Here is a 115,343-nt window from a genome sequence, read left to right on the forward strand (position 1 = left end):
GAATTGGCCCAAGCAACTGTTTAGCAAAAACACAGGTCTATGCAAAACCGAAAGGTGAAGTATATGGGCTGACGCCTGCCCGGTGCTGGAAGGTTAAGGGGAGAGGTTAGCGCAAGCGAAGCTTTGAACTTAAGCCCCAGTAAACGGCGGCCGTAACTATAACGGTCCTAAGGTAGCGAAATTCCTTGTCGGGTAAGTTCCGACCCGCACGAAAGGCGTAATGATTTGGGCACTGTCTCAACAATGCACCCGGTGAAATTGAAATACCAGTGAAGATGCTGGTTACCTGCGCCAGGACGGAAAGACCCCATGGAGCTTTACTCCAGCTTGATACTGGGATTCGGTATTGCATGTACAGGATAGGTGGGAGGCTAAGAAGCGGTAACGCCAGTTGCCGTGGAGCTGCTGTTGGGATACCACCCTTGCAGTACTGGGTTTCTAACCAGCGGCCTTAAACAGGTCGGGGGACAATGTCAGGTGGGGAGTTTGACTGGGGCGGTCGCCTCCGAAAGGGTATCGGAGGCGCTCAAAGGTTCCCTCAGAATGGTCGGAAACCATTCGAAGAGTGCAAAGGCAGAAGGGAGCTTGACTGCGACACCGACGGGTGGAGCAGGTACGAAAGTAGGACTTAGTGATCCGGTGGTATAAAGTGGGATTGCCATCGCTCAACGGATAAAAGCTACCCTGGGGATAACAGGCTTATCACTCCCAAGAGTTCACATCGACGGAGTGGTTTGGCACCTCGATGTCGGCTCATCGCATCCTGGGGCTGAAGTAGGTCCCAAGGGTTGGGCTGTTCGCCCATTAAAGCGGTACGCGAGCTGGGTTCAGAACGTCGTGAGACAGTTCGGTCCCTATCCGGCGTGGGCGTAGGATATTTGAGAGGAGCTGTCCTTAGTACGAGAGGACCGGGATGGACTGGCCGCTGGTTGATCTGTTGTTCCGCCAGGAGCATAGCAGAGTAGCCAAGCCGGGACGGGATAAACGCTGAAGGCATCTAAGCGTGAAGCCCCCCTCAAGATGAGATATCCCAACGAAAGTTGTAAGACCCCTTGAAGACGACGAGGTAGATAGGACAGAGGTGGAAGTGTGGTAACACATGGAGCTGACTGTTACTAATAGGTCGAGGGCATAACCAAGTAAGGTGGATAGGTAAGATGTTAAAAAGTTTCTTATATGCAGTTTTGAAGGTACATGTACCTAATATTCCTCGATAGCTCAGTGGTAGAGCATTCGGCTGTTAACCGAAGGGTCGTAGGTTCGAACCCTACTCGGGGAGCTAAAACCTGTAAGTATAATACTTACAGGTTTTTTTGTATAATAAGAAATTTACTTTCTTATTATATAAAACCCTATGCCAAGTTGTTAAAAACTTAGCATAATATTAACGTCTTTAAAGCTTCAAAAAACAACCACATTTATGTTAAAATAATTAAAAGATGCTGGGGCGAGTCCCAAGGTCGTTAAGCGAGTCTCAAGATCATTAAAATAGTGTTTGAAAAGGTATTTTATTAAAGGATACATATTAATTAATACATATTAAATATAGAAGAAAGGCGTTTATGGGATTACAATTATATCAAAAAAATTTACTGGAAAAACTAAAAGAGTCATTAGGAGCTGTGTTGCCGATCATAGGCATTGTGCTGGTGTTATGCTTTAGCATTGCGCCCATTCCAAACAGCGTCCTGATGACTTTTGTTGTTGGTGCGGTTCTCCTGATCATCGGAATGATGTTCTTTACACTTGGAGCAGAGATGGCGATGACTCCTATGGGAGAACGAATAGGAACGAAACTGACCAATACAAGAAAGATAAGTGTAGTGATAGTGCTGTGTTTTATCCTTGGCTTTATCATCACCATATCAGAACCGGATCTTCAAGTATTGGCTGAACAAGTTCCATCCATTCCCAATTACACGCTGATTATTGCAGTAGCAACAGGAGTTGGAATATTTCTTGTAGCCGCAGTACTTCGAATGTTATTTGGAATTCCACTGGCACATATGCTTTTAATTTTGTACCCGATCATATTCATTTTGGCAAGCATTGTTCCACAAGATTTTCTGACAGTGGCATTTGATTCGGGCGGAGTAACAACAGGACCTATGACAGTACCATTTATTATGGCGTTAGGAATCGGATTTTCAGCAGTTCGAAGTGATAAACATGCGGAAAATGATAGCTTTGGTCTGGTTGCATTGTGTTCAGTCGGACCAATTCTGGCAGTATTGCTGCTTGGCTTACTTTACCACCCAGGGGGAAGTGGATACGAACAGACAATGATTGTGAAGACCGATAATTCAGTAGAAATGTGGCAGCTTTTTCAAGAAGGGCTTCCTTATTATATAAAAGAAATGCTGATCTCTTTACTGCCAATTATTTTATTTTTCTTCATTTTTCAGATTGTATCATTACATCTTCACAAAAAGACGTTGGTAAAAATTATTATAGGAATCATTTATACATACATAGGTCTTGTACTTTTCCTAACAGGGGTAAATGTGGGATTTATGCCGGCAGGTAATTATCTGGGTCAAGTGATTGCGGGGCTTTCCTATCCATGGATCATCGTGCCGATTGGTATGCTGATCGGTTACTTTATCGTAAAAGCGGAACCAGCAGTATATGTATTAACGGAACAGGTAGAAGAACTGACTTCCGGAGCCATTTCCGCAAAAGCAATGGGAATGAGTCTGTCCATCGGAGTCGCATTCTCTCTGGGACTGGCAATGGTGCGGGTGCTTATCGGCATTTCGATTTTGTGGTTTCTGCTCCCAGGATACGCAGTAGCCCTTGGATTAACATTTTTCGTGCCCAAAATATTCACAGCAATCGCATTTGACTCAGGAGGCGTAGCATCCGGACCGATGACAGCAACATTTTTACTGCCATTTTCAATGGGAGCATGCGAGGCGCTAGGTGGAAATGTTGTGACAGATGCGTTTGGAGTGGTAGCTATGGTAGCAATGACGCCGCTTATAACAATTCAAATCCTTGGACTGATCTATCAGATTCAGGAACAGATGAAAGAAAAACAGGCAGCAAAAGATTACACAAGTATAAAAGTATGCATAGAAAATCTAGACAATGTAGACAATCAAGAAATCATTGAGTTGTAAACAGTCGAGTTGTAAACAGGGATAGAGATTTTTACAAGGCGCATATTAGTGAAGATGGAAAATGTTTAAGAAAATTAGAAAGTTCGGAGATAATTTATGAGTAGATTATATATGATAGTGACGATTACAGACCGGAACCGAAAGAAGAAATTTGAAGAATTTTATAAGAAAAATGAGCATATGGTTTTCTTTACAACATTGGGACGTGGAACCGCAAATAGTGAGATGTTGGACTATTTCGGATTGGAAGAATCAGAAAAGGTCGTAATTCTATCGGTGGTAACAGAAGAAACGTGGAAGAAACTAAGGCGGGAAATGATTGTAAAGATGCAGATCGATGTGCCGGGAACCGGAATTGCATTTATCGTGCCACTCAGCAGCATCGGCGGAGAAAAAACATTACATTTCCTGATACAGAGCGAGAAATTTGAACGGGAGGAGGAGTCCACTTTGAAAGAAACAGAATATGAATTATTAGTAGCAATTGCCAATCAGGGGTGCATCGACACCGTGATGGACGTGGCGAGAAGTGTAGGAGCCGGAGGCGGAACCGTGATCCATGCGAAAGGAACCGGCATGGAAACAGCAGAAAAATTTCTTGGCGTATCACTGGCGGCAGAAAAAGAAATCATATTGATCGTCACAAGAAAGAAACAGAAAAATGCAATCATGAAAGCCATGATGGAGCAGACAGGACTTGACAGCAAAGAAAAAACAATTATATTTTCCCTGCCGGTCACAAGCACAGTAGGACTTAGAATGTATATAGATGAAATGGATATGGATGAGGAAGAAAAAGACAGATAATTCGTGCGTAATGATATTCAATTTCAGTTATAATGAGAACAAAAATCAATAAGCCTGCTCAAGTGAGCAATAATTATCAATAAGGAAAAAGAAGTGGAAATGAAAAAACAAATGCGTTACAATTTAGTGAATTCAAAGTGATGATATAGTACTGAACCAAAAAGTACATATCACATATACTAACATCATATAAGAACCTAGAAGTAGAAAGAAAGGCAGGAGACAAAAGATGTCAAACATTTTAAAAGGCTTAAAAAAAGTAGATGGAAAGAAGACAGGAATCTTTGCAGCAGGAGTATTATTCGGAACTGCAGGAATCAAAGTTCTGTCCAGCAAGGACGCTAAAAAATTATACACAAACTGTACAGCAGCAGTTTTAAGAGCAAAAGAGTGTGTGCTTAAGACAGCAGCTACAATTCAGGAAAATGCAGAGGACGTATATGCAGAAGCACAGCAGATCAACGAAGACAGAGCAGCAAAAGAAGAGCAGGAGTACGCAGAGGCAGTAGCAGCAGAAGAGGCTGAAGAAGCAGAGGAAGCAGCAGAAGCTGATGAGACAGATTTTGCTGAAGAGACAGCCGAGTAAGAACGCAGATAAGACAGCAAAGTCAGACAGGTAAGTAAGACAGCTAAGTCAGACAGCAAAGTCAGACAGGTAAGTAAGACAGCTAAGTCAGACAGCAGGGTAGTTCAAGGAGAACTAGCATAAAAATTATTGTGATAATTATAAAAATGTAAGGAAAAATCAGGACACCTGTGGTTAAGACTGCAGGTGTCTTGACAAGTTGTAAGAGAATCAACAGCAAGCGAATCACAGCAAGAGAATCAACAGCAAGCGAACCACAGCAAGCGAACCACTGCGAGCGAATCACTGCGAGGTAAGCAGAGAAGGAAGAAAGCAGGGAAAGAAGGAAAATATACATGAAATTTGTAATCAAGCATGAGATTAAAGGCAGGATCCGTGCCCATGCTGTACAGTACAGAATGACATTTGAGCAGGCAGACCGGATGCAATATTATCTGGAATCCCAGGATATGATTACATCTGCAAAAGTACAGAACCGCACGGGAGACTTTACGATCTGTTACAAAGGCGACAGAGAGAAAGTAATCAAACTGCTTCAAACATTCCGTTATGAGGAAGTTGACATTCCGGAAAATTATGCACAGAATTCCGGACGCGAACTGAATCAGGAATATTGGGATAAGTTAGTTGAAACTGTAATCTATCATTATGGAAATAAATTATTTTTGCCATATTCGGTCAGAGCATGTATTACAGCAGTAAAATCTGTGAAATATCTTTGGATGGGTGTGCGTACACTGGCAAAAGGCAAGATTGAAGTACCGGTACTGGATGCGACCGCAATCGGAGTATCTATGTTCCGCGGAGATATCGCAACTGCAGGATCCGTCATGTTCCTGCTTGGAATCGGCGAAATACTGGAAGAGTGGACACACAAGAAATCCGTTGGTGACCTGGCAAGAAGCATGTCACTGAACATCAGCAAAGTATGGCTTGTCAGCGACGGTCAGGAAGTATTAGTACCATTTTCATCTGTAAAGAGCGGCGACCGGATACGCATCCACATGGGAAATGTAATTCCATTTGACGGAACAGTTGTGGAAGGCGAGGCAATGGTCAACCAGGCGTCTTTGACTGGAGAGTCCGTGGCAGTACGCAAGATAGAAAATGGAGAAGTGTATGCCGGAACGGTTGTAGAAGAAGGCGAGCTTACTATACGTGTAAGAGAGGCAAATGGATCAAGTAAATTTGAGAAGATCGTGACGATGATCGAAGAATCCGAGAAACTCAAATCCGGACTGGAAAGCAAGGCAGAACATTTGGCGGATAAACTCGTTCCATACACATTGGCGGGAACAGGTCTTACCTATCTTCTTACAAGAAATGTAACAAAAGCACTGGCTGTATTGATGGTAGATTTTTCATGCGCACTGAAACTGGCCATGCCGATTTCCGTATTGTCTGCAATCCGTGAGGCAAGCAGCTACAACGTCACAGTTAAAGGCGGAAAATATCTGGAAGCAATGGCAGAAGCAGACACCATCGTATTTGACAAGACAGGAACACTGACAAAAGCACAGCCGACAGTCGTAGATGTCGTACCATTCTGCGATAAGACACCAGACGAATTGCTGAGAATCGGCGCCTGCCTGGAAGAACATTTTCCACACTCCATGGCAAAAGCAGTTGTAAATGCAGCACAGGACAAAGGGCTTATCCATGAAGAGTTCCACTCAAAAGTAGAGTACATCGTGGCACACGGCATTTCCTCCAAAATCAATGATCAAAAAGTTGTCGTTGGAAGCTATCATTTCGTATTCGAAGATGAAGAGAGCCAGATCCCAGAAGGAATGGCAGAAAAATTCCAAGAACTGCCATCCGAATACTCACATTTGTACATGGCAATCGAAGGAAAACTGGCAGCAGTCATCTGCATCGAAGACCCGCTGAGAGAAGAAGCACCACAGATTATCAAAAATCTGAAGGCAACAGGCATCAGCAAAGTAGTCATGATGACCGGAGACAGCGACCGCACCGCAAAAGCAATCGCCAAACGAGTAGGCGTGGACGTATATTACTCGGAAGTATTGCCGGAAGACAAGGCAAACTTCGTAGAGCAGGAAAAAGCCGCCGGACGAAAAGTCATCATGATCGGAGACGGAATCAACGATTCACCGGCACTATCCGCAGCAGATATCGGAATCGCAATCAGCGACGGCGCAGAGATCGCCCGCGAAATCGCAGACGTGACTATGAGCGGCGACGACTTGAGCGAGATCGTAACACTGAAGCTGATCAGTAATAAATTAATGAAACGAATTCACAAAAATTACCGCAACATCGTAGGATTCAACACCGCCCTCATCATACTCGGCGTCACCGGAATCCTACAGCCAACCGTATCAGCACTACTTCATAACACATCAACCCTGTACATCAGCCTGAAAAGCATGGAGAACCTGCTGGAAGAAGAAACAGAAGCGAGAGAATGTATATAGGTAGAAAAGCGCCAGTTCAGAAAGAATTGGCGTTTTCTTCGTATGTTAAAAGTGCGTAAAAGAACAAATTGTACAAAAACATTCCACAATTCCAAAAAGGGACAGGTTAGAAAATCCGGAAACCCAAATAAAAAAGAAAAGTAAAAATACACACAATTCAAAAGGGACAGGTAGAAGTCTGTTTGGGGACGGGGTTTTTTCAAAAAAACCCCGTCCCCAAACAGAAATTGACACCCTTTGTCTATTGCAAATATTGTCAAAACATGGTAGTCTTAATCAGTAATAAAAGGTAGTCAAGAAATAAGACTAATTAAATACTATTTTTGCAGTGCATGAAATAGTGATAACGCAGATTGATAATTTTTCCACCTTGTGTACAAGTCAAAAGTATCAGGTGGTATTTGTGCTGTAAAAAATAAGTGAAATTTATATACAAATTTTATATCTGATTTTTGATTATCCGCATAAACACTATACTTTCAAGCATTTTGAAATATAGGAAAGCACTCATTTTACCACGAATTTACCACGATTGAATGAGCCTTGATATGACGTAAGAATTTGAAAAGGACACCGTATAGTTTGGTGTCCTTTTACATGAAAATCATTAGTCGCTATTGATTGTTATTATACATTTTGTTAATTGTTCTTATTTCTTTTACGTTTTTTACCGAATAAAACAGCTAATACACCGGTTGAACCAGCAAACATAGAAGTAAACAATCCTACGTTTGTCATATCACCTGTTTTTACAGGGTTCTTTTGTCCGCTAGGCTTTGTTGGAGTAGTTGGCTTGCTCGGTTTCTGTGGCTGTTGTGGACTTACAGGTTTATTTGTTGCTTTTTCTTTTACGGTAACTGTAATTGTTTTTTCAGTAATTGCACCATTTTTATCTACTACACGGAAAGTTACATGATAAGTGCCAGCCTTAGAAGTATCTACATCATTTGCAATAATGTTATCTTTTGTTAAAATAATCGTTCCGTCCTCTTTATCTGTTGCTGTCACATTTGCCAATGGATCGAACGTATCGCCTACATTCAATGTAACATCATTTGCTGAAATGATTGGAGCAGAGTTAAGGTCGCCTGTATTTTGTTTCACAGTTACAGTAATCGTTTTTTTAACAGAAGCTCCGTTTTTATCTGTTACTTTATAAGTCACATGGTAAGTACCAGCCTTAGAAGTATCTACATCATTTGCAACAATATTATCTTTTGTCAAAGTGATAGTTCCGTCCTCTTTATCTGTTGCTGTTACATTTGCCAATGGGTCGAAAGTATCGCCTACATTCAATGTAACATCATTTGCAGAAATAGTTGGTGCTGTATTATCTTCTCCTTGTGAGTTTAACGATAATTCTACTTTTAAAACAACGTTTCCGTCTTTATAAGTACCGCAATCATACTCATAAGTAACTGGTTTTTTTACATCATCTACCGTTATAATTCCTGTATCTTTATCTAAAGTTCCATTTGCAGTAACTTTTACTTTTGAAATATCTATTCCTTGTTCAACATCTTTTTTTAAGTCGATTTTATTCCCTTTAATATCAATATAACCGTTGCCTACAAAAGCATGATTATTTTCAAGAACTTTATTCTCTCCGACATTTAACCAGTATAAATCATCGCAAATTAATTTTTTAATTTTTGTGTTTTTACTTATATCAAGACCTCTTATCCCTTGTTCAAAAATTTCACCGCAACGTAGCATTTCAAGTTCTAAATTATTGCTTAAATCTAATTTTTTAATAGTTGTATCATGACAAAAAAGGCGTGTCAGTTTTGTGTTTTTTGTTACATCTAATTCAGCTATATTTGTCATATAACATGATAGTTGTTTCAAATTAGGGTTCTTACTTATATCAAGTGTTTTTACTTTTGTATCTCCTATATCTAAAGTGACTAATTGCGGATTATGTGTGACATCAAGTTCCATTAATCCTGTATTGCTACAAGATAGTTGTTCTAAGTTAGGATTGTTTGTTACATCTAAATTGGAAATAGAGGTACTATCTGCAAATAACGTATTCAATTTTTCATTCTTAGATACATCAAGACTGTTAATTGATGTATTATCGCAAAGGAAAGCTTCCAAATTCGGATAACGTGTTAAATCAACGCTTCCTACTTTTGAAGAACGACAATCTAATCTTTTTAAAGATGAGTTTTTAACCGGACTTAAGTCTGAAACAGAAGTCGTAGAAACATCTAAAGACTGCAAATTTGTTAGATATTGAATACCCTCTAATGAAGATATCGTTTTCATACCATGTAAGTTTAAGAATTGGGCTTTTGATATTTCATCAACAGATAACACACTATCGCCGTCTTTATCAAATTCTGCAATGATTTGTTCTCTAAATACTTTGTCTGGAAAATGTGTTTCATCAATAGCAATGCTTCCAGCTTTTACTTCTGTATTTTTGCTTGCTTCAACGGTCTTATCTTCGGTAACCACTTCTTTTTCTGGTGTTGCAGGTGTTTCCTGTTTTGTACTTTCTTCTTTTAAAGTTTCTGCATTTTCAGCAGTTTCTTCCTGTTCCTTGTCTGTTATATTCTCTTGTACTTCTGCGTTTTCTGTTTTCTGTTCCACAGGAACTTGCTCTGTCTTGTTTTCTTCTACAACGGCTTCCTGCACAACTTCTGTGTTTTCCTGTGCCATGACAGGAGTAGGAAGCCCTGTAAGTGCAGTTGTTGTTCCAATCATCAATGCGGAACTTACTGCAAGGACTTGTTTTTTCTTCATAGTTTGTTCACTCCTTATTTTTCATAAATTCTTTGCATAGAAAAACGCACAAACTCCCCTTTATAACTGGATAATCTGTGCGTTCTGTTTATTATTGATAGAATTGAAAAAAGGGCAGAATTTACTTGTCTGTCTGTCTGTCTGTCGCAAGCGTAACAATGTGTGAACATGACTGTCAACCCTTTCTTTCAAAAAAATTCAATCCTTGCTTCTATACAAAAAACATTATACTGGAAACAAACACCTCTTTCAATCTTTTTATGCGTGCAAGATAAAAAAATTGAGACATCACACTTTTCCTTTTTTCCTCTTGAGTACCCACAACAGAAAAGAAAAAGCCCTGTCAAGAGCTTGCCACCATTGGTGGTGCTTTGCACTCTTGATCGGGCTTTTTGTTTGCTGTATCTTCTCGCAAGAGGAAAAAGATTACTCGTCCTCATCATCAAAATGGTTATTTCTTAATACTTCCCGTAACAGTTCCATATCCTCTTTTGAGTTCGGATTTATCATTTTCACGACTTGATAAGGTGTCCTATATTTATGTCCCTCTATGCTTTCCCCAAACATATCCATACTGTATAAATCATCATAGCGGTCTAGTAATTTTTGAAACTTCAAATGCTGGATAAATTCTTTGATTGGGTAAAGGTCGGACGCTTCAATGCTTTTCCCGTTGATATAGTCTGTAATGTATTCCCGTAACTTTTCCAATTCATATTCCAGCCATTCTTCCTCGCTGTCAAAGAAGTTATCATAGTGTCCGTGTTTCAGTTCTGCATTTAGACGTTCTTCTGTTCTTAAAAACTGACAGACTTCTTTTTCAGACTGATTGACATACTTCCATTCTCCCGATAATAATTCATTCGGCGTTACGTCCAGCACTTCCATTATCTTTTCCAGCGTTTCATAAGCAGGATAGTTCAACCCTCTTTCAATCTTGGAAAGGCTCTGCATATTGATACCGATTTTGTCCGCAAGTTCCTGTTGTTTCATTCCCCTAAATTTTCTTATGGTCTGTATATTATTTCCTAAATGGCTTATTTTCATTGCACAACCCTCCATATCTCGTTATATCTTCACTGTTATAAGTCTATCATGCTTAATATGATTTGTAAAGACAAAAAAAGATATTGACAAATAAGCATATAAGAATTACTATGCTATTGTGAGTGAATAAGTACAATAGAATGAAATACAAAAACATTCAAAAAGAAATCCCCATCTGATTAAACCCGTAGATATGAATATTGGTTGAAATGGAACTTGTTAGAAAAGGCAAAACAGGACTTGCTGACAAAGTATTTCTGACACGGTGGCGGAAGCCTCTCAGGCTTACCGCCATGACATCTTGTGTCAAGGGGAAGAAATGCTTTGTCGGCTGGCGAGCCTGCGAGCCTTGACTGTGCCCCCGTTATCTAACAGGGGGGCACTATTTCACAAAAGACAAGTCAAAAACCATACAACCCCAAACCTGTGAGTAGTAATGAGAAGTTTTAAGAAGATAGTAATTTCACATTCTTTTGAATAGTGGTTTACAGGTATTTCAAGGCTGTTGTGGGATTGGAGGAATACAATGAACAATTTAGAATTTGCACTTGAAATGAAGAACAAACGTCTTGCAAGCGGTCTTTCACAAGGAGAACTTGCAAGTCTTACCCATGTATCAAGATATAGTATCAACCGCTTTGAGAACGGAAAAGCCAACGCAAGTAAAGAAACACAGAACATTATCCTGCGTTGTCTGAATTACTATGTCTGTGATAAGCCTTTTTATCTGCTCGTTGATTATCTGTCTGTCCGTTTTCCAACGACTGACGCATTAGAAGTTATCCGAAAGGTGCTTGGCATGAAAGCGGACTATTTTATCCATTATGACTATGGGTATTATGGCTATAAGGAGCATTATGCCTACGGGGAAATCAAGGTCATGGCTTCTGATGATGAACACATGGGTGTATTTTTAGAATTAAAAGGGGCAGGCTCACGCAACATGGAATATGTCTTACAGGCACAGAACAGGGATTGGTATTCATTTTTAAACCGCTGTCTTGACTGTGGCGGTGTTATCCGACGTTTTGACTTGGCAATCAATGATATGTGCGGTCTGCTGGATATTCCCGTTTTGTCTGAAAAATACAAAAATGGCGGTGCGGATTGTCGCTGTAAAAACTATGAAAATGTACAAGGTGGAAAACTAAGCGAAAAAAAACGTAATTTAGCAAGTACCCTTTATATCGGCTCAAAGGCAAGCACAAAATATTTCTGCCTGTATGAAAAACAAAAGGAGCAGGCAACCAAAAAGAAACATACGGATATTATCAACCGTTTTGAAATTCGTCTGCGTGATAAAAAGGCAGTACAGGCAGTTGAGGAATTGTTATTGACATATAACCCTCATGGGTTGGTGTTTTACCTTATTACTGATTTTGTGCAATTTCCCGATTATCCGCTGTGGGAGATATTCATTTCCCATGACAGTTTACCTTTTGAAATGAACCCCGTACCTGTCAATATGGAACGCACTCTGCAATGGCTGGAAAGACAGGTCATGCCGTCAATCGTGATGATAGAGGAAATCGACAGGCTGACAGGCTCAAACTACATGAAAATGATTGATGAATGTACCCACCTTTCCGAAAAACAGGAAATGCTTGTAGAACAGATGTGTACGGATATAGCAGATGTAATCGAAAGTGAGGGGGTGTTTTATGAGTAATGCACAGGATATTCCCGTATGGGAAAAATATACCCTTACCATTGAAGAAGCGTCAAAGTATTTCCGTATCGGAGAAAACAAGTTAAGACGCTTGGCAGAGGAAAACAAGGGCGCTGGCTGGCTCATTATGAATGGCAACCGCATACAGATTAAACGCCGACAGTTTGAACAGGTTATTGACAAATTGGACGCAATCTAATGCAAATGAGCCTTGTATGTGTTATGATGAACACAAGTCATATCAAGGCTCTTTCCAACAAGGAAAGGAGCAGACACCATGAAAGAAAAAAGACGGGATAGTAAAGGACGTATCCTGCATACTGGAGAGAGCCAACGAACAGACGGGAAATACTTATATAAATATGTAGACGCATTTGGAAACACAAAATATGTGTATGCTTGGAGATTGACACCCACAGACCCGACACCAAAGGAAAAACGGGAAAAACCCTCACTTCGTGAACTGGAACAGCAGATAAGACGGGATATTGAGGACGGTATCGACAGCACAGGCAAGAAAATGACGCTTTGCCAACTCTATGCCAAACAGAACTTACAGAGGGCAAATGTGAAGAAAAGCACACAAAAACAACGGGAACAACTCATGCGGTTATTGAAAGAGGACAAATTAGGTGCTAGGAGCATTGATACAATCAAGCCCTCTGACGCTAAAGAATGGGCGTTACGCATGAAAGACAAGGGCTTTTCCTATAACACCATTAACAACCATAAACGCTCGTTAAAAGCGTCATTCTATATCGCCATACAAGACGATTGTGTAAGGAAGAACCCTTTTGATTTTAAGTTAAGTGAAGTCCTAGAAAATGATACCAAAGAGAAAGTCGCATTGACAGAGGAACAGGAACAAGCCTTACTCTCATTTATCAAGACAGACAATGTGTATCACAAGCATTATGATGATGTGCTGATACTGTTAAAGACTGGACTTCGTATCTCGGAACTGTGCGGACTGACAGTAGCTGATATTGATTTCAAGAATGAAGTTGTAATTATCGACCACCAGTTACTAAAGAGCAAGGAACAGGGCTATTATATTGAAACGCCTAAGACGAAAAGCGGAATAAGACAAGTGCCATTAAGTAGAGAAACAATACAGGCATTTCAACGGGTTATGAAGAAACGCCCAAAGGCAGAACCATTTGTGATAGACGGACAGAGCAATTTCTTATTTGTCAATCATAAAGGCAAGCCCAAAGTTGCGATTGATTACAACGCCTTATTTGTCCGTATGGTAAAGAAATATAACAAGCACCACAAGGACAATCCCTTGCCACATATCACACCGCATACGCTACGCCATACATTCTGCACAAGACTGGCAAGCAAGAACATGAACCCAAAAGATTTACAGTATATCATGGGACATTCAAACATTAGTATCACAATGAACTGGTACGCTCATGCGTCCATAGATACCGCAAAATCAGAGGTTCAGCGTCTAATCGCATAGAAGTATTTACCACGATTTTAACCACGCTTGATAGCGAAAATATAAGAAGATAGACCTAGATATGTGAGGTTTACCACAAAAGCAAAATGCCCGTAGAGCCTATAAAATAAGGCTTTGCGGACATTTAAGGAGATATAAAAAGATAGTCAAAAAGACATATATAATTTATTATAATACATATACAGGAGTAGAGATGAAAAAGATAGATATGCACTGTCACATACTACCTGGTATAGATGATGGATCTGCAAATCCGAAAGAGACATTAGCGATGCTACGCATGGCATTGAATCAGGACTTTGTAGGTATGATCGTAACGCCACATGGCTCAGTCCGTAATGCATCCGTAGAACGAGTGCAGGAGATTCGAACATTGTGTAAGAAGTTCAGAATTCAGGCATATCAACGACTTGGAGTCAGGCTTCCGGTATTTCCGGGACAGGAAATTATGTATTCGGTAGATACAAGACAGTTACTAAAAGAAGGAAAGCTTCTGACGCTGGCAGACAGCAGATATGTATTATTGGAATTCCTCCCGGGGACAGCTTACTCTAAGATATTCAGCGCAGTGCGCCAGATGCAGATGGCAGGTTATGTCCCAATTTTGGCACATGTAGAAAGGTATCATGTGTTAAGAGAAGAAGGCAGACTGGAAGAGCTGGCTGATACAGGAGCAAGAATCCAGATGAATTACAGCTCTATAGATGGAGGATGGAATAATAATACAGCACAGTGGTGTAAGCGACAACTGAAAGATGGTCTGGTCCATTACCTGGGAACAGATATGCACAATAGCGGAGAACGCAGTCCACAGACAGAACACGTTGAGAAGTGGCTGAACAAGAATCTGTCTGAAGATTATGTATGGGCATTGATACAAGGCAATGCAAGAAGAATATTAGATGACCGCGGATCACACAAGCCTAAAACATAAATTGTTTCAAAATTTTTTACAATTCAAAAAGGGACAGGTTAGAAATAAAAGAAACCCTAGAAAATGGGAGGGTAAAAATACACACAATTCAAAGAGGGACAGGTAGAAGTCCAATTGGGGACGGGGTTTTTTTGAAAAACCCCCGTCCCCAACCGTCCCCCAAGAAAGGAAATCAGATTAATGGGAAAGAATTACGACAATGATGAGATGGAAATTGACTTACTGGAGCTCTTTTATGTGCTCAAGTCGAAGATACTGGCAATCCTGGGAGTGGGACTGTTGTTCGGCTGTATTGCGTGTGCATATGCCGGATTCTTAGTGAAGCCGCTGTACACATCTTCTTCCATGATGCTTGTACTGACCAAGGAGACGACGCTTAGTTCTCTGGCGGATCTACAGATGGGCTCACAGCTTACCAAGGACTATTCCATCTTGATCACAAGCCGTCCGGTGCTTACGGATGTTATCGACCAGTTAGATCTGGACATGGACTATAAGCAGCTGAAGAATATGATCACAGTTACGAACCAGGACGATACGCGTATTCTGCAGTTGTCTGTGGAGTATTCTGATGCCAAGCAGGCGAAGGAGATTGTAGACAAGCTGTCAGAGGTTGCTTCTGAGTATATCGGAGACAAGATGGAGGTTACACCGCCTAAGATCATTGAAAAAGGTGAGGTTCCGACTTCCAGATCGAATACAGGCGTGGCGAAGATGGCAGTGATGGGTGTGCTGGCAGGTATGATCCTGTGCGCAGGTGTGATTGTTATCCGCACGATCATGGACGATACGATTAAGTCTGAAGAAGATATAGAAAAATATCTGGGATTATCTACACTGAGTGTAATTCCGGACAGAAAGGATTATATTAATGGATCAGGAAAGAAGAAGTCAAAGAGAAATGATGCAGGAAAACGAAAAGCAAGCTAGAACTACATATACAAATGCGCAGGCAAAAGCGGCAATGTCCCGCCGTGACAATAAGGCATCTAAGCTTCGGGTGGAGCTGACGGATCCTCGTAAATCAAATTACTTTTACGAGGAGGCGTTAAAGACGCTGAGAACAAATATCCAGTTTGCAGGAGCGGATATTAAGACGATTCTTGTGACAAGCTGTTTTCCGAATGAGGGAAAGAGTGATGTTGTCTTCCAGCTCGCAAAGGAAATGGGTATGGCCGGTAAGAAGACGGTGCTTCTGGATGCGGATATCCGAAAATCTGTCCTTGTGCAGAGATATCTCGTGGATAGTGACGTGAAGGGACTGTCCCAGTACTTAAGCGGACAGGCACCGGTGCGCGATATTTTATATGGAACAAATTATGAAAATATGGACGTGATCTTTGCAGGACCGATGGCTCCGAATCCATCAGAACTTCTGAATGGCAAAGTATTTGCGAAGTTGATGATCGAATTGAAGCAGAGATATGATTACGTCCTAATCGATACACCTCCTATGGCAAATGTGGTGGATGCTGCTATTGTTGGCAAGGTGTGTGATGGAGCAATTCTGCTGATCGAGAGTGGATTTGTAGGATACCGTGCAGCGCAGAAAGCAATCAAGCAGTTGGAAAAGAGTGGAACACATATGCTTGGAGCTGTGCTGAATAAGGTTGATGCAAGAAAAGAAAAATATTATTCCTATTACAGTTATGGAAGTAAGTATGGTTATGGCTATGGCCAGAATCATGAAAATGCGTAGGAAAGGGATGTAAAGAACAGTATGAAGAAAAGAAAGACGAACCCGAAGGTTCAGAATACTCTGCTGTTGATTGCATGTATCGTATTATTCCTGATATTAGGTTCGCTTTTATTTTTCAATCATAAGAAAGAAGCTGCAAATAGCAGTGAGTTAAAGAAAGCGGCGCAGGAAGAGATTCAGAAGGAGAAATCAGATCAGACATGGACAGAGGACCAGAACAGCGAGAACCAGACAGACGAGAACCAGACAGACGAGAATCAGAACAGCGAAGATCAGACAGACGAGAACCAGACAGACGAGAATCAGGCAGGCGAGAATCAGACAGACGGGAACTAGAAAGGCGAGAATCATCAGGGAAACGCCACGGAAGATTCACAGCAGTTATTATCGCAGGCGCAGCTGTACTTGCAGTGGCAGGTCTGGGATATGCAGGTATCCAAAAAAAGAAAGCAGCAGAAGCGGCAAGTGCGAAAGCAACCGCGGAAGCAGATGATTCCAACACCGTCACCTGGCAGGGAAAGACTTACAAATACAATCAAAATCTCAGTAACTACTTATTACTTGGAGTAGACAAGCGTACACCGGCAGAGACAAGAGTCGGAAAAGCCGATGCAGGACAGGCAGATGCCTTATTCCTGTTGTCGCTGAACCGTAAGACAAAGGAAATGACACTGATCTCGATTCCGAGAGATACGATGACAGATGTGGAAAGCTTTGACCTGGAAGGGAAAAGCCTTGGAAAATCCAAAGACCACATCAGCCTCTCCTATGGATATGGAGACGGCGGTGCCGAGAGCTGCAAACTCACACAGGAAGCAGTGTCCAATCTCTTCTATGGACTTCCGATTCAGGGTTATCTTGCTATGAACTTAGACGGGATTCCAGAGCTTTCAAAAAGCGTAGGAGGTCTGACAGTGACTGTGCCAAATAACAGTCTGGAGTATAAATATCCGGAATTTGCCGAAGGTGCAGAAGTAACACTGACCGAAGAAAATACAGAAGTTTTCTTAAGAAGCAGAGATGTAGATGAAAGCCAGAGCGCCATCTACCGGATGGAACGTCAGAAAGCATTCTTAGATGCGTTTTCAAAAAAGGCAAAAGAATGCTATGAGCAAAATGCAAAATTTGCAGCAGATTTGTTCGTGGCAATCAAACCATATACCGTCACAAATATCAGCGAAGACCGTCTGATGAAGTTGTTCCAGACAGCAGACGAAGGAGACGGCTATACAGAATGGACTGTTCCGGGAGAAGGAACACAAGGTCTTTCCTACGATGAATACCACGTAGATGACGATGCTCTGTATGCAAAGATTATGGAGACGTTCTATCAAGAAATAAAATAGATGAAAAAACAAACAAATGAGCAATAAGACGTAAGGGGCTATAGAATCATGAAGAAACGATACGTCGTAGCAGGGATACTGGCAGCAGCCGGACTGATCTGCGGAGGAATTGCATATTACCAATATTATCAGGATGCCCATGCAGGGCAGGAATATGAAAAAATAAAAGAAAAAGTCGTGACAGAAGAACCAAAAAAACCAGAAGAGACACAAAAAAGTACCGTTGAGATACCAATCGACTTCCAGACATTACAGAACATGAATCCAGATATATATGCATGGATTAAAGTACCGGGAACCGTCATCGACTATCCAATCGTACAGAGCGGGACAGATAACAGCTATTATCTGAACCATAGTGTGGAACATGATGAGAACAAAGCCGGAGCAATCTTTACCGAGGATTACAATACGAAGACCTTCGAAGATTCGAACACCGTGGTCTACGGACACGGCATGGCAAATGGCTCCATGTTTGACGGTCTGCATCAATATATGGACCGGGATTTCTTTGATCAGAACAAAGAAGTCATCATCTACATGCCGGACAAGATTTTGCACTACCGGATCTTTGCAGCATACCTGTATGACAACCGGCATCTGCTGCAAAGCTTTAACTTTGATAACAAAGACATTTACCAGGCTTACCTGGATATGGTATTCGGTATCCGGGATATGAAGTCGAATATTGATACAGCAGCGAGTGTGACTGCAGATGACAAGATCATCACACTATCTACCTGCTATGCAGGTATGGACAACCGTAGATATCTGGTACAAGCCGTACTAGTATCTATAGAACAATAATTAGGAAAAGGAGGTAAGGACCAATGAAGAAGAAACTGATCAGCCTGGCTATGCTGGTAACAGTATTTGCAATGCAGGTTGTAGGTGTATCCGCTGCAAGTAAGACAGCAACAATGGCTGTAGTCGGAAATTCCAAAGGATATTATGAAGTAGATGCTATGGATCAGGAAGAACTGGACACAGTCGCAGCAGCTGACAAGACAACAGCAGATCTGATCAAAGACATCAATGCCGGAACTAAGACACTGGAAGATCTTGCAAAGGCAGAATCCAGTATTGCATCAGAGATTGAAGGAAAATCACTGGTAACAGCATTTATGGATCTTAGAAAGATCGGAGATGTAAGCAAAACTGCAGATGGAAAATACCAGGTAACATTATCTGTACCTGCACTTACAAAAGGAATGACAGACGTAAAAGTACTTCACTTCAGTACAGAGCGTAAAGTATGGGAGGTTATCACACCATCTAACGTAGACCTGGACAATAAAGAGATTACTTTTGAATTACAGGATCTGTCACCAATCGCAATTATTGCGAAAGTTGATGCTTCACAGGCAGTGACAAATACAACAGGAACATCACCAAAAACAGGTGTTGATTCCACAAACACAGTGCCATTCGCTGGCGCAGCAGTCGTTCTTTTAGGAGCGGCAGCAGTTGTAGCATTCAGAAAAAAGAATGCTTAATTGAAAATGTTAGGGCTTAGGGGAGCTGAAGTATGAAAATTATACGTCAGCTTCTCTTGGGCTTGAGAAATGAATGACATAAACGAGACAATGAAAATGAATACACACAAACAAATTGTTTGTATTATATAAATAGTTATAAGAACTGAGATTTAGTTATAGTGAGGATTTAGGAAATGAAAAAAATTCCATTTGCAGTTGTAAAAATGGTAAATATCGTGTTGCTGATGATTCCGTTCGTAATATGTTGGACATTATATTACGAACCGAGAACCACAACAGTCGGATCAAAGCAGGTTAGCGTACTTGTTATGATAATATTCTTTTTAATTTGTTATTATTTTGGACAAAGATTGGATTGCTTTCGCGTATCCATCTTACAGATTCGAGATGTTATATTTGGTGAAGTACTGGCAACCATGATTACGGATATTATTATGTATATCCTGATTTGGATGTTATCTATCCATTTACCGAATCTGATTCCGGGACTTATTACCTGGGGTGGGCAGTGCGTTATAGGAGTAATATGGGCATATGTTATGCATCAAAGTTATTTTTCTACACATCCTCCGCTTCGTACAATCGTGATATATGACGAACGAATGGGAATGGAAAATCTTATTCATACATATGGACTTGAAAAGAGATTTAATATCAAGACGGTTTATCCAGTGGAAAGTATTATGGATAAGCTGGAAGTAATGGAAGAATTTGATGCCGCATTTTTGTGTGGGATACATTCTCGCGAAAGAAATATCATATTAAAACATTGTATCAGTCATAAAATCAAACTTTTTATGATTCCGAGAATTGCAGATGTTATGATGCGTGGATCGGAACAGATACATATGTTACACTTACCAATTTTGAAAACTCAGAGATATAAGCCATCGATAGAATATCAAATCATTAAAAGAACGATGGATATTGTAGTATCGGGAATAGCAACAATTGTATTATCTCCATTATTCCTAATTACGGCAATTGCTGTGAAGTCAGATGGAGGTCCGGCATTTTATAAGCAAAAGAGACTTACAAAAGATGGAAAAGTATTTGAAATTTTAAAATTCCGCAGTATGCGAGTAGATGCTGAAAAATACAGTGGAGCAGTTCTGTCAGCAGGAGAAAATGATCCAAGAATTACAAAGGTTGGACGCATTATTCGTGCATGCAGATTAGATGAACTTCCACAGCTGCTAAATATCTTAAAAGGTGATATGAGTCTGGTGGGACCTCGTCCGGAGAGACCGGAACTTCAAAAAGAGATTGAAAAAGAAGTGCCGGAATTCGGACTTCGTCTTCAGGCAAAGGCAGGACTTACTGGTTATGCTCAGGTATATGGAAAGTATAATACTACTTTCTATGACAAGTTATTGATGGATCTTATGTATATCTCCAAACCAAGCATCTTGGAAGACCTTACGATTATGCTTGCGACAGTGAAGATACTGACAAGCAAGGAGAGTACAGAAGGTGTTGGAGAAGAGAAAAATGCACTAGAACTTAGAGATGAAAAAAAGCGCAGTTAATATATAGTTGTAAAATGTGAGTGATTATAAATATGGATAATTATATGGGATATTCAGTTCTGATGTCGGTTTATTATAAAGAAAAGCCTGAATATTTAAAACAATCAATAGAAAGCATACAAATGCAAACTCTTCCTACAGATAATTTTGTATTGGTTTGCGATGGACCGCTGACTCAAGAGTTAAATGATGTGATTGCGGAAAAGGAACAAGAAATGCAACATGTTTTGAATGTTATTAGGCTGAAAAAAAATGGTGGTCTTGGGAATGCGTTGAACGAAGGAATAAAATATTGTCAAAATGAATTGGTTGCAAGAATGGATAGTGATGATATTGCGTACCCGAATCGATGCGAAAAGCAGGTTGATGTTTTTAATACAAGACCAGAGGTGAGTGTTTGTTCTGGGATTGTGGAGGAATTTTCAACGTCTTATGAAATCGTAGATTCAAAAAGGATTCCGCCAGAAAAACAGGAAGAGATTATTGAATTTGCTAAAAAACGTAATCCATTTAATCATCCGTGCGTAATGTATAAAAAATCAGCAGTTGAGGCGGTTGGTTCATATCAGGATTTTTATTTACTTGAGGATTATTATCTTTGGCTTAGATTATTAATGGCTGGATATCAGGGATATAATATTCAAGAACCATTACTTCATATGAGAGCTGGCAAAGATATGTATTTAAGAAGAGCAGGCTGGAGATATGCAGTAGCACAAGCAAAATTATTTAAATTTATGAAAGAACATAAATTCATTGGAAGTTTTCAATATATTAAAAGTTGCATAGTTCGTGGAGGCTCAGCAATGGCTCCAAATTGGTTGAGAAGGTTTATGTTTGAAAGACTATTAAGAAAAAAGGTATGAGAGAATTATGATGAAAAAAGATAGAAATCAATTTGTAGATATCATGCGTGGCATTGCCATGTTACTAGTTGTTTTGGGACATACTATGACTGGATGTACAGTGGATTCACAACAAAGTCTTCTTTTTAATATAGTTTGGTCACTTCAAATGCCATTATTTATTTTGATAAGTGGGTATGTTACAAAATATAGTTGCACAATTTGGAATGTAAAAGGATTATTTAAATATATAAAACGGCGAACAGTAGCATATATGCTTCCGTGGTTTGTATGGAGCTTTTTGATTCGTGGAATTGTATTTGGGCAAAAAGGGTTTTTAGATATTAAATCACTTATATGGAATATGGATTCAGGATATTGGTTTCTTGCAACTATTTGGAGCATTAGCATGATTTTTGGGGTGGCTTCTTACGTTGCAGAATTAGTAGGGAAAGATAATAATCTGAAAAAACAGATGACATTGTTAATCGTATATATATTAGGAATGGTTGTATTAGCTTCCATAGGTATTTTATTAGGAATGTCTTTTTTTGCAATAAAATTAACGTTATATTATATGCCGTTTTATTATTTGGAATATTTATATGGACAATATGATGCAAGAATATTAGATTGTGAAAAAGGAAAAAGAATAGTGGAGTTTGTAATAGCAAGCAGCTTTATTATATGGTTATTTGTTATTCTTAGAATTTCAATTTATGAAATGCCAGATAATGGTTTTGCAATTATTATGAGGGCAGGCATTTCTTTAGCAGGTTGCATAGCAATAAGTGGACTTAGCAAAGGATTATTTACAAATAAATCTGATTTTTTCAGGGGGGGGGCTCAGCTGGATCGGTGCACATTCTCTGGAAATTTATTGTACGCACTACCTATTATTATGCCTGGTAAAAACAAAAAACAATTATCACATATGCAGCTTGATGGGGAAAAATCTAATTTTAATAAATTATGTGATGACAGTGATATTAACAATACTGGTTGTAAAAGTCATAAACAGCAACAGATGTTTTGCATTTTTATTGATGGGAAAGAAAAAATAAAAATTTTTTTCTTTGGGCTGGGAAAAGAAGTTTGGAAATATACATGATTCATGGATTACTTCTTAATATTCTAAAGCCTCATAGGGAAGTTGCATTTAGTAGTATTGAAGGATATTTTTTAACTTTTGGTAATTTTATTATAACGATTGGATTATGTGCAATTGTTATAGAATTACTTAAGCAAAATGTATTTTTAAAGAAACTTTTAAGTATTAAATAACGAAAATAAAGGAGAAAAAACAATATGCATTCTAGAGTGCTAATTGTCGGAACAGTACCGTATAATACGAAATCTACATCAAGAGCCTTTGATGCGTATTTTCATTATTGGGAAAAGAATAATATTGCACAAATTTTCTCTAATACAAAGAAACCGTGTAAAGGACATTGTGAAACACTTTTTCAAATTACTGATCAACGAATTTTGAAAAGATGGTTAGGAAAAAGAATAGATACAGGTTTAATATTTCAGTATGAAGAGCTTGATAATGAATGGAAAGATAATGATTTGGAAGTTGGTGATGCTAAAGTAGAGGCAGCTTATAAATTTGGAAGAAAACACACGCCTTTTACACATTTGTTGCGTGGCGTGCTTTGGCGAAAAAAATTTTGGTGTACAGAAAAGTTGAATAAATGGCTTGAAGAGTTTGATCCTCAATGTGTTTTTCTGGCATTCTCGGATGATTATTTTATACCGGAGATAGCAATGTATGTTGCAGAAAAATTCGATATCCCGATTGTTTCTTGTATAGGCGATGATTATTATTTTAATGTAGAAAAAACGCTGAATCCGATTTATCATCTATACAAATCAACGTATAAACGATTAATTGATAAAGTTTTATCATGGCCAGGAAGTGCAATCTATATTAGTGACAAGATAAAAGAAAAATACAATTCGGAATTTAAACTTGATGGAGAAACAGTATATTTGACTTCAACGGTTCCAAGAAAAGAATTTAAGTTGATTAATAAAGAAAAACCGGTGATAACATATTTTGGAAATATTGGAATGGGAAGAAACAATTCGCTAAATGATATTGGGTATGCTCTTGGAAAAATAAATCCAAGCTACAAATTAGAAGTTTATTCGAATGAAAAAGATGAAAGAATTTATTCTGTATTTGATAAAAATGTAAATATTGAATATAAAGGATCTGTTCCTTATACACAGGTACAGCAACGTATGGCTGAAAGCGATATTACTGTAATTGTTGAAGGATTTGAAGAAAAAGATATTAACCTTTCTAGATATTCTTTATCTACAAAGGCAGCAGATGCATTAGCCAGTGGAGCGGCAATTCTTACGTATGGTTCGATGGAAAGTGGCATTATTGACTATATGAAGTCAACAAATGCATCGATGGTTTGTACAGATAAAAGTGAATTGATAACATCAATAAAAAAACTGATAGAAGATCCAAAACTCCAACGCGATTATTATGAGCAAGCAATAGTGATGACTAAAGAACATCATAATCTCCAGGCAAGTTGTAAATCATCAGAACAAGTCATTGAAAAAGCAATAAGACATATGAAAAAAATGGAGAATAGTTAGTTATGGACAATAATTTTTCAATTATTATTTCAACGTGTGATAAATTTTCTGATTTGTGGGACGCACATGTACAACTGTTGAACCAGAATTGGGCTGATAGAAATGTGGAAACATTTTTACTAACAGATAAGCCTACAGATAGAAAATTTAAAAATATTACAGTGGTTGCAGCCGGAGAAGGCACAGAAATTACAGAGCGTCTTCAAACTGTAATGCCAATGATTAAAACAGAATATGTGCTTTTTACCTTAGATGACTATTTTTTGACTGAAAAAATTTCAACAGAGGCTATTAAGGAAGACATTTCGATAATGGAGAAACAGAGAATAGATTATTTGCGATTATTTGTCATGACTAGGAAGAGTCTTAAGAATAGAAAAGCAAAAGAAGTAGAGCCTGGAATTTTTGTGCTAGATAATAATGCAGGTGACTATATCGTGAGCCTGTATGCAGGCATATGGAAAAAGAACTTTATGGAGAAAACACTGAAAAAAAAGATGAATGCCTGGCAGTACGAAGTGGCTTTAACTCAAATGGCACGTGAATTGAGTGCGCGGTGTGCAGATAGCCGTCGTGGGGAATTCCCTATCCTTGATGTAATTAGAAAAGGGAAAGTACTTACAAAGGCTGAAAAATATTTTCAGAGCAATCCTGTTTACAAAGGAAATAGAGAAATAATGAAAGTTCGCGATGAATGGATGCTTACGTTCCGTACATGGTTACGAGAGTGGTTGCCAAAGCCATTATTTAAAACTGCTAAAGCAATTATGCGACGAAGGGGTTATACATTTTTTAGTGATGGACAATAGAGGAAATTGTAATGCGGATAGTACAAATTAACGGAGGTGCTAAAGGAAGCACTGGAAAAATAATGATGGGAATTGCAGATATTGCAAAATTACAAGGACATGAAGTAATGTGCGCATCACCTATTACTTCGACAAATCGTGATGCGGGAAAAAATTGTGGGTATTATAGAATTGGAAATTATTATAGTAGACGTTTTAACGTTGCACTTGCACGGATGACAGGATTTAATGGCTGTTTTGCATGGATAGAAACTTATAGACTATTAAAGAAAATTGATAAATTCAGTCCTGATATTATTCATTTACATAATTTGCATGATTCGTACATCAATTTACCAATGCTATTTAATTATATAAAAAAAATTGACATTCCAGTAGTATGGACTCTCCATGATTGCTGGGCTTTTACTGGACAATGTCCACATTTTACTTTGGCAAAATGTGATAAATGGAAAACAGGGTGCTATGATTGCCCACAATATAGAGAATATCCAGCATCACTTTATGATAACACAAAAAAAATGTGGAAATTAAAGAAAAAATGGTTCACAGGGGTAAAGCATATGACGATTGTTACTCCATCAAAATGGTTGGCTGAATTAGCGAAAGAATCATATTTAAAAAAGTATCCAATAAAAGTAATTAACAATGGCATTAATTTAAAGATATTTAAACCAACAACTGGAAATTTTAAAGAACGTTATAAAATATCTGAAGATAAAAATATTATTTTGAGTGTATCTTTTGAATGGGGATATCGAAAAGGACTTGATTGTATTATAAGATTGGCAGAAATGTTGGGAGAAAATTATCAAGTTGTTGTAGTTGGAACAGATGATAAGGTAGATAAACAACTCCCTAACAATATATTATCAATTCATAGAACTCAAAATCAAAAAGAATTAGCAGAAATTTATAGTGTTGCTAACGTGTTTGTTAATCCAACGAGGGAAGAAGTATTAGGAATGGTCAATATTGAATCGCTAGCTTGTGGAACTCCTGTTGTGATGTTTCAAACAGGAGGAAGCCCTGAGTGTGTTGATGAAAAAAGTGGAATAGTTATAGAAAAAAATAAAACAGAAGCAATGTTCAAAACAATTATTCAAATATGCGAACAAAAATTATTCGATGAAAAAGATTGTGTAACGAGAGCAAAAAAGTTTGATGAATCAAAAAAATATCATGAATATATAGAATTATATTTAAGCAGTGTAGAGAGGTAGATAATGCAATTAGAAAAAGGAATTGTTGGTAAAATAGTATGGGGATTATTATTTTTATTTTCACTCAATCTATTTAATCAGAGCAGTTTGATCTTAATGTTATTATTTGGATTTATAGTGATAATGGATAAAGGAAAAATATATTATTGTTCGAAAGATAGTATGTTTTATTTATTAATAATTTTTGCTGTAACATTTTTCCTTTTTGCAGCACAAAATGGAATAAGCACTGGAATATCAGCTTTTGGATGCCCGATGTCATATTATATTGGAAAACGTATGATAACTAAACAAAATGAATTACAAATAAAATCAATAGCGATACTATTGGTTACAGGAATGACTTGTCATGCTTTTGTTAATTTCTTTTATGAATTGATACGTTTTGGTGGAATAAATTCGAGTGGTACTCATTACGATTTTTTTAGTTTAGGTGCCGTAACATCTGCAACGGGTGCTGCAACGTATTTGACTTTGTTTGCTGGTGTTATCTTTTATATAATTTTAGAAAGTGATTCGTTAAAAAAATGGATAATAGGATTAATAATGATTGTCATTGCATTTGCGTATGATATGATTTTGGGAGGTAGATCCTTTTTCGCTTTAACAGCGGCGGCATTTGTGATTAGTATGATTATATATGTACTATATCAAGAAACAACAAAAGAAAAACTTGTAGCTTTTCGAAAAATGTTATTAGTGTTTATTGTATTATTTGTTGTTGGAATGATAGTTTATACAGTTTATAAGGAAGAAATAACAAATATATTTGAATCAACATATTTATTTCATAGAATATCATATGCCAATATAGCAGAATCACAGGATTTATTTTCCTTTTTTAAAACGACTGATAGAGGTGATGTAAGAAATCAATATATCAAATTGATGTGGGACTATCCTTTCGGAGGAAGAAAAATTCTTGCTAAAGTAGGGTTATATGCTCATGAACTTTGGCTTGACATATTTGATTCTGCTGGAATTGTTCCGTATATATTAATGTGGGTGATTTCTATACAAATTACGGTAAATAATATTCAGTATGTGTTATGCCGTCAGACAACTTTGAAAAACCGCGTGCTAATTGTTGGAATAACCGTAGCTGTAACTGTGCAGTTCTTTTTTGAGCCAATTTTGACCGGTTGTCGAGCACTTTTATTTTCTTATTTTTTGATTTGTGGGATGGTAAAAAGACAAATGAAATTTTTTAAGGAGGAAGTATGAAAATCATATATGTTTCTAATTTTATGAATCATCATCAATTGCCTTTTTCGATGGCTTTGTTGAATCAAAAAGACATTGAGTATACATTTATTAGTTTAGAATCTATTCCAGAAGAACGACTTAATATGGGATATGAAGACATGAACCATAAGTATTCTTTTGTACTTTGTGCTTATGACTCTGCAAAAAATATGAAGATCGCAGAAAAATTAATAGATGAAGCAGATGTGGCAATATATGGCTCATGCCCAGATAAAATGATTTTAAGGCGAACGAAAAGAGGTAAATTAAGTTTCAAATTTAGTGAAAGGTATTTTAAAGAAGGAACGGGTATTTTGAGATTACCACATAACTGGGCTAGTGCATGGAAACATTTAAAGCCATTTGAAAAAGGTCCTTTATATTTTTGCTGTAGTAGTGCATATACGGCTGCTGATCTAAATCGATATACAAATTTTAGGAACAGGGCTTTTAAATGGGGATATTTTCCAGAAACGAAAAAATATAATATTGAAACATTGATGAGCCAAAAATCATCGTGTAAGACAGGGAATAATCAACCAGCAGTTTCTATTTTGTGGGTAGGAAGACTTATAAAATGGAAACATCCAGAAGCAGCGATAGAATTAGCAGTAGCTTTGAAGAAAAAGGGGTATTCATTTAAAATTACAATAATTGGTAATGGTGAATTAGAAGAACAACTCAGGATAATGATTGAAGAAAAAAAAGTATCAGATTATGTGGAGTTAATTGGTGCAATTGCTTCATCAAAAGTTCGAACCTATATGGAAAAAGCAGACATATTTCTTTTTACAAGTGATTTCAATGAGGGTTGGGGAGCAGTTTTGAATGAAGCAATGAATAGTGCATGTGCGGTTGTTGCAAGTCATGCGATAGGGGCTGTTCCATTTTTGGTAAGAGATGGAGAAAATGGATTTATATATGAGAATGGAAACCGAAAGCATTTTGAAGAAAAAGTATGTCTATTGTTAGACAACCCTGAACTTCGAAAAAGAATGGGAAGAAAAGCATACAAAACAATTGTAGATTTGTGGAATTCAGAGATTGCGGCAAATCGTTTTGTTGAATTAGTAAGAGAATTAAAGAATGAAAATTCAGGGGATAATATGTTTGATGATGGTCCATGCAGCAAAGCAGAAATATTAGATAATAGGTGGTATCATATAGATGAAAATTAAGGAAAAATTGCATTTGAAAGGAATCCATCGAGTAATCAATTTATTTTTTATTAATTATGTATTTAGAGGAACAAAACCATTTGTTTGTGAGATTAAACGCAAATTACTTAGTGGAATAGGTTGTACGGTTGGTGAAGGTACGACTATTGTTGGACCTATTGAATGTAAAGGAACTATTTTGATTGGAAAAAACTGCTGGATTGGAAAAAACTGCAAAATAAATGGTAATGGAACAGTAAAAGTAGGTGACAATTGTGATTTGGGACCAGAAGTTACTTTTCAGACTGGAGGACATGTAATCGGCGATGCTAATCGGAGAGCAGGACTTGGTGAAATATACCATCAAACTGTTGAAGACGGGACTTGGATAGGAGGAAGAAGCACAATATGTAATAATGTTACGATAGGAAAAGGGTGTGTTATAGCAGCATGTGCTTGTGTTGTGAATGATATACCTGAGAATACATTGGTTGGTGGAGTACCAGCAAAAAGCATTAGGAGATTGGACTAAAAATGAAGATAAAGAACTTGTTAAATAGTAAGGTAACACGAAACGCAAGTTGGATTATAGCAGGACGAGTATATCATATGGTATTAGCATTTGTTGTAGGACTTCTTACAGCTAGATACTTAGGTCCAAATAATTATGGACTTATTAATTATGCGGCAACATATACCTCATTTTTTGCATCATTTTGTACTTTAGGAATTAATTCTGTAATTGTGAAAAATTTTGTGGATCATCCAGATGAAGAAGGAGAAACAGTAGGTTCTGCCATTATTTTGAGAACTATATCTAGTGTCCTTTCGGTTGTGATGATGATGTGTATTACATTTATAGCTGATAATGGGGAGAAAACTACTAATATTGTTGTATTCCTTTGCGGTATAGGGGTTATTTTTCAAGTAATGGATACACTAGATTATTGGTTCCAATCAAGACTTGAATCTAAGTATTCGGCATTTGCTACAGTGATTTCATATACTGTAGTTTCAATTTATAAGGTTTGGTTGCTTGTGACAGGAAAAAGCGTTGAATGGTTTGCTGTGTCAACATCAATTGATTATTTAGTAGTTGCAATTATTCTACTTATTGTCTATAAAAAACGTAACGGGCCGAGATTTAGCTGTTCTATGAGAAAGGCCAAAGAGCTTTTCAAGAGTAGTTATCATTTTATATTAGCAGGTTTAATGGTGTCAATTTATGGCAGTACTGATAAATTTATGCTTAAACAATTGTTGAATGAAGCAGAAGTAGGGTATTATTCAACAGCAGTTTCATTGTGCAATACATGGGTTTTCTTATTGACAGCAATTATTGATTCATTATATCCAGTGATTTTGCAATCGTTTAACAATAAAGAATTGTTTGAACGCAAAAATAAACAGTTATATTCTATAGTTTTTTATATTTCAGTAAGTGTTTCGATTTTGTTTTCGGTTTTAGCAACCCCTGTTGTTAGGATCTTATATGGGAAAGCATATATAGCAGCAGCGGCACCATTGAGAATTATTACATGGTATACGGCATTTTCATATTTAGGGGTGGCAAGAAACGCATGGATTGTATCATATAACAAGCAGAACTATCTGAAATATCTTTATATTGGAGCAGCAATAACGAATGTAGTATTAAACGTTATTATGATTCCGTTATGGGGAGCATCGGGAGCAGCATTTGCTTCTTTATTGACACAGATTAGTACGATTTTAGTTTTTCCAGCACTTATAAAAGATTTGCGACCTAATGTAAAATTAATGGTGGACGCGATTCTGTTAAAAAAAGTATTTTAATAAAATTTATTAGGAGGAAATAAAAATGTCAGCATTTGATAACGCAACTTTAATGATTACAGGAGGAACAGGATCTTTTGGTTCTACTGTTCTGAAACATTTTTTGGATTCTGATTTGAAGGAGATTCGTATTTTTTCACGAGATGAGAAAAAACAGGATGATATGCGCCATGAGTTACAGGCAAAGCATCCAGAGCAGGCTAAGAAGGTAAAATTTTATATTGGAGATGTACGTAACCCGCAGTCAGTAAAAGACGCTATGCCGGGAGTTGATTATATTTTCCATGCAGCAGCTTTGAAGCAGGTACCATCTTGTGAATTTTTCCCGATGCAGGCAGTACAGACCAATGTAATCGGAACAGATAATGTATTACATGCAGCGATTGATGCAGGAGTAAAGAGAGTTGTCTGCTTATCCACTGATAAAGCAGCATATCCAATCAATGCAATGGGAATTTCAAAAGCTATGATGGAGCATGTCATTTATGCCAATGCCCGTGTAGCAGCAGAGCGTGGTGGGACAACCATTTGCTGTACACGTTATGGTAATGTAATGTGCAGTCGTGGTAGTGTTATTCCGCTTTTTATTGATCAGATTAAATCTGGGAACCCGATTACCATTACAGATCCGAATATGACTCGTTTCTTAATGAATTTGGATGAGGCAGTAGATTTGGTTATGTTTGCATTCCAGCATGCGAATCCGGGAGATCTGTTTATCCAGAAAGCAGATGCATCTACAATCGGAGATTTGGCAAAAGCAGTTCAGCAGTTATTTGGTGACACAGGTACTAATATTATTGGAACTCGTCATGGAGAGAAACTGTTTGAGACTCTTATGACAAGAGAAGAGCGTTTAAGAAGTGAAGACATGGGACATTATTTCCGTGTGGCAGCAGATAACCGCGACTTGAATTATGACAAGTTTGTAGTAAAAGGTGAGGTACATACTATGTCAGATGAGTCCTACACAAGTCATAATACAGAACGTTTAGACGTAGAAGGAACAGTGAAGAAGATTTTAACGACAGATTATGTTCAGGAGGCACTGAAAGAACTTCAGCGTTAATAGAATGGCAGAGAGAGAAAGACTTTTATTGGTCGGCTCTGGTGGATTTGGACGAGTAGTATCAGAGCTTGCCAGAGAGACATATGATTGCGCATTTGTAGATGATGGATTTGAAGTTGGAACAGTAATCTGTGATATTCCAGTTGCAGGACACATTTCTGATTTAGAGAAACTTTACGAGTCATATCATTTACTGGTTGTTACAATCGGGAATAATAAATTAAGACAACACATTTACCAGCAGGCTATGGAGATTGGATATACATTTCCGAATCTTATTTCTCCGAGCGCATATGTCAGCCCTTATTCCAAGATGGGGTGGGGTTGTGTATTATTGAATAATTCTCTGATTCAGAATGGAGCAACAGTAGGGAATGGTGTATTGCTGAATCCAGGGGTAGAAGTTCATCATGATAGCTCTGTAGAAGATTATGCTTTAATTTATACCAACTCTGTTGTAAGAACTTATGCAAAGGTTGGAAAAAGAGTCCGGATAGGAAGCAACGTGACTGTCAGCAACGAAGTGATCGTTGGTGATGATGCAGATATTCAGAATGGAGAGACATTATTTTAATTAAAGAGATATTGCACCAGATTCAGTATAGTGCAAGCATGAATATAACTGAAAAAGAACTGATGTTTCTAATATTGGTAAGTTGTATTGTCTGGAAATTAAGAAAAAAGAAACCGTGTATTAGTGTGATATATAGTATTTTTTTGATTATATATATTACGCTAATACGACGAGCTCCGGGATATATTGAACCGGTTCGATTTCATATAGGTGAATGGAAAGAAGCCGGATTTTGGGTAGGAGGAATATTAAATATTCTGTTATATGTCCCGTTTGGATATACTTGCTATAGATATATAACTGGAATGCGAAAGGTAGAAAAGGAACAGTATGTCATGAGGAATATCGTGCTGGCAGGGGCGTGTTTGTCGATAGCATGTGAAATGACACAGTATATTACAAAACGAGGCTGTGCAGATATCAATGATGTGCTGTTTAATATTTTAGGTATTATTGTAGGAGTGGCGTTGGCTTTTAAAGTAAGAGGAAGCAAGTATTAGAATTTGTTTTCTCTTAGTTTGTGGAGGCAGCACACAGGCAAAAAGCAAGGATTGTACAAAAAAGAGAAAAAGTAACTATAAGGATAATGAAATTAGTCATACGGTAAAGGCTCCTTTCTGTAAAAGGCTTTTAATATATTTATATGCAGAAGGATGAAAAATAATGATAACTAAAGGGGGTCAGACCCCATAAAAAAACTATAAACAAGAGTGAAGTTATATTGATGGGAGAGATATTGAAATGGTTGAACATAATTTTAAATGGAAAAATGATGGCCGCACGAAAGTGATGATTGGTTGCGGAACACGTCCGGAGATTATCCGTCTTGCTGCGGTAATCAAAAGATGTAGAGAATATTTTGATTGTTGTGTTGTATATTACAATCAGAACTGGGACAGAAATTTGAGTACTGTATTCTGGGAAGACTTCGAACTGAAGAATACGTTTGGTGAGTTCGGACCAGATATCCTGGTTCCGGTTGTTGGAGAGAATCTTGGAGTGACTTGTGGTAATATTTTAGGAAGATCTTTTGAACTTCTTTCTGAGCTGCAGCCAGATGGATATCTTGTGTTGGGAGATACAAACTCTTGTTTATCAGCAATTTCTGCAAAGAGATTACATATCCCGCTTTTCCATATGGAAGCAGGAAACAGATGTAAAGATGAGTGTCTTCCGGAGGAAACAAATAGACGTATTGTAGATGTTATTTCCGATGTGAATTTATGTTATTCAGAGTTTGCGCGTAAATACCTTGCAGATACAGGACTTCCAAAAGAGAGAACATATATGACCGGTTCTCCTATGGCAGAAGTGCTTCACATGAATCTGGAAAAGATTCAGAAGAGCGATGTTTTGGACAGACTTGGACTTGAAAAGGATAAATACATTTTGCTTTCTGCGCATCGTGAGGAAAATATTGATTCAGAGAAGAATTTTTTAAGTCTTTTTACTGCCATCAATGCGCTTGCACAGAAGTATGACATGCCGATTCTCTATTCTTGTCATCCAAGATCCAAGAATCGTCTGGAAAAGAGTGGATTCAAGCTTGATCCAAGAGTAAGAGTTAATGAACCGCTTGGTTTTAATGATTATAATAAGCTTCAGATGAATGCATTAGCAATTGTATCTGATTCAGGTACATTGCCGGAAGAAAGCTCATTTTATCTTTCAATCGGACATCCGATTGCTGCTGTATGTATCCGTACATCAACAGAGAGACCGGAAGCATTGGAAGCTGGAGATTTCATCTTAGCTGGTATTACAACAAAAGAACTGTTAAATGCTACAGATATGGCGATTGAGATGAAGCAGAAAGGTGTGCTTGGTAAACCTTGTCCGGATTATGTTGATGAAACAGTATCAATGAAAGTTGTCCGCATCATTCAGGGATATGTAAATGTAGTCAACAAGATGGTTTGGAGAAAAGATCAGTAAGATATAAATTTAATGACGGGCAGGTGCTTATGTTGAAACTGCACCGAGCTCGTCATTTTTAGAATTGGAGGTAGTGATATTATGAATATACTTGTTACCGGTGCAAAAGGAATGGTTGGAACTGCACTTGTTAATAATTTGAAGAACATCAGAGATGGGAAAAACAGAACGAGAAATATTGAAATTAACGAGATTTATGAATATGATTTAGACAGTACAGAAGCAGAACTGGATGAATACTGTGCGAAAGCAGATTTCGTATTTAACCTTGCAGGTGTAAACCGCCCGGAAAATTCAGAAGATTTTATGAAAGGCAATTTTGGATTTGCATCACAACTTCTTGATACATTAAAAAAACACAATAATAAGGCAGGAATTATGCTTTCTTCTTCAGTTCAGGCAACACTTGCAGGACGGTTTGGCAATAGTGAATATGGAAGAAGCAAGAAGGCCGGAGAAGAATTGTTCTTTGAATATGGAAAAGAGACAGGAACACCGGTATATGTATACCGTTTTGTAAATCTGATGGGACACAGCCGTCCAAAATACAACTCCGCAATCTCAACATTTTGCTGGGCTGTGGCAAATGACGAAGAATTTACAGTAAACGACAGAAGCACAGAGCTGGAAGTGCTGTATATTGATGACCTTGTAGAAGGAATGTTTGATCTTCTTGAAGGAAAAGAGCAGCATTGCGAATTTGATGGTGTTGAGACTGTATTAGATGAGAATGGTCGTTATTGCTGTGTACCAGTTACACATAAAGCTACATTAGGTGAAATCGTAGACCTATTAGAAGAATTCAAGTCACAGCCGATCTCCTTAATGATGCCAAAATGCCCGGACGGATCATTTGCAAAGAAACTTTTCAGCCTTTACTTAACCTATTTACCAACTGATAAATTCAAATATGCTATGAAGATGAATTGTGATGATAGAGGATCATTTACAGAATTGGTACATACAGTTGACTGCGGACAGGTAAGCATCAATATCAGCAAACCGGGAATCACAAAAGGACAGCACTGGCATAACTCCAAATGGGAACAGTTCATCGTAGTACATGGACATGGACTGATTCAGGAACGTAACATCAATACAGGAGAAACAGTAGAATTTGAAGTCTCAGGAGATAAGATTGAGGCAATTTATATGATCCCGGGATGGACGCACAATATCATCAATTTATCAGAGACAGAAGATTTGGTAACAGTAATGACCTGTAACGAGGTATTTGATCCAGGACATCCAGATACATTCTTTGAACCAGTGTAGACTGGAGGGGTCAGACCCCATTAAGAAAATCTTAAGGCCATGATATTATTCAGGAGGGTTTCGCTAGCTATGTTTTATTCAGAAAGAATTTGTGTGAGTATAGAATTTGAAGAGAAGGGGAAGAGTCATTGAAGGTAGCATTGAATGATAAATGTTGATGATGAACTTTTATGTATAGATGATGAATATTCAGAAAAAGAAATTTTTCTGGAATATGGTGTTGTAAGTTTAATGTTTTATGATCCTACGCCATATACCAAATTGATTGTTGCCATAAATAATGAAAGAGACAAGTATGATGGGGTGCAAGAGCGAAAGCATTTTATTCCTTTATTGTTGTTGACTTCTTAAATTAGCATAATACTGATCTATTTGCCTGTCTCTGGAATGTTCTGTATGTATACTGTCATTAGTTTACAGAAAGAAAAAGGTCCCAGACATAGGACCAAGATTTACATTGGAATAGAAAGTGATTGATGAAAGAACAATTCCCTTTTGAGCAGAATTGTGATTTCCATGTAACGGAAATGTGATAGGTTTCATCCTAGATTATTCAATTTTATATTGAATAATCTAGAAGTATTGTGAAGTAAGAGTAGAGGAATTGTCTATAATGGTTGATAAATAAGATAATAAAGGTTGGTAAGCTGTAATGGATAATTTTGAAATTGATTTAAGGATGATATATAAAGAATATGGATTAAAGATTAAAAACCCTCAATATGAAAATAAGACATGGAATATAAAGAAAGAGCTGATGATATGGTTAAATATATTCTATAGAAAACATCGAGAAAAGTTGAAAAAAATTATAAAAGAGGATGATATAGAAAAAATTATTTTAGATGGTTACGAAAGAAGCGCCTTTTTGAATAATTATGATGAAAGTAATGGCGTGCCTATAAATACAAAGGGGAATACGCCATTATTCTATATAATAGAATATATCAACATCCCAGAAATATTCGGAAAAGAAAATCTTGATGATTTAAAACAGGGATTGAATAAATTTTCAAAAAAACATGCATCGCTTCTATTTGGGGAACAATATGTAAAAAAAGACTTTAATTTTATTGAAATATTTGACGACTTTGATTTTAAAATTTTAATTGCGACTTTTAGAATTAAAGAAACAAGCATTCTTAAAAAATATATAGACGCTATAGAAATTCATGTGCAAGGATTAACAGCATCATTGGGAATCATAAACTTTAAATTATATTTAAATAAAAAAATGCAAAACATTCTTAATCAGGTTGCATTATGTAATCAAAAGTCATATAAAACGGTTGGATATTCTAAAGATAAAAAGTTATATCAATTTAGACAATTAGGGTGTAATGAAATTTCTAGTGAACGGTATAAAAATAAGATAAAAACAGTGATTGAGGATGAAATTAAATGGAGAGTTTTAGAAGAAATTAATAAGTTTGTTCCATTGCTTCTATATAGAACAAAGAGAAGTGATAGGGCAATAAGTGTATATAAGACCAATATAAATGGAAATGGATTTCACAATTTTTGGAAGAGTATTGGCATAGAGGTGAATGCCTGTGACTTTTTATTGGATTATACTGGGTGTATTAGTTGGGAAAATATATTTTCAAAAGATATTTATTATATATATACTCCTAAAAAAAACACATTAACAGATATATATGCCCACGATATTGAACAGGCATATATTGATAAATTACTTTGTTGTTTATCAATAACAGAAGCCGTTGATAAATTATCGACGCAATACGCTAAAGAAGCAGGTATTCTTACAAAGTACAACAGAAAAGTACGTGAGTGGTTAAAATTAAAAGAGACCATGGAAAATCAGTTAATACTATTCAAAAGATTTTTAAAAGAGATAGATTTTAATGAACAAAGGGGCTGTGGAGTAAAGTTCGCAGAAATACAAAATAGATGTATACATACGAAGGAGATTGAACAAATTCAGGGTGAAAATATTGAGAAAAGCAAAAGAACATTGGAATCTATTATGAATATTGTAAATGCTAACCTCGAAGCGTTTTCTTTTACATCAAATTACAAATTACAAAAAACAACATTGATTACGAATGCTTTTTCTGCTGTATTTGCTTTGATTGCAATTTTTATTTCTTTGTCGAATCAACCAGAAATAAAAGCATGTGGTAAAATATTGTATACCCAATATCAGATTCATAGATTAGCGTTTATTTTGATTTGCTGTATGTTGGTACTTATTTGGAAAGGCAAAACCATTCGTAAAACGATATCATATAAAGTTGATTTATTGAAACGAAGGTTTTAAATATATATGTTGTTGACTTCTTAAATTAGCATAATACTGATCTACTTGCCTGTCTCTGGAATGATCTGTATACTGTCATTAGTTTACAGAAAGAAAAAGGTTCCAGAGCACCCGCTGTGACAAGAAGGTGGCACGAAGGAATATATAAAAAGTATAATCTTTCTAATGTACATCTCATTGTAGGAAAGACAGAATCTGGAAAAACGAATGTTCTTCAGATGATCGAAATGCCCGAGTGGGAGAGAACTTATAATCATGAGGAAGGAGAAAAAAGTAAATGAAAATAATTAAACTGTTTACAAATAACTGGAAAACTATTATTCCGATAGTTATATCAATTATTTCTTTTGTATATACAGGGGTTATTAAAACAAATATGAATGATAAATACAATAAATTGAGTACATATATGAAATCTTTAAATTATGAGATAAAAATTGATTCGGGAGAAGGAAGAATTCAGTTCGGCGATGAGGAAATAAAGGGAGGCCAAATTGATGTGATTCCCAAGATTGGGGGAATAGAAGCGGTATATGCAGTTCATTATTATAAAAATAATGTTAAGGCAATTCTACCAGTAGAATTAGATGCGGATGCTGAAAAATATGATGCGCAAGGAATGTTTTATCGGTTGTCGGATTATACTATTGATAATGTTGCTTTAACGACAAATGTTTATTATGGAACATTGTATTTGGTAGTGAAGGATTTTGAAAATAATTATTTTACAAATATGATTATTTATGAAGTGGATAAAGATGATATGTCTATTTTTAAGACAAGAACATATTCAGAAATTGATTTACTTTATAATTATAACGAAGATATTAATGTTTTGCCGGAATTTGATGCAAACCAGATGAAAGAGTACCAAAGTCTGAAAAAGAAGCTTGATGAAATTCTATAATATAATTGAGGAGTGGATCCTAAAAGCACACATATATGTTTTCTAGTGTTCGATAATTATGGTTGATTTATAAGCACATATTTTTATGACATATTAAAAAAAGCAGATATGGATCCAATAGTATTACCACCTGTAAGGTTTAATTGAGCTTGGTTGTCAGGAAGCCTTCCGTTTAGTGTGGAATTGCTACAATATAAACCAGAAGTAATAGAAGCAATGGAAACAATGGAAACAATGGAAAATTAAGGGTCACTGGATGGGGCAGAGTAGACTGAAGGGGTCAGCCCCCATTAAGAAAAGCTTAAGGTCATGATATTATTCCTGAGAAGGTGGAACTGAATAATCAGAAGAAGTTAAGCCACCCTAGCAGGTGGCTTGAATGGATTAAGCGGGATGATCATTAAGAATTTTTTGTGGCAGTTCACTTATACATGAAGAAAGAGAGGAGCCAAGTCCAATGGCTATGGTTGGCCAGCCAAGATCTAAAGCAGTTTGTCCAAAGAGAAAACCTAGTAATATGTAGCCGATAAGTGCAAGTACACCTTGGAGTATTGAGTCACGTATCGTATTGTAGCAATCGGCAGTAAAATTATTTGTAGCCGTAGATTTTTCTGTGCTATTGAGTATATATTTCTGACTTATATAAATTGATATAAAACATGCTGCCATCCCAAGAAGAAAATTATTCTCTTGAATTTTTTCAGAGGTGGCCAGCATGAAAAAGAGGTAGATTGTAATAGCGCATGCAGTTTTTATACCGAGCATGATACATTGATCACACCAGGCCTTTAATTTCTCAGATTCTATGTCTTCTGGGGTAACAATAGAATCTAAAGGAATACTCATAAAGTGACTGGAGAATGATATAATGGCTTCCAAAAATAAGGATAGTATTAGGGCAAATACAATACAAATTCCAAGGTATACAATTCGTGGGTAAGACGAGTGATGGAATACGATGGACCAGATCACTTCTAAAAAATGTGAAAGCACTTTATTATCATATGCAGTTGCATTGGAGGTGTCGGCATTGTCTGTGAGTGCGGCAATTTCTGCTTCAGCATTGGCACGATATTGGTTTTCAAAATCAGTTTTTTTGTTGCTATATTCAGTGGCGAGAGAACTTTCCATTGTGTTGAAATTCTGAGTGGCGGATTCAGCTTGAGCAAGTAATGCATCAAGTTTATTTTTCGACTTTTTGTAACTTGTATTACCGCTGTTAAAATTAGCAATTTCAGCGTTTGTTGTCTCCATTGCCTGGCGATAAGGTTCAAGACGTGCTGCTTGTTCAGCGTCTAATGCTGCTTTTCCGTCTTGAATATCTGTTTTTAATTGATTTTCAATACGAGCTTTTTCTGTTTGAAATGCATTTTCGTTATAGGATGCCTTATCAAGTGTTGTAACAGAAAAAATCACAGTGCACACGAATGAAATAGCAATAGGGATACTGACAATTATTCGGACCTTTTTCATATATTTGGCGCTGTTGCTGTCTGGTTTATGCTTCCAACGTCCAAGTAAATAATGCAAGTAGAGTTTGCTGTATTCGAGGAGTAATACCAAGGCTAATGCGATAAGAAATGAGGGGATGAACTCTTGGTATTCAGAAGTAAATAATTCTTTGAGTACTGCAAATTCAATTATCGCGGATAAAAGCGCAGCAAAGACACCAACTAAAATAAAAAGAAAAGTGGCAAAAGGAATAAAAATATTGTTGATTAAAATTTTTACAAATTTCATAACTGTAACCTCCAAATTCGACATTCTTTTGTAAGTATTATAGAAAATACTGTAAAAACTGACAAAATTTATTTATAATTATTTTATAAGAAAGCTGATAAAAATAAGTGAAAATAAGTGTTGACAAGAAATGAGGAATGCAAATGAATGACAACAAGATAACTATTGCTGAATTAGACAAAGAGATGAATGACAGAATTATACGCAATGTAAAGTATATGTTTAAGGTCAGAAAAGAAGTTGGGAAAAGTCTTAACGATTTAGGAACATATTGCGAGGAGAAATACAATATTAGTGTTAATACAGGAAATTTGTCTTCACTTTTAAATAAAAAAAGAAATGGGAACATACAGTTAGCATTATTATATTATATATGTGAATATTTAAATGTTGACATGCAGGAGATGATGTGGAAAGAGATGGATGAGGTATCAAAAGTATTTTCAGAATTTTCTGTTACAACAGATAAATTTATAATTGCAGCAAGGGATATGAAAAAATATTTAGGAAGATATTTTTGCTATTTTTATGCACCAGAGAAGCCATCGAGGCATGATAATGACGGAAAGATACTAACAGGGACATTAGAGCTGGAAGAAGGAAATGAAGAATGGGGAGGAGATTTATGCAATGCGACACTTTCTATAGATACAGGGTTAAAGGAGAAAGAGACAGGAGCTAGAGCTGAAAAGAAATATTATGGACAGATGATTGTTTCGAGAAAACTTTCGATAGCTTATGTAGTATTAACGGACAGAAGATTAGGGGAGTTAATGTTTATTTCCTTCCCTTATAATCAGCAGTTAAATCATAAAGACAATATTGGATCAATTGCTTTTGTATGTGGTTGTAGCTCGAATGAAAATTCAAAAATGCCGGTTGTGTATCGAATGTTGTTTACAAGAATTGATTTAAATGAGAATGATGAACTTGATAAGTTAAAGGCAAATCTTTTAATGAACACATCTATAATAAGAATTGAGAAAGACAAGCTGGATCATTTGTTAAATGAATGGGGAGATGGGGACGTTATTAAAAGGCTAATGAATCAAATTACGGAATTAGATTTAGGAATTGAATTGAAAGAATTTTATGAGATAACAGAACACAGTATAAGGCAGATAAATGAAAAAAAGTTAAAAGATATGACGAAAGATGAGCTAATTCTTCAAATTAGAGAGGAAGCAACAGCGGATAAATATAATAAAATAAGTGGGAGTCTGGCAGAGAGAATAGTAAACGCATTATTAAAGATACAAAAAGAACGGGAAGAATAAAAGTTGAAGGGGTCAGACCCCATTAAGAAAATCTTAAGATGTAAAAAGGTATTGTGATTTCATATCGGTGATGATATGATTCGGTCAACACTGCAATGGAATTCGTCAGAAGTAATTGAAAATCTCTAAACCGCTAAACTCCAGCATAGCTGGGGAGGGTTAGGGATAAGTAGAGGTGTGTATGCTGAAAGTAAAAAACTCTTACTTCCGAAGCAAGGATAATTTAGAAAAGGAATGATAAAATTAGTGAAGGACACAATTGTAACAGCTATATCGGATATAGTGATTGGATTAATAACTGAAAGTGTATCAGACGGAAAGATGACCATAAAAGAAAACATAAAGTTTTGGTCATTTAAGAAGAAAATAAAGAAGTGGTTAAGAGAATTTATCAAGAAAAATGATGGAACAATTTTAACTTCTGGGAAGTTTGAAGATTTTTTGAAGTATTATAAACCTATTGAAAAGATATATGAACATCTGTTGCAGTCGAATGGAGACATTACCACAAAAGAAGAACTTATAAATGGCTTAGTTGGACAATTGAAAGTGTTTTTCAATGATGATGAAAGGGAAATTAATGTAATAGATGAATCAGTTGTCAGAGAATTGCTGGTGAAAATATATACAGAATACGAGGAATATTTGACCAGTGGATTATCGGTAAGTGAGCAATATTTGAAAGCTTCTATATTAAAAAATCAAAAAAGCGAGAGTAAGAGACAACTTGAATATAGTAATAATAATATTAGAGAAATTATAGAACATACATCCCAAATTAAAAATCCAGAAGAGGTTATGAAAGTATATGATATTTTAAGTCAGGAAATTAGGAAAGGGAATATAGAACATGTTCATGATTTGCTTCCGTTTTTGAGGAATAAAAATGCGGATATTGATATGGCAATGCAAATAAAATTATCGTTACTCTCTGATTATCAGTGTTTAGATATGGAGGCTTTGGAAGCATGGAAGAAAATTAAAAGCAACTATATTTCAGATGATATAACAAGGATTTTGATTTTATATTGGTTTGATAAAAAAGAAAAAATGACACAATTAGAAAAACTGATTAAAAATTCTGACCTGAAAGAGATTGCAGGAATTATTTCCAGAGATGAAAAAGAAAAGTTCATGAAGCTTGAAAAGAAGAATAGACATCATGTGGATAATTATGAGTTTTCTCTTACTGGACAATATAGCAATGAAAAATGGCTTGTTAATCGAGTGTGCGCATTGTGGCTGGCAGAAAAACCAATAATTAATATTCATGAGCTGATTCAGCAATTATTTGGAAATAATCTGAGTTATATAGAGGAAATATATGTATTAGAAAAAGAGCAGGACACTATTGTTAATACAATTTCATTAGAAAATGTAAAAGAGGATGGACGGGTAAAAGAAATTGGAAAGATTTTGTCTGGAATGAAGCAAAAAATTGCTCATAACAACAATAAGATAAAATTATTGTATTATAGAACTTTTTTGAAAAACCAAGTGGTTCTTGAAGAAAAAAATATAGAGTTGTTGAATGAAATTCCAGATGTAATAAAGAAGGATTCTGCGATTGAAACTATGATGATTCAGTATAAGATAGATTTGGGTTGCATAGATGAGGAAGCAGTTGTGGAATTTTGTGAAAGAGCGGGAACGTATTGGTTATATTGTAATTTACTGAGAAAAAAATGTAATAATTGGAATCAGGTAAAAGAATCTATTGAGAGTCATAATGGTATTCTGGAGAAGGATATATATCTGTTTTTATTATATGTTCAATCAATTCGGGTATGTGATGGTAAGGAAGCGGCAATTACGGAATGGAAGAAATATCAATCAGTTTACAAGGATTATGTAGAGTATTGGTTAGAAATTTTCAAAGTTCATGAGACAGAGCGAAAAATGCTTCCGGAATTATTTGAAAAATGGAAGGATGGACAGTTAGAATGGCTTGATCCGGAAGCAGAAGTTGATTTTGCAAAAGTATTGATTGATTGTCAATATTATAAAGAAGCAATGCAAATAGTAGAGAAAAAAGAAGCATTAGGACAAGTATCACCAGACATATTGAGATTAAAAGCTAAACTTTTGATGGAAGATAATCAGGCAGTAACGGCATTAGATATATTATTAAACATATTTGATAATTTTCAGAGCGATTTGTTTGTAGTAGATGCTACTATTGTTTTGTCATTAAATTTACAAAGAAATATACCACAAAAGGTAATAGACGCGGCAATAAAAATTGGAACAGCAAGATTATTGACACTTGTTGCGGGTATTTATAGCAGGGAAAATAAAAAAGCAGAAGCAAAGAAATTAATGTTAAAGGCGTTACTGAGAAACAAAGATAATGAGATTGGAATATTTGGAAATTATCTTATGCTTCAGATAAGTGATTCGGATAATACAGAAAGAAAAATAGATGGAATTGAAAATGATACTGCAGTTGTGTTACAGGGGGTGGATGGAGAAAAATTAATATATTGCATATATGAAGAAAACATATTGCCAGATGTACCATATATATGGCAGGGAGCAACACACATATACCGAGATCAAGCAATTACAATAGGACTTTTGAGAAAGAAAACAGGCGATCTTGTTATGATAGAAGGAAGAGAATATCATATATCAGAGATAATGCCTGTGGATGGTTACTTAATTAGGCTATGTTTAGAAAAATTGGTGAAAGCAAATGCAGTAAAAACAATATCTATCGAAACTAGGGATGGAAAATTAGATGTAGAAAATTTCAGCAGAGAACTTATGAAATACATTCCTGGAGATGAAAAGGAATTTAATTGGTTAGATAATTATAAAGATTTTTCCAGTTTTCCATTACCATTTGCGATACTTCAGAAAACTGTACGAGTCAATACGGTTCAGTTAATTATGACCTTAGTACAAAGTGAAGATATTATTGTAAGAGAGCGTTATGATGAGGACTTAATTCGAGGACAACAGTTTGTATTGTCTTTTGCAGCTGTGATTATGTTGTATATGATTGGAGTTAAGCCGGAATTCTTAAAAGAAAGACAGGTATTTGTTCCAGAATCAATGAGAAATACGATATTAACTATGTGTACAGACATAATTAATGAAAATGATAAGGAACATGTATCCAGCCTTGGTGTGAGAGAAAAACGTCTTTACATGAATGTAGTATCTGAAAGTGAAAAAGTGCAGATCCTTGGGGAGGCAGCAGCCTTAAAAAATTTTGTGAGTCAGTTAAATACTTGGAGCAATAATCGAGAGTTTTGTGACGTGCAGGATGAAGAACGGGACTGGTTAGATGTATTTGGAATTTCTGATTATGACGCGTTAGCACTGGCTCAGGGAAAGAAAGCCGTTATAGTTACCGGAGAAGTAACGATACAGTCATTAATAATACAGGAGATAAAATTAAATATTTCTGGAACGGGAATACTAAATTTTTTAGTTGCTCTTAAGATGGATGTTTATGTATTACTAGATTGTATAGAACAAATGATTAAATACAGATTTGAGATTACAATGACTGAAAAATGTCTGCGTTATATTATTGATGAATACAGTAAATTGGAAAATCAAGAATTAAAAGAAGATTTTATGTGTAAATGGATTGATTGTTTGACGTTGGTTGAGTCAATGGGGGATGAGTATAAGGAAGTTTATGCACAAAATATGATGAGAGTGTGTCAGGATATCATAAGAGAGGAATATGAAGTGTTGAATCCAGTGTGGAGGAATTATTTTTCTCTTTGCGTGAAATATAAGTGCGGATTGGAGACAAAGTAGAAACGGATAAAGACTGAAGGGGTCAGACCCCATTAAGAAAATCTTAAGTTGTTAAAAGGTATTGCAACTTTATATCATTAATGATATAATCCGATAAAACTGATAGTAGGAAGCGGATCGGATGAAAGAGAACAGAGAAGAATATCAGAATGAAAAGGAAAAAAGAGAGAAAAGGTTGCTGGCATATGCGGATATGATTCAATCAGCAGTGCAGCAGGATTCTTCCGAAGTGATACGACAATTGGTGGAGGAAAGAAAGAGACAGAGACTAACGCAGCAGGAATTATCGGATATAACCGGTGTGAGAACATCGAATATAGCAAGGTTTGAGGGAGGGACAAGAATCCCGACATTGTTGATGCTGGAAAAGTATGCGAATGCATTGGGAAAACACATAGAAGTAAGTATACGTGATAAAGAGTAATGCGGATGTGGACGCATTACTTTAAAGATAATCATGAATGATAACATCATAAAAGGAGAACGCAAAATAGCAAGAAAATTAAGAGAATGGTATCCGGGTGCAATCTATCATTTGATGCACCGAGGAGTAAGGAGAACAGAGATTTTTTCAGATGAAACAGATTATCAGGTGTTTTTAGAGATATTAAAGGTGGCATTAGATAAGTATCAATGTAAGATACATGCATATTGTATGATGACGAATCATATACATCTTCTACTGGAAACTAGTGAAGATGAGATTGGAAGGTTCATGAAGTGTTTGTCTGAGAGATATGCAATGTATTTTAATCATAAGTACCAGTATCGAGGACATTTGTTTGAAAGTAGATATAAGTCATGTCTTGTGAAGGAAGATTCTTATTTCTTACAGACAAGCAGGTATATTCATCTGAACCCGGTGAAAGCCAGAATAGTGGTAAAACCAGAGGATTACCGATGGAGCAGCTATCAGACAATGATTGCATTAAAAGATGACAGAATAACAGAAAGGAATCGGACGCTTGCATATTTTAAAGACAATAGCATATTGCGGTATCGAGATTTTGTAGAGGATATTGGACATAAATATGTGGTACAAGAGCACGAAATCAAAAAGAGTATGGAGGAGTTACCATTTGATTAATAAATCGGTATATCTTTAAATCGAGCCGTAAAAATACTGGAAGTTAACATATATGAAAAAGTGTTTGGAATCATCTTGACAAACATGTTGAATACGACATATTATAATTACAAAGAAGAAGGAGCATACTAATGTACGAGATCATTTTATATGATACAGAAGATGAAAGATGCCCTGTGCAGGAACTATTAGATTCCCTGGAGCCTAAGTTGCTGGCAAAAACATTGCGGACAATTGATTTACTGGAAATGAACGGACCATTGCTTCGTGAGCCATATTCAAAACCATTGGAGAATGGGATATTTGAGCTTCGTGCCAAGCAGGGATCAGATATTACAAGAGTATTGTATTTCTTTATCGTAGGCAAGAAGGCGGTACTGACCAATGGATTTATAAAAAAATCGCAGAAGACACCAAAGGCAGAAAAAGAACTGGCAAAGAAGTATAAAGCAGATTATGAACGGAGGTATGGCAATGAGTAGCTATAAAGATTATAAAAAAAGAGCATTGCAGAATCCGGAGGTAAAGGCAGAATATGATGCACTGCAACCGGAATATGATATTATCCAGGCGATGATTGATGCAAGAGTGCAGCAGAATATGACACAAAAAGATTTGTCAGCTAAAACCGGAATTACGCAGGCAGATATAAGCCGGATCGAGAACGGAACAAGAAATCCCAGTCTGAGTATGGTAAAAAAACTTGCACATGGATTAGGGATGCAATTAAAACTGGAATTTGTTCCGATGCCAACAAAAAATAAAATGTGAAGAGTATGAGAAAATAGAAACAGCAGGATTCTTCAGAAGTGATACGTCAATTGGTGGTAAAAGGTAAATTCCACCGCATTTTAAATTTTGATATTTTAACGAGAGGTTTTTAGGCAAAATTTCTCGTTTTCTGTTATAATTGTTCCAATTTGACGAAATTTTCTAGATTTCATGGCATGCTAAATGGGCTACTGGAATTCGGGGTGCTAGACTAAATTCCACCAGCCATATTTGAAAAATGTGAAACGTTTACATCCAGTCTGCATTACTATGAGAAGATAGAGCCTATTTTTGCAGAAATAGTTCCACTTGAACACGATTTGTTCGAATGTTTAAAAATAGATGAAGAATTTGAGCGAGAAGCTAAATGCGAGTCCTTTAAGGTGTATTTTGGAAAATATACGGAGTTGACAAAAATGCTTAAAAATGAAATGCTTCTTCATCAAGCCTATATTCCAAAAACAGTATTCGAAGAATCTACTACATTTGTAGTACAAATGCAAGATGATTTCGATTACTGGTTTGATATGGCAAAATGTTTATTTGCAGGAGAATATGGTAAAATTGATTATGAAAAAGGCGAGAAAACAGTTGAAATGTTACTGGTAAAGCTTGCAAAGATGGAAGTATCTATAAAAAATAGATTGAAGGAGCTTTGTGATTTTTCTTAAAAAGAAAGTTGAAGAGGTCAGACCCCAATGTGGTCAACCTAGTGTCAACTTAAGATAACTGCCTGGCCAAAGTAATGGCTGATGGTGTGAAATTGAGAAAAAGGAAAGTAGATTTGAAAAGAAGTCGCACTTTAATAAAGCTTCGCGGAAAAGCCATATGAAAAGCTATTGATTATTAGAATGCCACTTTTTTGTTGTTAAAATGTGTCCTTCCTATTGCTTTGTTCTTTTTTCGTCGGAATGTTCTTCCGGGCATAATCTGATATCTGCATCGGAGAGATGTCAAGATTCAATTGCTATACAAGAGAGATAAAAGAATATAGGGACAGGAGATGAGGCAGAAGATGAAAATTTTCTGTCTTATTTTGTCGAATGGCGTCAGTTTTTGACAGGTGAGGTGTATTATATATAAGGGAATAAATGGTATGATTTAAAAATGGTTATATACAAGATGAAATAGATGGGCATAGAGCACTTGGAGAACCACATTTAGTGCATGCAGATAGGAATGGAAATAATAAAATTTATGTTTTAACATGGAGTGATATTTTTGATGAGTTTTCTTTAAGACATGATTATCTGATGTGTAAATTAGAATTGGAAAAAGAAATTTGGTTAAAGAAACATGATTCTATTGAGAATGTAGTAGAAGATATAAAGGAGAATTCGGCCACTTTAGATAGTGCGCTTATTCCCAAGCGTGCACAGAATTAAATGATGAAGGAAAATTCATTAAAACGCCGATTGAATAAAGAGGCAGAAATTAACAAAACGAGAATTACATGATATAACCGGTGTGAGAACAGAAAAAAGGATTGACCAGTCGATAAACTGATCAATCCATTTCCATTTTGTTAGGAACCCTCACGAAGAACCCTCGTACACGGTAAATAGCTAGTACCGTGTTTTTGCCCTAAAACCATGAGATAACCCCTTTGTAAAACTAGAAGTTTTTTAAAGGAGCAATCTTATGGATAAAACCACACATTAGGTCCGTATTGAACATTAGACCAAGAAATTTTAAATGAAACCCGTGACTCAGAAAACATGTAAATATAAAACGTAAAAAAATTACATTTTAAAATATATTCTCTGAAAAAATATTGCATAGATTGTTAAAAATAGAATATAATGTGTATATGATTTAAGCTAGGAGGAAGGAATATATGCTTAAAAGTGTTGAACTTAGAAATTTTAAGTCTTTTCATAATAAAGTAAAGATTGATTTTGAGAAGACCAATTATAAGACATTATTGAACACAAATGTAAGTGGTAATCTTTTAAAAGGAGCATTATTTGTAGGTAAAAATGCATCTGGAAAGTCAAACGTTTTGAAAGCAATTCGATTTTTACTTGAATGTTTATTGGCCAAAAATGAAGTGAATTGGGTGGAATATATATGTTTATTTTCTGATACTCCGGTAATGGAATTAAAATATGTTTTTGAAATTGATAAATCTGAAATAATTTATGATATTTCTTATCAATGGGTAGATGTATTTTTGAGAGAAAAGTTGACTGTAGATGGTATTGAATTGTTGTCAAGGGAGGGAAGTACAGCAAATACAATACTGACAGAGGTAAAGAATTATACAGATATACCAAAACAGTTATTATTTTTGAGAGATATATTTTTTAATACAAGATTTCGAGGACAAGTAAAATTACAGAAATGGTTTGAGTTTTTGTCTAATTCTGTATATATGGATATGTGTTTAAAAAGTGCTACGCAGTATAAGGGAGTGGATTTATCACTAAGATCTTATATGGAAGAGTCTGGAACAAAACTCATTAATGATTTCTTTGAGCAATATCATTTTGAACAAAGGATTGAGTATAATAAAAAAGCAACTGGAAATATCGTGACTTTAGAGTCTCCGGAGAATCAGATATATTTTAGGCGAAATGGGATAAACGAACCAATCCCGTATGAAATGGAATCATTGGGAAATCAAACTCTAGTACAATTATTGCCTGCATTTTTTTATTGTATATCTAATAGCGGAATGTTGTTACTGGACGAATTTTCAAGTGGGTTTCACAATAATCTGGAAGAACTGCTTGTAAGATATTTTATGAAGAATGCCGGAGAATCACAATTTATTTTTGTGTCACATTCAACCAATTTACTTTCTAATAGTTTATTGAGACCGGATCAGATTTATTCTGTTGATTTTGATAAAGGAGGAAGTGTGGTAAAAAGATTTTCGAGTGAAAAACCAAGAGAAGCACAGAATATAGAAAAAATGTACCTGGGTGGTGTGTTCAATGGAATCCCGCGATATGAACGTTAGGATTAATAAGGAAAAATCAATTGGCAAAGTCTTATATATTGTTGAAGGTAATAAGACAGAGGCACTAATCTTGTATTATATTTTTTGTAAGATTTATGATTATCAATTTGAGAGCATTTTAAGAGGTAAAGGTTATCATAAGTATAATTCAAAAGAAAATATAATGTCTCAAGTATTTGTTATAAATACAGAAGAAAGCAATATTAAAACGATAGATAAAGATAATGATTTCCTGAATAATTTATATATAACATTATTTGAACAGTATGATTTTAATGTAGATAATGCGGCAATTTATTATTTGTTTGACCGTGATTACCAGTCTAATACAGATGTTTTATTTATCAATAAGATGATTAGTACGTTGGGGAATGCAAGAGATAATGGAGGGTATGACAGACAAGGACTGTTGCTGTTGAGTTATCCGGCAATTGAAAGCTTTACGTTGAGTAATTTTGAGCATCATGTTTTTGAAGAGAGAAAAGAGACGGGAAAAGAACTTAAACAGTATCTTCATAGTAGACATATAAACCATCAAAATATAACCGAAGAGAGTTTAATGTGTGCTGTTAGAGAATTGTGGGAAGCATTACAAAAAATAGGAAAATTAAAATTAGATTTGGATGATTTCAGGGAAGTTAACAAGAAAATATTTGATTTTGAAGAGAAAGAAATGGAATCAAATAAGGCATATAGAATACTGAGCTTGTTGTGTGTTTCATTGCTTGATTTAGGGTTATTAGAGATAGAAGAGGAAACTTAAGAGAATTTTCCATTTTATTCAAAAAGAATGAGAAATATTGATTTGCCCCTTGATTAGTTTTTAAGGACTGGTTGTTTTTTGTTTTTGCTGTGATATAATCTCATCTTTGACAGTTGATTAGTTAAAAAAGTGCCACAATCCCTGTAAATTGATATGCTCCCCATATGGTAGACAATGGAAATATCCAAAAATCTATCATATGCATGACTATATGGAACTTATATTTGAAAAGATGTGTAAGGAGTATCTGATGCGTTATGCAGACAACCTGCCGTTTGATTTGGCTGATGTCGGTCAGTGGTGGGGAACTGATCCGCGTGAGAAGAAGCAGATACAGATAGATATTGTAGGTGTTCCGGTACAGGAATCAAATCAGAAAATAGCAGAGTATTTGATGGGGTCTTGTAAATTCAAAAATGAGAAAATTGGGTTGAATGAATTAGAATTATTAGAACGATATGCGATGGCCTTTGCAAAGGGAGAAAAATATTATTATATTATTTTTTCACTGGGAGGATTTACCGAGGAATTGCTTGCAGTGGCACATGAACGAAACGTAATGTTGCTAACTTTGGAGGATCTTTATAATTACTTCAATCGCATGTTATAAAAAGAAATGTAAGGTTATGATGAAAAGCGAAGAATAAAATATGGAATATAATGAAAAGAATCTGCCGTTGGCAAAATGGTTGATCGATAAGACAAATACAAAGGACTATCGCATAGGGAATCTCTTAGGAATGAAGCACCCAAAGGTGGATGGGGATCTTTTGAAAATAGTGGGTGGCAGAGATGAACTGGTCAGACAGGCAAAAGTTTTAGAAAGAATTCCAGCATTAGGCGGAGAAGAATATCTGCATTTTGACTGGAGAGAAATGAATACAGATATCACGAAGATTGATTATCGGGTAGAAGTAATTCCTGGATTATGTGACTTAATTGGGGTCATTGATCCTAGAGAACGCCAGTTACAGGCAATAACAAGAGTGTGCAAACTGCAGGAGGATGTATCCGGAAGCTGTCTGTTCGCTTATTGTAATCATGTGCTGGAACAGTTGAATAAAGGGAATACGAAAGAGTTATCCAAAGCGGAGGACGAAGAATTCCTTAAGTGTCTGAAAGCGCTAGCTGATCTGAAAGAACCGGAATGGAAGCGCGTGTTCAGCTCCAAAGTATTTGAAAAGAAAAATGATATCACGCCATCTAAAGTTTTCGAACGCATTTATCAAGGTGTAGTTATCGAAGCTTTGAAATACTCGCCGCAATATGAAGAAGGCATGTCAGATGATGAGATACTGGCAGCACATGGAATATTAAGTTATTCTCAGACATTAGAATGGAAAGGTGCCGTGGAGTATTGCATGACAGATCGAAATGGCACAGCGATAGAGAAGAAAATCGACACTTCCTTGAATTATTATGGAACGGTACTTAATGCACAGACATTAGAGCATGCCGTACCAAGCTTACGAAATAGTGTTGAAAAAATCATTGTGATTGAGAATAAAGCGAATTATGAAAGCATGGAATATGATCCAAAAGTTTTATATATCTTTTGTCATGGCTACTTTTCGCCAAAGGAAGTTCGCTTTTTGCAAATGTTAATGAAGACAGCACCGGAAGAAATCCAGTGTTATCATTGGGGAGATATGGATTACGGTGGAATACAGATTTTTTTGTATAATGAAAAGAATATTTTTCCAAATCTGATTCCATGGAAGATGGATGTTCCCTCTTATAAGGCAGCGTTGGAAAAGGAAAAAGGAATTAAGCTATGCAGCAAAAAGCAGAAAAAGTTAGAAGCATTGAATGCCGGTAAATTAGAAGTACTGAAACAGTGTATATTGGAAAATAAGATGGAAATCGAGCAGGAGATGTTAATATAAAAATGTCTCGATCTCATCGACAGTCATCATATTATATACACTCTGGCAAAGCAAATTCAATTACAAAGATAGCTTTGAATCAGCTTCATCTCTTGCGCCAGCGCAGCTTCTATGGTATACTTACACGGATTGTAGAATTGACTATATAATGACAAATAAGAGAAATCCGGTTGTAAAAAAGCTTTTTTAGATACCGGATTTCGTATCGGGGCTCACGAGGGAGTCTTGAAGTGTACATATACAAGAGACGCAGTGAAAGGAGTTATAGTATGTGTGGGATTGTAGGATTTACAGGTGATATGCAGGCAGCACCAATTCTGTTGGATGGTCTTTCTAAGCTGGAGTACCGAGGATATGATTCAGCAGGAATCGCAGTAAGAGATGGAGAGAAAGAGACAGAAGTCATAAAGGCAAAAGGTCGTCTGAAAGTTCTGGCTGAGAAGACGAATGGCGGAGAATCCGTACCTGGAACATGTGGTATCGGACATACAAGATGGGCGACTCATGGAGAGCCATCTGAGACAAATGCACATCCGCACATCAGTGATGATGGCAATGTTGTAGCAGTTCACAATGGTATTATAGAGAACTATCAGGAACTGAAAGATAAGCTGATCCGTAAAGGTTATTCTTTTTACTCAGCAACAGATACAGAAGTTGCTGTAAAATTAGTTGACTATTATTATAAGAAATATCTCGGTACACCGGTTGATGCAATCAATCATGCATTGATCCGTATTCGTGGTTCTTATGCACTGGCAATGATGTTTAAGGATTATCCGGGAGAGATTTATGTGGCAAGAAAAGACAGCCCGATGATACTTGGTGTAGATGGTGAGAATTCTTACATCGCATCTGATGTTCCGGCTATTCTGAAATATACAAGAAATGTGTATTACATCGGAAATCTTGAGATGGCTCGCGTAAGAAAAGGAGAGATTACATTTTATAATCTGGACGGAGACGAAATTCAGAAAGAGTTGAAGACGGTCGAGTGGGATGCAGAAGCAGCTGAAAAGGCTGGATTTGAGCATTTCATGATGAAAGAGATCCATGAGCAGCCAAAAGCAGTTTCTGACACTTTGAATTCTGTCCTGAAAAATGGAGCGATTGATTTATCGGAAGTAGGATTATCCGAAGAGGAGATGAAAGAGATCAGCCAGATTTATATCGTAGCATGCGGATCTGCTTATCATGTAGGTATGGCAGCACAGTATGTCATTGAAGACCTGGCAAGAATTCCGGTACGTGTGGAACTGGCAAGCGAATTCCGTTATCGTAATCCAATCTTAGATCCAAAAGGTCTAGTCATTATCATCAGCCAGTCCGGAGAGACTGCAGACAGCCTTGCAGCACTCCGCGAATCTAAGGAGATGGGAATTAAGACACTTGGTATTGTAAATGTGATCGGATCTTCTATCGCAAGAGAAGCAGACAACGTATTCTATACACTGGCAGGACCGGAGATTTCTGTAGCTACAACAAAAGCTTACAGCACACAGCTGATCGCAACTTATGCACTTGCAATTCAATTTGCAAAGGTTCGTGGACAGATTACGGAAGAACAGTATACAGGATATATTGAAGAGCTGCAGACAATTCCGGATAAGATCAGTAAGATTATTGCAGATAAAGAGAGAATCCAGTGGTTCGCAGCAAAACAGGCTAATGCAAAAGACGCATTTTTCGTAGGAAGAGGAATTGATTATGCAATCAGTCTGGAAGGAAGCCTGAAGATGAAAGAAATCAGTTATATCCATTCTGAGGCATATGCAGCAGGAGAATTGAAACACGGAACCATTTCTCTGATCGAAGATGGAACATTGGTAATCGGAGTGCTGACACAGCCAGATCTCTATGAGAAGACAGTCAGCAATATGGTAGAATGTAAGAGCCGTGGAGCGTACCTTATGGGATTGACTACATTTGGTCATTACAATATTGAGGATACAGCAGATTTCACTGTTTATATTCCAAAGACAGATCCACATTTTGCAACATCACTTGCAGTTATTCCATTACAGTTGATGGGATATTATGTGAGCGTGGCAAAGGGATTAGACGTAGATAAGCCGAGAAACCTTGCAAAGAGTGTAACAGTGGAATAAGAATAATAGAATAAGAATGTTAATTGAGGACATAGTGTTTATTTAAAATGCTATGTCCTCTTTATAAAAAATGAAGCCTCCCACTTAAGGAGCCTTCATTTTTTATGAGTGTCTGACAAATTTCAATTATGATATCTGTTCAGATACAAAATGTTCAATTTGAAAATGATCCGATACTGGGATTACTCAGTCTCTTCACTGTCTTCGTCATCAGCAATTGCAATATGTGATTCAGTTACAGTAACAACAGTTGTCTCAGGATCTGTAACCAAGTGGACATCTTTATCCTGTGCAAGTGACAGATCTTTTACTTTAATCGTATCGCCGATACGGAGTTTTGCTACATCAATCTCAACTTTGTCAACAAGTGCAGATGGAAGTGCTTTATAAGAAACTTCCTCTAACTGTTGCTGCAATACACCAGATTCAAGTTTGTCATGGTTTACAAGAACAATCTCTGCAACAGAATGTACAACTTCATCTTTGACAAGAGCCTGGAAATCCATCTCATCTACTCTGCCTTTTAATGGGTTATAATCAACCTCTTTGATCAATACATTGTGGGATTCGCCGTCAATATCCAACATGATCTGGCTTCCTTTATTGCTCGTCTTAAGCAGGCGGTCAACTGCGGCAGCATCCATTTTTACTGGAATGGACTCTTTCATCTCTTTGCCGAATACGTTACCGGTAACATAGCCCTCTCTTCTTAATTTTTTTGCCTTTACGGCAAGTGTTCTTTTTTCAGCTTTTAAAGTATTCATTTATCTTTTCCTCCAAGTCTGAATAATTTTATGAGTTCTATTTGTTACAACTGTAGTATAGCACCTGCACAATATTATGATTAACCAAAAAATATAAAAAACAGAGAAAAAGATTATGCAAAATAGACAAAGCACTAAGACCTGATGTTTCATGTATAACGGATGAAACAGATGAATAATGTTACCAGGTCGTTACCAGGTGACGTTAACGGGCAAGAAAGCATATATTGACAAATATTCATTTTTTAGTATAATTAATACAATGCTCTCGAAAGTGAGAGCGTTCTTTGATTATAGAAAAGGAGAGAGAACATGACAACAACAGTATCTATATTAATTGCATTTGGCGTCTATCTTTTGGGAATGATCGGAATTGGGATCTGGAGCATGAGACAGACGAAGGGGGCAGACGATTTCTTCCTCGGAGGACGAGGACTTTCCGCTCCGGTAGCTGCGATGTCTGCACAGGCATCTGACATGAGCGGCTGGTTGCTGATGGGACTTCCGGGCTCTGTATATGCACTTGGAACCGGGCAGGCATGGATCGCCGTAGGACTTGGACTTGGAACGATTGCTAACTGGCTTATTATCGCAAGACCACTTCGTGCATATACAATTGTAGCGGGAAATTCTATGACGCTTCCGGAATTTTTCGGAAACCGTTATCACGATGAAAAGAAGATTTTACTTGGTATTTCTTCAGTTATTATCGTCATTTTCTTTCTGGTATATACAGCTTCCGCGCTGGCAAGCGGAGGTAAGCTTTTTAACACTGTATTTGGATTGGATTACCATATAGCTTTATTTCTGGGTGCAGCAGTTATTCTGATCTACACATTTATGGGAGGATTTCTTGCAGTGTGTTCTACAGATTTCTTCCAAGGATTACTGATGTTGATTGCAATTCTTGCAGTACCGGTGCTGGCATGGGGATTTGTAGGTGGTGATTTTCATAACATGCTTGCAAATACAGGAGTGAATCCGGACAATTACTTAAGCTTTACATATAATGGAGATCATCCGATCACAGCGGTAGAGATTATTTCTAATATGGCATGGGGACTTGGATATTGTGGTATGCCACATATCCTGATTCGTTTTATGGCAATCCGCAGTGAGAAAGAACTGAAGAAATCTTCGGCAATTGCAATTGTGTGGGTTGTACTTTCCCTTGGATTTACGATTGCGATCGGACTGCTCGGACGTGCTTTTCTCTATCCGGAGATTCTCGGAGTAACAGAGGGGGCACCATCAGCAGAGTCAGTATTTATTGAGATGATCCAGAAGGTTTTCATTGAAAAGATTCCGATTCCATTTATTGCAGGATTGTTTATCTGTGGAATTCTGGCAGCTGTAATGTCAACTGCAGATTCACAGCTTCTGGTATGTTCTTCTTCCGTATCTAAAGACATTTACCAGAACATTCTGAATCCGGAAGCTTCTGATAAGAAGGTATTAAATGTAGCACGTATGACAACATTTGGCGTAGCTGTAGTAGCATTTTTCATCGCATGGGATCCGAACAGTTCTATCATGGACCTGGTATCTGATGCATGGGCAGGACTTGGAGCAGCATTTGGTCCGCTTGTCGTTATGAGCCTCTTCTGGCGCAGAACGAATCTTTCGGGAGCTGTGGCAGGACTGGTGTCCGGAGCAGCGACTGTGCTGATCTGGGATTATCTTCCAATTGTAAATGGACAGACAATCGGAAATGCAACAGGTATTTATTCTTTGTTAGTCGGATTTGTTATCAGCCTGTGTTTTATCGTAATCGTCAGTATGGTTACAAAAGCACCGGACGAGACAATTCTTGCGCAGTTTGATGAATATAAAAAATACGAAGAAAAAGATATGTAAGAATAGAAGTGTAAATAATAAGAAATGTAAGTATAAGGTCGCTATATGGCTAATGTTAACTTCATGACATTGGCTGTATGGCGCCTTTTTCGTTGCCAAGCATACGACAAAAAGGTCCGGTGGACCTTTTTTAGTTACATAGCAGGAAGTGTTAAATTATCTATATTTGATATAATATTAACTCAATTTGATGAAAAAAGTTTGTTTTTTAACTATCAATCGTATTATTTATAGAAAATTGTGAAAAATAGTAAAATAACATTGAATTGAGTGTAAAAATGTGATATGGTACGTTATACAAGAAAAGGCTTACTGAAAGGAGAAGAAAATATGGGATTTTTAACAGGTAAGACAGCGATCATCACAGGAGCGGGACGCGCGGTATTAAGTGATGGCAGATGTGGATCTATCGGATATGGAATCGCAACTGCATATGCAAAAGAGGGGGCAAATCTTGTTATTACAGGACGTAATGTGCAGAAACTGACAGATGCAAAAGAAGAATTAGAGAGACTGTACGGAATAAAAGTACTTCCGGTACAGGCAGACGTATCTGCAGGCGCAGACAATAAAGCAGTTGTTGACAATGTTGTGAAACAGGCAATCGATACATTTGGGCGAATTGATGTGCTGATCAACAATGCACAGGCTTCTGCATCCGGAGTTACACTGGCAGATCATACGCAGGAACAGTTCGATCTGGCAATGTATTCAGGATTGTATGCAGTATTTTATTATATGCAGGCATGCTATCCATACTTGAAAGAGACAAAAGGAAGCGTCATCAACTTTGCTTCCGGTGCAGGACTTTTCGGTAATTATGGTCAGTGTGCATATGCGGCAGCAAAAGAAGGAATCCGTGGACTTACAAGAGTTGCAGCAACTGAGTGGGGACCGGACGGAATCAATGTCAACATCGTATGCCCACTTGCATGGACTGCACAGCTTGAGAAATTCGAGCAGGCTTATCCGGACGCATTTAAGGCAAATGTAAAGATGCCGCCGGCAGGTCACTATGCAGACGCAGAGAAAGAGATCGGAAGAGTGTGTGTACAGCTTGCATCTCCTGACTTCAAATATATGAGTGGTGAGACACTGACACTGGAAGGTGGAATGGGTCAGAGACCATAAATAAGAATTTATCAATAAAAAGATGCATGATCGCAGAAAAAGATTCTGCAGTCGTGCATCTTTTTTCTTTATAAGTATCCCCCGTCAAATGTGATGATCTGTCCGGTGAGATATTCTGGCGCGCAGATTAGTTTCCATACCATTTCAGCAACTTCTTCAGGGGTGGCGAAGCGTCCGGCAGGGATATCTTCCGCAAGTTCTGCCCGTTCTGCTTCGTCTAATTGTTTATTCATTTCGGTATCGATGACACCACATGCAAGAGCATTGACTGGAATTTTACTTCTTGCCAGTTCTTTGGCAAGTGCCTGGGTGAGCCCGCCGACACCGGCTTTGGAAGCAGAGTAAGCCGCTTCACAGGATGCACCGTTTACGCCCCACATGGAGGAAATGTTGATGATCCTTCCGCTTCCGTGTGACAGCATAGGAGGAATGGCAGCGCGGCAGCAGTAGAAGACGGAGGAGAGATTACTGGAAAGCACCTTGTCCCAGTCTTCATCAGTCATATCCATGAGAAGCCCGATGTGGGAAATCCCGGCATTGTTTACCAGTACATCCAGATGGTCACAGGTCTTGGCAATCGTATGGAAGATTTTCCGCACAGTATTAGGATTTCCAATGTCACCTGGCACCAGTGTACATGTGCCAATCTTTTCAATTTCTTGTCTGGTTTCTTCCAGTGCGTCAAAAGAGCGGGAACAGTTCAGGAAGATATGATAGCCCTCAGCCGCGAGTCGAAGGGCGATCGCACGTCCGATGCCACGGGAAGAGCCGGTAACAAATGCATATTTTTGTGTATATTCAGACATAATGACCTCCAGGAAAAATGTTTTTATGCATTACAGTTGAGGCAAAAATCCACAACATCATCTTATAAATACATATTTATATTTATTATATACTGGAATGATTGATATTTGAAGAACGAGATGCTATTATTTAAATAATAGTTGATAAGCACGCTTGTAATATAGGACTTATCAATAAGACAGGTGACTGGCAGCGAATATGGGGATAAAATTTTGAACGAATTAGAAAAGAAAGGGCAGATGGTCGCTCGTGCGATTGCATTTGCTACAAAGGCACACGAGGGGCAGTTCCGAAAAGGGACGAAAAGACCGTATATTGTTCATCCATTGGAGGTGGGTGAGATTGTCGCAACACTGACTTTTGATGAGGAGATTATCAGTGCAGCGCTTTTGCATGATACAATCGAGGATTGCCAGGGAATTACACGGGAAGTACTGGCGCAGGAGTTTTCTGAGCGTGTGGCAGCGCTGGTGGCTCAAGAGAGCGAAGACAAGTCAAAAACATGGTTTGAGCGCAAGAGTCATACGATTGAGCATTTAAAATATGCACCGTATGAAGTGCGTATGATTGGTCTGGCAGACAAGCTTTCTAATATCCGTGATATCGACAGGGATTATCCGGTCATGGGAGAAGAGTTGTGGAATCGTTTCCGAATGAAAGAAAAGAACACGATTGGCTGGTATTACAAAGGATTGCGGGAATCTCTGCGCGAAGGATTTGAGCAGGAAGAAGCATTTCGCGAGTACAGTTATCTGGTAGATAAGAATTTTGGGATAGATGAGTCACCTCACATCTGATATAGCTGTGTAAAAAGGAGACGCTTCAGATTTATAATAGAATCTGAAGCGTCTCCTTTTTGTTGTTGCCAAGTTAATTGAGGAACCGGGCGACCACAATGTTTGATTAAGTGCTGTTCACACTTAAAATTTGGGTTGGGTAAAATTAATAATACAATAAAAATTTGATTAAATTATATTGCAAAATTATGATAATATCAAGACATTTTTGCAAAATAAAAAATTTTTTACATGCTCTTGGAAATTTCTTCACAAGTTTTCATGGCTTCGATTACGGAGCTGCGGAAGCCTTTTTCTTCCAGGACACGGACAGCTTCAATAGTTGTTCCTGCCGGGGAACATACCATATCTTTTAACTCACCTGGATGCTTTCCGGTTTCCAGAACCATTTTCGCACTTCCAAGAACTGCCTGGGCAGCGAACTGGTAAGCCTGAGCTCTTGGCATACCACCGGAAACGGCTGCATCAGCCATAGCTTCGATAAACATAAATACATAAGCCGGGGAGCTTCCGCTAACAGAAACGACGGTGTCCATCAGGCGCTCTGGAATGATCTCAACGCGTCCGAAACTCTCCAGAAGTGTGAGGACATAAGCAATCTCTTCTTTTGTCATATATTCATTCGGGCATGCGGCTGTCATACCAGCTCCCACAAGCGCCGGAGTATTTGGCATTGTACGGACAATTTTTACATTTTTACCAAACTGTTCCTTTAACCACGCCAAAGTTTTGCCTGGTGCGATTGTGATAATGATCTGATCTTCACGAACATCATCTTTGATTTCGGCAATTACCTCTGCATAGAACTGCGGTTTTACAGATAGAATGACAATATCAGAACGATTGATAACTTCATGGTTGTCAGCAGTTACCTGAATTTTGAACTGCTCTTTTACACGCTCGCGTCCAGCTTCCATGACATCTGCTCCGATAATATCATTTGCAGGGATGATCTGATTCTTTATAATACCGCCCATAATAGCAGACGCCATATTTCCAGTGCCGATAAAACCTAATTTCATAGTGATTCCTTCTTTCTTATTATTTGCCTTTCCCATGTTCGTTCATTTCCGGGTGGAAAATGTGTAGTTTAGCCGTATTGCTAAGATTCGTTTGGTAATCATTTTCCAGGCATCTTAGGAAAATAATAGCATTCTGGAAAAATGAAGTCAATCCGAAGTTAAAGGAATCGCTCTTGCGCGTTTTGGCAGGGATGACATTGTGAGACTCGCTCTTGTAGGAAGTGACAGAGTTGGATATAATATACAAGAAATAATTTTTGCATTTGCATTTTTGAAATTAAGTGAAAATATATAGAAATTTGGTTAGGAAGTGACTGAATATGAAAAAAGAACTGGATTATTTTACAATAGAAGGGTGCTACGGAGGCAATCAGGACTGGTTCACGAATCTGGTTATGCATATGGGTGGCTGTGCTGCAGCGACCGCATGCGACAGTTGCATTTATTTCGGACTTCAGAATGAAAAGATGAAGCCGCTTTATCCATTCAATATAGAATGCCTTACAAAAGAAGATTATAAGGCATTCAGCCAGATCATGAAACCTTACCTCAAACCACGTGCTGGCGGTGTACGGAAGCTTAGCTGGTTCGTGGAAGGTCTTGGACGATATATTCAAGATGTAAATGAAGCGAAACACACTGATATTTACATCAGGATGGAAGAATTCTGTGGTGATCATACATGGCAGGAAGCAGCTATATTTATTAAAGAACAACTAGATCAGGACATTCCTGTACCGTACCTGCTTTTGCGCCATCAGAACGAAGCCTACAAAGACTATATCTGGCATTGGTTCCTGCTCACAGGATACGAAGAAAAAGATGAAAAAATGTACATCAAAACAGCAACTTATGGGGAAAGCGACACCTTCGAACTTGAAGACTTCTGGAACACCGGCTGCGAAGAAAAAGGAGGCCTCATACGCCTTACACCACACTACAATTAATTAGGTAACGTGTTTGACCATCCGGCTTTCAGATATAGAATAAAAAGTAACAATAGAATATATCAGTACCAGGAAATATTGACGATACACCTAACCTACGCTACAATATTACTCAGGATTTTCGAAAATTACCGGGAACAGAATGACTGCAAATTTAGATTCGCTTTTCGGGTAATTTCCAACAATCTGAGAAAAATTAAAATAAAAATATAGAAGAAAGAGGTATACAATATGGCAAACCCAATCGTAACATTTGAAATGGAAAACGGTGACATTATGAAAGCAGAATTATATCCGGAAATTGCTCCGAACACAGTGAACAACTTTATTTCACTGGTTCAGAACGGATTCTATGACGGACTCATCTTCCACAGAGTGATTCGTGGATTCATGATCCAGGGCGGATGCCCGGATGGAACAGGCATGGGCGGTCCGGGATACACGATCAAAGGCGAGTTCTCACAGAATGGTTTTGCAAATGATTTAAGACACACAGAGGGTGTTCTTTCTATGGCAAGAGCAATGCATCCGGATTCAGCAGGTTCCCAGTTCTTTATTATGCACAAGAATTCCCCGCATCTGGACGGAGCTTACGCTGCATTTGGTAAGATTACAGAAGGAATGGATATTGTAAATAAAATTGCTGAGACAGCAACCGATTACAGTGACAGACCACTGGAAGAGCAGAAGATGAAAAAAGTTACGGTAGACACAATGGGAGTAGAATACCCGGCTCCGGAGAGAGTTTAAGATAAAAGTAAACAGTTAAATTAGAGGAGGCACAAAAAGCCCATGGATATGATACAGACAGACAAGCTGGTATTTGAATATGACAAACGGGATGAAGATGGCAATATTATCGGCAAGTCCCGGGCAATCGATGAGGTGGATATCGATGTGAAAGAAGGGCAGTTTATTGCAATTCTTGGTCATAACGGTTCGGGAAAGTCCACATTTGCAAAACATATAAATGCGCTTCTTGTGCCAACTGATGGAACGATGTGGGTAGACGGACGTGACACGAAAGATCCGAACGAGCTGTGGAATGTAAGACAGAGTGCGGGCATGGTTTTTCAGAATCCAGACAATCAGATTATCGGAACGGTCGTGGAGGAAGATGTTGGATTTGGCCCGGAGAATCTGGGCGTACCAACCGATGAAATCTGGAAACGTGTAGAAGACAGTTTGAAATCTGTTGGAATGATTTCTTACCGGCATCATTCACCAAATAAGCTTTCCGGTGGACAGAAGCAGCGTGTAGCAATTGCCGGGGTCATCGCTATGGAGCCGAAATGCATCGTTCTTGATGAGCCGACAGCTATGCTGGACCCGATGGGGAGAAAAGAAGTTTTAAAAACAGTGCAGAAGTTAAGAGAGCAGAAGAAAGTTACGGTTATACTGATTACACATTATATGGAAGAAGTGGTCGATGCAGACAAGATTTATGTTATGGATCACGGGCATGTAGTGATGGAAGGAACACCGAAAGAAATCTTCTCTCAGGTCGATACATTGAAGCACTACAGATTAGATGTTCCGCAGGTGACGATTCTTGCGGACGAGCTTAAGAAACGAGGACTTGACATTCCGGATGGAATTTTGACGAAGGAAGAACTGGTGGAGGCATTATGTCAATTAAAATAGAACATTTGAATTATGTATACAGTGAAGGCACAGCCTACGAAAAACATGCGTTAAAAGACATTTGCCTGGAGATTCCACATGGAGAATTTGTGGGGATCATCGGACATACAGGTTCCGGAAAGTCTACGCTGATCCAGCATCTGAATGGACTGATCAAAGGAACAAGCGGAGCCATCTATTATAATGGAGAGAACATTTACCAGGATGGGTACGATATGCGGGCACTCAGAAGCCAGGTGGGACTTGTGTTTCAATATCCGGAGCATCAGTTATTTGAAATAGATGTGCTGACAGATGTGTGTTTTGGACCGAAGAATCAGGGATTGTCACAGCAAGAGTGTGAGGCACGGGCGCTGGAGGCATTGAAGCTTGTAGGATTAAAAGAAAAATATTATAAATCATCACCATTTGAACTCTCAGGAGGGCAGAAGCGAAGAGTTGCAATTGCCGGGGTACTGGCAATGCGTCCGAAGGTGCTTGTACTGGACGAGCCGACTGCGGGATTAGATCCGAAGGGGCGCGACGAGATTCTGGATCAGATTGCATATCTGCACAAGGAATCGGATCTGACGGTTATTCTGGTTTCCCATAGTATGGAGGATATCGCCAGATATGCGGATCGGTTGATTGTGATGAACAGTGGTGAAGTGATGTATAACGATACCCCGAAAAATGTGTTCGCACATTATCAGGAACTGGAGAAGGTCGGACTTGCAGCACCGCAGGTGACATACATTATGCATGATCTGAAGATGAAAGGATTCCCGGTAGGTGTGACTGCTACAACTGTAGGAGAGGCAGCAGATGAGATTATGCACGCATTAGGAAGACAATAGCAAAAAAAGATAAAAGGCTTGTAAATAGATATTGGAGATATAAAAAATGATTCGAGACATTACAATAGGACAATATTATCCGGCAAAAAGTATATTGCACAGACTGGATCCAAGAGTGAAGGTTGTATCCACACTTTTATTCTTGATTTCATTATTCCTGTTTCGGAGTATTCCAGGATACATCATTGCGACCGCATTTCTTGTGATGGTAGTACGTTTGTCAAAAGTACCGTTTGGTTATATTGTGAAAGGTCTGAAGCCGATTATCATGATTTTGATGTTGACGGTATTATTTCAGTTGTTCCTGACAAGAGGCGGTGCCACATTAGTTCACTGGTGGATCTTTACAATCACAGAAGAAGGACTGGTAAATGCGGTGTATATGGCGATCCGATTGATTTATCTGATTATTGGATCATCATTAATGACATTTACAACGACGCCGAATGAGCTGACAGATGCTATTGAGAAGCTGCTTGGACCGTTGAACAAAATTCATATTCCGGTTCACGAGATTGCTATGACAATGTCTATAGCACTTCGCTTTATCCCAATTCTTCTGGAGGAGACGGACAAGATTATGAAGGCACAGATTGCCAGGGGTGCAGATTTTGAAAGTGGAAATATGCTTCAAAGAGCAAAAGCTATGATTCCAATCCTTGTACCGCTTTTTGTATCTGCGTTCCGCCATGCAAATGACCTTGCCATGGCGATGGAGGCAAGATGCTACCACGGAGGAGAAGGACGTACGAAGATGAAACCGCTTCGTTATGTGAGCCGTGACCGTGTGGCCTATGCAATTGTGATTCTTTATGTGGCAGCAGTATTCGTGATTGGAAGATATGTACCGTTTCATATCTGGATTTTTTAACAGGAGGTTTTGAAGAGTGAGAAGAATTCGGATAGTAGTTGCCTATGACGGTACCAATTACTGTGGCTGGCAGATTCAGCCGAACGGTATTACAATAGAAGAAATCCTAAATAGACAGATCAGTAAACTGACCGGAGAAGATATCCGGATCATAGGTGCAAGCCGGACAGATTCCGGAGTACATGCACTTGGAAATGTAGCCGTTTTTGATACAGAATCCCGGATTCCGGGAGACCGGTTCGCATACGCACTGAATCAGAAGATGCCGGAAGATATTGTGATCGTAAGATCTGACGAAGTGCAGATAGATTGGCATCCGAGATATCAGAACGAGATATCCAAAACATATGAATATCACATTTATAACGCGAAGGTGAGAAATCCGCTGAAAAACCGGTACAGCACCTTCGTTTCTTTCGATTTAGATGTGGAAAAGATGAGACAAGGTGCGAAATACATTTTAGGGGAGCATGATTTTGCAAGCTTCTGCAATGTACGGACTAATGCGAAAGATACCGTGCGTACAGTGCATGAAATAACAATTAAAGAGATTCCAATGGATAAGTTCCAGGCTTCGAATTGGGGACAGGAAAATTCAAATTTAGAAAATGAAAAAGAAATCGTTATTCGTGTAACGGGAAACGGCTTCCTATATAATATGGTTCGTATCATTGCCGGAACGTTGATCCGTGTGGGGCGTGGATTCTATGAACCAGAGAAAATCAGAGATATTCTGGAGGCGAAGGAACATACTTCCGAGGGAATAACAGCACCGCCGAATGGACTGGTGCTTGTATCAATAGATTATCCACTGTAAACGCTTTCAACAGAAGAATATAAGAAAAATGTAAGAAAAAAATAAGAAATTTGTATTTTTTCTTTGAATTATTAAGAACTCTGTGATAAACTATCTAGGATATATAATTCTATGGAGGGATTGGACAATGGACAATTACATGTATCTGGTTCCGGTTGCGGCTGTAGTAGCTTTGTTATTTGCTGCATACCTTGCAAATAAAGTAAGCAAAATGGACGCTGGAACTGACAGAATGAAAGAGATTGCAGATGCAATCGCTGAAGGTGCTCGTGCATTCTTAGGTGCAGAGTACAAGATTCTTGTTATCTTCGTTGCAGTACTTTTCGTACTGATCGGAGTAGGAATTCAAAACTGGATTGAAGCTATTTGTTTCGTAGTTGGAGCGCTGTTCTCAACAATCGCAGGATACTGCGGAATGACAGTTGCTACAAAAGCTAACGTTAGAACAGCTAACGCTGCAAAAGAGCACGGAATGAACAAAGCTCTTTCAATTGCATTCTCAGGCGGAGCCGTTATGGGAATGTGCGTAGCAGGACTTGGCGCACTTGGTGTCAGCCTTGTTTACATTTTTACTAAGAACACAGACGTATTATTTGGATTCAGTCTTGGTGCTTCATCTATCGCGCTTTTCGCACGTGTAGGTGGAGGAATCTATACAAAGGCAGCTGACGTTGGAGCTGACCTTGTAGGTAAAGTTGAGGCTGGTATTCCAGAGGATGACCCGCGTAACCCGGCAGTTATCGCTGACAACGTTGGAGATAATGTAGGTGACGTAGCAGGAATGGGTGCTGACCTGTTCGAGTCATATGTTGGATCATTAGTATCTGCTCTGACACTTGGTGTTGCTGTGGCAGCTGTAGAAGGAGTATTATTCCCACTGGCTATTTCCGGATGTGGACTGATCGCTTCTATCATTGCTACATTCTTTGTAAAAGGTGATGAGAACTCTAACCCGCAGAAAGCTCTTACAAGAGGAAGCTATGTATCTGCAGCATTAGTTATCATCGTATCTCTGGCACTTAGCTGGACATTATTTGGAAACATGAACGCAGCAATCGCAGTCATCGCTGGTCTGATTGTCGGTGTTATCATTGGTAATATTACAGAGTACTACACATCTGCAGATTACAAACCGGTTCAGGGAATCGGAGAGCAGTCTGAGACAGGTGCAGCTACAACAATCATCAGTGGACTTGCAGTTGGTATGAAATCAACAGCTATCCCACTTCTTCTGATCTGTGTAGCTATCTTTATTTCATATCAGACATTTGGACTTTACGGAATTGCTCTTGCAGCCGTAGGTATGCTTTCAACAACAGGTATCACTGTTGCAGTTGATGCTTATGGACCGATCGCTGACAATGCCGGTGGTATTGCAGAGATGTCTGGTCTTGAGGAGTCAGTTCGTGACATCACAGACAAACTTGACTCTGTTGGTAACACAACAGCAGCTATGGGTAAAGGATTCGCTATCGGATCTGCAGCTCTTACAGCACTTGCACTGTTCGTATCATACGCACAGGCAGTTAAACTTGATTCCATCAGTATCCTTGATTACAAAGTAATCATCGGTATCTTCATCGGTGGTATGCTTACATTCCTGTTCTCCGCATTTACAATGGAGTCAGTATCTAAAGCAGCTTACAAGATGATCGAGGAAGTTAGACGTCAGTTCCGTGAGAAACCGGGCATCATGAAAGGTGAGGAGAAACCGGACTACAAGTCATGTGTAGGAATTTCTACAACAGCAGCTCTTCACGAGATGCTTCTCCCAGGAGTTATGGCAGTAGCAGCTCCATTGGTTGTAGGTATCGTTCTTGGCGTTGAGGCTCTTGGCGGACTTCTTGCAGGAGCTCTTGTAACAGGAGTTCTTATGGCAATCTTCATGTCCAACGCAGGTGGAGCATGGGATAACGCTAAGAAGTACATCGAGACAGGACATCACGGTGGAAAAGGAAGCGAGGCTCACAAAGCAGCCGTTGTTGGTGATACAGTAGGAGATCCGTTCAAGGATACTTCAGGACCGTCAATCAACATCCTGATCAAACTTATGACAGTAGTATCTCTCGTATTCGCACCATTATTCTTATCAATTGGTGGATTACTGTAATACATATTATGAGATTAAAAACGAGACATTGAAAAATGTCTCGTTTTTTTACGCAATTAACAATATCGGTCTCTCTTTTTATGAAGTTGGTTCTCTAATGGAACGATGCTGACATATTCTGCGTTGTTCTCTTCGATGCATGTTCTGGCAGCTTCAATATCATCAGGATGTATCAGAAGCGCCATTCCACAGGCGGCTTTGCCATCTGTCGCCCGAGGGGCAGGTGCGATACGATTCGGGATATCGTGATCGCACAGAAGTTCGTGGAGCATCATCCCCTGGGTGTGATTATCAAAGAGTATGTAATAGCGGATATGTTCGTTTTTATCTTCCATTATTTGCTTAACATCTCCACAAATGCACCGATTCTTGTACGGAGCTGTTCAGCATCTGTATCGGTGTAATCTGTTTCCAGAGAGAGAACCGGAATGTTCTTTTCTTTTAATGCTTCAGCAACTGCGCGTTTCTCTGTATCATACAGGCAGCAGAACATGAGGCTGCAGTCGATGACTCCATCTACCTGGTATTCATCTACCATGCGGAGAATGTCATCGATACGTCCGGTGTTCGGTGTGAAGCAAGCACAGTTTGTCTTCATGTAACGTCTGGACAGATTCATGAACTGCTCGTCCAGTGTCTCGCCAGATTCATCAACAAGGTTTTCGAAGTATCTTGTTCCGGTACACATCTCTTCACAGACAACAGCAGCGCCGCTTGTCTCAATGATATTGTGTAATTTCCAGTTTGGAACTGCAAGAGGTGTTCCTGTAATCAGGATACGTTTTGTTCCTTCCGGAACGACAGATACACCATCTTTGATGCGCTGCTCCAGTTCGTCAGCCAGGCGGTTACACATCTGAGCACAACGTACCGGATCATCAAAGAAGGAAATCTGAGTCATAAGCAGAGCATCACGTCCGGAGATTGGCAGACATTTTGACTTTCTGCAATCATAAACTCTCTGCATTGCTTTTCGTTTTTCGTTACAGATTTTGATTGCCTCAGCAAGTTTTTCCGGTGTTACTTTGTTACCAGTGAAATCTTCTACAACTTTTGCAAAATCAGCAATTTCATCTTTCCATTTTACAATATCTTTTTCGCGTTTCATCTGAGGAACGTCCATAATATGCATCGGAACGTCTTTTCCAAGAATCTCATAAGCTTTCTTTTTGCCATCACATGTAGTTTCCCCGACATACATGTCTGCAATACGGAAGAATGGGCAGGTACGTCCAAGTCTTGCACCAACAGAAGCTTTTACAAGCGGGCACATATTTTTCGGCAGGACTTTTTCACCGTCCGGAACCCAGAACTGGGAACCACCACAGAGTCCGGTCACAATACCATTAGCAGCGATGACAACTTCATCTGGTACATATACGCAAAATGTTCCGAATACTTTGCGTCCTTTTTTCTGCTCCTCAATTAATTCAGCCGGGCGGATACCATGTACCTCAGCAATGACCATATCCCAGAAATCCATTGCTTTCGGTCGGTTCTCCTGTGTCATAAATACATCCCCAACTGCTGTTGGAAGAACCTGACAGAGATTGTCGTGATTATTGATATCCATTCCAAGGTCTTCCCACATTTTTACATAATCAGCCATGTTATTATTCCTCCTCTTTGACATTGACTCTTTGATTGTTAGAATCAAACATACATTGCGATTAATCCTATGTGATTATTGTAAGAAATAACGAATGAGTTAGTCAATGCATACGTAAGATTGTGCAAAATAACTATAAATAATGAACTTTTATAGAAAAAATAAATAGGTTAGCTTTGGCTTACATAGCCTTGAAACACAACATTTTTTGTGTTAATATAAAAAACGGAACATATTTTTGTATTTAATATCGAAGAGAGGTAATAAACGTGACAAAAGTAGACATTATATCTGGATTCCTTGGAGCCGGAAAGACTACATTTATTAAAGAACTGATTGAAAAAGTTTTCGCAGGCGAGAAGCTTGTGCTGATTGAAAATGAATTTGGTGAGATTGGTATTGACGGTGGATTTCTTCAGGATGCAGGAATCGAGATTACTGAAATGAACTCAGGCTGCATCTGCTGTACACTGGTTGGAGATTTTAGTGTAGCACTTAAAAAAGTACTGGATGAGTATCACCCGGATCACGTAATTATTGAGCCATCAGGAGTCGGCAAACTTTCTGATGTTGCAGCAGCGATTGAAAATGTAAAAGAAGATGCAGACATTGAAATAGAAGGAAGAATTACAGTTGTAGATGGAAAGAAAGCGAAAATGTATCTGGACAACTTTGGAGAGTTTTTCGAGAACCAGGTAGAGCATGCATCGACAATCGTAATCAGCAGAACTCAGAATATGACAGACGAGAAGATAGAGGCTTGTGTACATCTTTTAAGAGAGAAGAATGACAAGGCTACAATCATTTCCACACCGTGGGATCAGTTGAGCGGAGACGCAATCTGTCACGCTCTCGAGCACGGTGCAGAGATCGAAGGATTATTCGAGCATCATCATGACCATGACGAGGAGTGTACATGCGGTCATCACCATGAGCATCATCACGATCATGACGAGGAGTGTGGATGCGGCCATCACCATGAGCATCATCACGACCATGATGAGGAGTGTACATGCGGCCATCACCATGAGCATCATCACGATCATGACGAGGAGTGTGGATGCGGTCATCACCATGAGCATCATCACGACCATGATGAGGAGTGTAGTTGTGGATGCGGCCACCACCATCATCACCATGCGGATGAAGTGTTCACAAGCTGGGGTAAGGAAACTGCGCACAAGTACACAGAGGAAGAGCTGGATTACTTATTGAAAGCATTGTCTGAGACAGATGCTTATGGAACAATCCTTCGTTCCAAAGGAATTATCCAGATGACAGACGGTAACTGGAAGCAGTTTGATCTTGTTCCGCAGGAGTATGAGGTCAGAGATGGAAATGCTGATTATTCAGGACGTATGGTTGTAATTGGAACAGATCTCAAAGAAGACGAACTGGCTAAATTATTCCATGTACAATAGTAAAGATATAAAGGAGCAGCAAAAACAATGATGGAACCAACACCAGTATATATATGTACCGGATTTCTGGACAGTGGAAAGACGTTGCTTGTCAAAGATACTTTGATGGAGCAGGAATGGATCGAACCGGGACTTACACTTCTGATTCTTTGTGAAGAAGGTGAGGAAGAATATTCCAAGGAATATTTGGAAGAAAATGATATGGTGCTTTTAAAGATAGATAAATTTGAGCAGTTAAATGCAGCATTTTTTACAAACTGCGAGAAGAACTATCATCCGGCGCAGGTTGTCATTGAATACAATGGAATGTGGAAGCTGGAAGATTTGTTACAGCTTAAGTACCCACGCAAATGGCAGATTCAGGGAATTTATTCTACTGTTAATGGAACGACACTGGATATGTACCTGAAAAACATGAGAAATATGTTGATGGAGCAGCTTACCGAGTCAGAGCTTATCATTATCAACCGTTGCCCGGAAGGTGTGGATCGTTCCGGATTCAGACGTGCACTTAAGGTACAGAATCCAATGGCACAGTTGATATTTGAAGGAATGGACGGCAAGATCATTCAGCCGACAGCTGAAGACCTGCCATTTGATATTAAGGAAAATCCAATTAAAGTTGAAGATGAAGACTTTGGAATCTGGTATGTAGATGCATATGATCATCCAGACCAGTATATGGATAAAGAGATTGAGTTTGTCGCACAGGCATTTCGTCCGAAAGGAATGAAGAATGATATGTTCGTTCCTGTCAGAAAAATTATGACCTGCTGTGCAGATGATGTCCGTCTGTATGGATATCCGTGTAAGATTCCAAAAGTTACAAATATCCAGATGCAGAAATGGTATCGTGTTCGTGTAAGATATTCCTTTGAGCCGACAGAGCCATTTGCACCAGAGCAGCCGGTACTGTATCTGATGCACATTGAACCGGCCGAGGCACCGGAACAGGATTATGTATATCTTGGATAAATGTATTACACAATCTGCTTGACAAAGCATGTCAAATCAGTTAGCATAACAGCAGGGTAAAGAAAATATAACCAATATGCAAAGGCAATGAAGGGAAGAAGTAGTGGTGGATACACCCGTACAGAGAGCAGCCGGCAGGTGAGAGGCGCACGAAGGAAGAGACTACGAATACATCCCAAAGCTGCACACCGAAATCCAGAACCATGCAGAATGAGGAGACGTATAATCAAAAAGAACGTAAGAGAAATGTATTCTGAGGCAGGGACGAGTAGGCTGTGACGAGAAGCACCCGTTAACGTGCTTAAGCTGTGAATGCGGCTTAATGAGGCTGGCAGGCGTAAGCTGTCAGTAAAATAAGGTGGTACCACGATATATGTCGTCCTTGTCCGGTAGCGGACAAGGACGTTTTTATATAATAGGAAATTGCATTTCCTATTATATAAAAAAAGCCTCCGGCAGGATGCGCACTCGCGCGAATAAGAACCAACATATCGTCCTTATAAAAATATGAATGAGATAAAGGAGAGAAAATCATGGGAATTTATGAAGAGTTACAGGCGAGAGGTCTGATCGCTCAGGTAACAGATGAAGAAAGAATCAGAGATTTAGTAAACAATGGAAAAGCAACATTTTATATTGGATTTGATCCGACGGCGGACAGTCTTCACGTAGGACATTTTATGGCACTGTGTCTGATGAAGCGTCTGCAGGAAGCAGGCAATAAACCAATTGCTCTGATCGGTGGGGGAACAGGATACATCGGAGATCCATCTGGAAGAACAGATATGAGAAGTATGATGACTCCAGAGCAGATCCAGCATAACTGTGATTGCTTTAAAAAGCAGATGAGCCGTTTCATCGATTTCTCAGATGGAAAAGCACTTATGGTTAATAATGCAGACTGGCTTCTTGGGCTGAACTATATAGAAGTCCTTCGCGAAATTGGTCCGCATTTTTCTGTAAACCGTATGCTGACAGCAGAGTGTTACAAGCAGAGAATGGAAAAAGGACTTAGCTTCCTCGAGTTCAACTACATGATCATGCAGGCGTATGATTTCTATGAGTTGTTCCAAAAATACGGCTGTAATCTGGAATTTGGCGGAGATGATCAGTGGAGCAATATGCTTGCAGGTACAGAGTTGATTCGTCGTAAACTTGGAAAAGATGCTTCTGCTATGACAATTACACTGCTTCTGAACTCCGAAGGAAAGAAGATGGGCAAAACACAGAGCGGTGCGGTATGGCTTGATCCAAACAAGACTTCCCCATTTGAGTTTTACCAGTATTGGAGAAATGTAGGAGATGCTGACGTTCTCAAATGTATCCGTATGCTGACATTCCTTCCGTTAGAAGAGATTGACGCAATGGATAAATGGGAAGGAGCAGAGCTTAACAAAGCGAAAGAAATCCTTGCATTTGAGCTGACAAGTCTTGTTCATGGTGAAGAAGAGGCTAAAAAAGCACAGGAGGCTGCAAAGGCATTATTTAGTACAGGTGCTGCGGCAGATATGCCTAAGACAGAACTTACAGAGGCTGATCTTACAGATGGCAACATTGATATTATGACACTGCTTGTAAAATGCGGCCTGACAGCTTCCAAATCTGAAGCACGCCGTGCAGTACAGCAAGGTGGAGTGTCTGTAGATGGAGAGAAAATCACAGATATTGCCCACACATTTGCCGGAGAAGATTTTGGCGGAGAAGGAATCGTTCTGAAAAAAGGAAAGAAAAATTTCCGCAAGGTCATTGTAAAATAAAATATAATTATATAAAATGATGTTGGGGATTTTTGCCCCAACATTATAAAGGTAAATATTATCATAAGTAGAGGGTGGAACCTATGAAGTGTCCAAGATGTGACAAACCGATTAACGATGGAGAATCTTACTGCCCACATTGTGGGTACAAACTGGAAAAAAAGAAATCAAGGACATGGATCATGATAGGCGGCGTTGTGCTGGCTGGAGTCGTGCTTGGCTCTGTTGTCGCACAGACCGGTTACCATGCGTTCGAAAAACAGGTCAGTGAGACGCAAGGTGAGCTGACTGCAGATTCGAAAGATGCACTGCCGGATCAGAAGACAATAGAGGCAAATAAGAAGAAAAACGAGACAGAACGAAAGCAGGAAGAACAGCAGGAACAGGAAGATGAAAAAGAAGATGAGATTACAATTTCTGTAGACGAAGCAACTCCTGTGGATCTTGATTCTTATGTACAGATTCAGCCTGTATCTTCCAAGGCGAGTTCAGAACTTGATGATAACACAGCCGAGAAAGCAATTGACGGTCAGGAAGTGACGTCGTGGCAGGAAGATGTAGCAGGATACGGACATGGTGAAAATCTTACACTTAAATTTGAAAAAACATATACGGTAAAGTATCTTGCACTGAAACTTGGAAGCTGGAAAGATGATGCTGCGTATGAGCAGAATAACAGACCGAAAGAACTGGATATTCAGACCGACCATTTAATTCGGAAAGTTACATTTTCAGATGAAAAAAAAGAATACTGGGTCACATTTTCAGATACATGTAAAACCTCTGAACTTAAGCTGATTATTGAGCAGGTATACAGAGGTCTCAAGACGAGCTGGAATGACACTTGTATTGCAGAAGTGCAGGTTTATGGAACTGAAGAATAAAAGGAGTGAATGAAATATGGCATTTCATGAAGTACCAATTGAAAGTCTTGAATTTAACCCATTTAAGAAGATAAGTAAACAGTGGATGCTGATTACAGCAGGAGATGAGAAGAAGTCAAACACGATGACAGCAAGCTGGGGCGGCCTTGGTATTATGTGGGGAAAGAATGTTGCAACTGCATACATCCGCCCAAACCGTTATACAAAAGAATTTGTAGATCAGACGGATCACTTTACGTTATCATTTCTCCCGGAGGAGGAGCGCAAAGCGCTGAACTACTGTGGAACAGTCAGTGGACGTGATGTGGAGGATAAGTGGGCGGCAGCCGGACTTCATCCTTATCCGGTCGACGGAACAACAGGAGTGGAAGAAGCAGAGATGATTTTTGTATGTAAGAAGTTATATCATCAGGAAATGAAACCAGAGTGCTTTGATGCACCGGAAAACGATGAGAGATGGTATCCGGAGAAAGATTACCACATAATGTACATGGCAGAAATCGAGAAAGTACTGGTGAAATAATGAAAGTTTCAACAAAAGGAAGATATGCACTTCGGATCATGATCGATCTTGCAGAGCATAACACAGGCGGATATATTCGCTTAAAAGATATTTCGAAGCGACAGGGGATTACACTGAAATATATGGAGCAGATCATGCCGATCCTCACGAAATCAGGATATGTAAAGAGCTTTCGTGGAAATAACGGTGGTTATATGCTGGCAAAAAAACCAGAAGAATATACAGCTGGAGAGATTTTACGGGCAGCAGAAGGCAGTCTGGCTCCGGTAAGCTGCATTGAAGATGAGCCAAATGCATGCGGACATTATGAACAGTGTAGGACAGTGAAGTTTTGGGAAGGTCTTTGGGATGTGATCATAGAGTACACGGATCGATTTACTCTTGCAGATCTGATGAAAAATGAAGACATTGAAAACCCAATATGCAAAGAAGGTTAAAACGTAAGACAGGAGTGTAAGATATGACACTGACACAGTTAAGATACGTGATTACAATTGCAGATACCGGGTCTATGAATGAGGCATCAAAAGCACTTTTTATCTCGCAGCCAAGTTTGTCGCAGGCAGTCAAAGAGCTGGAGACAGAGATTGGAGTAGAGTTATTCAAGCGAAGCAACCGAGGGGTGTCGGTTACCCAGGAAGGAATCGAATTTCTGGGATACGCAAGACAAGTTGTAGAACAATATGAACTGATTGAGTCTCATTATATCGAACGTAAAAATGTAAAGAAAAAATTCGGAGTGTCTATGCAGCATTATACATTTGCAGTTAATGCATTTGTGGAAATGGTCAGACAGTTTGGCATGGATGAGTACGAGTTTGCGGTCCGTGAGACGAAAACATATGAAGTCATTGAAGATGTAAAGGAATTTCGCAGCGAGATAGGAATTATTTATATCAATGATTTTAATCAGAAGGTATTGACGAAGATGATTAAGGAGTCTGATCTGGAATTTCATCCAATTTTGGACTGTGGTGTCTATGTTTATCTTTGGAAAGGGCATCCTCTTGCAAATAAGGAAGAGATTTCCATAGAAGAACTGGAAGAATACCCGTGTCTTGCATTTGAGCAGGGGAATTATAATTCGTTCTATTTTGCAGAGGAAGTGTTAAGTACTTACGAATACAAGCGCCTGATCCGGGCGAATGACCGGGCGACCCTTTTAAATCTCATGGTAGGGTTGAATGCATACACACTTTGCTGTGGCATTATATGTGAGGGACTCAACGGTGAAGATTACTGTGCAGTGAAGCTGAAATCCAATGAGCATATGACGATTGGTTATCTGAAGCGAAAGGGTGTGGCACTTAGTCCTTTGGGACAGAAATATCTGGAAGAAATCCGAAAATACAAAGCTATGGGCATGGACATCCGTGGCGTGGAAGATATAAAAGCGGATCAAAAGCAGAGCTAGAAGTGAAGAAGAAAATATGAGAAAGATACAGGAAGCTGGCTATAGGAATTACTTATAGCCGGCTTTCTTTTTTACATATTAGACAGGTAGGAATTGTCATGCTATTATATACCTATCAAACAGATAGGAAATGTGTTTGATAGAAACAATGAAAATAGCAGAGCAATCTGCAAAAAACACACCCAAAAAACAAGTGAGATTGTTGGCAAGGTGAATAGAGATTTAGTAGAAGAAAAGGAGATAGGGATTATGAGTGAAAAAATTACAAGAGAGAACAGAAAATTTAAATTTGAGACATTGCAGTTACATGTAGGACAGGAGCAGCCGGACCCGGTTACAGATGCAAGAGCAGTTCCGATTTACCAGACATCATCTTATGTATTCCGCAACAGCGATCATGCAGCAGCAAGATTTGGTCTGGCAGATGCTGGTAACATTTACGGACGTCTGACAAACCCAACGGAAGATGTATTCGAAAAGAGAATCGCAGCACTGGAAGGTGGCGTTGCAGCACTTGCAGTTGCTTCCGGAGCTGCCGCAATTTCATACACAATCGAGAACCTGGCACAGAACGGTGATCACATCGTAGCAGCTAAAAATATTTATGGTGGATCCTTCAACTTATTAGAGCACACACTTCCACAGTATGGAATCACAACAACATTTGTTGACATTTTTAATGAGGAAGAGGTTGAGGCAGCATTCCAGGAAAATACAAAAGCATTATTCATTGAGACACTTGGAAATCCGAACTCAGATGTAGTAGATGTAGAAAAATATGCAAAAATTGCACATGCACATAAAGTACCGTTGGTAGTAGACAACACATTTGCAACACCTTATCTTGTAAGACCAATCGAGTACGGTGCTGACATCGTTGTACATTCCGCAACAAAATTCATCGGTGGACACGGAACAACAATCGGTGGAGTCATTGTAGACGGAGGAAAATTTGACTGGGAAGCATCGGGAAAATTCCCTTCACTGACAGAACCAAACCCAAGTTATCACGGAATCAGCTTCACAAAAGCAGTTGGAGCCGCAGCATTTGTTACAAAGATCCGTGCAATCCTGCTTCGTGATACAGGTGCAACAATTTCACCATTCCATTCATTCCTGTTCTTACAGGGACTTGAGACACTTTCACTTCGTGTAGAGCGTCATGTACAGAATGCACTGAAAGTTGTAGAATACTTGAACAACCATCCACAGGTAGAGCATGTAAATCACCCATCTGTATCCACAGATCCAGAGCAGCAGGAACTTTACAAGAAATACTTCCCGAACGGTGGAGGATCTATCTTCACATTCGAAATCAAAGGAGATGCGCAGAAAGCAAAAGACTTTATCGATAATTTGGAGCTCTTCTCACTCCTTGCAAATGTAGCCGATGTTAAATCACTTGTAATCCATCCGGCAACAACAACACATAGCCAGTGCACGGAAGAAGAACTGTTAGACCAGGGAATCAAACCAAACACTATCAGACTTTCTATCGGTACTGAAAATATTGACGACATTATCCAAGACCTTGATGAAGCATTCAAGGCAGTAAAATAACCCTATCTCACATGAATTGGGAACGTAGCTGATCAATGATTGACTACGTCCTCAATTCAATTTTATGCAGGGCAGAACTTATTAAAATTTCAAGTACATCGTACTATATGGTGGAATTTCTAATTTTCCGTCCATATGAATTTCTGTATTACTGATCAGGTCATGGACCGTTCCATTCAATTCCTGATGCCATGCAGTATAGGGTGAGTCAGATGCATTGACAGTGACCAGTATACGTTCTTTTTCTGAGCAACGCTCGAATACGAGTTGATGATTCTGGATCACTACATTTCGGTAAGAGCCATTGCAGAGTGCATCACTGTTTTGACGGATCTGGATTAATTTTTTAATGAATTTTGTGAGTTCATTTGGTTTTGGTGCATCAAAACATGGGCGAAGTGCATAATCATTGTCTGGTGCTTTCTCGCCTTTTTCGCCCCATTCACTTCCATAATAAAGGCATGGTATGCCTGGCATACCAAGAAGCAGACCGTATGCCAGTGGAATATGTGCCGGGTTAGTCAGGATGCTGGCGAGTCTTGTGACATCGTGGTTATCGGCAAAAGTCATAAGATGCTTTCCGCGGTAAATGCACCAATCCTCTGGTCCGAACTGGCGGTTCAGGGAATGTGCGATTTCAAAAAGATTCATGCAATTGAAGCTGGAATAAAGTCCTTTATAACATTCGTAATTCGTGCAACTGTGAAGCATTTCATCATTGACAATCTGGTTATAATCTCCGAAAAGAACTTCTCCAATCAAGGCAAAATCGGGCTTTAATTCCTGAGTGAACTGTCGCAGACGTTTCATAAATTCGCGGTCCAGGCAATATGCAACATCAAGCCTGAGTCCATCGATGTCAAAAGTATCAATCCAGAAGCGGACACAGTCCAAAAGATAATCGACCACTGTCGGATTTTGGAGATTTAATTTGACCAGTTCAAAATGTCCTTCCCATCCTTCATACCAGAACCCATCGTTATAACAACTGTTACCATCAAAACTAATGTGGAACCAATCCTTATATGGAGAGTCCCATTTCTTTTCCTGGACATCACGAAAGGCCCAAAAGCCACGGCCGACATGATTAAACACACCGTCCAGTACAATCTTGATATCGTGATCATGCAAATCCTTGCAGACATCTGAAAAATCTTCGTTCGTGCCAAGCCGGCAGTCGATTTTTCGAAAATCTCTTGTATCATATCCATGATTGTCGGAATCAAAGATTGGATTTAATAAAATGGAATCTACACCGAGGTCTTTTAGATAATCGGACCACTCCATGATCTTGCGGATGCGGGGAACCGTTACACCATCATTGTGCACTGGAGCACCACAGAACCCAATCGGATAAATTTGATAAAATACACTGTTATAAGTCCACATAACTATGCCTTCTTTCTTTATGTAATATTATTTCTTTTTTATAGTAATTTGGAACCAGATAAATAGAATCAAGCCCTTTAAAATAGAAGTGATGGAAATGCTCCACCAGATTCCGCTAAGTGCCAGTGGCGTTGCAGTCAGTGCAAGTGCCATCGGGATTCGAAGCAGATTCAAAGTAATTCCGGTAATGGAAGGCGGCATTGTCCTGCCATAACCACAAAATGCACCAGAGGTTGTAATCTCCAGGCTGCTAAATAATTGAGAAAAACCAAGGATCATCAAGTAGCTGATTCCCATCGGAATAACATCAGGTTCTGTGATGAAAATCTTAAAAATCGGAGTCGGAAAGCATACCAAAAGTATGGTGCAGAAAAGACCCCACGGAAGTACGATTTTCAGAGCGGACCGATATCCGGCATGGATTCTGTCTTCTTTTCCGGCACCGTGATTCTGAGCAATAAAGGAATTGACGGCAGAGGCAAAACCATCTGAAGTCATCCAGGAAATCGATTCAATCTGCGCGCCGACTTTTTGTACGGCAACTGCAGCATCACCATATCCGGCAACCAGTCTTGCTATGGTCATGGAAATGCCAGTAAATACAAGACTCTGCAGACAGGAAGGAAGCCCGAGCCGGAAAATTTCTGAAGCTTTCTTAGAATCTGGAGCTTGCAGTAAATGAATATGGTGAAACAGAATCTGGTCTTGGCTTGCAAAAAATAAAAAAAGTAGTGTAACAACCATTTGTGCAATGATCGTCGCAATGGCTGCTCCCGTAACTTTTAATGCAGGAAATGGACCGATCCCGAAAATCAGAAGCGGATCCAGAATGATGTTGATAACAAGTCCTACGCTGGTAGAAAGAAAGGCGGGATGACTATTTCCGATAGCAGTAAACAGTCCGGTAAATATCTGATTTAAGAATGAAAATATTACAAGCCCACATGTAATCATCAGGTAGCTGACAGCATCATTTATAACGGATCTGCTTGTCAAATGAAAGAAAGCAATCAAAGGTTTGGAAAAAATCGTACATACCAGTCCATACAAAACGCCGAGAAGAAGTGTCATCTGAAATGTAGTGGCGGCATAACGCCCTGCAAAGTCTGTGCGTCCGGCACCAACTGCATGACCAACGTGAACCTGACCTCCCATTCTTGCTAAAGTAACAAGTCCGTTAGAAAGCCACATATACATGCCGGCAGCACCGACAGAAGCGACGGCGGAACTTCCCAGGCGTCCGATCCAGATCATGTCGATCATATTATAAGCCATCTGAATCAGCGAAGTTGCCATGATAGGAAGAGCTAGTTTGGTAAGTGAAGATAAAATGGGACCATTTATCAGGTCAATTTTCTTTTGCATATCAATAATTCCCCCAAGAAAAAATAGCAATGACATTGCCGCAAAAAAATAATTCTTGCATCATAATTGGGGCTTTTGACCCCAACATCATTTTATCAATCATAAGTTATGATATTGAGTCAAAACCTCTCAACTATGATACCATGAATGCGAAAAGAAAGATATAGAAGTAATAGAAAGAAATATCAGAAAATAAAGAAAAAGATAGAATCAGAGACTGAAAACATGAGAAAAGGGGGGCAAAAAAGTTCGGAAAAAGTATTGAAAATGGTTGACACACACGGGTCAGTATAATATAATATGACAGTATGGCAAAAGAAGAAACAGCATGAGGCCAAAGCCCCGGAATCATGTTGATTTCGATAGAGAAGCAAAAAAAATAAACGTTAAAGAATTACAGGAGGGAATTCCATGAAGACTTATATGGCTAATCCAGATAAGATTGAAAGAAAATGGTATGTAGTTGACGCTACAGGATATACATTAGGACGCCTTGCATCAGAAGTTGCTAAGGTTTTAAGAGGTAAGAACAAACCTCAGTTCACACCACACGTTGACACAGGTGATTATGTAATCGTTGTTAACGCTGAGAAGATTAAGGTAACAGGTAAGAAGATGAACCAGAAGATTTATTACAATCACTCTGAGTATGTAGGAGGAATGAAAGAGACTACATTAGCAGAGATGATGGCTAAGAAACCAGAGAAGGTTATCGAACTCGCAGTTAAAGGAATGCTTCCAAAAGGACCTTTAGGAAGATCTATGATTAAGAAGCTTCATGTATATGCTGGACCGGATCATGAGCAGCAGGCTCAGAAGCCAGTTGAGCTTACATTTTAAGGAAAGGTTGAAAGGAGGACATTACAGTGGCTAAAGCAAAATTCTACGGAACAGGAAGAAGAAAAAAATCAGTTGCAAGAGTTTACCTTGTACCAGGAACAGGTAATATTACAATCAATAAAAGAGATATCGATGAGTATCTCGGACTTGAGACATTAAAAGTTGTTGTTCGTCAGCCATTAGTTGCTACAGAGACAGCAGACAAATTTGATGTAATCGTTAACGTAAAAGGTGGCGGATACACAGGACAGGCTGGAGCAATCCGTCATGGTATCGCCAGAGCACTTCTTGAGGCAGATTCTGAGTACAGACCAGTTCTCAAGAAAGCTGGATACCTTACACGTGACCCACGTATGAAAGAGCGTAAGAAATACGGTCTCAAAGCAGCTCGTCGCGCTCCGCAGTTCAGCAAGCGATAATCGACTGCTCAGACTATATCAAAATGGTTCAAAAAGCCCGGAAAATCAAGGTTTTCCGGGCTTTTGCTATATCTAAACGGGCTGATATGGTTTGACCAAATTTGGCAAAACGAGAGCCGATTTCATCCAATTTTTAGTGGTCCGCAAGTGGTTAACTGGCTAAAAAGAGGGCAAAAAGAGGGGGAAGTGGTTCCCAAAGTGGTTAACCGAGAGCCGCTTTTTGGGGTGCTTTTCAGCCCTCCTTCCCCTCGTTTTTTGGCTGTGGCAGTTTGGCATAGTTTGAGCTAATTTGAATAATTGAATATGAATTTGATGTAGCACACAGTATAAATGCTGGGTGCTTTTTTCATTTCAGGAACTCGTATTCCGGCGATAGAAAGAGCCGTCACTTCACTGTTAATTTTGAAGTGGCGGCTTTTTCTATTTCCAGAAACAACAGCAACAATCAGAAATGAGGTGAAGTCATGAACACACAAATCATCGCCATCGCCAACCAGAAAGGCGGCGTTGGCAAAACAACAACCTGTGCGAACTTGGGAATAGGTCTGGCACAGGCCGGAAAGAAAGTGCTTCTGATCGACGGGGACCCGCAAGGAAGCCTGACAATCAGCTTGGGAAATCCGCAACCGGACAAGCTGCCATTTACACTGTCGGATGCAATGGGCAAAATTCTGATGGATCAGCCTATACGCCCCGGAGAAGGTATTCTGCATCATGCAGAAGGCGTTGACCTGATGCCTGCGGATATTCAGCTTTCCGGTATGGAGGTTTCTTTGGTAAACGCCATGAGCCGTGAAACGATTTTACGGCAATATCTGGACACACTGAAGGGACAATATTCCCATATCCTCATCGACTGCCAGCCCTCCCTTGGTATGCTCACAGTTAATGCGCTGGCCGCTGCGAATAGGATCATTATTCCCGTTCAGGCAGAGTATCTGCCCGCCAAAGGACTGGAACAGCTTCTATCTACGGTCAGTAAGGTGAAACGGCAGATCAATCCAAAGCTCCAGATTGACGGTATCCTGCTGACGATGGTGGATAACCGCACCAACTTTGCAAAAGAGATTGCTGCTTTGCTGCGGGACACCTATGGAAGTAAAATCAAAATCTTTGGAACGGAGATTCCACACTCTGTCCGTGCAAAGGAAATCAGCGCAGAGGGAAAAAGTATTTTCGCCCATGACCCTGGCGGCAAGGTGGCAGAGGGGTATCGAAATCTGACGAAGGAGGTGTTGAAACTTGAAAAGCAGCGCGAAAAAAATAGAGCTGGCCTCGGTAGATGATCTGTTCTCCACCGAAGAAGGCCGTCAGGATGCAAAGCTGGAAAAGATTCAGGAGATTCCGCTGTCTGAACTGCATCCCTTTAAGAACCACCCATTCAAAGTCAAGGATGACGAAGCCATGATGGAGACCGCTGACAGTATCAAGCAGTATGGCGTTCTGGTTCCGGCGATTGCTCGACCGGACCCGGAGGGCGGTTATGAGCTGGTAGCCGGACACAGGCGGCACAGAGCCAGTGAGCTGGCAGACAAGGAGACCATGCCGGTCATTGTTCGGGATTTGGATGATGATGCCGCCACAATCATTATGGTTGACAGCAATCTGCAACGGGAAAGTCTGCTCCCAAGTGAAAGGGCTTTTGCTTACAAGATGAAGCTGGAGGCTATGAAAAGGCAGGCTGGCAGACCGAGTAAAGAAAATTGTTCCCAAGTTGGGAACGATTTTGGGAAGAAGTCCAGCGAGGTTTTGGCAGAGCAAGTAGGTCAGAGTAAAAACCAGATTTTTCGTTATATCCGTCTGACTGAACTGATTCCTGAATTGATGGATATGGTCGATGAGAAGAAAATCGCCCTGAACCCTGCCTATGAGCTGTCCTTTCTCAAAAAGGAGGAACAGGTAGACCTGTTGGACGCGATGGACAGCGAACAGGCTACCCCTTCTCTTTCTCAAGCCCAGCGGCTCAAGAAATACAGTCAGGAGGGGCATCTGACCCTCGATATGATGCGTGTCATCATGGGTGAGGAAAAGAAAAGCGATCTGGACCGAGTGACATTTACCTCTGACACCTTGCGGAAGTATTTCCCTAAAAGCTATACGCCCCAGCGGATGCAGGAAACCATCATCAAGCTGCTGGAGGCATGGCAGAAAAAGCGTCAGAGAGACCAGGAACGATGAAAGGAGCCGCCTATGATGGATATTTCAGCCCGTGAGCTGAAAGGACACAACATTCTCGCCGTAGAGAGGTTTTGGGATAACACACGCTGGATGATTGAGTTTTCCGTCCTGCGTCCCAGCACAGCTTACGGCAGCCCCGGAGAGGAAATGAGGCTGTTTTTGACCGAGGATGGGTATCAGGCTGCCCTGCAAAGCCAGCAGCGCCGGGAGATCAAGATCAAGCGTTATGCTCGTGTGATTGAGGGACATATCCTCGATTTCAAACCGGGAAAACGCCGCCGCTCATAAACCCATACAACGAAAGGAAAGGAATGACTATGTGTACGGTAAAGGAAATTCAAGAAGCAATCCGGGAAGATTGCAAATCTCAGCATGACATGGATTCAACGGATATTGACCGAGTGATGCAAACACTTCCTTTCGCCCAGGAGGAGCCATTTACAGAGGCGCGTCCTCGAAAGCCGCTGTTTTGGTTCTATGCAAGAAAATTTGAAAAGTGTTGAACACCGCAATTCTTTGGAATGAGGATTGCGGTTTTTTTGTACCAAAAATTCGGAAGGAGTGAGGTCGATGGCCGTTTTTCGCATTGAACGGACCCGTGATTATACCGTGATGAGCAATCATCATTTACGAAATGCCAATTTATCGCTAAAAGCAAAAGGATTGCTTTCCATGATGCTGTCTTTGCCAGAGGACTGGAATTACACCACCCGTGGTCTTGCAAAGATCTGTAAGGAGGGCGTGGATGCCATAGGCGCTGCGTTGCGGGAATTGGAGGCTGCCGGTTACATTGTGCGGCACAAACTGCGTGACAGCCAGGGACGCATCAGTGATACGGAGTATGTCATATACGAGCAGCCACAGCTTAGAAAACCGGATACGGATTCACCAGATACGGAAAACCCGTATATGGATAAACCGGATACGGAAAAGCCCGCAGAATTAAATATAGAGAAATCAAATACTCAAAAACAAAATATTTATGGATCAAGTACCGATTCCATTCCCTTCCGGGATTGTGCGGCAGATTGTCTGCCGGAATGGAAAGGAAGGGATGCGATGTCACTCACAGAGATAGAGAGTTATCGGGAATTGATTCAGGAGAATATCGGGTATGAATACCTGTGTCAGCAGTATGAAACTTATCGGGAGGATTTGGATGAGATTGTGGAGCTGATCGTGGAAACGGTCTGTGCAAAGCGAAAGACCACCCGTATTGCAGGAAGCGATTTTCCGCATGAAATCGTTCGTTCCAGGTTCTTGAAGCTGGATAATTCGCACATTGAGTTTGTCATGGACTGTTTGCAGAAGAACACCACGGAAATTCGCAACATGAAACAGTATCTTCTGACCGTTCTGTTCAATGCACCGACCACGATAAGCAATCATTACACCTCACAAGTAAATCACGATATGTATGGCGGCTGGTAAATGGTCGCTTTTTTTATTGCCCGGAAGTGCCGGGAGAAAGGAGTAAGCATGATGTCTGAGGGAAAGACCATAGGGCAGCTGATGGAAGAAATGCGGGTAAAGGCAGGAGCGCAGAATTATCACGGTCATGGATATATGGACCTCCAGCGTTTTGCGGAGGACACCCGGCACATGATTATTTTTGATGTGCTAACGAACGATTCCCCTGTTGGCTGGAAAGGCGAACGAACCCGCCTGTTTCTGTCGGATACCGGTTATGAAAAAGCACTGGATAGTCAGGAAAAGGGGCAGATTAAGATTTTGAGCCACGCAAAGGTACGTCAGGGCAATCTGCACTATGACCATTCTGACCAGTTACGCTAAGGAGGGCGGTATGAAGCGTTATCTTCTGCGGCGGCTGGTGGTTCCGCCTTAGCAAAAAAAGAGATTCCCTGCAAACTTCGTGGAAAGGAGGCGAGAAAATGCAGGAAGAAGTGGAAAACAGAACTTTGACGCTGGTTGTCAGTGGAACAAAGTTTACCGGCAGAATGTTTAAGGCTGCCATAAGCAAGTACATGGCACATCGAAAGGAAAAGAAGCTGGAAAAACAGAGAAGCCGTGATGCGCCGGTTGTTCCGCATGGAAAACAGACTGTGAAGCAGCTTGTCGGGCAGAATCAGGGAATATCCAACATTGAGATCACAGACCCCTCTATCAAGGAGTTTGAGAAAATCGCCCGGAAATATGGTGTGGATTATGCGGTGAAAAAGGACCGCAGCAGTTCTCCGTCAAAGTACCTGATTTTTTTCAAAGGCCGTGATGCAGATGCTCTGACAGCAGCTTTTACAGAGTACACCAACAAAAAGGTCAAAAAGGCAACGAAAACAGAGCGCCCGTCCGTACTGGCAAAACTTAACCAGTTCAAAGAGATGGTTAAAAATGCTGTAGTGGACCGCACTAAGCGAAAGGAGCTGGAACGATGAAAAAGACATGGGACATCAAAAAGCTCATTTTGCTGAATATGCCGTATATCCTGCTGGGGCTGTTTGCTACCAATTTTGGAGAGGCATGGCGAATGGCACAAGGGGCGGATGCTTCAGAAAAGTTTCTTTCGCTGGTTGCGGTTCTGCCTGGGGCGCTGCAAAGTTTCTGGCCAAGCCTGCATCCATTGGACTTGTTGGTAGGGCTGTGCTGCGGTGTTGGTCTGAGGCTGGCGGTGTATCTTAAAAGCAAGAACGCCAAGAAATATCGACATGGTTTGGAATATGGTTCGGCCCGCTGGGGAACCCGTGAGGATATTGCACCTTACGTTGATCCTGTATTTCAGAACAATGTGATTCTGACGAAAACGGAGAGCCTGACCATGAACAGCCGTCCCAAGGACCCAAAGACTGCCAGAAACAAAAATGTACTGGTGATTGGCGGCTCCGGTTCCGGTAAGACCCGCTTCTGGCTCAAACCGAATCTGATGCAGATGCACAGCAGCTACGTCGTGACTGACCCGAAGGGAACCATTTTGGTGGAGTGCGGAAAAATGCTCCAAAGGGGTGCGCCCAAGCTGGGGAAGGACGGAAAGCCCATGAAGGATAAGCACGGCAAGGTCATTTATGAGCCGTACCGAATCAAGGTCCTAAATACCATCAACTTCAAAAAATCCATGCATTATAATCCCTTTGCGTATATTCACAGCGAAAAGGATATTTTGAAGCTGGTAACAACGCTGATCGCCAATACCAAAGGCGAAGGCAAGGCCGGAGACGATTTCTGGGTAAGTGCGACTCGTTCGCAGACGGTAAAAAGTCTGCGCACGAGCAACGGTTTTCCGTTGTTCGGAGAACTGGTAGTTTGATAGGTGGAATGACGGGGTAACGCCCTGAAACGCCTACCCTTGATGGGCGTGCATTAGCTGTAATGGCTGGTGTACGAAGCCCCATGACAAAGGCTGAGAGTAACCGTAACCACTGCCTAAAGTGGTCGAAAGCGGTCTGGAGGCAGACTGTGTTACCTATAAGCCGAGAGTCTATAAGATACCTATGGTTAGAATGTTCGCTTTGGCGGGCGGACTGACGAACCTGCGAATGTACAGGTCTAAAAGAAGACCACGCAGAAATGTGTGGGTGCGTTAATGCGCAGTCGGTGTGGCTTAGTAGAAATTGATCCTACGAACGACCATGCTGTGTTACAGGCACAGGCAAGCCGACAGGTCTATAGCAGGAACCTACGGGTATGTATGAACAGATAGAACTATCGGAACGAGGAAAGGCAGCAGATTCCGCAAGGAATAGTCTGACGAAAAACAATAAGCAGACGAACTGCTGCTGAAAAGTAGTGGTCGAACCTATGATGTGCTTGCGTTATGTGAGCTACGGAGGAATGGCCACAAGTCGGTTGAGATAAGCAGGCATTATTCAATCCAACATAAGGATTCGAGTAAGACCAAAAGGGTCACTTTCGCAAAAAGGAGGTGATGCCTTATGCCAAAGAAAAACAAAACTCTATGTGTAGATGACTTACGTCATGCCGAGTATTACGGTATGCAGCCAGTTTTTGATGAACTCTATCATCGAAGTTTGGAGGGAGAAAATTTTACCGACCTTATGGATTTAATTCTGAGCCGGGACAACATTCTTCTGGCATATCGGAACATCAAAGCAAACGGAGGAAGCTACACAGCAGGAACAGACAACAAAAACATCAGTGACATCGGGTGTTTACCGCCCGAAACAGTTGCAGAGAAAGTGAGGTTTATTGTCACAGGAAGTCAGCACGGATACCGCCCAAAGCCGGTAAGACGCAAAGACATTCCGAAACCAAACGGAAAAACCAGACCGTTAGGTATTCCCTGTATCTGGGACAGGCTGGTACAGCAATGTATCAAACAGGTCATAGAGCCAATCTGCGAAGCGAAATTCAGCGACAACAGTTACGGCTTTCGCCCGAACCGTTCCGTGGAACACGCCGTGCAGAAAACTTACACCATGCTTCAACGCATGAACCTGCATTATGTGATTGAGTTTGATATAAAAGGATTTTTCGACAACGTAAATCACAGCAAGCTAATGCGGCAAATATGGGCAATGGGAATACACGACAAGCAGTTGATTTTTATTATCAAGCGGATTCTGAAAGCACCGATTAGAATGCCAGACGGCACTACACTCATTCCAGACAAAGGCACTCCGCAAGGCGGTATCATTTCACCGTTGCTTGCCAATATCGTGCTGAATGAACTGGACAAATGGGTTGAGAGCCAATGGCAGAACCACCCTCTTGTAAAGGAATACGGGTATGAGAGGAAAATCAGAAACTCGATTACTTTTGACCGGAGCAAGGCATTCCTCAAAATGAGGAAAACAGGGTTGAAAGAAATGTATATCGTGAGATATGCAGATGATTTCAGAATTTTCTGCCGGAATAAAGAGGACGCTTTGAGAACGAAAGAGGCTGTAACGGCATGGATAACCGAGAGGCTGAGGTTGGAGGTATCGCCAGAGAAAACAAGGATAGTCAATGTTAGAAAACGCCATTCAGAGTTTCTTGGGTTTAAGATACGAGTCAGACCGAAAAGCAGGAAGTACATCGTGCAATCTCATATCTGTGACAAAAAGTTGGAACTGGAAAGGCAAAAACTGGTGGAACAGGCGAAACGAATTGCCCGACCTTCAGAGGGAAAAAGACCTTTGGACGAAATACGGCTGTACAATTCAATGGTTCTGGGAATACAGAATTATTTTCAACTTGCCACCTGCATCAGCATTGATTGCAGGAAAATCCACAGACAGGTCATGACAGTTTTAACAAATCGGCTCAATACAGAAACCGGGTGCAGACTTGTTCGAGAGGGCGGCGCAATGACCGAGAGCGAAAAAGAACGGTTTGGAAAGTCGGCAATGATACGGTATGTATCTGGAATCGACCAACCTATCTACCCTATCGCATACATCAAGAACAAGATACCGATGGCAAAGAAAGCGGCGGTTTGCAGTTACACGGTAGAGGGACGGGCATTGATACACACGAACCTAAGTATGAACTCATCTGTTCTATCAGGTTTGAGGAATCAACCGTCTATGGGGCGAAGCACAGAACTTACTGACAGCAGGATTTCACTATTCTCGGCTCAACGTGGAAAATGTGCGCTAAGTGGGGAACTCTTTGAAAATGCGGCTGACATAGTATGCTGGCTGAAAACACCGGCAGAATTGGGCGGCAAGGAACGCTATCGAAATATGATTTTGTTCCATAATAGATTTCTTCCACTCCTGCAAGAGTGTCCTAAGAATGAGCTAAAAGAGATAGCCGACACGATCAAGGCAACAAAGGAACTGATGTTAAAAGTGAACAGTCTGCGCCAGCAGGCTGGTTTGTCCGCAATAGAAAACTAACATTTCATTTGGTGATTGATTAAATGCTTGTGAAAACAACCGATGGAACGCCGGATGCGGTGAAAGTCGCACGTCCGGTGTGGAGTGGGGGAAAATCCGGCGATAACTTCAAAGGATTACCTATCACTATAAGCGGAAACATTGCTGTATTGCGCGTTGATTGGATATATCCACTATGAAGCTCCGGTGGAGGAGCAAAACTTCTCCACCCTCATCGAGTTCATCAACGCCATGGAAGTCCGTGAGGATGACGAGGAGTTCAAAAACCCCGTAGACCTGATGTTTGATGCACTGGAATCGGAAAAGCCAAACCACTTCGCAGTGCGGCAGTATAAGAAATATAAGCTGGCAGCCGGTGTTGTATGCTCTAAAAGACTTCTTAATCAAGCAGTTGGGAAGTCTCTTAGAACACACAACCTAAAACCGAAGAAAGGAGCGCAAGTTATGAGAAAAAACGAGAAAATCACAGCTCTGTACGAACGATTGAGCCGTGATGACTTCGGCAAAGACGATGACCAACAGCGTGAGAGCAATTCCATTTCCAATCAAAAGGCTATGTTGGAGGAGTTCGCCGCACGGCAGGGCTTTACGAACATTGTCCATTTCACGGATGATGGTATTAGCGGCACTTGCTTTGATCGTCCCGGATTTTTGGCAATGATGAAAGAAGTGGAAGCCGGGAATGTGGAGTACCTGTGTATCAAGGACATGAGCCGCATGGGTCGTGACTATCTGAAAGTCGGTCAGATTATGGAAATCCTGCGTCAGCGTGGCGTGCGACTTATCGCCATCAATGACGGCGTGGATAGTGCCAGAGGTGACGATGATTTTACCCCTTTCCGCAACATTATGAACGAGTATTACGCCAGAGACACCAGCCGAAAAATCCGTTCCACTTTCCAGTCCAAAGGCAAGTCCGGCAAGCACCTCACAGGCACGGTCATTTACGGCTATCTCTGGAACGAAGCAAGAGACCAATGGTTGGTTGACCCCGAAGCCGCAGAGGTGGTCAAGCGTATCTTTGCCATGACGATTGAAGGCTACGGTCCGTATCAGATCGCCAGCAAACTGAAATCGGAAAAGGTGCTTATTCCGTCCGCTTACCTTGCCCAGCACGGCGAGGGCGTGAACAAAAACAAGACTTTCAAAGATGTGTACGGCTGGGGTTCTTCCACCATCTGCAACATTCTTGAAAAGCGTGAATATCTGGGACACACCATCAATTTCAAGACCCGAAAGCACTTCAAGGACAAGAAAAGCCATTATGTCCCGGAGGACGAATGGACGATTTTTGAGAATACGCACGAAGCCATTATTGACCAGCAGACCTTTGACCTTGTGCAGAAAATCCGTGGGAATGTCAGACGCTACCCGGACGGCTGGGGCGAAGCAGCTCCCCTCACGGGCTTACTCTATTGCGCCGATTGCGGCGGCAAGATGTATGTCCACCGCACCAACAACGGCAAGCGCATTTCTCAATACACCTGCTCACAGTACACCAAAGTTCCTTGCGGAACGCTCTGCAAGACCCAGCACCGTATCAATGAAGATGTGGTACTGTCCCTTGTCTCTGAAATGCTGAAATCCATTGCCGAGTATGCGAAGCATGACAGAGCCGAGTTTGTCCGTGTGGTGCAGGAAGCGCAGTCCAGCCAGCAGACCACAGAGGTCAGGAAACAGCGGACACGCCTTGCCACAGCAAAGCAGAGAGTTTCCGAGCTGGAAGTCCTGCTCTGCAAAATCTACGAGGACAACATTTTAGGAAAGCTGTCCGACAGCAGATACGCCACTCTGGACGCTCAATATGAAAAGGAGCAGACCGAGCTTACCGCCGAAATCTCTGTTCTGGAAAAGGCTGTCAAGAGCTATGAGAAGCACGAAAAGGACGCTGACCGTTTTATCGCTCTGATTGACAAGTACGAGAACTTCGACAAGCTGACCATTGCTATGCTCAACGAGTTTATCGAGAAAATCCTTGTGCATGAGCGTGACCGCAAAGGCAGTATACAGACCACACAGGAGGTCGAGATTTACTTCAATTTTGTCGGGCGTTTCGTTCCCCCAGCGTTTGGAGAAGTGGAGCTTACTCCGGAGGAATTAGAGGAAATCCGCAAGCGTGAGGAACGCAAGGACAGGCTTCATCAGAACTACTTGAAGCGGAAAGCCAGCGGAGCGCAGAAGCGATACGAGGACAAAATCAAGGGGAGAAAAAAGGCAGAAATCGAAGCCAAGAAAGCCGCTATTCGTGCGGAGGATATTGCAAAGGGAGTGTTCGTCCCTGTCAGCAGTTTACCGCAGAGAGAGCCGATGAAAGGAGTACAAACAGCATGAATATCACTTATACACAGAACGGCGATTATCTTATCCCGAACATCGTTATCCGCAAGACCAAGCCCCTCGGACACTACGGCAGACTTCGCAAGGCGTATCTGGAAATGCACCGTCCGATACTGTTCAATGAACTGGTGCTATCCGACAAGCTCTTTGAGCATTGCGCCGAGATTGACGAAGCGGCACGAAACCGCATGGAGCTGATCGTGCGGTCACTGGCAGAGCAAAACGGCGTGACCGAGCAACTAAAAGCCAAAAACCAAATGGAATGGGTGCGGCAGATGAACGCTTGCAAGGCACAGGCAGAGGAGATTGTGAAAGCGGAATTGATTTATGATTGAGCGAGGAAGTCCGGGCAGAAAACTGTTCGGACTTTTCTCATGTAGTCCAAAGTTGCGGTAGAATTGTTCACGAGTTTTATGGTACAATTTATGCGAATAAAAAAAACGGAAAATTAGAATCTAACAAGAGAATGTGGTTGTATGAAAAAATCCATATTAGTATTTTGGGCAATCGTGTGTCTGTTACCTATTCAAAGGAGGTTTAAGAATTTCAAATGAAACATATAAGAAATATATTGCTGTTGATTACGATTATTTTTGCTTTTGTTATGCAAGCTGAAGTATATCAAAATATGCTCTGGAACTTTAATGGTGCTTATTATTTATCGTCCAGATACACAACTACTAATGACGATATGGATTCATTTTTAGCCAATGCAGAAGATACAGCTGAGAAGCATGGTGTTCATATTTTTTCGACTTTTAATCAGAGAGTTTCTAATTATCAGACAAGACTTTATATTTATGGTGATGATACCGTTGTTCGGGATAGTCTTAAAAGCACAATGGATATTGAGGAAAAAACATATACGGCTTTGATAGGCGGAATCACCGTAATAGAATTTGAAGATTTTAGAGAAGCAAAAAACACAGGCAATGGACAGGAAATAATGGTCAGCTATATCGGTGACGATGATGACATTATTGCCACATATCAAGATTTGGCAAAAGAATATTCTATATCGCAGCCAGAGTTTTGGCAATCAACCGAAACTGATATGATGTTCATTGTTTGGGGCCTGGTTGCCATATTGATGATTGTACTTAATATGATTGAGGTGATACGCAGACAAAAGGAAGTAGTTGTACGAGCTTCTCTGGGCGAAAATGCTGCTGTGATTGCTCTAAAAGCTGTAGTGGCTGATATGATTTCATATGCTGCATTATTCGTCTTAGCAAAGTTGCTTGTTTCTCAATTTATATCGGGAGCGTATGAAGATCATCTCATTTTGGCAGTGTATTGTGCCGGAGCAGTTCTTTCCGTAATTCCTTATGCTGCTTTTGTCCGCTTTGATGTAAAAAAAGCCTTTGCCAATGCTTCAGATAAAAAAGGTATGTTTTATCTTCTGAACGGTCTTAAAGTATTTGCTACTGCTATGACAATTTTTACAATAACTACAAATCTCAGTAGCATTCAAGGTAATTTACTTACAAACACTACTCTTTTAGAAAATCATTATAATGATTATTATTTTGGAGTTATGCAGATTGAACCTCCTTTTGAAGAAAATGAGGAGGAATCCAAAGAGAGCAAATTTTGGAATGACCTTTACGAAAATGAATACAACACTATAAATCCGGTGGTCTGCATAGGCAGCCGGATAAGCGATACGGATAATTATATTTTTGTAAATCATAATGCCAGAGATATGCTACAAGGGTTTTCTGATATGCTTACTGAAGATGATGAAAAAGAGGATATCGTGGTCTTCGTGCCAAAGGGAAGAAATGCGGAATCATACAAAGATATCGCAAAAGAGGAAATTGACTCTCTTACCCAAAATGCAGAAGAACTGCGTGTTGTTTATAAAGAATATTCTGGCAGAGAGCAATTTTATTATCTCAATTCGAACAGAGAAGAGGCTATTGACGGATTGTCAAGAGCAACAAATCCGATTGTTATTTATCAGGCAAATGAGGCTGTTGCTTTGAATGGAAGTTATATCGAAACAGGAACATATAATGGTGAGGTAATCTACGGATGCGATGAAAGCACAATTCGTAATGCTGCGAAAAAATATGCAGAACAGCTTGGTTCACACTATTTTATGCTGACGAATGTCGGAGAGGATTACATTTATAGTCATAGTTTCCTTGTAAAATTGATTAGCTTTATAAGCTCTCTTTGCGTATTAGTATTGCTGTTAGATATAGCTATCATCGTATCTGAAGCGAAAATGGAATTTAGACTTAGCTCTATGGAAATCTCCCTCAAAAAGGTTTTAGGTTATAGCTTTTATGAAAGGCACAAAAGATTTATTTCCGTTAATCTCATAGAAAATATAGCCGTTGTGATATTGATTTGCATTGTTTCGATTTTTATATCTAACGCAAGTGTCGGGATTGCTTTACTAATTGGATCATTGCTCACCATTATTGAAATGGCAATCATTTTCACAAATATTATGTGGGTTGAAAAAACAAATATCTCAAAGTCATTGAAGGGAGGATGTTTATGATTATAATTCGTGGCTTAAATAAAGCATTTGGAGAGAAAATAATTTTCTCCAACTTTAATTTGGAAATTCCGGATGGAAGTTTTGTAGTAATCAGCGGGGATAGCGGCAGTGGAAAAAGCACTTTGCTCAATATGATTGGTGGTATCGAAAAGCCGGATAGCGGCAGTATCATAATCGAAGGGCTGAATATTACCCGGCTTAAAAATAAAAACAGTTTTTTTGCGGATACAGTGGGGTTTCTTTTTCAGAATTTTGCACTGCTTGAAAATAAGACAGTTAAAGAAAATTTAAGTTTGATTAAAAAATCAAGCCGAACTAAAGTATCACTTAAAGAAGCTCTTAATCGTGTGGGGTTATCAAAGGAAGTTAACAAAAAAGTTTATCAGCTTTCCGGTGGTGAACAACAGAGAGTTGCTTTAGCTCGTCTTATGATGAAAAAATGTTCTGTTGTTTTGGCAGATGAACCTACTGGCTCACTTGACAAGAAAAATAGAGATATTGTTATGAGGTTGTTGCACGAACTCAATGAAGAAGGTAAAACGGTTATCATTGTTACCCACGATCAGGGTATTATTGAAGATGAACCTTATGTTGTGAAAATCTGAGAGTACCTCTTAGAAATGTCTTGATCTACATTTTATATAATTTGGGTCAGAAGAAAATCCCTTTAGGAACTAAAGGGCGCACTTCTATACTCTCCTATCGGGAGTATGTGCGTCCTGCGGAGCTTCATTCCCAGTCAGCAGAAGAAAACTGCCCGACCGAGAATGTTTCGTCACTTCGTTCCGTCAAGGGAGCTACACTCCCTTGCGACGCTTGTGCGTCTATCCCTTGTGGACTTGCCGTCCGCAAACAGCATAAAATGCTGTTCGCCGCCAGCAAGTTTGGAAAAACAAATACTGAAAATCAGACCGTTGACTGGTCGCAATGTGCGAAAAGTTGACGGTCTTTTTTTATCCCAAAAATCAAAAAAAGGAGGTCAATCACAATGACAAAACCGAAAACCCTTGACCAGCTTCGAGCCGAAAAGGAACGAGCCGAGACGCAGCTTGCACAGGAACAGCACAAGTTGGAGCGTCTGGAGAACAGAAAGAAGTATCTGGAGAAAGGCGAACGCACCAAGCGCACCCACCGCCTTTGCAATCTGGGCGGCACGATTGAGAGCCTTGCCCCGGAGGTCAAAGATCTCACACGCACCGAAATGACAGAGCTGATGGAACACATCTTTTCCCTGTCCGAAGTCCAGCGAGCCGTCCGTCACATGGCGATTACCCACATCAGCCAAGCAAACAGAGAAAAGGAGTTGAAAGCCGATGGCACTATTTCATCTGAGCGTCACGCAGACTAAGCGAAGCGCAGGACAGTCCGCTATTGCTTCTGCCGCCTACCGTGCCGGGGAGCGATTGTATAGCGAGTATTACGGCGAATACAGCGACTACACCCGCAAGGGCGGCGTGATCTGCTCCGATATTCTCCTGCCGTCCCATGCACCGCCCGAATACGCAGACCGCCAGACCCTATGGAACGCCGTGGAAAAAGCCGAGCGTGGAAAGAACGCCCAGCTTGCATACAGCTTTGACATTGCCTTGCAGAATGAATTTTCCCTTGAGGAAAACATCGCTCTTGCAAGGCAATTTTTGTTGGAGAACTTTGTGAGCCGGGGCATGGTGGTTGACTTCGCCGTACACCAGCCAGACAGGGAGGACGGCGGCATACCAAACCCACACTTCCATGTGCTTTGCCCTATCCGTCCCATTAAGCAGGACGGCAAATGGGGGCTAAAGCAACGCCGGGTGTACGAGCTGGACGAGGACGGCAACCGTATCCGAGACCAGAACGGCGAGTTTATTTTCAACGCCGTTCCCACTACCGACTGGGGCAGTCCCGAAACGCTGGAATACTGGCGGCAGACATGGGCGGAGCTATGCAACGCCAAGTTTGCGGAAAAGGGGCTTGACGTTCGTATCGACCACCGAAGCTATGAGCGTCAGGGCGTGGAGCTTCTTCCCACCGTTCATGAGGGCGCAACCGTCCGGGCAATGGAGAAGAAAGGCATACGCACCGAGAAAGGCGAGTTCAACCGCTGGATCAGAGCGACCAATGCCGTTATCCGGGACATCAAGAAGAAAATCGCTCTCCTGTTTGATTGGATTGTCGAAGCAAAAGCAGAGCTTGCCAAGCCGCAGGCACCCGACCTTGTTTCTCTGCTGAACGCCTATTACACCCAGCGCAGAGCCGGGGCATATTCGCAGAAAGGCAAGGTCAGCAACCTAAAGGAGATGAACGAGACTTTCAATTATCTCCGGGCAAACGGCATTTACTCCCTTGAAGATTTGGAAAGCCGTGTCAGCGAACACAGTGCTGCCACAGAGAGCTTGAAGAAAACGCTGGACGAACAGACCGCCCGAATGAAAGCAATTAAGCAGCTCTATGACAGCTCTGCTGCTTTCCAGAGCTTGAAGCCTGTCTATGACGGCTTGCAGAAAATCAAGTTTGAGAAGCCCAGAGCCAAGTACAAGGCAGAGCATGAAGCGGAACTGATACAGTTCTACGCCGCCAGACGCAAGCTGACCGGAGAGTTCCCGGACGGCAAGGTGGATATGAAAAAGCTGACCGAAGAGTATGACGAGCTGGAACAGGCGCACAACACCACCTATGGCGAGTTTAAGACCGTCAGAGACGATTTACACCGTCTTTGGAAGGTCAAGTCATGTGTAGATACTGCCGCCCGATTTAACGAGCGCACGGAGGAACAAAAGCTCCAAAATCGACCCCAAACACGACAGAAAAAGGAGGAACTATCACGATGAATTACACCCAAGCGCAGATTGACCGGGCAAACGCCGTCAGTCTGGAAGATTTTCTCCGCACACAGGGAGAGACGCTTATCAAAAGCGGACGAGAATACCGCTGGAAAGAACATGACAGCCTGACCATTCGTGGAAACAAATGGTTTCGCCACAGCCAGAGCAAGGGCGGCTATCCCATTGATTTTGTCATGGAGTTTTACGGCAAGTCCTTTCCCGAAGCTGTCCAGCTCCTGACCGGCGAAAGCGGCGAGGGGCAGAGCGAAGCCAGCACAGCACCGCCCACAGCGTTTCACTTGCCCTTGCACAACAGAACAGCCGACAGAGCAATTCAATATCTTTGCGAAAGCCGAGGTCTCAACAAAACGCTTGTTGAGGATTTTCTTCTTTCCGGGGATATTTACGAGGACGCAAAGCGGCACAATGTTGTGTTTGTCGGCAGAGACCGAAGCGGCACACCGAGATACGCCCATGTGCGAGGGACGGCAGACACATTCAGACAGGATATTACCGGGTCTGACAAGTCCTATCCGTTCCGCTATGAGGGAAACGGCAACCAGCTTTTTGTTTTTGAAGCGCCGATTGACCTTTTGTCCTTTATCTGCCTTTATCCGCAGGATTGGCAGACAAGAAATTATCTTGCCCTGGGCGGCGTTTCGGGCAAAGCTCTTGACCGTTTTCTTTCTGAACGCAAGGACACCCAAAAAGTATTCCTCTGTCTTGACAGCGACACCGCAGGAAGTGAAGCTTGTACCCGACTGGCACAGTCCATTCCCTGCGAGATAGCCGTCATTCGCCTTGTCCCGGCAAGGAAAGACTGGAACGATGTTCTCCGCCAGCAAGGGGACATTCCGAGCCGCAAATTCATAGCCGAGACAATCACGCTGCGAGAGCTGCCCACCGCCCAGCCTGTCCCAATGCTCCGTATGGCTGATGTGGAGCTGACGAGCGTGGAATGGCTATGGTTTCCCTATATCCCATTTGGAAAGCTGACAATTATCCAGGGCAATCCCGGCGAGGGCAAGACCTACTTTGCCATGCGCCTTGCGGCGGCTTGCACCAATCGAAAGCCTTTGCCCGGTATGGAGACACTTGAACCTTTCAATATCATCTATCAGACCGCCGAGGACGGTCTGGGTGATACCGTCAAGCCCCGACTGATAGAAGCAGACGCAGACCTTGAAAGAGTGCTTGTCATTGACGATAGAGACACGCCGCTGACCCTTGCCGATGAGCGCATAGCAAGGGCAATCCGTGAGAACAACGCAAGGTTAGTTATCATTGACCCAGTGCAGGCGTTTCTGGGCGCAGATGTGGACATGAACCGGGCAAATGAAGTCCGTCCCATCTTCCGCAGTCTGGGAGACATTGCACAGGCTACTGGGTGCGCTATCGTGCTGATCGGACACCTCAACAAAGCCGCAGGAACGCAAAGCACCTACCGGGGATTGGGGTCTATCGACATTACGGCGGCAGTCCGCAGTCTGCTCTTTATCGGCAAGCTGAAGGACAGCCCCACAACAAGGGTACTTATCCATGAGAAAAGCTCCCTTGCGCCGCCCGGACAGTCCCTTGCCTTTTCTCTGGGAGACGAGAAAGGCTTTGAGTGGATAGGGGCTTATGACATTACCGCTGACGAGCTTCTTGCCGGGACGGACACCGCCAAGACCGAGAGCAAGACCGCACAGGCGCAAATGCTCATTCTGGAACTGCTTGCGGACGGAAAGCGTATGCCGAGCGCAGAACTGGAAAAGGCAGTCAATGAGCGTGGGATTTCCTCACGCACCATGAGAACGGCAAAGAGCCGTATCGGGGACAGACTTGTGACCGAGAAAGACGGCACAGCATGGGTCTGCTATCTCCGCAACTGACAACAGGAACACGGCAAGCATGGCAAAGACGGCAAGGTTTTTATAGATACCTTAATGTTGCCGCCTTGCCTTGTTCCCTCATACCGACACCGCCCGATGATGAATAGTCACCGGGCACTTTTTCATTTACAGGAGGATTTTGAATGAACAATACCGCAACCAACACCGCCACTTGCCCGACTGTCAGAAAGCAGATTGGCAAGACCACCTATATCGTCCGTGTCCATTTCAGCGAGACCGCCAAGGAGACGATGGAGGACAAAATCAAGCGTATGCTTCGTGAGGAAGTCCGCAAAATGTGACTTCTTTTTGAATTTGATGAAAAAGTCCTTGACTTTTCGTCTCTGGAAAAACCGCTAAGTCGATTTTGATTTCCTGCGGTGCGCGTCTGGCCGTATTTGATATTGCGGAGCTGCGCGAGGTTACATCCTACGATGAGTTGGAACTGGATACGCTGGGAGACAGAAAAACGGCTCTGTTCCTCATTATGAGTGATACGGATGACAGTTTTAACTTTCTCATTTCCATGTGCTACACCCAGTTATTCAACCTGCTTTGTGAAAAGGCCGACGATGTGTATGGCGGCAGGCTTCCAGTTCATGTGCGCTGTCTGATTGATGAGTGTGCCAACATCGGGCAGATTCCGAAGCTGGAAAAGCTGGTGGCCACCATCCGAAGCCGTGAAATCTCTGCCTGTCTGGTGTTGCAGGCACAGAGCCAGCTCAAGGCAATTTACAAAGATAATGCCGATACCATCATCGGCAATATGGATACTTCCATCTTCCTGGGTGGCAAAGAGCCAACAACGCTGAAAGAGCTGGCGGCTGTTCTGGGAAAGGAGACCATAGACACTTACAACACCGGAGAGAGCCGGGGACGGGAGACCTCCCACTCGCTCAACTATCAGAAATTGGGAAAAGAGCTGATGAGCCAGGACGAGCTGGCAGTTATGGATGGCGGCAAGTGCATCTTGCAGTTGCGCGGTGTGCGTCCGTTTCTTTCAGACAAGTATGACATTACCAGACACCCTAATTTCAAATACACAGCTGATGCAGACAAGCGAAATACCTTTGATATTGAAGCATTTTTGTCTGCCAGACTAAAACTCAAGCCTGATGAGGTCTGCGATGTATATGAAGTAGACACGGAGGGCGTGTAATACGGTTCCGCTGAGAAAGGAGTGATCGTATCTATTTGCCGCAACTGCCTCTGTTGAGGCCATTGGCGTACAAAGCGGGCAATCATCAACAAAATAATGAAAAAGGAGGACAGCCGGAATCAGGCTCTCATAGATAGAGGGCAGATTGTTCCGGCTTTTGTGCGCTTATGAAACAAACCTAACTAATCATTCAAATGATTCCGGCTAATATTATTTATTTATGGCATTTTTTGAACAGGCAATTACCGTTCTTCAGACTCTCGTTATCGCTCTGGGCGCTGGTCTTGGTATCTGGGGTGTCATCAACCTGTTGGAAGGTTACGGCAACGACAACCCTGGCGCCAAATCTCAGGGCATGAAGCAGTTCATGGCTAATTAAAGGGAACAAAAAGAAAGGGAATGCACAATCCAGACGGTATCAGCGGCAGGCTACAAGAATAAATTGTGATTTCACAAGATTGGTGTTATAATAAGAGAAAAGTTCCTGCCGGGGCAACCGCCCCGGTGGTATGGATAGAAAGGCAGGAAAACAATATGCACATCAGCTATAAACCACTCTGGCACACACTGTTAGAGCGTGATATGAGAAAAGAGGATTTAAGGCTTGCTGCTGGTATGACAACAAATATGATTGCCAACATGAGCAAAGAGGGAAAGCACATCAGCATGGATACATTAGCCCGTATCTGTGAAACTCTGAATTGTGAGATTACTGATGTGATTGAGTTAGTACCAGACGAGCCTGCTTCCACAGGAGGTAAGGAACATGAGCGAATTGAAACCAAGAATAACGGAAAACGGAATTGATTATATCCTTGTCGGAGATTACTACATTCCAGGCTTGAAACTGCCGGAGGAACACCGCCCTATCGGAAAGTACGGACGAATGCACCGGGAATATTTAAGAGAAGTCCACCCAGCCAGATTGAATACATTGATACTGACCGGAGAATTGTTGACATATCTTGCAGACCTGAATGAACAGGCACAAAAACGGTTAGACACTATCATGGAGCAGATGAAAGCTACCGAGGGCGTGACAGAGGAATTGAAGTGTACCCGACAAATGGAATGGGTGCAGCGTTGCAATAACATTCACAACAGGGCAGAAGAAATTGTTTTGTATGAGATGATTTATTCATAACGGGAGCAATTAAATCGGAGGTATATAAGATGATTGAAATTGTATTTGGTGAAAGTGCCTGTGGAAGTTTGAAAATTGCCCAAACTTACGGCAAGGGAAAGTATAGAGGAAGTGCTGTTTCAATATTTATGAGGCACGAAGACGGGAGTGTTCCATCTTCAGATGAAATGAAAAAGGCACAGCTTCAAGCACAGGAACAAGAACGCATTGCTTGGGAGAATGCTATTCCATTGGGAGGCAAGAGCAGTGATGTTTATTGTTTTGATATGGCTCTTAGTGTGGGAGATATTTCTGATAATGGAATTGGCGAACAGCGGAAAAATATTTTCAAGAAAATGCTGTCTGTCTGCTTTGTAGAGGATTTAGATTATCAGGTTGAAGAAAAAATACAGAAAATTAAAACTACATTGACCTCAGTGATTGAACGATATGTAGCTGGGGAAGAAATTCGCATTTGGTATAGCTATAATCCAGATGAGCTTTGTGGTATGTATTGGCTTATGAAACAACTTCAACCATTAAACTGCCAGACAACAATTTATTTGGTTAAGTTACCTACATGGGAATATGGAAAAGAAAATACTATGACATCCAAAATAGCATGGGGCGAGGTCTCTCCTGGCGAATGGGGAAACTATATAACTCTACAAGAGAAAGCTAATCCTGTATTTCTTTCAGCTTGTACTATGAAATGGAATCAACTTCAAAATGAAAATGCACCTTTGCGTGCAATGTTAAATGGTAAATTGCAAAGCGTTTCAGAAGATATATATGATAGTTTCATTCTTCGTGAAATTGCGGAACAGCCAGAGCAATTCAAAATGGCTATTGTCATAGGTAATGTTTTAGGAAAATATCAACTTGGAATTAGTGATGTATGGATTTCCAATCGCATTGATAAAATGCTTGAAGATGGTGTGTTGGAAATTATACAGGACGCACCAAAGGGAGAAACAAATTATCGCCGAATATTAAGAAAACGAATGAAATAATAACCACAGCACAAACCGCTGCTACATGGAATCCAACAAACCATGCAACAGCGGTTTTCCTTTACCGTTTTTTCCTCTGGCTGATAGGCGTTCCCATTTTCTTTGATTTTTTGAGAATACGAATGAACCAGCGAAATTCTTCTTCTGACAGGTTTTTATAGTTGATACCAAGCTGCTTGCAGTAAAGGATAACCAGTTTTTCATCTCGACTGCCCTTGAAATTTTCGACCGCTTCCAGATTTTCTTTCAGTTCATCGGCAACGGTAGTTTGGGGCGCACTCTCGCTGTCCTTTTTGTGGAATTCCCGAATATCCCGGATAATCAGGTTGAGGTCATCCAGAACCATGTGACTGAAATACTCATCATCACTGATATGTGCGGCTTGCAGCACCTTCAAATGCGGGTCATCTTCGCCGGGGCGATACCGTTCAATAATTTCATGCCGGACGGTATCAACAAGGGAGTTGAGATTTTGGATTTGCATGGTGGCAATCCCGTCCACATAAATCTCAATGTCCGCAAGAAACTTGATAAAGTCCTTATGGGTGGCAAGTTCGCAGAGCAGACGGTTGTTAATCCGACCGCTTTTCAGCAGTGCCACCATCTCATCGTTCAAATGCAGCTCCGTCAGTGGCGTGTTGATCTGCTCCCTGTTCTCTGTCCGGCACAGCAGATAATCGACGGAAACCCCATAGAAGTCTGCCAGCGTGATAAGGTTGCCATGATTGATTTCCTTATAATCCTCTTTTTCATAACTGCCAAGGGCTGATTTAGAAATGCCCGTCAGCTTTGATAGTTCTTCCAGATTTAAGCCTTTGTCTTTGCGGAGTTCCCAAAGGCGTTCCTGTATGCTTGTTGCAACTTTCATGGGCGCACGCTCCTTTCCGGTGGTTTTATTTCTGCCGTTTAACTGGATTATATCACACTTTCCGCAATCGTGGAAATTTCTGATTTTCCCCCTGATTCCTACTTTGTGGATATACGGCACAGGGCACAAAAATGTTCTATGATACAGGTAGTTCATCGATGGATTATTCCAATCGAATGACCAGCCTGTGTGGGATATGCTTCCCCGGCGATGTAGCGCCATGACTTTTGGCAGGGATATGGAGGAACCCTGACCGAAACGAGCGTACCAAAGGGAGCGATACGCCGCTGTGAGATTCAGGGGAGGAACGACACCGGGGAGAACTGGCGAACTGACACCGAAATGATACCGAAACACGACAATTTGATAGGGAGATAGTCTACCCTATCGCTGAGACTTCGGGAGATTTTAAGCGGCTCTATGGCTGTAATTTTGCCGAAAATCGCCCCGAAACCATACACGAAAACGGGAGGAAACGTAACATGCCGAGAATGAGCAAAAAGCGGAAGCATGAGCTTTCCTTTTACCTCAATGACCGGGGGCGTGTCACTTACAACGAATTATGCCGGAAATGCCAGCATGGGTGCAAGCAGAGCTTCCGGGCGGTTGTGATTGACTGCCCCCGTTATTTATCCAAACGAGCAAAGAAAAAGGAGGAACACACCGAATGAATTTTGAATTTATGACGATAGACACACCATTGCCGCCCTGTATGCCATTTCCCAGAGCGTTGACAGGATTTCCAGTCAGCAGCACCGCAAAGGTCATGTACTGCCGGATGTTGGACGCTATGCTTTTCAGAGGGCAGGCGGACGAGAACGGGATTCTTTTTGTCTGCTTCCCTATCACAGCCATTGCCGCAGTCCTGTCCCGCAGCCTCATGACGGTCAAGCGTTCTTTGAATGAACTGGAAACCGCCGGACTTATCATGCGGGTGCGTCAGGGCGTGGGAGAACCGAACAGGATTTATGTGCTGATACCGGGAAAGGAGGGCGCTACCCTTGCCTGATACCTCAAAGCTGGGAAAGCTCAACCGGGAGTTGGAGAAAAGCGAAAAGAAACTGCGGAAAGCCATCAATGATGAAAAGGCATTGCAGCACCAGTTGAAGCAGCTTACCCGAAAGGAACGGACGCACCGGCTCTGTACTCGTGGCGGTATGCTGGAAAGTTTTCTGCAAGAGCCGGAACGCCTGACGGACGATGATGTCATGCTGTTGCTGAAACTCATTTTTCACAGGCAGGACACGCAAGATATATTGAAAAAACTGCTGGAACGGGAGAAGCCGGAAACCCCTTAGTTTACTAAGGGCGCAATTATACACCACCCAGAGGTTGGTGCATTGCGTTCTCCGAAGGCTCCTTGCAGGAGGGCTGTGATTTTCCGCAGCCACGGTCTGCTCCAAATCAAACAGGGGACGCTACACTTCCCCTGCGCTGGCTGCCGCCAGCTACCCTTTTGTGGACTTGCCATCTGGGGACACCTTGCGTTGCAAGCTGTTCCCAGCCGATAAGTTTCATAAAATATAATGCAAATGGAAAGCTAACTTGACATAAAAGAACTATGTGATATAATGGAAGCATGGAAAGTTAACTTTCCATAAGAGAGGAGGATGACATGAAAAATCGCCTGGAAGAATTACGAAAGCAACGAGGCATAAAGCAAGAAGATTTAGCAAATGCATTGGAAGTATCACGACAGACCATCGGCTCTTTGGAAAACGGACGCTATAACCCATCTATTCAGTTGGCATTTAAGATTGCCAGATATTTCAACATGAGTATTGAAGAAATTTTTATTTACGAGGAGGATTGATTATGAAAAAAAGGTTGTTGATTTTAATGACAGTTACAGGAATGATTATTCTACTGGGAGGATTGCTAACATACGGTTTGGGAGTACATGAAATAATACCTGTGCCACGTCCCGACTTAATAGTAGTAGGTACATCTCTCATTGGAATTTTGCTGATTGTATCTGGTGTGTGCGACTTGTTCGTTAAGAAAACCAAAGAAATGGAAATAGAGGAAAATGACGAGAGAAATATTTCGCTTAGTAATGCTGCTATGGCAAGTGGCTTCAAGGTAATGAATGTTACGATTGCTGTTTCTATTTTTGCTTTGATTTTCACCGGATATATGACAGTAGTCCCATGTTTCACTATTATTGGGGCTTATGCTATTGGACAAATTGTATTTATTGTGCGACTTTGGTACTTGCACAAAACTATGTAAATGTATTACTAAATACCCGCCGCCCCCAGCGGCACAACAAGCAGGAAATCTGAAAAGGTATCCTGCTTTTTCTATGTCCAAAAACGGAAAGGAGGAACACAAAATGCCCTGTCCACACAACGAAATCTCTATTGTGCAGCGCAGCCACCGCCAGTCTGCGGTTGCCGCCGCTGCTTACCAGAGCGGCGAAAAGCTGTTCTGTGAATATGACCAGGAAGTAAAACACTACCCGGAAAAGCGTGGTATCGTCCACAATGAAATCCTGCTCCCGGCAAACGCTCCCCTGGAGTACACAGACCGCAACACCCTCTGGAACGCTGCCGAAGCTGTTGAGAAGCAATGGAACTCCCAGCTTGCAAGGCGGTGGGTGCTTTCCATTCCCAGAGAGATACCGCCCGACCAGTACGCCGCCCTTGTACGGGATTTCTGCCGCCAGCAGTTTGTTTCCAAAGGAATGTGCGTGGATTTTGCCATCCATGACAAAGGGAACGGAAACCCACACGCCCATGTCATGCTGACCATGCGGGCAATGGATGAGCGTGGGAAATGGCTTCCCAAGAGCCGCAAGGTCTATGAACTTGATAAGAACGGGGAACGAATCAAGCTCCCGTCCGGCAGGTGGAAAAGCCACAAGGAAGATACGGTTGACTGGAACGACCGCAAATATGGCGAAATCTGGCGGCATGAATGGGAGGTCATCCAAAACCGCTATCTGGAAGCCAACAACCGCCCGGAACGAGTAGATCTCCGTTCTTACGAAAGACAGGGGCTTGATATTATCCCTACCGTCCATGAAGGGGCTGCTGTCCGGCAGATGGAAAAGCGTGGGATTCAGACGAACATCGGCAACCTGAACCGAGAAATCAAAGCCGCCAATAGTTTGATGAAGTCCATCCGGCAGCTTATTAAAAATCTCAAAGGCTGGATTGCGGAGCTTAGCGAAAAGCGGAATGAACTGCTTGCCCAAAAAGCTGCGGAGGAAGCGGTCTTTCTTCCCAATCTGCTGATGAAGTATATGGAGATACGAAAGGCAGAACGGAGCAGCTGGACACGGGCGGGACAAAGCCGGGGGACTTCCAAAGACTTAAAGGCAGTCAGCGAAGCCCTGTCCTATCTCCAGAGAAAGGGACTTTCCACCGTGGAGGATTTGGAAAACTTTATAGAAACGTCCGGGAAATCTGCCGCCGACTACCGAAAGCAGATGAAGCCAAAGGAAACCCGCAGCAACGTGATTGACGCTATCCTTGCCGCCCGGACGGACTGTAAGGAATGTAAGCCCGTTTATGAGAAATACCAGAAGATATTTTTCAAGAAAACTAAGGAAAAATTCAAGCTGGAACACCCGGAGGTTGCCCGGTTTGAGAAAGCCAGTGCCTACCTTGCCAAGCACCCGGACGATAAGGACAGCACGAAAAAGGAGCTTTTGCAGGAACAGGCGAAGCTTGTGGACGAAATCGCAGACTTGAAAGTACCGTTGACCGAGGTGCAGGAAGATTTGAAGAAGCTGTGGGACATCCGCTACTGGGTACGGAAAGCCACACCCGGCACAGAGGAAAGCAAAGAGCCGCCCAAGAAGCAGCCCCTCAAAGAAGTCTTGCAGGATAAGGCTGACGAGAAGAGAGCACAGAAAAACGCCCCGGCGCAGACGAAACACAAACAACAGGATATGGAACTTTAACAGGCACTTGCCATTTTCAGATTGAGAATGATAAGTGCCTTTTCTTTTTTACAAGGAGGAATTGATTTGAATGTATTTGAAGCTGTGAAGCAGTCCGTTACGACAAGACAGGCTGCGGAGCATTACGGAATCCGGGTAAACAGAAACGGGATGGCTTGCTGCCCGTTCCACAACGATAAGACCCCCAGCATGAAGCTGGACAAGCGTTTCCACTGCTTCGGATGTGGTGCAGATGGGGATGTGATTGATTTTGTAGCTGCCCTGTACGGGCTGGGGAAAAAGGAAGCCGCCGCACAGTTGGCGAGTGACTTCGGGCTTGCCTATGAGGACTGGAAGCCACCGGGCAGGGCAAGGAAGCCCAAGCCCCGGCAGAAATCCCCGGAAGAACAGTTCCGGGAAGCAAAGGCACATTGCTTCCGTGTCCTTGCCGATTATCTACACCTCTTACGGGTATGGAAAACCGACTATGCCCCGCACTCCCCGGAGGAAGCGTTTCATCCCCGGTTCGTGGAAGCCTTGCAGAAGCAAGCCCATGTGGAATATCTGCTGGATGTGCTGCTGTTTGGGGATACGGAGGAAATCGCTTCACTGATTACGGAACATGGAAAGGATGTGATACAGCTTGAACAGCGAATGGCAGAGCTTGCCGCCGCAGACGCAGCAAGAACTAAAAAACACCATGAACGCCATGCAGCCGCCCCAGAGCGTTGAGGAAGTAAAGGCAACTCTGGAAACCACCGAGAAAGGCGGTGTCCGCCAGAGCATACGGAACTGCCTGACCGTATTCCAGCGTGACCCGGTGCTTGCCGGGGCAATCGCCTATAACATCCTGACCGACCGAAAGGACATCATAAAGCCCATCGGTTTTCACAGAGAAAGCACAGCCCTGACCGATACAGACATGAAGTATCTGCTTCTCTATCTGGAGGAAACCTACGGGCTGACCAGTGAGAAAAAGATTGAAACCGCCATCGGGATTGTGGCGAATGAGAATAAGTACCACCCCATCCGGGATTTTCTGAACAGCCTTGCATGGGACGGGACGGAGCGCATCCGCTTCTGTCTGCGGCACTTTCTGGGGGCGGATGTGGACGATTACACCTATGAAGCCCTAAAGCTGTTTCTTTTGGGGGCGATTACAAGGGCATTTAAGCCCGGAAGCAAGTTTGAAATCATGCTGTGTCTGGTAGGCGGTCAGGGGGCTGGCAAGTCCACCTTCTTCCGTCTGCTGGCAGTCCGGGACGAGTGGTTTTCCGATGATTTGCGGAAGCTGGACGATGATAACGTGTACCGCAAGCTGCAAGGTCACTGGATAATTGAAATGTCGGAAATGATGGCAACCGCCAATGCCAAGAGCATTGAGGAAATCAAGTCTTTTCTAAGCCGACAGAAAGAGGTTTATAAGATACCCTATGAAACCCACCCGGCAGACCGTCCCCGTCAGTGCGTGTTCGGCGGTACTTCCAACGCCCTTGACTTTCTCCCCCTTGACCGTTCCGGCAACCGCCGATTTATCCCGGTCATGGTGTACCCGGAGCAAGCCGAGGTTCACATTTTGGAGGACGAAGCCGCTTCCAGAGCCTATATCAGCCAGATGTGGGCGGAAGCAATGGAGATTTACCGAAGCGGCAGGTACAAGCTGTCATTCAGCCCAGCCATGCAGCGGTATCTCAAAGAACACCAGCGGGATTTTATGCCGGAGGACACCAAAGCCGGGATGATACAGGCTTACCTTGATAAGTACACCGGGGAAACGGTCTGTTCCAAGCAGCTCTACAAGGAAGCCTTAAATCACACCTTTGACGAGCCGAAGCAATGGGAAATCCGGGAAATCAACGAGATAATGAACCAGTGCATTACCGGGTGGAACTACTTTTCCAATCCAAGAATGTTTGCGGAATATGGCAGACAAAAGGGCTGGGAGCGTGAAATCCCGGCAACGGACACCGACAACCCGCCCGAAAAATCTATGGACGGTTTTGTGGAGGTCACGGAGCAGATGGAGCTTCCATTCTGAAAATGACAGCCCGTTGCCGACTTCGTTGCTATCCCGTTGCCGAGCCGGTTGCCGGGGAAAAACCCATAACTGCGGGCTTTTCTCCCCTATGACAACCAAAACAACAGAAAAATAAAAGAAAAGTATAAATAGTAACCACCGCCAGATTGAGATTGTTTGCAAGGTCTTTTGAAGCCCGTTGCCGGACTTCGTTGCCGACACCCTCTGTCTGGCTATTTTCATGTATGGAGGATAACTGCCTATGGCAAAAAACAAAACAGAGATTCATGTGACCACTGTATTTGACGGGGAGCTGGACGCCACCGATGTGTTCGTCAGCCTGATTTCCCAGAAATACGGCAAGACAAATACAAAAGAATATCTTGCTAAAAAGAAAGAATTGAAGTATAATGAAGATGAGGTTCAAAAGAGCCGGATACCGTCTGGATTGTGTGGGTAAATGGCTATGATGAACGAAATGGAATACAGAACAATCGGTTCGGCACTTGCCGGGGGCTATCGTGCAGCGGTCTATTGCAGACTGTCAAAGGACGATGACCTGCAAGGCGAAAGTGCCAGTATCGCAAACCAGCGTGATATGCTGGAAAAATACTGCGAAAAGCAGGGATGGGAGGTTGTGGCAGTCTATCAGGACGATGGCTTCACAGGTCTTAATATGGAGCGTCCTGATTTACAGAGAATGTTGAGATCCATTGAGCGCAGGCAAATCAACCTTGTTATCACGAAAGACCTCAGCCGACTGGGGCGTAACTATCTGCAAACCGGGCATTTGATTGAGGACTTTTTCCCAAGAAACGGGGTGCGCTATATCGCCATGAATGACGGTATCGACACCTTACGGGATAACAACGACATTGCCCCGTTCAAGAATATCCTGAACGAGATGTACAGCAAGGATATTTCCAAGAAAGTCCATTCCTCTTATCTTCTGAAAGCGCAGAAAGGACAGTTTACCGGGTGTCTTGCCCCGTTTGGGTATCGGAAAGACCCGGAGGACAAAAACCATCTGCTCATTGACGAGGAAACCGCCCCGATTGTGCGGCTGATTTTCGGATATGCCCTAAACGGTCATGGTCCGAACTATATCCGCAGACGGCTGGAGGAAGAAAAAATCCCCTGCCCCACATGGTGGAACCGGGAACGGGGGCTTCGCAATACCCGCACCAAATGGGAAAAGAAAGACCCGGAAAACGGGCGGTATATGTGGGACTTCTCCGTTATCAAAGACCTTTTGATGAATCCCGTCTACACCGGGGCGATTGCTTCCCAGAAAAAAGACTACCGCTTCAAAATCGGCACGATTGGGGAAAAGAAACCGGAGGACTGGGTTGTGGTTGAGGGACAGCACGAACCGCTGATTGACCGCATGAGCTTTGATATTGTGCAGAACAAGCTGAAATCCCGCCAGCGTCCGGGGCAGACCAATGAAATCAGCCTGTTTGCCGGACTGATAAAATGCGGCGAGTGTGGGAAGTCGCTGACGATACGCTACACAAACGCAAAACATCCCCAGCGGATTTACTCCTGCAAGACCTACAATGCCTTTGGAAAGAACCACTGCACCCAGCACCGGATTGATTATGACACCCTTTACAGTCATGTGCTGCGGAAAATCCGGGAATGTGCCAGAGCTGCCCTGATGGACGGAGAAGCGGTTGCCGACCGCCTGACCAATACCTGTGAAGCCGAGCAGCGGGAACAGCGGGAAGCAATGGAACGCTCCCTTACAAGGGACGAGGAACGGATTGAGGTTCTGGACAAAATGGTAATGCGGCTTTATGAGGATATGATTGCAGGGCGTATCAGTGAGCAGAACTTCAACACCATGCTGGAAAAGACGCAGACCGAGCAGACGGAGCTTAAAACAAAAGTGTCCGAGGGCAGAAAGCGGCTGTCCGATGAAGTCCAGCTTGCCAATGATGCAAAACAATGGGTGGAAGCCATTCAGGAATACGCCAACATCACAGAGCTGGATGCAGCCACCCTTAACCGCTTAATCAAAGAAATCGTCGTGCATGAGCGCATTGACGAAGATAAAACAAGACACATTTCTATCGAAATTCATTTTAATCTCAAACCCATCCCGGAGGTGGAACAGGTCACTGCCTGACCTGTCCCGCCTGGATGGTTCTCTTAAAAACACCATATAGATTTTTGTACGCCGCCGCCCGCCATCGAGCAGAATTTTACACCTAATTGGGGATAAAACAGCTCATGGCCGGCGCCGGTGTAGCCGTAGTCGGCATGGTCCTTGTACCTCTGCTCTCCGGGCTGTTCTCTGTCTAAGCGTTCCTGCATGAAATCCTTGCCGCTCCCGCAGTTCTGCGGGGGCGGCGGAAAGGAGGTTGACACCGTATGGATTTCTTACTTGAAGCCCTGACAAATTGGCTGAAAGAAATGCTGGTGGGCGGTATTATGAGCAACCTTTCGGGGATGTTTGACAGCGTAAACCAACAGGTCGCGGATATATCCGTACAGGTAGGACAGACCCCACAGGGATGGAATGGCAGTATTTTCAATATGATTGAGAATCTGTCAAACTCCATCATGGTGCCGATTGCAGGTGTGATCCTGGCTATCGTGATGACCGTAGACCTGATCCAGATGATTGCAGACAAGAACAACCTGCATGATGTGGATACCTGGATGATTTTCAAGTGGGTGTTCAAATCAGCTGCCGCCATCCTCATTGTCACAAACACATGGAATATCGTGATGGGCGTCTTTGATATGGCGCAGAGCGTGGTGGCGCAGGCGGCAGGGATTATCAATTCGGATGCGTCCATTGACATTTCCTCAGTTATGACCGATCTGGAACCGAGGCTGATGGAAATGGATTTGGGACCGCTGTTCGGACTGTGGTTCCAATCCCTCTTTATTGGCATTACCATGTGGGCGTTGTATATCTGTATCTTTATCGTTATTTATGGCCGTATGATCGAGATCTACCTTGTAACTTCGGTGGCTCCCGTTCCAATGGCTGCAATGATGGGCAAAGAATGGGGCGGTATGGGACAGAATTACCTCCGATCCCTGCTGGCACTGGGCTTTCAGGCGTTTCTCATTATCGTCTGCGTGGCAATTTATGCTGTGCTGGTGCAGAACATCGCTATGGAAGATGACATCATCATGGCAATCTGGAGCTGCGTGGGCTACACTGTACTGCTATGTTTTACGCTGTTCAAAACCGGCAGTCTCGCCAAATCAGTCTTTCAGGCGCACTAAAACGGAAGGAGGTTTCCACATTGGCTTATGTACCCGTACCCAAGGACTTAACAAAAGTCAAAACAAAGGTCATGTTCAATCTGACCAAGCGGCAGCTTATCTGCTTCACGGGCGGAGCGCTTATTGGCGTACCGCTTTTCTTTTTGCTCAGAAAACCTACCGGAAACAGTGTAGCGGCTATGTGTATGATGCTGGTTATGCTGCCCTTCTTTATGCTGGCTATGTACGAAAAGCATGGACAGCCGCTGGAAAAGATCGTGGGCAACATTCTCAAAGTAGCTGTGATCCGTCCCAAGCAGCGTCCCTACCAGACCAACAACTTTTATGCCGTATTAAAGCGGCAGGAAATGCTCGATAAGGAGGTGTATGACATTGTTCACCGCAATAAAAAAATGGCTGCATCGGATGTTCGGAAAAACCGAGGAAAAAACTGTGCAGCCGGTAAAGACAAAGAAAAAACTGTCCCGCGCCGATAAGAAGCAGATCGAAGCGGCCATTGCCCGCGCTAACCGCACGGACAAAAAAGGAAAATCTGCGCAGGACAGTATCCCTTATGAACGGATGTGGCCGGACGGAATCTGCCGCGTATCGGACAGCCACTACACAAAGACCATCCAGTTTCAGGACATCAACTATCAGCTCTCCCAAAACGAAGATAAGACGGCAATCTTTGAGGGTTGGTGTGATTTCCTCAATTATTTTGATAGCTCGATTCATTTCCAGCTGTCTTTTTTGAACCTTGCGGCATCGGAGGAGACCTTTGCTAACTCCATTTCCATCCCGCCCCAGAGGGACGCCTTTGACAGTATCCGCGAGGAATACACCACAATGCTGCAAAATCAGCTGGCCAGAGGTAACAACGGTCTCATCAAGACCAAATACCTGACCTTTGGTATCGACGCGGACAGCATCAAAGCCGCCAAGCCCCGTCTGGAGCGTATTGAGACCGATATACTTAATAACTTCAAGCGTCTTGGTGTAGCTGCCAGAACGCTGGACGGTAAAGAAAGGCTTTTTCAGCTTCATGCGGTATTCCACATGGATGAACAACTCCCGTTTCAGTTTGAATGGGACTGGCTGGCTCCTTCCGGTCTGTCCACAAAGGATTTTATTGCACCAAGCTCCTTTGAGTTCCGCACCGGCAAGCAGTTCCGTATGGGTAAGAAATACGGGACTGTTTCTTTTTTGCAGATTCTCGCACCGGAACTGAATGACCGTTTGCTGGCTGATTTTCTGGATATGGAAAGCTCGCTCATTGTGAGTATGCACATTCAGTCGGTGGATCAGGTGAAAGCCATCAAAACGGTAAAGCGGAAGATTACCGACCTGGACCGCAGCAAGATCGAGGAACAGAAAAAAGCAGTCCGTGCCGGATACGACATGGACATCATTCCATCTGACCTTGCTACCTACGGCAGTGAAGCAAAAAAACTCTTGCAGGATTTGCAGAGCCGCAACGAGAGAATGTTCCTTTTGACCTTTCTGGTGCTGAACACAGCGGACAATCCCCGTCAGCTTGGCAACAACATCTTTCAGGCAGGCTCTATTGCCCAGAAGTATAACTGTCAGCTGACCAGGCTGGACTTCCAGCAGGAAGAAGGGCTGATGAGCTGTCTGCCTCTGGGTATCAATCAGATTGAGATTCAGCGAGGACTGACCACCAGTTCCACAGCTATCTTTGTGCCCTTTACTACGCAGGAACTGTTCCAGAACGGGAAAGAAGCTCTGTACTAC

110 protein-coding genes, 1 tRNA gene, 1 rRNA gene and 2 pseudogenes (2 of these 114 cut by a window edge) are annotated in these 115,343 nt (G+C 41.0%); 102 read left to right on the top strand and 12 right to left on the bottom strand.

Going from position 1 to position 115,343, the window contains the following annotated elements:
- The 6 genes from NQ560_RS02470 to NQ560_RS02495 all read left to right on the top strand — a co-directional run.
- Positions 1–1,139 (top strand): 23S ribosomal RNA (locus NQ560_RS02470); it begins 1,750 nt to the left of the window's first position.
- A 68-nt stretch (positions 1,140–1,207) separates the two neighbouring features.
- Positions 1,208–1,279: transfer RNA gene (locus NQ560_RS02475), tRNA-Asn, on the top strand.
- A 283-nt stretch (positions 1,280–1,562) separates the two neighbouring features.
- Positions 1,563–3,122 (top strand): DUF1538 domain-containing protein, encoded by a 1,560-nt coding sequence (locus NQ560_RS02480; RefSeq protein WP_005336091.1) that lies wholly within the window; start codon positions 1,563–1,565, stop codon positions 3,120–3,122.
- A gap of 96 nt (positions 3,123–3,218) precedes the next feature.
- The gene (locus NQ560_RS02485; RefSeq protein WP_040015746.1) at positions 3,219–3,929 is read left to right on the top strand and encodes a P-II family nitrogen regulator; all 711 of its coding nucleotides are present in this window, start codon (positions 3,219–3,221) and stop codon (positions 3,927–3,929) included.
- 229 nt (positions 3,930–4,158) lie between these two features.
- Entirely contained in the window at positions 4,159–4,515 is a 357-nt protein-coding gene (locus tag NQ560_RS02490) for a DUF6110 family protein (RefSeq protein WP_005336087.1), read from the top strand.
- A gap of 335 nt (positions 4,516–4,850) precedes the next feature.
- The gene (locus tag NQ560_RS02495) at positions 4,851–6,953 is read left to right on the top strand and encodes a heavy metal translocating P-type ATPase (RefSeq protein WP_005336086.1); all 2,103 of its coding nucleotides are present in this window, start codon (positions 4,851–4,853) and stop codon (positions 6,951–6,953) included.
- Positions 6,954–7,592: 639 nt separating this feature from the next.
- Here the strand turns inward: NQ560_RS02495 and NQ560_RS02500 are convergent.
- Together NQ560_RS02500 and NQ560_RS02505 are read right to left on the bottom strand one after the other, a co-directional pair.
- Positions 7,593–9,704: an immunoglobulin-like domain-containing protein gene (locus NQ560_RS02500; RefSeq protein ID WP_005336085.1), complete on the bottom strand. Its 2,112-nt coding sequence runs from the start codon at positions 9,702–9,704 to the stop codon at positions 7,593–7,595.
- 426 nt (positions 9,705–10,130) lie between these two features.
- Positions 10,131–10,766: a helix-turn-helix domain-containing protein gene (locus NQ560_RS02505; RefSeq protein ID WP_004610984.1), complete on the bottom strand. Its 636-nt coding sequence runs from the start codon at positions 10,764–10,766 to the stop codon at positions 10,131–10,133.
- A 511-nt stretch (positions 10,767–11,277) separates the two neighbouring features.
- Here NQ560_RS02505 and NQ560_RS02510 point away from each other — a divergent pair.
- The 6 genes from NQ560_RS02510 to NQ560_RS02535 all read left to right on the top strand — a co-directional run bounded on the left by NQ560_RS02510 (position 11,278) and on the right by NQ560_RS02535 (position 16,524).
- Positions 11,278–12,420 (top strand): XRE family transcriptional regulator, encoded by a 1,143-nt coding sequence (locus NQ560_RS02510; protein WP_005336080.1) that lies wholly within the window; start codon positions 11,278–11,280, stop codon positions 12,418–12,420.
- Positions 12,413–12,619 (top strand): excisionase, encoded by a 207-nt coding sequence (locus NQ560_RS02515; protein WP_005336079.1) that lies wholly within the window; start codon positions 12,413–12,415, stop codon positions 12,617–12,619. The genes NQ560_RS02510 and NQ560_RS02515 overlap by 8 nt, the downstream gene beginning before the upstream one ends.
- 78 nt (positions 12,620–12,697) lie before the next feature.
- On the top strand, positions 12,698–13,891 hold the full coding sequence (locus NQ560_RS02520) for a site-specific integrase (RefSeq protein WP_005336078.1): 1,194 nt from the start codon (positions 12,698–12,700) through the stop codon (positions 13,889–13,891).
- A 193-nt stretch (positions 13,892–14,084) separates the two neighbouring features.
- Positions 14,085–14,825, top strand: a complete 741-nt coding sequence (locus tag NQ560_RS02525; protein ID WP_005336076.1) for a CpsB/CapC family capsule biosynthesis tyrosine phosphatase — start codon at positions 14,085–14,087, stop codon at positions 14,823–14,825.
- Positions 14,826–15,005: 180 nt separating this feature from the next.
- Positions 15,006–15,755 carry a YveK family protein gene (locus NQ560_RS02530; RefSeq protein ID WP_005336074.1) on the top strand — a complete coding sequence of 250 codons (750 nt, stop codon included), beginning with the start codon at positions 15,006–15,008 and terminating at the stop codon, positions 15,753–15,755.
- Entirely contained in the window at positions 15,697–16,524 is an 828-nt protein-coding gene (locus NQ560_RS02535) for a CpsD/CapB family tyrosine-protein kinase (protein WP_081445687.1), read from the top strand. The genes NQ560_RS02530 and NQ560_RS02535 overlap by 59 nt, the downstream gene beginning before the upstream one ends.
- A 115-nt stretch (positions 16,525–16,639) precedes the next feature.
- Here NQ560_RS02535 and NQ560_RS15835 read toward each other — a convergent pair whose 3' ends face one another.
- The gene (locus NQ560_RS15835; RefSeq protein WP_416386967.1) at positions 16,640–17,032 is read right to left on the bottom strand and encodes a pentapeptide repeat-containing protein; all 393 of its coding nucleotides are present in this window, start codon (positions 17,030–17,032) and stop codon (positions 16,640–16,642) included.
- On the opposite strand from NQ560_RS15835, the gene NQ560_RS02545 reads away from it, so the two are divergent.
- The 21 genes from NQ560_RS02545 (at position 16,935) to NQ560_RS02645 (ending at position 38,658) form a co-directional block, all read left to right on the top strand.
- Positions 16,935–17,870 carry an LCP family protein gene (locus NQ560_RS02545; protein WP_005336069.1) on the top strand — a complete coding sequence of 312 codons (936 nt, stop codon included), beginning with the start codon at positions 16,935–16,937 and terminating at the stop codon, positions 17,868–17,870. The genes NQ560_RS15835 and NQ560_RS02545 overlap by 98 nt on opposite strands.
- A gap of 48 nt (positions 17,871–17,918) precedes the next feature.
- A complete protein-coding gene (srtB, locus tag NQ560_RS02550; RefSeq protein WP_005336068.1) occupies positions 17,919–18,677 on the top strand; it encodes a class B sortase in 759 nt (252 codons plus the stop codon).
- Between the two features lie 23 nt (positions 18,678–18,700).
- On the top strand, positions 18,701–19,366 hold the full coding sequence (locus NQ560_RS02555) for an LPXTG cell wall anchor domain-containing protein (protein WP_005336067.1): 666 nt from the start codon (positions 18,701–18,703) through the stop codon (positions 19,364–19,366).
- Positions 19,367–19,542: 176 nt separating this feature from the next.
- Entirely contained in the window at positions 19,543–20,898 is a 1,356-nt protein-coding gene (locus NQ560_RS02560) for a sugar transferase (protein WP_005336066.1), read from the top strand.
- 32 nt (positions 20,899–20,930) lie between these two features.
- On the top strand, positions 20,931–21,764 hold the full coding sequence (locus NQ560_RS02565) for a glycosyltransferase (RefSeq protein ID WP_005336065.1): 834 nt from the start codon (positions 20,931–20,933) through the stop codon (positions 21,762–21,764).
- A 7-nt stretch (positions 21,765–21,771) separates the two neighbouring features.
- Positions 21,772–22,854: an acyltransferase family protein gene (locus NQ560_RS02570; RefSeq protein WP_005336064.1), complete on the top strand. Its 1,083-nt coding sequence runs from the start codon at positions 21,772–21,774 to the stop codon at positions 22,852–22,854.
- A 197-nt stretch (positions 22,855–23,051) separates the two neighbouring features.
- On the top strand, positions 23,052–24,365 hold the full coding sequence (locus NQ560_RS02575) for a glycosyltransferase family protein (RefSeq protein ID WP_005336062.1): 1,314 nt from the start codon (positions 23,052–23,054) through the stop codon (positions 24,363–24,365).
- 2 nt (positions 24,366–24,367) lie between these two features.
- Entirely contained in the window at positions 24,368–25,174 is an 807-nt protein-coding gene (locus NQ560_RS02580) for a hypothetical protein (protein WP_005336060.1), read from the top strand.
- An 11-nt stretch (positions 25,175–25,185) separates the two neighbouring features.
- Positions 25,186–26,397, top strand: coding sequence for a glycosyltransferase (locus NQ560_RS02585; protein WP_005336058.1), 1,212 nt, complete (start codon positions 25,186–25,188; stop codon positions 26,395–26,397).
- Between the two features lie 3 nt (positions 26,398–26,400).
- Positions 26,401–27,621 carry a hypothetical protein gene (locus NQ560_RS02590; RefSeq protein ID WP_005336055.1) on the top strand — a complete coding sequence of 407 codons (1,221 nt, stop codon included), beginning with the start codon at positions 26,401–26,403 and terminating at the stop codon, positions 27,619–27,621.
- Complete coding sequence (locus NQ560_RS02595; RefSeq protein ID WP_005336046.1) at positions 27,618–28,820, top strand: glycosyltransferase family 4 protein; 1,203 nt, start codon at positions 27,618–27,620, stop codon at positions 28,818–28,820. Before NQ560_RS02590 ends, NQ560_RS02595 begins: the two co-directional genes overlap by 4 nt.
- A complete protein-coding gene (locus tag NQ560_RS02600) occupies positions 28,810–29,331 on the top strand; it encodes an acyltransferase (RefSeq protein ID WP_005336045.1) in 522 nt (173 codons plus the stop codon). Before NQ560_RS02595 ends, NQ560_RS02600 begins: the two co-directional genes overlap by 11 nt.
- A 2-nt stretch (positions 29,332–29,333) precedes the next feature.
- Entirely contained in the window at positions 29,334–30,614 is a 1,281-nt protein-coding gene (locus NQ560_RS02605; protein ID WP_005336039.1) for a flippase, read from the top strand.
- Positions 30,615–30,639: 25 nt separating this feature from the next.
- Positions 30,640–31,683: a polysaccharide biosynthesis protein gene (locus NQ560_RS02610; RefSeq protein ID WP_005336038.1), complete on the top strand. Its 1,044-nt coding sequence runs from the start codon at positions 30,640–30,642 to the stop codon at positions 31,681–31,683.
- A 4-nt stretch (positions 31,684–31,687) separates the two neighbouring features.
- A complete protein-coding gene (locus tag NQ560_RS02615) occupies positions 31,688–32,257 on the top strand; it encodes a PglD-related sugar-binding protein (protein WP_005336037.1) in 570 nt (189 codons plus the stop codon).
- A gap of 62 nt (positions 32,258–32,319) precedes the next feature.
- Complete coding sequence (locus NQ560_RS02620) at positions 32,320–32,757, top strand: VanZ family protein (RefSeq protein WP_233420491.1); 438 nt, start codon at positions 32,320–32,322, stop codon at positions 32,755–32,757.
- A gap of 241 nt (positions 32,758–32,998) precedes the next feature.
- On the top strand, positions 32,999–34,192 hold the full coding sequence (locus NQ560_RS02625; protein ID WP_005336035.1) for a UDP-N-acetyl glucosamine 2-epimerase: 1,194 nt from the start codon (positions 32,999–33,001) through the stop codon (positions 34,190–34,192).
- Positions 34,193–34,273: 81 nt separating this feature from the next.
- Positions 34,274–35,467: a polysaccharide biosynthesis C-terminal domain-containing protein gene (locus tag NQ560_RS02630; protein WP_005336034.1), complete on the top strand. Its 1,194-nt coding sequence runs from the start codon at positions 34,274–34,276 to the stop codon at positions 35,465–35,467.
- Between the two features lie 144 nt (positions 35,468–35,611).
- Complete coding sequence (locus NQ560_RS02635) at positions 35,612–35,818, top strand: hypothetical protein (protein WP_005336033.1); 207 nt, start codon at positions 35,612–35,614, stop codon at positions 35,816–35,818.
- Between the two features lie 301 nt (positions 35,819–36,119).
- Positions 36,120–37,751, top strand: coding sequence for a hypothetical protein (locus NQ560_RS02640; protein ID WP_005336030.1), 1,632 nt, complete (start codon positions 36,120–36,122; stop codon positions 37,749–37,751).
- Between the two features lie 277 nt (positions 37,752–38,028).
- Positions 38,029–38,658 carry a hypothetical protein gene (locus NQ560_RS02645; RefSeq protein WP_005336028.1) on the top strand — a complete coding sequence of 210 codons (630 nt, stop codon included), beginning with the start codon at positions 38,029–38,031 and terminating at the stop codon, positions 38,656–38,658.
- Between the two features lie 384 nt (positions 38,659–39,042).
- Here NQ560_RS02645 and NQ560_RS02650 read toward each other — a convergent pair whose 3' ends face one another.
- On the bottom strand, positions 39,043–40,398 hold the full coding sequence (locus NQ560_RS02650; protein ID WP_040015744.1) for a hypothetical protein: 1,356 nt from the start codon (positions 40,396–40,398) through the stop codon (positions 39,043–39,045).
- Between the two features lie 143 nt (positions 40,399–40,541).
- Here NQ560_RS02650 and NQ560_RS02655 point away from each other — a divergent pair, with 143 nt between their 5' ends.
- The 13 genes from NQ560_RS02655 to glmS all read left to right on the top strand — a co-directional run bounded on the left by NQ560_RS02655 (position 40,542) and on the right by glmS (position 55,032).
- Positions 40,542–41,675 carry a hypothetical protein gene (locus NQ560_RS02655; RefSeq protein ID WP_040015743.1) on the top strand — a complete coding sequence of 378 codons (1,134 nt, stop codon included), beginning with the start codon at positions 40,542–40,544 and terminating at the stop codon, positions 41,673–41,675.
- Between the two features lie 234 nt (positions 41,676–41,909).
- On the top strand, positions 41,910–45,452 hold the full coding sequence (locus NQ560_RS02660) for a hypothetical protein (protein ID WP_005336021.1): 3,543 nt from the start codon (positions 41,910–41,912) through the stop codon (positions 45,450–45,452).
- A 121-nt stretch (positions 45,453–45,573) separates the two neighbouring features.
- The gene (locus NQ560_RS02665; RefSeq protein WP_005336019.1) at positions 45,574–45,876 is read left to right on the top strand and encodes a helix-turn-helix domain-containing protein; all 303 of its coding nucleotides are present in this window, start codon (positions 45,574–45,576) and stop codon (positions 45,874–45,876) included.
- A gap of 33 nt (positions 45,877–45,909) precedes the next feature.
- Positions 45,910–46,539 (top strand): transposase, encoded by a 630-nt coding sequence (locus NQ560_RS02670; protein WP_005336017.1) that lies wholly within the window; start codon positions 45,910–45,912, stop codon positions 46,537–46,539.
- Positions 46,540–46,670: 131 nt separating this feature from the next.
- Entirely contained in the window at positions 46,671–47,021 is a 351-nt protein-coding gene (locus NQ560_RS02675; protein ID WP_005336015.1) for a type II toxin-antitoxin system RelE/ParE family toxin, read from the top strand.
- Positions 47,008–47,310, top strand: coding sequence for a helix-turn-helix domain-containing protein (locus NQ560_RS02680; protein ID WP_003863952.1), 303 nt, complete (start codon positions 47,008–47,010; stop codon positions 47,308–47,310). Before NQ560_RS02675 ends, NQ560_RS02680 begins: the two co-directional genes overlap by 14 nt.
- Before the next feature lie 416 nt (positions 47,311–47,726).
- The gene (locus NQ560_RS02685) at positions 47,727–47,981 is read left to right on the top strand and encodes a hypothetical protein (protein ID WP_117606973.1); all 255 of its coding nucleotides are present in this window, start codon (positions 47,727–47,729) and stop codon (positions 47,979–47,981) included.
- A gap of 492 nt (positions 47,982–48,473) precedes the next feature.
- Positions 48,474–48,695 (top strand): hypothetical protein, encoded by a 222-nt coding sequence (locus NQ560_RS02690; protein WP_005336012.1) that lies wholly within the window; start codon positions 48,474–48,476, stop codon positions 48,693–48,695.
- A gap of 452 nt (positions 48,696–49,147) precedes the next feature.
- On the top strand, positions 49,148–50,275 hold the full coding sequence (locus NQ560_RS02695) for an AAA family ATPase (RefSeq protein ID WP_005336011.1): 1,128 nt from the start codon (positions 49,148–49,150) through the stop codon (positions 50,273–50,275).
- Entirely contained in the window at positions 50,250–51,038 is a 789-nt protein-coding gene (locus NQ560_RS02700; RefSeq protein WP_022279251.1) for a hypothetical protein, read from the top strand. The genes NQ560_RS02695 and NQ560_RS02700 overlap by 26 nt, the downstream gene beginning before the upstream one ends.
- Positions 51,039–51,237: 199 nt before the next feature.
- Positions 51,238–51,648 carry a DUF234 domain-containing protein gene (locus NQ560_RS02705; protein ID WP_005336009.1) on the top strand — a complete coding sequence of 137 codons (411 nt, stop codon included), beginning with the start codon at positions 51,238–51,240 and terminating at the stop codon, positions 51,646–51,648.
- A gap of 40 nt (positions 51,649–51,688) precedes the next feature.
- The gene (locus tag NQ560_RS02710; RefSeq protein WP_005336008.1) at positions 51,689–52,924 is read left to right on the top strand and encodes a Wadjet anti-phage system protein JetD domain-containing protein; all 1,236 of its coding nucleotides are present in this window, start codon (positions 51,689–51,691) and stop codon (positions 52,922–52,924) included.
- A 269-nt stretch (positions 52,925–53,193) separates the two neighbouring features.
- Positions 53,194–55,032 carry a glutamine--fructose-6-phosphate transaminase (isomerizing) gene (glmS, locus tag NQ560_RS02715; RefSeq protein WP_005336007.1) on the top strand — a complete coding sequence of 613 codons (1,839 nt, stop codon included), beginning with the start codon at positions 53,194–53,196 and terminating at the stop codon, positions 55,030–55,032.
- A gap of 182 nt (positions 55,033–55,214) precedes the next feature.
- Here the strand turns inward: glmS and NQ560_RS02720 are convergent, their stop codons facing one another.
- Positions 55,215–55,796: a 50S ribosomal protein L25 gene (locus NQ560_RS02720; protein ID WP_005336006.1), complete on the bottom strand. Its 582-nt coding sequence runs from the start codon at positions 55,794–55,796 to the stop codon at positions 55,215–55,217.
- Between the two features lie 312 nt (positions 55,797–56,108).
- Here NQ560_RS02720 and putP point away from each other — a divergent pair, with 312 nt between their 5' ends.
- Both putP and NQ560_RS02730 read left to right on the top strand, forming a co-directional pair.
- A complete protein-coding gene (gene putP, locus NQ560_RS02725) occupies positions 56,109–57,653 on the top strand; it encodes a sodium/proline symporter PutP (RefSeq protein WP_005336002.1) in 1,545 nt (514 codons plus the stop codon).
- 330 nt (positions 57,654–57,983) lie between these two features.
- The gene (locus tag NQ560_RS02730) at positions 57,984–58,784 is read left to right on the top strand and encodes an SDR family NAD(P)-dependent oxidoreductase (RefSeq protein WP_005341128.1); all 801 of its coding nucleotides are present in this window, start codon (positions 57,984–57,986) and stop codon (positions 58,782–58,784) included.
- A 68-nt stretch (positions 58,785–58,852) separates the two neighbouring features.
- Here the strand turns inward: NQ560_RS02730 and NQ560_RS02735 are convergent, their stop codons facing one another.
- On the bottom strand, positions 58,853–59,590 hold the full coding sequence (locus NQ560_RS02735) for an SDR family NAD(P)-dependent oxidoreductase (RefSeq protein WP_005335998.1): 738 nt from the start codon (positions 59,588–59,590) through the stop codon (positions 58,853–58,855).
- A 240-nt stretch (positions 59,591–59,830) separates the two neighbouring features.
- Between NQ560_RS02735 and NQ560_RS02740 the strand changes: the two genes are divergently transcribed.
- The gene (locus NQ560_RS02740; protein WP_040015758.1) at positions 59,831–60,388 is read left to right on the top strand and encodes an HD domain-containing protein; all 558 of its coding nucleotides are present in this window, start codon (positions 59,831–59,833) and stop codon (positions 60,386–60,388) included.
- 227 nt (positions 60,389–60,615) lie between these two features.
- Here the strand turns inward: NQ560_RS02740 and proC are convergent, their stop codons facing one another.
- Positions 60,616–61,410, bottom strand: coding sequence for a pyrroline-5-carboxylate reductase (gene proC / locus NQ560_RS02745; RefSeq protein ID WP_040015757.1), 795 nt, complete (start codon positions 61,408–61,410; stop codon positions 60,616–60,618).
- 320 nt (positions 61,411–61,730) lie between these two features.
- Between proC and NQ560_RS02750 the strand changes: the two genes are divergently transcribed.
- The 7 genes from NQ560_RS02750 to NQ560_RS02780 all read left to right on the top strand — a co-directional run bounded on the left by NQ560_RS02750 (position 61,731) and on the right by NQ560_RS02780 (position 68,635).
- On the top strand, positions 61,731–62,357 hold the full coding sequence (locus tag NQ560_RS02750) for a hypothetical protein (RefSeq protein ID WP_005335992.1): 627 nt from the start codon (positions 61,731–61,733) through the stop codon (positions 62,355–62,357).
- Between the two features lie 231 nt (positions 62,358–62,588).
- On the top strand, positions 62,589–63,107 hold the full coding sequence (locus NQ560_RS02755) for a peptidylprolyl isomerase (RefSeq protein WP_005335991.1): 519 nt from the start codon (positions 62,589–62,591) through the stop codon (positions 63,105–63,107).
- 42 nt (positions 63,108–63,149) lie between these two features.
- Positions 63,150–64,001: an energy-coupling factor transporter ATPase gene (locus NQ560_RS02760; protein ID WP_005335990.1), complete on the top strand. Its 852-nt coding sequence runs from the start codon at positions 63,150–63,152 to the stop codon at positions 63,999–64,001.
- A complete protein-coding gene (locus tag NQ560_RS02765) occupies positions 63,986–64,837 on the top strand; it encodes an energy-coupling factor transporter ATPase (protein ID WP_005335989.1) in 852 nt (283 codons plus the stop codon). Before NQ560_RS02760 ends, NQ560_RS02765 begins: the two co-directional genes overlap by 16 nt.
- Before the next feature lie 46 nt (positions 64,838–64,883).
- Complete coding sequence (locus tag NQ560_RS02770) at positions 64,884–65,708, top strand: energy-coupling factor transporter transmembrane component T family protein (protein WP_005335987.1); 825 nt, start codon at positions 64,884–64,886, stop codon at positions 65,706–65,708.
- Positions 65,709–65,724: 16 nt separating this feature from the next.
- The gene (truA, locus tag NQ560_RS02775) at positions 65,725–66,525 is read left to right on the top strand and encodes a tRNA pseudouridine(38-40) synthase TruA (RefSeq protein ID WP_005335986.1); all 801 of its coding nucleotides are present in this window, start codon (positions 65,725–65,727) and stop codon (positions 66,523–66,525) included.
- A gap of 127 nt (positions 66,526–66,652) precedes the next feature.
- Entirely contained in the window at positions 66,653–68,635 is a 1,983-nt protein-coding gene (locus NQ560_RS02780; RefSeq protein WP_005335985.1) for a sodium-translocating pyrophosphatase, read from the top strand.
- Between the two features lie 56 nt (positions 68,636–68,691).
- Here NQ560_RS02780 and NQ560_RS02785 read toward each other — a convergent pair whose 3' ends face one another.
- Together NQ560_RS02785 and NQ560_RS02790 are read right to left on the bottom strand one after the other, a co-directional pair.
- Entirely contained in the window at positions 68,692–68,970 is a 279-nt protein-coding gene (locus NQ560_RS02785; RefSeq protein WP_005335984.1) for a putative Se/S carrier protein, read from the bottom strand.
- Positions 68,970–70,244 (bottom strand): double-cubane-cluster-containing anaerobic reductase, encoded by a 1,275-nt coding sequence (locus tag NQ560_RS02790; RefSeq protein WP_040015741.1) that lies wholly within the window; start codon positions 70,242–70,244, stop codon positions 68,970–68,972. The genes NQ560_RS02785 and NQ560_RS02790 overlap by 1 nt, the downstream gene beginning before the upstream one ends.
- 269 nt (positions 70,245–70,513) lie before the next feature.
- On the opposite strand from NQ560_RS02790, the gene NQ560_RS02795 reads away from it, so the two are divergent.
- The 8 genes from NQ560_RS02795 (at position 70,514) to NQ560_RS02830 (ending at position 78,778) form a co-directional block, all read left to right on the top strand.
- Positions 70,514–71,665 (top strand): CobW family GTP-binding protein, encoded by a 1,152-nt coding sequence (locus NQ560_RS02795; RefSeq protein WP_005335981.1) that lies wholly within the window; start codon positions 70,514–70,516, stop codon positions 71,663–71,665.
- Between the two features lie 27 nt (positions 71,666–71,692).
- Positions 71,693–72,640: a TIGR03943 family putative permease subunit gene (locus NQ560_RS02800; RefSeq protein WP_005335979.1), complete on the top strand. Its 948-nt coding sequence runs from the start codon at positions 71,693–71,695 to the stop codon at positions 72,638–72,640.
- Between the two features lie 533 nt (positions 72,641–73,173).
- Positions 73,174–74,397, top strand: a complete 1,224-nt coding sequence (gene tyrS / locus NQ560_RS02805; protein ID WP_005335975.1) for a tyrosine--tRNA ligase — start codon at positions 73,174–73,176, stop codon at positions 74,395–74,397.
- Between the two features lie 83 nt (positions 74,398–74,480).
- Complete coding sequence (locus NQ560_RS02810) at positions 74,481–75,281, top strand: zinc ribbon domain-containing protein (RefSeq protein ID WP_005335970.1); 801 nt, start codon at positions 74,481–74,483, stop codon at positions 75,279–75,281.
- 16 nt (positions 75,282–75,297) lie between these two features.
- Positions 75,298–75,804 carry a flavin reductase family protein gene (locus NQ560_RS02815; protein ID WP_005335968.1) on the top strand — a complete coding sequence of 169 codons (507 nt, stop codon included), beginning with the start codon at positions 75,298–75,300 and terminating at the stop codon, positions 75,802–75,804.
- Positions 75,804–76,241: an RrF2 family transcriptional regulator gene (locus NQ560_RS02820; RefSeq protein WP_005335966.1), complete on the top strand. Its 438-nt coding sequence runs from the start codon at positions 75,804–75,806 to the stop codon at positions 76,239–76,241. The genes NQ560_RS02815 and NQ560_RS02820 overlap by 1 nt, the downstream gene beginning before the upstream one ends.
- A 23-nt stretch (positions 76,242–76,264) precedes the next feature.
- Positions 76,265–77,218: a LysR family transcriptional regulator gene (locus NQ560_RS02825; RefSeq protein WP_005335964.1), complete on the top strand. Its 954-nt coding sequence runs from the start codon at positions 76,265–76,267 to the stop codon at positions 77,216–77,218.
- A gap of 249 nt (positions 77,219–77,467) precedes the next feature.
- Positions 77,468–78,778 (top strand): O-acetylhomoserine aminocarboxypropyltransferase/cysteine synthase family protein, encoded by a 1,311-nt coding sequence (locus NQ560_RS02830; RefSeq protein ID WP_040015740.1) that lies wholly within the window; start codon positions 77,468–77,470, stop codon positions 78,776–78,778.
- Positions 78,779–78,859: 81 nt separating this feature from the next.
- On the opposite strand, the gene NQ560_RS02835 is transcribed toward NQ560_RS02830, so the two are convergent.
- Positions 78,860–80,167: an alpha-amylase family glycosyl hydrolase gene (locus NQ560_RS02835; RefSeq protein WP_005335960.1), complete on the bottom strand. Its 1,308-nt coding sequence runs from the start codon at positions 80,165–80,167 to the stop codon at positions 78,860–78,862.
- A gap of 27 nt (positions 80,168–80,194) precedes the next feature.
- On the bottom strand, positions 80,195–81,532 hold the full coding sequence (locus NQ560_RS02840) for an MATE family efflux transporter (protein WP_040015739.1): 1,338 nt from the start codon (positions 81,530–81,532) through the stop codon (positions 80,195–80,197).
- Positions 81,533–81,943: 411 nt separating this feature from the next.
- On the opposite strand from NQ560_RS02840, the gene rplM reads away from it, so the two are divergent.
- The 24 genes and pseudogenes from rplM (at position 81,944) to NQ560_RS02960 (ending at position 103,589) form a co-directional block, all read left to right on the top strand.
- Positions 81,944–82,372, top strand: coding sequence for a 50S ribosomal protein L13 (gene rplM / locus NQ560_RS02845; protein WP_005335954.1), 429 nt, complete (start codon positions 81,944–81,946; stop codon positions 82,370–82,372).
- A 26-nt stretch (positions 82,373–82,398) separates the two neighbouring features.
- Positions 82,399–82,791 (top strand): 30S ribosomal protein S9, encoded by a 393-nt coding sequence (gene rpsI / locus NQ560_RS02850; RefSeq protein WP_005335953.1) that lies wholly within the window; start codon positions 82,399–82,401, stop codon positions 82,789–82,791.
- A 464-nt stretch (positions 82,792–83,255) separates the two neighbouring features.
- A complete protein-coding gene (locus NQ560_RS02855) occupies positions 83,256–84,077 on the top strand; it encodes a ParA family protein (protein ID WP_005335951.1) in 822 nt (273 codons plus the stop codon).
- Positions 84,034–84,969, top strand: a complete 936-nt coding sequence (locus NQ560_RS02860; RefSeq protein ID WP_005335949.1) for a ParB/RepB/Spo0J family partition protein — start codon at positions 84,034–84,036, stop codon at positions 84,967–84,969. Before NQ560_RS02855 ends, NQ560_RS02860 begins: the two co-directional genes overlap by 44 nt.
- Before the next feature lie 12 nt (positions 84,970–84,981).
- Complete coding sequence (locus NQ560_RS02865) at positions 84,982–85,257, top strand: DUF5720 family protein (RefSeq protein ID WP_005335947.1); 276 nt, start codon at positions 84,982–84,984, stop codon at positions 85,255–85,257.
- Positions 85,258–85,280: 23 nt separating this feature from the next.
- A complete protein-coding gene (locus tag NQ560_RS02870; protein ID WP_005335946.1) occupies positions 85,281–85,472 on the top strand; it encodes a hypothetical protein in 192 nt (63 codons plus the stop codon).
- 67 nt (positions 85,473–85,539) lie between these two features.
- Positions 85,540–86,400, top strand: a complete 861-nt coding sequence (locus tag NQ560_RS02875; protein WP_005335944.1) for a DUF6017 domain-containing protein — start codon at positions 85,540–85,542, stop codon at positions 86,398–86,400.
- A 51-nt stretch (positions 86,401–86,451) separates the two neighbouring features.
- The gene (locus NQ560_RS02880) at positions 86,452–86,763 is read left to right on the top strand and encodes a DUF5720 family protein (RefSeq protein ID WP_040015755.1); all 312 of its coding nucleotides are present in this window, start codon (positions 86,452–86,454) and stop codon (positions 86,761–86,763) included.
- A 98-nt stretch (positions 86,764–86,861) separates the two neighbouring features.
- The gene (locus NQ560_RS02885) at positions 86,862–87,362 is read left to right on the top strand and encodes a PcfB family protein (RefSeq protein WP_005335941.1); all 501 of its coding nucleotides are present in this window, start codon (positions 86,862–86,864) and stop codon (positions 87,360–87,362) included.
- A pseudogene (locus tag NQ560_RS02890) lies at positions 87,359–88,156 on the top strand (type IV secretory system conjugative DNA transfer family protein); the annotation flags it as partial. The gene NQ560_RS02885 and the pseudogene NQ560_RS02890, both read left to right, overlap by 4 nt.
- A gap of 697 nt (positions 88,157–88,853) precedes the next feature.
- Positions 88,854–90,764 carry a group II intron reverse transcriptase/maturase gene (gene ltrA, locus NQ560_RS02895; protein WP_005335938.1) on the top strand — a complete coding sequence of 637 codons (1,911 nt, stop codon included), beginning with the start codon at positions 88,854–88,856 and terminating at the stop codon, positions 90,762–90,764.
- A 444-nt stretch (positions 90,765–91,208) separates the two neighbouring features.
- Positions 91,209–93,095, top strand: a complete 1,887-nt coding sequence (locus NQ560_RS02900) for a recombinase family protein (RefSeq protein WP_330371220.1) — start codon at positions 91,209–91,211, stop codon at positions 93,093–93,095.
- Positions 93,092–93,436, top strand: coding sequence for a TnpV protein (locus NQ560_RS02905; protein WP_004845299.1), 345 nt, complete (start codon positions 93,092–93,094; stop codon positions 93,434–93,436). The genes NQ560_RS02900 and NQ560_RS02905 overlap by 4 nt, the downstream gene beginning before the upstream one ends.
- Positions 93,437–93,651: 215 nt before the next feature.
- Positions 93,652–95,616 (top strand): hypothetical protein, encoded by a 1,965-nt coding sequence (locus NQ560_RS02910; protein ID WP_005335929.1) that lies wholly within the window; start codon positions 93,652–93,654, stop codon positions 95,614–95,616.
- Positions 95,613–96,221: an ATP-binding cassette domain-containing protein gene (locus NQ560_RS02915; RefSeq protein ID WP_002593328.1), complete on the top strand. Its 609-nt coding sequence runs from the start codon at positions 95,613–95,615 to the stop codon at positions 96,219–96,221. The genes NQ560_RS02910 and NQ560_RS02915 overlap by 4 nt, the downstream gene beginning before the upstream one ends.
- Positions 96,222–96,604: 383 nt before the next feature.
- Complete coding sequence (locus NQ560_RS02920) at positions 96,605–96,964, top strand: DUF3847 domain-containing protein (protein WP_003500140.1); 360 nt, start codon at positions 96,605–96,607, stop codon at positions 96,962–96,964.
- A complete protein-coding gene (gene mobQ, locus NQ560_RS02925) occupies positions 96,930–98,426 on the top strand; it encodes a MobQ family relaxase (RefSeq protein WP_005335928.1) in 1,497 nt (498 codons plus the stop codon). The genes NQ560_RS02920 and mobQ (NQ560_RS02925) overlap by 35 nt, the downstream gene beginning before the upstream one ends.
- Positions 98,423–100,294, top strand: a complete 1,872-nt coding sequence (locus NQ560_RS02930) for an AAA family ATPase (protein WP_005335927.1) — start codon at positions 98,423–98,425, stop codon at positions 100,292–100,294. Before mobQ (NQ560_RS02925) ends, NQ560_RS02930 begins: the two co-directional genes overlap by 4 nt.
- A 143-nt stretch (positions 100,295–100,437) precedes the next feature.
- Positions 100,438–100,596, top strand: a complete 159-nt coding sequence (locus NQ560_RS02935; RefSeq protein ID WP_002596227.1) for a transposon-encoded TnpW family protein — start codon at positions 100,438–100,440, stop codon at positions 100,594–100,596.
- Positions 100,597–100,637: 41 nt separating this feature from the next.
- Positions 100,638–101,453, top strand: a pseudogene (locus NQ560_RS02940) (VirD4-like conjugal transfer protein, CD1115 family); the annotation flags it as partial.
- Positions 101,454–101,673: 220 nt separating this feature from the next.
- Complete coding sequence (locus NQ560_RS02945; protein ID WP_004798086.1) at positions 101,674–101,832, top strand: Maff2 family mobile element protein; 159 nt, start codon at positions 101,674–101,676, stop codon at positions 101,830–101,832.
- 155 nt (positions 101,833–101,987) lie between these two features.
- A complete protein-coding gene (locus tag NQ560_RS02950; RefSeq protein WP_002593556.1) occupies positions 101,988–102,260 on the top strand; it encodes a helix-turn-helix domain-containing protein in 273 nt (90 codons plus the stop codon).
- Positions 102,220–102,597 carry a TnpV protein gene (locus NQ560_RS02955; RefSeq protein ID WP_005335912.1) on the top strand — a complete coding sequence of 126 codons (378 nt, stop codon included), beginning with the start codon at positions 102,220–102,222 and terminating at the stop codon, positions 102,595–102,597. Before NQ560_RS02950 ends, NQ560_RS02955 begins: the two co-directional genes overlap by 41 nt.
- 29 nt (positions 102,598–102,626) lie before the next feature.
- Positions 102,627–103,589 carry a DUF3658 domain-containing protein gene (locus tag NQ560_RS02960; protein ID WP_005335911.1) on the top strand — a complete coding sequence of 321 codons (963 nt, stop codon included), beginning with the start codon at positions 102,627–102,629 and terminating at the stop codon, positions 103,587–103,589.
- Between the two features lie 61 nt (positions 103,590–103,650).
- On the opposite strand, the gene NQ560_RS02965 is transcribed toward NQ560_RS02960, so the two are convergent.
- Positions 103,651–104,457: a helix-turn-helix domain-containing protein gene (locus NQ560_RS02965; RefSeq protein WP_008372835.1), complete on the bottom strand. Its 807-nt coding sequence runs from the start codon at positions 104,455–104,457 to the stop codon at positions 103,651–103,653.
- A 482-nt stretch (positions 104,458–104,939) separates the two neighbouring features.
- Here NQ560_RS02965 and NQ560_RS02970 point away from each other — a divergent pair, with 482 nt between their 5' ends.
- The 14 genes from NQ560_RS02970 to NQ560_RS03035 form a co-directional block, all read left to right on the top strand.
- Complete coding sequence (locus tag NQ560_RS02970) at positions 104,940–105,128, top strand: hypothetical protein (RefSeq protein WP_002304353.1); 189 nt, start codon at positions 104,940–104,942, stop codon at positions 105,126–105,128.
- Positions 105,125–105,466, top strand: a complete 342-nt coding sequence (locus NQ560_RS02975; protein ID WP_005335900.1) for a DeoR family transcriptional regulator — start codon at positions 105,125–105,127, stop codon at positions 105,464–105,466. The genes NQ560_RS02970 and NQ560_RS02975 overlap by 4 nt, the downstream gene beginning before the upstream one ends.
- Entirely contained in the window at positions 105,459–105,755 is a 297-nt protein-coding gene (locus NQ560_RS02980) for a DUF3847 domain-containing protein (RefSeq protein ID WP_005335898.1), read from the top strand. Before NQ560_RS02975 ends, NQ560_RS02980 begins: the two co-directional genes overlap by 8 nt.
- Positions 105,756–106,072: 317 nt before the next feature.
- Entirely contained in the window at positions 106,073–106,270 is a 198-nt protein-coding gene (locus NQ560_RS02985) for a helix-turn-helix transcriptional regulator (protein ID WP_002595107.1), read from the top strand.
- 2 nt (positions 106,271–106,272) lie between these two features.
- Complete coding sequence (locus NQ560_RS02990; protein ID WP_002595106.1) at positions 106,273–106,689, top strand: hypothetical protein; 417 nt, start codon at positions 106,273–106,275, stop codon at positions 106,687–106,689.
- Between the two features lie 103 nt (positions 106,690–106,792).
- Entirely contained in the window at positions 106,793–108,367 is a 1,575-nt protein-coding gene (mobQ, locus tag NQ560_RS02995) for a MobQ family relaxase (RefSeq protein ID WP_040015738.1), read from the top strand.
- Positions 108,368–108,433: 66 nt separating this feature from the next.
- Positions 108,434–109,078, top strand: a complete 645-nt coding sequence (locus NQ560_RS03000) for a CHC2 zinc finger domain-containing protein (protein ID WP_002595104.1) — start codon at positions 108,434–108,436, stop codon at positions 109,076–109,078.
- Positions 109,047–110,384, top strand: coding sequence for a virulence-associated E family protein (locus NQ560_RS03005; protein ID WP_007047420.1), 1,338 nt, complete (start codon positions 109,047–109,049; stop codon positions 110,382–110,384). Before NQ560_RS03000 ends, NQ560_RS03005 begins: the two co-directional genes overlap by 32 nt.
- 241 nt (positions 110,385–110,625) lie before the next feature.
- A complete protein-coding gene (locus tag NQ560_RS03010; protein ID WP_002595102.1) occupies positions 110,626–110,823 on the top strand; it encodes a hypothetical protein in 198 nt (65 codons plus the stop codon).
- A complete protein-coding gene (locus NQ560_RS03015) occupies positions 110,824–112,494 on the top strand; it encodes a recombinase family protein (protein ID WP_005335872.1) in 1,671 nt (556 codons plus the stop codon).
- Positions 112,495–112,598: 104 nt separating this feature from the next.
- Positions 112,599–112,670: a hypothetical protein gene (locus NQ560_RS03020; protein ID WP_118736852.1), complete on the top strand. Its 72-nt coding sequence runs from the start codon at positions 112,599–112,601 to the stop codon at positions 112,668–112,670.
- A 69-nt stretch (positions 112,671–112,739) separates the two neighbouring features.
- Entirely contained in the window at positions 112,740–113,609 is an 870-nt protein-coding gene (locus NQ560_RS03025; RefSeq protein ID WP_005335866.1) for a VirB6/TrbL-like conjugal transfer protein, CD1112 family, read from the top strand.
- Positions 113,610–113,629: 20 nt separating this feature from the next.
- Complete coding sequence (locus NQ560_RS03030) at positions 113,630–114,085, top strand: PrgI family protein (protein ID WP_005335865.1); 456 nt, start codon at positions 113,630–113,632, stop codon at positions 114,083–114,085.
- Positions 114,042–115,343: the 5' portion of a VirB4-like conjugal transfer ATPase, CD1110 family gene (locus NQ560_RS03035; protein WP_005335864.1), read on the top strand. 1,098 nt of this gene lie beyond the right edge of the window; 1,302 of the gene's 2,400 nt are visible here — the first part of the coding sequence; its start codon is at positions 114,042–114,044; the stop codon falls past the right edge of the window. Before NQ560_RS03030 ends, NQ560_RS03035 begins: the two co-directional genes overlap by 44 nt.

Origin of the sequence: Dorea formicigenerans (assembly GCF_025150245.1) — a bacterium.
Classification (GTDB): Bacteria; Bacillota; Clostridia; order Lachnospirales; family Lachnospiraceae; genus Dorea; species Dorea formicigenerans.

Coding starts and splice junctions, on each gene's coding strand:
- NQ560_RS02480 (WP_005336091.1), top strand. CDS start 1,563: ATGGGATTACAATTATATCAAAAAAATTTACTGGAAAAACTAAAAGAG.
- NQ560_RS02485 (WP_040015746.1), top strand. CDS start 3,219: ATGAGTAGATTATATATGATAGTGACGATTACAGACCGGAACCGAAAG.
- NQ560_RS02490 (WP_005336087.1), top strand. CDS start 4,159: ATGTCAAACATTTTAAAAGGCTTAAAAAAAGTAGATGGAAAGAAGACA.
- NQ560_RS02495 (WP_005336086.1), top strand. CDS start 4,851: ATGAAATTTGTAATCAAGCATGAGATTAAAGGCAGGATCCGTGCCCAT.
- NQ560_RS02500 (WP_005336085.1), bottom strand. CDS start 9,704: ATGAAGAAAAAACAAGTCCTTGCAGTAAGTTCCGCATTGATGATTGGA.
- NQ560_RS02505 (WP_004610984.1), bottom strand. CDS start 10,766: ATGGAGGGTTGTGCAATGAAAATAAGCCATTTAGGAAATAATATACAG.
- NQ560_RS02510 (WP_005336080.1), top strand. CDS start 11,278: ATGAACAATTTAGAATTTGCACTTGAAATGAAGAACAAACGTCTTGCA.
- NQ560_RS02515 (WP_005336079.1), top strand. CDS start 12,413: ATGAGTAATGCACAGGATATTCCCGTATGGGAAAAATATACCCTTACC.
- NQ560_RS02520 (WP_005336078.1), top strand. CDS start 12,698: ATGAAAGAAAAAAGACGGGATAGTAAAGGACGTATCCTGCATACTGGA.
- NQ560_RS02525 (WP_005336076.1), top strand. CDS start 14,085: ATGAAAAAGATAGATATGCACTGTCACATACTACCTGGTATAGATGAT.
- NQ560_RS02530 (WP_005336074.1), top strand. CDS start 15,006: ATGGGAAAGAATTACGACAATGATGAGATGGAAATTGACTTACTGGAG.
- NQ560_RS02535 (WP_081445687.1), top strand. CDS start 15,697: ATGGATCAGGAAAGAAGAAGTCAAAGAGAAATGATGCAGGAAAACGAA.
- srtB (WP_005336068.1), top strand. CDS start 17,919: ATGAAGAAACGATACGTCGTAGCAGGGATACTGGCAGCAGCCGGACTG.
- NQ560_RS02555 (WP_005336067.1), top strand. CDS start 18,701: ATGAAGAAGAAACTGATCAGCCTGGCTATGCTGGTAACAGTATTTGCA.
- NQ560_RS02560 (WP_005336066.1), top strand. CDS start 19,543: ATGAAAAAAATTCCATTTGCAGTTGTAAAAATGGTAAATATCGTGTTG.
- NQ560_RS02565 (WP_005336065.1), top strand. CDS start 20,931: ATGGATAATTATATGGGATATTCAGTTCTGATGTCGGTTTATTATAAA.
- NQ560_RS02570 (WP_005336064.1), top strand. CDS start 21,772: ATGATGAAAAAAGATAGAAATCAATTTGTAGATATCATGCGTGGCATT.
- NQ560_RS02575 (WP_005336062.1), top strand. CDS start 23,052: ATGCATTCTAGAGTGCTAATTGTCGGAACAGTACCGTATAATACGAAA.
- NQ560_RS02580 (WP_005336060.1), top strand. CDS start 24,368: ATGGACAATAATTTTTCAATTATTATTTCAACGTGTGATAAATTTTCT.
- NQ560_RS02585 (WP_005336058.1), top strand. CDS start 25,186: ATGCGGATAGTACAAATTAACGGAGGTGCTAAAGGAAGCACTGGAAAA.
- NQ560_RS02590 (WP_005336055.1), top strand. CDS start 26,401: ATGCAATTAGAAAAAGGAATTGTTGGTAAAATAGTATGGGGATTATTA.
- NQ560_RS02595 (WP_005336046.1), top strand. CDS start 27,618: ATGAAAATCATATATGTTTCTAATTTTATGAATCATCATCAATTGCCT.
- NQ560_RS02600 (WP_005336045.1), top strand. CDS start 28,810: ATGAAAATTAAGGAAAAATTGCATTTGAAAGGAATCCATCGAGTAATC.
- NQ560_RS02605 (WP_005336039.1), top strand. CDS start 29,334: ATGAAGATAAAGAACTTGTTAAATAGTAAGGTAACACGAAACGCAAGT.
- NQ560_RS02610 (WP_005336038.1), top strand. CDS start 30,640: ATGTCAGCATTTGATAACGCAACTTTAATGATTACAGGAGGAACAGGA.
- NQ560_RS02615 (WP_005336037.1), top strand. CDS start 31,688: ATGGCAGAGAGAGAAAGACTTTTATTGGTCGGCTCTGGTGGATTTGGA.
- NQ560_RS02620 (WP_233420491.1), top strand. CDS start 32,320: ATGTTTCTAATATTGGTAAGTTGTATTGTCTGGAAATTAAGAAAAAAG.
- NQ560_RS02625 (WP_005336035.1), top strand. CDS start 32,999: ATGGTTGAACATAATTTTAAATGGAAAAATGATGGCCGCACGAAAGTG.
- NQ560_RS02630 (WP_005336034.1), top strand. CDS start 34,274: ATGAATATACTTGTTACCGGTGCAAAAGGAATGGTTGGAACTGCACTT.
- NQ560_RS02635 (WP_005336033.1), top strand. CDS start 35,612: ATGATAAATGTTGATGATGAACTTTTATGTATAGATGATGAATATTCA.
- NQ560_RS02640 (WP_005336030.1), top strand. CDS start 36,120: ATGGATAATTTTGAAATTGATTTAAGGATGATATATAAAGAATATGGA.
- NQ560_RS02645 (WP_005336028.1), top strand. CDS start 38,029: ATGAAAATAATTAAACTGTTTACAAATAACTGGAAAACTATTATTCCG.
- NQ560_RS02650 (WP_040015744.1), bottom strand. CDS start 40,398: ATGAAATTTGTAAAAATTTTAATCAACAATATTTTTATTCCTTTTGCC.
- NQ560_RS02655 (WP_040015743.1), top strand. CDS start 40,542: ATGAATGACAACAAGATAACTATTGCTGAATTAGACAAAGAGATGAAT.
- NQ560_RS02660 (WP_005336021.1), top strand. CDS start 41,910: ATGATAAAATTAGTGAAGGACACAATTGTAACAGCTATATCGGATATA.
- NQ560_RS02665 (WP_005336019.1), top strand. CDS start 45,574: ATGAAAGAGAACAGAGAAGAATATCAGAATGAAAAGGAAAAAAGAGAG.
- NQ560_RS02670 (WP_005336017.1), top strand. CDS start 45,910: ATGAATGATAACATCATAAAAGGAGAACGCAAAATAGCAAGAAAATTA.
- NQ560_RS02675 (WP_005336015.1), top strand. CDS start 46,671: ATGTACGAGATCATTTTATATGATACAGAAGATGAAAGATGCCCTGTG.
- NQ560_RS02680 (WP_003863952.1), top strand. CDS start 47,008: ATGGCAATGAGTAGCTATAAAGATTATAAAAAAAGAGCATTGCAGAAT.
- NQ560_RS02685 (WP_117606973.1), top strand. CDS start 47,727: ATGCTTAAAAATGAAATGCTTCTTCATCAAGCCTATATTCCAAAAACA.
- NQ560_RS02695 (WP_005336011.1), top strand. CDS start 49,148: ATGCTTAAAAGTGTTGAACTTAGAAATTTTAAGTCTTTTCATAATAAA.
- NQ560_RS02700 (WP_022279251.1), top strand. CDS start 50,250: ATGGAATCCCGCGATATGAACGTTAGGATTAATAAGGAAAAATCAATT.
- NQ560_RS02705 (WP_005336009.1), top strand. CDS start 51,238: ATGCATGACTATATGGAACTTATATTTGAAAAGATGTGTAAGGAGTAT.
- NQ560_RS02710 (WP_005336008.1), top strand. CDS start 51,689: ATGGAATATAATGAAAAGAATCTGCCGTTGGCAAAATGGTTGATCGAT.
- glmS (WP_005336007.1), top strand. CDS start 53,194: ATGTGTGGGATTGTAGGATTTACAGGTGATATGCAGGCAGCACCAATT.
- NQ560_RS02720 (WP_005336006.1), bottom strand. CDS start 55,796: ATGAATACTTTAAAAGCTGAAAAAAGAACACTTGCCGTAAAGGCAAAA.
- putP (WP_005336002.1), top strand. CDS start 56,109: ATGACAACAACAGTATCTATATTAATTGCATTTGGCGTCTATCTTTTG.
- NQ560_RS02730 (WP_005341128.1), top strand. CDS start 57,984: ATGGGATTTTTAACAGGTAAGACAGCGATCATCACAGGAGCGGGACGC.
- NQ560_RS02735 (WP_005335998.1), bottom strand. CDS start 59,590: ATGTCTGAATATACACAAAAATATGCATTTGTTACCGGCTCTTCCCGT.
- NQ560_RS02740 (WP_040015758.1), top strand. CDS start 59,831: ATGGTCGCTCGTGCGATTGCATTTGCTACAAAGGCACACGAGGGGCAG.
- proC (WP_040015757.1), bottom strand. CDS start 61,410: ATGAAATTAGGTTTTATCGGCACTGGAAATATGGCGTCTGCTATTATG.
- NQ560_RS02750 (WP_005335992.1), top strand. CDS start 61,731: ATGAAAAAAGAACTGGATTATTTTACAATAGAAGGGTGCTACGGAGGC.
- NQ560_RS02755 (WP_005335991.1), top strand. CDS start 62,589: ATGGCAAACCCAATCGTAACATTTGAAATGGAAAACGGTGACATTATG.
- NQ560_RS02760 (WP_005335990.1), top strand. CDS start 63,150: ATGGATATGATACAGACAGACAAGCTGGTATTTGAATATGACAAACGG.
- NQ560_RS02765 (WP_005335989.1), top strand. CDS start 63,986: ATGTCAATTAAAATAGAACATTTGAATTATGTATACAGTGAAGGCACA.
- NQ560_RS02770 (WP_005335987.1), top strand. CDS start 64,884: ATGATTCGAGACATTACAATAGGACAATATTATCCGGCAAAAAGTATA.
- NQ560_RS02780 (WP_005335985.1), top strand. CDS start 66,653: ATGGACAATTACATGTATCTGGTTCCGGTTGCGGCTGTAGTAGCTTTG.
- NQ560_RS02785 (WP_005335984.1), bottom strand. CDS start 68,970: ATGGAAGATAAAAACGAACATATCCGCTATTACATACTCTTTGATAAT.
- NQ560_RS02790 (WP_040015741.1), bottom strand. CDS start 70,244: ATGGCTGATTATGTAAAAATGTGGGAAGACCTTGGAATGGATATCAAT.
- NQ560_RS02800 (WP_005335979.1), top strand. CDS start 71,693: ATGATGGAACCAACACCAGTATATATATGTACCGGATTTCTGGACAGT.
- tyrS (WP_005335975.1), top strand. CDS start 73,174: ATGGGAATTTATGAAGAGTTACAGGCGAGAGGTCTGATCGCTCAGGTA.
- NQ560_RS02810 (WP_005335970.1), top strand. CDS start 74,481: ATGAAGTGTCCAAGATGTGACAAACCGATTAACGATGGAGAATCTTAC.
- NQ560_RS02815 (WP_005335968.1), top strand. CDS start 75,298: ATGGCATTTCATGAAGTACCAATTGAAAGTCTTGAATTTAACCCATTT.
- NQ560_RS02820 (WP_005335966.1), top strand. CDS start 75,804: ATGAAAGTTTCAACAAAAGGAAGATATGCACTTCGGATCATGATCGAT.
- NQ560_RS02825 (WP_005335964.1), top strand. CDS start 76,265: ATGACACTGACACAGTTAAGATACGTGATTACAATTGCAGATACCGGG.
- NQ560_RS02830 (WP_040015740.1), top strand. CDS start 77,468: ATGAGTGAAAAAATTACAAGAGAGAACAGAAAATTTAAATTTGAGACA.
- NQ560_RS02835 (WP_005335960.1), bottom strand. CDS start 80,167: ATGTGGACTTATAACAGTGTATTTTATCAAATTTATCCGATTGGGTTC.
- NQ560_RS02840 (WP_040015739.1), bottom strand. CDS start 81,532: ATGCAAAAGAAAATTGACCTGATAAATGGTCCCATTTTATCTTCACTT.
- rplM (WP_005335954.1), top strand. CDS start 81,944: ATGAAGACTTATATGGCTAATCCAGATAAGATTGAAAGAAAATGGTAT.
- NQ560_RS02855 (WP_005335951.1), top strand. CDS start 83,256: ATGAACACACAAATCATCGCCATCGCCAACCAGAAAGGCGGCGTTGGC.
- NQ560_RS02865 (WP_005335947.1), top strand. CDS start 84,982: ATGATGGATATTTCAGCCCGTGAGCTGAAAGGACACAACATTCTCGCC.
- NQ560_RS02870 (WP_005335946.1), top strand. CDS start 85,281: ATGACTATGTGTACGGTAAAGGAAATTCAAGAAGCAATCCGGGAAGAT.
- NQ560_RS02875 (WP_005335944.1), top strand. CDS start 85,540: ATGGCCGTTTTTCGCATTGAACGGACCCGTGATTATACCGTGATGAGC.
- NQ560_RS02880 (WP_040015755.1), top strand. CDS start 86,452: ATGTCTGAGGGAAAGACCATAGGGCAGCTGATGGAAGAAATGCGGGTA.
- NQ560_RS02885 (WP_005335941.1), top strand. CDS start 86,862: ATGCAGGAAGAAGTGGAAAACAGAACTTTGACGCTGGTTGTCAGTGGA.
- ltrA (WP_005335938.1), top strand. CDS start 88,854: ATGCCAAAGAAAAACAAAACTCTATGTGTAGATGACTTACGTCATGCC.
- NQ560_RS02900 (WP_330371220.1), top strand. CDS start 91,209: ATGAGAAAAAACGAGAAAATCACAGCTCTGTACGAACGATTGAGCCGT.
- NQ560_RS02905 (WP_004845299.1), top strand. CDS start 93,092: ATGAATATCACTTATACACAGAACGGCGATTATCTTATCCCGAACATC.
- NQ560_RS02910 (WP_005335929.1), top strand. CDS start 93,652: ATGAAACATATAAGAAATATATTGCTGTTGATTACGATTATTTTTGCT.
- NQ560_RS02915 (WP_002593328.1), top strand. CDS start 95,613: ATGATTATAATTCGTGGCTTAAATAAAGCATTTGGAGAGAAAATAATT.
- NQ560_RS02920 (WP_003500140.1), top strand. CDS start 96,605: ATGACAAAACCGAAAACCCTTGACCAGCTTCGAGCCGAAAAGGAACGA.
- mobQ (WP_005335928.1), top strand. CDS start 96,930: ATGGCACTATTTCATCTGAGCGTCACGCAGACTAAGCGAAGCGCAGGA.
- NQ560_RS02930 (WP_005335927.1), top strand. CDS start 98,423: ATGAATTACACCCAAGCGCAGATTGACCGGGCAAACGCCGTCAGTCTG.
- NQ560_RS02935 (WP_002596227.1), top strand. CDS start 100,438: ATGAACAATACCGCAACCAACACCGCCACTTGCCCGACTGTCAGAAAG.
- NQ560_RS02945 (WP_004798086.1), top strand. CDS start 101,674: ATGGCATTTTTTGAACAGGCAATTACCGTTCTTCAGACTCTCGTTATC.
- NQ560_RS02950 (WP_002593556.1), top strand. CDS start 101,988: ATGCACATCAGCTATAAACCACTCTGGCACACACTGTTAGAGCGTGAT.
- NQ560_RS02955 (WP_005335912.1), top strand. CDS start 102,220: ATGAGCGAATTGAAACCAAGAATAACGGAAAACGGAATTGATTATATC.
- NQ560_RS02960 (WP_005335911.1), top strand. CDS start 102,627: ATGATTGAAATTGTATTTGGTGAAAGTGCCTGTGGAAGTTTGAAAATT.
- NQ560_RS02965 (WP_008372835.1), bottom strand. CDS start 104,457: ATGAAAGTTGCAACAAGCATACAGGAACGCCTTTGGGAACTCCGCAAA.
- NQ560_RS02970 (WP_002304353.1), top strand. CDS start 104,940: ATGCCGAGAATGAGCAAAAAGCGGAAGCATGAGCTTTCCTTTTACCTC.
- NQ560_RS02975 (WP_005335900.1), top strand. CDS start 105,125: ATGAATTTTGAATTTATGACGATAGACACACCATTGCCGCCCTGTATG.
- NQ560_RS02985 (WP_002595107.1), top strand. CDS start 106,073: ATGAAAAATCGCCTGGAAGAATTACGAAAGCAACGAGGCATAAAGCAA.
- NQ560_RS02990 (WP_002595106.1), top strand. CDS start 106,273: ATGAAAAAAAGGTTGTTGATTTTAATGACAGTTACAGGAATGATTATT.
- mobQ (WP_040015738.1), top strand. CDS start 106,793: ATGCCCTGTCCACACAACGAAATCTCTATTGTGCAGCGCAGCCACCGC.
- NQ560_RS03005 (WP_007047420.1), top strand. CDS start 109,047: ATGAACGCCATGCAGCCGCCCCAGAGCGTTGAGGAAGTAAAGGCAACT.
- NQ560_RS03010 (WP_002595102.1), top strand. CDS start 110,626: ATGGCAAAAAACAAAACAGAGATTCATGTGACCACTGTATTTGACGGG.
- NQ560_RS03015 (WP_005335872.1), top strand. CDS start 110,824: ATGGCTATGATGAACGAAATGGAATACAGAACAATCGGTTCGGCACTT.
- NQ560_RS03025 (WP_005335866.1), top strand. CDS start 112,740: ATGGATTTCTTACTTGAAGCCCTGACAAATTGGCTGAAAGAAATGCTG.